Annotated in this window: 98 protein-coding genes, 2 tRNA genes and 1 pseudogene (1 of these 101 running past the window's edge); 33 read left to right on the forward strand and 68 right to left on the reverse strand. The window is 54.8% G+C overall.

Going from position 1 to position 115,343, the window contains the following annotated elements; translation table 11 throughout:
• Positions 1–230: 230 nt before the first annotated feature.
• Both DYU11_RS16965 and DYU11_RS16970 read left to right on the forward strand, forming a co-directional pair.
• Positions 231–1,535: a Gfo/Idh/MocA family oxidoreductase gene (locus DYU11_RS16965; protein ID WP_119668907.1), complete on the forward strand. Its 1,305-nt coding sequence runs from the start codon at positions 231–233 to the stop codon at positions 1,533–1,535.
• Positions 1,536–1,625: 90 nt separating this feature from the next.
• Positions 1,626–2,873, forward strand: coding sequence for an MFS transporter (locus DYU11_RS16970; RefSeq protein ID WP_119668908.1), 1,248 nt, complete (start codon positions 1,626–1,628; stop codon positions 2,871–2,873).
• Between the two features lie 4 nt (positions 2,874–2,877).
• Here the strand turns inward: DYU11_RS16970 and DYU11_RS16975 are convergent, their stop codons facing one another.
• The 10 genes from DYU11_RS16975 to DYU11_RS17020 all read right to left on the reverse strand — a co-directional run bounded on the left by DYU11_RS16975 (position 2,878) and on the right by DYU11_RS17020 (position 16,643).
• Positions 2,878–4,503: a hypothetical protein gene (locus DYU11_RS16975; RefSeq protein ID WP_119668909.1), complete on the reverse strand. Its 1,626-nt coding sequence runs from the start codon at positions 4,501–4,503 to the stop codon at positions 2,878–2,880.
• Entirely contained in the window at positions 4,500–6,362 is a 1,863-nt protein-coding gene (locus DYU11_RS16980; protein ID WP_119668910.1) for a glycosyltransferase, read from the reverse strand. Before DYU11_RS16980 ends, DYU11_RS16975 begins: the two co-directional genes overlap by 4 nt.
• A gap of 3 nt (positions 6,363–6,365) precedes the next feature.
• The gene (locus tag DYU11_RS16985; RefSeq protein WP_119668911.1) at positions 6,366–7,208 is read right to left on the reverse strand and encodes a hypothetical protein; all 843 of its coding nucleotides are present in this window, start codon (positions 7,206–7,208) and stop codon (positions 6,366–6,368) included.
• Between the two features lies 1 nt (position 7,209).
• Positions 7,210–9,297 carry a cellulose biosynthesis cyclic di-GMP-binding regulatory protein BcsB gene (locus DYU11_RS16990; protein ID WP_147367953.1) on the reverse strand — a complete coding sequence of 696 codons (2,088 nt, stop codon included), beginning with the start codon at positions 9,295–9,297 and terminating at the stop codon, positions 7,210–7,212.
• Positions 9,298–9,352: 55 nt separating this feature from the next.
• Positions 9,353–10,726 carry a sensor histidine kinase gene (locus tag DYU11_RS16995; RefSeq protein ID WP_119668913.1) on the reverse strand — a complete coding sequence of 458 codons (1,374 nt, stop codon included), beginning with the start codon at positions 10,724–10,726 and terminating at the stop codon, positions 9,353–9,355.
• Between the two features lie 5 nt (positions 10,727–10,731).
• Positions 10,732–11,115, reverse strand: a complete 384-nt coding sequence (locus DYU11_RS17000; RefSeq protein ID WP_119668914.1) for a response regulator — start codon at positions 11,113–11,115, stop codon at positions 10,732–10,734.
• Positions 11,116–11,664: 549 nt separating this feature from the next.
• Entirely contained in the window at positions 11,665–12,441 is a 777-nt protein-coding gene (locus DYU11_RS17005; RefSeq protein ID WP_119668915.1) for a hypothetical protein, read from the reverse strand.
• Complete coding sequence (locus DYU11_RS17010) at positions 12,438–13,130, reverse strand: ATP-binding cassette domain-containing protein (protein ID WP_119668916.1); 693 nt, start codon at positions 13,128–13,130, stop codon at positions 12,438–12,440. The genes DYU11_RS17005 and DYU11_RS17010 overlap by 4 nt, the downstream gene beginning before the upstream one ends.
• A 393-nt stretch (positions 13,131–13,523) precedes the next feature.
• The gene (locus DYU11_RS17015; RefSeq protein ID WP_119668917.1) at positions 13,524–14,585 is read right to left on the reverse strand and encodes an NAD-dependent epimerase/dehydratase family protein; all 1,062 of its coding nucleotides are present in this window, start codon (positions 14,583–14,585) and stop codon (positions 13,524–13,526) included.
• A gap of 117 nt (positions 14,586–14,702) precedes the next feature.
• Positions 14,703–16,643 (reverse strand): KUP/HAK/KT family potassium transporter, encoded by a 1,941-nt coding sequence (locus DYU11_RS17020; RefSeq protein WP_119668918.1) that lies wholly within the window; start codon positions 16,641–16,643, stop codon positions 14,703–14,705.
• A 216-nt stretch (positions 16,644–16,859) separates the two neighbouring features.
• Here DYU11_RS17020 and DYU11_RS17025 point away from each other — a divergent pair, with 216 nt between their 5' ends.
• The 5 genes from DYU11_RS17025 to DYU11_RS17045 all read left to right on the forward strand — a co-directional run bounded on the left by DYU11_RS17025 (position 16,860) and on the right by DYU11_RS17045 (position 24,203).
• Positions 16,860–17,594 carry a DUF2064 domain-containing protein gene (locus tag DYU11_RS17025; RefSeq protein ID WP_119668919.1) on the forward strand — a complete coding sequence of 245 codons (735 nt, stop codon included), beginning with the start codon at positions 16,860–16,862 and terminating at the stop codon, positions 17,592–17,594.
• 102 nt (positions 17,595–17,696) lie between these two features.
• Entirely contained in the window at positions 17,697–20,762 is a 3,066-nt protein-coding gene (locus tag DYU11_RS17030) for a TonB-dependent receptor plug domain-containing protein (protein WP_119668920.1), read from the forward strand.
• A gap of 513 nt (positions 20,763–21,275) precedes the next feature.
• Positions 21,276–22,496 carry an ABC transporter substrate-binding protein gene (locus DYU11_RS17035; protein WP_119668921.1) on the forward strand — a complete coding sequence of 407 codons (1,221 nt, stop codon included), beginning with the start codon at positions 21,276–21,278 and terminating at the stop codon, positions 22,494–22,496.
• Positions 22,497–22,513: 17 nt separating this feature from the next.
• A complete protein-coding gene (locus DYU11_RS17040; protein ID WP_119668922.1) occupies positions 22,514–23,356 on the forward strand; it encodes an ABC transporter permease subunit in 843 nt (280 codons plus the stop codon).
• A complete protein-coding gene (locus DYU11_RS17045; RefSeq protein WP_119668923.1) occupies positions 23,346–24,203 on the forward strand; it encodes an ABC transporter permease in 858 nt (285 codons plus the stop codon). The genes DYU11_RS17040 and DYU11_RS17045 overlap by 11 nt, the downstream gene beginning before the upstream one ends.
• 45 nt (positions 24,204–24,248) lie before the next feature.
• On the opposite strand, the gene DYU11_RS17050 is transcribed toward DYU11_RS17045, so the two are convergent.
• From DYU11_RS17050 to DYU11_RS17060, 3 genes are all read right to left on the reverse strand, one after another.
• Positions 24,249–24,638 carry a hypothetical protein gene (locus DYU11_RS17050; protein ID WP_119668924.1) on the reverse strand — a complete coding sequence of 130 codons (390 nt, stop codon included), beginning with the start codon at positions 24,636–24,638 and terminating at the stop codon, positions 24,249–24,251.
• A 133-nt stretch (positions 24,639–24,771) separates the two neighbouring features.
• Entirely contained in the window at positions 24,772–25,299 is a 528-nt protein-coding gene (locus DYU11_RS17055) for a hypothetical protein (protein WP_119668925.1), read from the reverse strand.
• 71 nt (positions 25,300–25,370) lie between these two features.
• Complete coding sequence (locus tag DYU11_RS17060; protein ID WP_119668926.1) at positions 25,371–25,745, reverse strand: PadR family transcriptional regulator; 375 nt, start codon at positions 25,743–25,745, stop codon at positions 25,371–25,373.
• Positions 25,746–25,958: 213 nt separating this feature from the next.
• Between DYU11_RS17060 and DYU11_RS17065 the strand changes: the two genes are divergently transcribed.
• From DYU11_RS17065 to DYU11_RS17080, 4 genes are all read left to right on the forward strand, one after another.
• On the forward strand, positions 25,959–26,588 hold the full coding sequence (locus DYU11_RS17065; protein WP_229365888.1) for a hypothetical protein: 630 nt from the start codon (positions 25,959–25,961) through the stop codon (positions 26,586–26,588).
• A gap of 75 nt (positions 26,589–26,663) precedes the next feature.
• On the forward strand, positions 26,664–27,317 hold the full coding sequence (locus tag DYU11_RS17070; protein ID WP_119668928.1) for a hypothetical protein: 654 nt from the start codon (positions 26,664–26,666) through the stop codon (positions 27,315–27,317).
• Between the two features lie 62 nt (positions 27,318–27,379).
• Complete coding sequence (ccmA, locus tag DYU11_RS17075) at positions 27,380–28,111, forward strand: heme ABC exporter ATP-binding protein CcmA (RefSeq protein WP_119668929.1); 732 nt, start codon at positions 27,380–27,382, stop codon at positions 28,109–28,111.
• Positions 28,112–28,115: 4 nt separating this feature from the next.
• Positions 28,116–29,084, forward strand: coding sequence for a radical SAM protein (locus DYU11_RS17080; protein WP_119668930.1), 969 nt, complete (start codon positions 28,116–28,118; stop codon positions 29,082–29,084).
• On the opposite strand, the gene DYU11_RS17085 is transcribed toward DYU11_RS17080, so the two are convergent.
• The 11 genes from DYU11_RS17085 to DYU11_RS17140 form a co-directional block, all read right to left on the reverse strand.
• A complete protein-coding gene (locus tag DYU11_RS17085) occupies positions 29,081–29,722 on the reverse strand; it encodes a pyridoxamine 5'-phosphate oxidase family protein (protein ID WP_119668931.1) in 642 nt (213 codons plus the stop codon). The two genes, DYU11_RS17080 and DYU11_RS17085, sit on opposite strands and share 4 nt — an antisense overlap.
• A gap of 37 nt (positions 29,723–29,759) precedes the next feature.
• Positions 29,760–30,269 carry a nuclear transport factor 2 family protein gene (locus tag DYU11_RS17090; protein ID WP_119668932.1) on the reverse strand — a complete coding sequence of 170 codons (510 nt, stop codon included), beginning with the start codon at positions 30,267–30,269 and terminating at the stop codon, positions 29,760–29,762.
• Between the two features lie 69 nt (positions 30,270–30,338).
• Positions 30,339–30,884 carry a carboxymuconolactone decarboxylase family protein gene (locus tag DYU11_RS17095; protein WP_119668933.1) on the reverse strand — a complete coding sequence of 182 codons (546 nt, stop codon included), beginning with the start codon at positions 30,882–30,884 and terminating at the stop codon, positions 30,339–30,341.
• Between the two features lie 91 nt (positions 30,885–30,975).
• Positions 30,976–31,536 carry a TetR/AcrR family transcriptional regulator gene (locus DYU11_RS17100; RefSeq protein ID WP_119668934.1) on the reverse strand — a complete coding sequence of 187 codons (561 nt, stop codon included), beginning with the start codon at positions 31,534–31,536 and terminating at the stop codon, positions 30,976–30,978.
• A 256-nt stretch (positions 31,537–31,792) separates the two neighbouring features.
• Entirely contained in the window at positions 31,793–32,698 is a 906-nt protein-coding gene (locus DYU11_RS17105) for a phosphatase PAP2 family protein (protein WP_119668935.1), read from the reverse strand.
• Between the two features lie 833 nt (positions 32,699–33,531).
• Positions 33,532–34,335, reverse strand: a complete 804-nt coding sequence (locus DYU11_RS17115; RefSeq protein WP_119668937.1) for a metallophosphoesterase family protein — start codon at positions 34,333–34,335, stop codon at positions 33,532–33,534.
• The gene (gene arsB / locus DYU11_RS17120) at positions 34,332–35,378 is read right to left on the reverse strand and encodes an ACR3 family arsenite efflux transporter (protein ID WP_119668938.1); all 1,047 of its coding nucleotides are present in this window, start codon (positions 35,376–35,378) and stop codon (positions 34,332–34,334) included. The genes DYU11_RS17115 and arsB overlap by 4 nt, the downstream gene beginning before the upstream one ends.
• A gap of 5 nt (positions 35,379–35,383) precedes the next feature.
• A complete protein-coding gene (locus DYU11_RS17125) occupies positions 35,384–36,211 on the reverse strand; it encodes an arsenite methyltransferase (RefSeq protein WP_119668939.1) in 828 nt (275 codons plus the stop codon).
• Between the two features lie 46 nt (positions 36,212–36,257).
• Positions 36,258–36,584 carry an ArsR/SmtB family transcription factor gene (locus tag DYU11_RS17130; protein WP_119668940.1) on the reverse strand — a complete coding sequence of 109 codons (327 nt, stop codon included), beginning with the start codon at positions 36,582–36,584 and terminating at the stop codon, positions 36,258–36,260.
• A gap of 146 nt (positions 36,585–36,730) precedes the next feature.
• Positions 36,731–37,492, reverse strand: coding sequence for a sulfite exporter TauE/SafE family protein (locus DYU11_RS17135; RefSeq protein WP_119668941.1), 762 nt, complete (start codon positions 37,490–37,492; stop codon positions 36,731–36,733).
• Entirely contained in the window at positions 37,489–40,329 is a 2,841-nt protein-coding gene (locus DYU11_RS17140; RefSeq protein ID WP_119668942.1) for a PAS domain-containing sensor histidine kinase, read from the reverse strand. Before DYU11_RS17140 ends, DYU11_RS17135 begins: the two co-directional genes overlap by 4 nt.
• Positions 40,330–40,502: 173 nt before the next feature.
• On the opposite strand from DYU11_RS17140, the gene DYU11_RS17145 reads away from it, so the two are divergent.
• Entirely contained in the window at positions 40,503–40,907 is a 405-nt protein-coding gene (locus DYU11_RS17145) for a response regulator (RefSeq protein WP_158600299.1), read from the forward strand.
• Here the strand turns inward: DYU11_RS17145 and DYU11_RS17150 are convergent.
• Positions 40,904–42,238 (reverse strand): Nramp family divalent metal transporter, encoded by a 1,335-nt coding sequence (locus DYU11_RS17150; protein WP_119668944.1) that lies wholly within the window; start codon positions 42,236–42,238, stop codon positions 40,904–40,906. The two genes, DYU11_RS17145 and DYU11_RS17150, sit on opposite strands and share 4 nt — an antisense overlap.
• 229 nt (positions 42,239–42,467) lie before the next feature.
• Between DYU11_RS17150 and DYU11_RS17155 the strand changes: the two genes are divergently transcribed.
• From DYU11_RS17155 to DYU11_RS17190, 8 genes are all read left to right on the forward strand, one after another.
• Positions 42,468–43,133: a metal-dependent transcriptional regulator gene (locus DYU11_RS17155; RefSeq protein ID WP_119668945.1), complete on the forward strand. Its 666-nt coding sequence runs from the start codon at positions 42,468–42,470 to the stop codon at positions 43,131–43,133.
• Positions 43,134–43,195: 62 nt separating this feature from the next.
• Positions 43,196–44,272: an LptF/LptG family permease gene (locus DYU11_RS17160; protein ID WP_119668946.1), complete on the forward strand. Its 1,077-nt coding sequence runs from the start codon at positions 43,196–43,198 to the stop codon at positions 44,270–44,272.
• Between the two features lie 79 nt (positions 44,273–44,351).
• Positions 44,352–45,269, forward strand: a complete 918-nt coding sequence (locus DYU11_RS17165; protein WP_119668947.1) for a DMT family transporter — start codon at positions 44,352–44,354, stop codon at positions 45,267–45,269.
• Positions 45,270–45,278: 9 nt separating this feature from the next.
• Positions 45,279–46,706 carry a DUF6056 family protein gene (locus tag DYU11_RS17170; RefSeq protein ID WP_119668948.1) on the forward strand — a complete coding sequence of 476 codons (1,428 nt, stop codon included), beginning with the start codon at positions 45,279–45,281 and terminating at the stop codon, positions 46,704–46,706.
• Between the two features lie 91 nt (positions 46,707–46,797).
• Positions 46,798–48,552, forward strand: a complete 1,755-nt coding sequence (locus DYU11_RS17175; RefSeq protein ID WP_119668949.1) for a hypothetical protein — start codon at positions 46,798–46,800, stop codon at positions 48,550–48,552.
• Positions 48,553–48,602: 50 nt separating this feature from the next.
• Positions 48,603–49,580 carry a glycosyltransferase family 2 protein gene (locus DYU11_RS17180; protein WP_119669437.1) on the forward strand — a complete coding sequence of 326 codons (978 nt, stop codon included), beginning with the start codon at positions 48,603–48,605 and terminating at the stop codon, positions 49,578–49,580.
• A gap of 72 nt (positions 49,581–49,652) precedes the next feature.
• Positions 49,653–50,627: a glycosyltransferase gene (locus DYU11_RS17185; protein ID WP_119668950.1), complete on the forward strand. Its 975-nt coding sequence runs from the start codon at positions 49,653–49,655 to the stop codon at positions 50,625–50,627.
• Positions 50,628–50,636: 9 nt separating this feature from the next.
• Entirely contained in the window at positions 50,637–52,130 is a 1,494-nt protein-coding gene (locus DYU11_RS17190; RefSeq protein WP_119668951.1) for an MBOAT family O-acyltransferase, read from the forward strand.
• Here the strand turns inward: DYU11_RS17190 and DYU11_RS17195 are convergent.
• The 5 genes from DYU11_RS17195 to DYU11_RS17215 form a co-directional block, all read right to left on the reverse strand.
• Complete coding sequence (locus DYU11_RS17195) at positions 52,127–54,055, reverse strand: PAS domain-containing sensor histidine kinase (protein ID WP_147367954.1); 1,929 nt, start codon at positions 54,053–54,055, stop codon at positions 52,127–52,129. The two genes, DYU11_RS17190 and DYU11_RS17195, sit on opposite strands and share 4 nt — an antisense overlap.
• A gap of 200 nt (positions 54,056–54,255) precedes the next feature.
• Positions 54,256–54,642 (reverse strand): hypothetical protein, encoded by a 387-nt coding sequence (locus DYU11_RS17200; RefSeq protein WP_147367955.1) that lies wholly within the window; start codon positions 54,640–54,642, stop codon positions 54,256–54,258.
• 175 nt (positions 54,643–54,817) lie between these two features.
• Positions 54,818–56,341 carry a malate:quinone oxidoreductase gene (locus DYU11_RS17205; RefSeq protein ID WP_119668954.1) on the reverse strand — a complete coding sequence of 508 codons (1,524 nt, stop codon included), beginning with the start codon at positions 56,339–56,341 and terminating at the stop codon, positions 54,818–54,820.
• Positions 56,342–56,451: 110 nt separating this feature from the next.
• Complete coding sequence (locus DYU11_RS17210; protein WP_119668955.1) at positions 56,452–57,201, reverse strand: Mut7-C RNAse domain-containing protein; 750 nt, start codon at positions 57,199–57,201, stop codon at positions 56,452–56,454.
• 47 nt (positions 57,202–57,248) lie between these two features.
• Positions 57,249–58,952: a DUF6909 family protein gene (locus DYU11_RS17215; protein WP_119668956.1), complete on the reverse strand. Its 1,704-nt coding sequence runs from the start codon at positions 58,950–58,952 to the stop codon at positions 57,249–57,251.
• Positions 58,953–59,067: 115 nt separating this feature from the next.
• Here DYU11_RS17215 and DYU11_RS17220 point away from each other — a divergent pair, with 115 nt between their 5' ends.
• Positions 59,068–60,063, forward strand: a complete 996-nt coding sequence (locus DYU11_RS17220; RefSeq protein WP_119668957.1) for a DUF1028 domain-containing protein — start codon at positions 59,068–59,070, stop codon at positions 60,061–60,063.
• A gap of 63 nt (positions 60,064–60,126) precedes the next feature.
• Here the strand turns inward: DYU11_RS17220 and DYU11_RS17225 are convergent, their stop codons facing one another.
• The 3 genes from DYU11_RS17225 to DYU11_RS17235 form a co-directional block, all read right to left on the reverse strand.
• Positions 60,127–60,726 carry an outer membrane beta-barrel protein gene (locus DYU11_RS17225; RefSeq protein ID WP_119668958.1) on the reverse strand — a complete coding sequence of 200 codons (600 nt, stop codon included), beginning with the start codon at positions 60,724–60,726 and terminating at the stop codon, positions 60,127–60,129.
• Positions 60,727–61,015: 289 nt separating this feature from the next.
• Positions 61,016–61,606, reverse strand: a complete 591-nt coding sequence (locus DYU11_RS17230; RefSeq protein ID WP_119668959.1) for an outer membrane beta-barrel protein — start codon at positions 61,604–61,606, stop codon at positions 61,016–61,018.
• Positions 61,607–61,788: 182 nt separating this feature from the next.
• Positions 61,789–62,835 carry a S1C family serine protease gene (locus DYU11_RS17235; protein WP_119668960.1) on the reverse strand — a complete coding sequence of 349 codons (1,047 nt, stop codon included), beginning with the start codon at positions 62,833–62,835 and terminating at the stop codon, positions 61,789–61,791.
• A gap of 191 nt (positions 62,836–63,026) precedes the next feature.
• Between DYU11_RS17235 and DYU11_RS33485 the strand changes: the two genes are divergently transcribed.
• On the forward strand, positions 63,027–63,203 hold the full coding sequence (locus DYU11_RS33485; RefSeq protein ID WP_199736738.1) for a hypothetical protein: 177 nt from the start codon (positions 63,027–63,029) through the stop codon (positions 63,201–63,203).
• Between the two features lie 67 nt (positions 63,204–63,270).
• The gene (locus tag DYU11_RS17240; RefSeq protein ID WP_119668961.1) at positions 63,271–63,678 is read left to right on the forward strand and encodes a DUF4332 domain-containing protein; all 408 of its coding nucleotides are present in this window, start codon (positions 63,271–63,273) and stop codon (positions 63,676–63,678) included.
• An 86-nt stretch (positions 63,679–63,764) separates the two neighbouring features.
• Here DYU11_RS17240 and DYU11_RS17245 read toward each other — a convergent pair whose 3' ends face one another.
• The 8 genes from DYU11_RS17245 to DYU11_RS17280 form a co-directional block, all read right to left on the reverse strand.
• On the reverse strand, positions 63,765–64,511 hold the full coding sequence (locus tag DYU11_RS17245) for a porin family protein (RefSeq protein ID WP_119668962.1): 747 nt from the start codon (positions 64,509–64,511) through the stop codon (positions 63,765–63,767).
• Between the two features lie 58 nt (positions 64,512–64,569).
• Entirely contained in the window at positions 64,570–65,397 is an 828-nt protein-coding gene (gene cdaA / locus DYU11_RS17250) for a diadenylate cyclase CdaA (protein WP_119668963.1), read from the reverse strand.
• A 27-nt stretch (positions 65,398–65,424) separates the two neighbouring features.
• Positions 65,425–66,441, reverse strand: a complete 1,017-nt coding sequence (locus DYU11_RS17255; protein WP_119668964.1) for a ribonuclease Z — start codon at positions 66,439–66,441, stop codon at positions 65,425–65,427.
• Entirely contained in the window at positions 66,395–66,814 is a 420-nt protein-coding gene (locus DYU11_RS17260) for an STAS domain-containing protein (protein WP_119668965.1), read from the reverse strand. The genes DYU11_RS17255 and DYU11_RS17260 overlap by 47 nt, the downstream gene beginning before the upstream one ends.
• 83 nt (positions 66,815–66,897) lie before the next feature.
• Positions 66,898–67,851, reverse strand: coding sequence for a phosphoribosylaminoimidazolesuccinocarboxamide synthase (locus DYU11_RS17265; RefSeq protein WP_119668966.1), 954 nt, complete (start codon positions 67,849–67,851; stop codon positions 66,898–66,900).
• A 64-nt stretch (positions 67,852–67,915) separates the two neighbouring features.
• Positions 67,916–69,091 carry an acetyl-CoA C-acyltransferase gene (locus tag DYU11_RS17270; protein WP_119668967.1) on the reverse strand — a complete coding sequence of 392 codons (1,176 nt, stop codon included), beginning with the start codon at positions 69,089–69,091 and terminating at the stop codon, positions 67,916–67,918.
• A 22-nt stretch (positions 69,092–69,113) separates the two neighbouring features.
• The gene (locus DYU11_RS17275; protein WP_119668968.1) at positions 69,114–69,809 is read right to left on the reverse strand and encodes a tetratricopeptide repeat protein; all 696 of its coding nucleotides are present in this window, start codon (positions 69,807–69,809) and stop codon (positions 69,114–69,116) included.
• Positions 69,810–69,864: 55 nt separating this feature from the next.
• The gene (locus tag DYU11_RS17280) at positions 69,865–70,827 is read right to left on the reverse strand and encodes a vWA domain-containing protein (RefSeq protein WP_119668969.1); all 963 of its coding nucleotides are present in this window, start codon (positions 70,825–70,827) and stop codon (positions 69,865–69,867) included.
• A 166-nt stretch (positions 70,828–70,993) separates the two neighbouring features.
• Between DYU11_RS17280 and DYU11_RS17285 the strand changes: the two genes are divergently transcribed.
• Positions 70,994–71,080, forward strand: a tRNA-Ser gene (locus DYU11_RS17285).
• A gap of 13 nt (positions 71,081–71,093) precedes the next feature.
• Positions 71,094–71,168 (forward strand) — tRNA-Pro (locus tag DYU11_RS17290).
• A 1,075-nt stretch (positions 71,169–72,243) separates the two neighbouring features.
• Here the strand turns inward: DYU11_RS17290 and DYU11_RS17295 are convergent.
• From DYU11_RS17295 to DYU11_RS33240, 16 genes and pseudogenes are all read right to left on the reverse strand, one after another.
• Positions 72,244–72,510: pseudogene (locus DYU11_RS17295) on the reverse strand (S24 family peptidase); the annotation flags it as partial.
• 858 nt (positions 72,511–73,368) lie between these two features.
• Positions 73,369–73,716, reverse strand: a complete 348-nt coding sequence (locus DYU11_RS17305; protein WP_119668972.1) for a hypothetical protein — start codon at positions 73,714–73,716, stop codon at positions 73,369–73,371.
• A gap of 31 nt (positions 73,717–73,747) precedes the next feature.
• Complete coding sequence (locus DYU11_RS17310; RefSeq protein WP_119668973.1) at positions 73,748–74,179, reverse strand: hypothetical protein; 432 nt, start codon at positions 74,177–74,179, stop codon at positions 73,748–73,750.
• A gap of 623 nt (positions 74,180–74,802) precedes the next feature.
• Positions 74,803–75,717 carry a helix-turn-helix domain-containing protein gene (locus tag DYU11_RS17315; RefSeq protein WP_119668974.1) on the reverse strand — a complete coding sequence of 305 codons (915 nt, stop codon included), beginning with the start codon at positions 75,715–75,717 and terminating at the stop codon, positions 74,803–74,805.
• A gap of 54 nt (positions 75,718–75,771) precedes the next feature.
• Positions 75,772–76,635, reverse strand: a complete 864-nt coding sequence (locus DYU11_RS17320; RefSeq protein ID WP_119668975.1) for an SDR family oxidoreductase — start codon at positions 76,633–76,635, stop codon at positions 75,772–75,774.
• A gap of 203 nt (positions 76,636–76,838) precedes the next feature.
• Positions 76,839–78,143 carry a polysaccharide pyruvyl transferase family protein gene (locus DYU11_RS17325; RefSeq protein ID WP_119668976.1) on the reverse strand — a complete coding sequence of 435 codons (1,305 nt, stop codon included), beginning with the start codon at positions 78,141–78,143 and terminating at the stop codon, positions 76,839–76,841.
• Positions 78,144–78,270: 127 nt separating this feature from the next.
• Positions 78,271–79,422 (reverse strand): glycoside hydrolase family protein, encoded by a 1,152-nt coding sequence (locus tag DYU11_RS17330; protein WP_147367956.1) that lies wholly within the window; start codon positions 79,420–79,422, stop codon positions 78,271–78,273.
• Between the two features lie 313 nt (positions 79,423–79,735).
• On the reverse strand, positions 79,736–81,214 hold the full coding sequence (locus tag DYU11_RS17340) for a glycoside hydrolase family 28 protein (protein WP_119668979.1): 1,479 nt from the start codon (positions 81,212–81,214) through the stop codon (positions 79,736–79,738).
• 239 nt (positions 81,215–81,453) lie between these two features.
• A complete protein-coding gene (locus DYU11_RS17345) occupies positions 81,454–82,776 on the reverse strand; it encodes a polysaccharide pyruvyl transferase family protein (RefSeq protein ID WP_119668980.1) in 1,323 nt (440 codons plus the stop codon).
• A 28-nt stretch (positions 82,777–82,804) separates the two neighbouring features.
• Entirely contained in the window at positions 82,805–84,259 is a 1,455-nt protein-coding gene (locus DYU11_RS17350) for a RagB/SusD family nutrient uptake outer membrane protein (RefSeq protein ID WP_119668981.1), read from the reverse strand.
• A 12-nt stretch (positions 84,260–84,271) separates the two neighbouring features.
• Positions 84,272–87,670 (reverse strand): TonB-dependent receptor, encoded by a 3,399-nt coding sequence (locus DYU11_RS17355; protein WP_229365890.1) that lies wholly within the window; start codon positions 87,668–87,670, stop codon positions 84,272–84,274.
• A gap of 231 nt (positions 87,671–87,901) precedes the next feature.
• Complete coding sequence (locus DYU11_RS17360) at positions 87,902–88,909, reverse strand: FecR family protein (protein ID WP_119668983.1); 1,008 nt, start codon at positions 88,907–88,909, stop codon at positions 87,902–87,904.
• Between the two features lie 6 nt (positions 88,910–88,915).
• Complete coding sequence (locus DYU11_RS17365; protein ID WP_119668984.1) at positions 88,916–89,473, reverse strand: RNA polymerase sigma factor; 558 nt, start codon at positions 89,471–89,473, stop codon at positions 88,916–88,918.
• A gap of 239 nt (positions 89,474–89,712) precedes the next feature.
• Positions 89,713–90,435 (reverse strand): LytR/AlgR family response regulator transcription factor, encoded by a 723-nt coding sequence (locus DYU11_RS17370; protein WP_119668985.1) that lies wholly within the window; start codon positions 90,433–90,435, stop codon positions 89,713–89,715.
• Entirely contained in the window at positions 90,435–91,508 is a 1,074-nt protein-coding gene (locus DYU11_RS17375; protein ID WP_119668986.1) for a sensor histidine kinase, read from the reverse strand. Before DYU11_RS17375 ends, DYU11_RS17370 begins: the two co-directional genes overlap by 1 nt.
• A 185-nt stretch (positions 91,509–91,693) precedes the next feature.
• Positions 91,694–91,864 (reverse strand): hypothetical protein, encoded by a 171-nt coding sequence (locus tag DYU11_RS33240; RefSeq protein WP_158600300.1) that lies wholly within the window; start codon positions 91,862–91,864, stop codon positions 91,694–91,696.
• A 361-nt stretch (positions 91,865–92,225) separates the two neighbouring features.
• Here DYU11_RS33240 and DYU11_RS17380 point away from each other — a divergent pair, with 361 nt between their 5' ends.
• Both DYU11_RS17380 and DYU11_RS17385 read left to right on the forward strand, forming a co-directional pair.
• Complete coding sequence (locus DYU11_RS17380) at positions 92,226–92,777, forward strand: RNA polymerase sigma factor (protein ID WP_119668987.1); 552 nt, start codon at positions 92,226–92,228, stop codon at positions 92,775–92,777.
• Positions 92,778–92,953: 176 nt separating this feature from the next.
• A complete protein-coding gene (locus tag DYU11_RS17385) occupies positions 92,954–93,718 on the forward strand; it encodes a hypothetical protein (protein WP_147367957.1) in 765 nt (254 codons plus the stop codon).
• A gap of 316 nt (positions 93,719–94,034) precedes the next feature.
• Here the strand turns inward: DYU11_RS17385 and mscL are convergent, their stop codons facing one another.
• Positions 94,035–94,364 carry a large-conductance mechanosensitive channel protein MscL gene (gene mscL, locus DYU11_RS17390; protein ID WP_119668989.1) on the reverse strand — a complete coding sequence of 110 codons (330 nt, stop codon included), beginning with the start codon at positions 94,362–94,364 and terminating at the stop codon, positions 94,035–94,037.
• 404 nt (positions 94,365–94,768) lie between these two features.
• On the opposite strand from mscL, the gene DYU11_RS17395 reads away from it, so the two are divergent.
• Together DYU11_RS17395 and DYU11_RS17400 are read left to right on the forward strand one after the other, a co-directional pair.
• Positions 94,769–97,198, forward strand: a complete 2,430-nt coding sequence (locus DYU11_RS17395; RefSeq protein WP_119668990.1) for a TonB dependent receptor — start codon at positions 94,769–94,771, stop codon at positions 97,196–97,198.
• A gap of 457 nt (positions 97,199–97,655) precedes the next feature.
• Positions 97,656–98,132, forward strand: coding sequence for a response regulator (locus DYU11_RS17400; protein ID WP_119668991.1), 477 nt, complete (start codon positions 97,656–97,658; stop codon positions 98,130–98,132).
• A gap of 57 nt (positions 98,133–98,189) precedes the next feature.
• On the opposite strand, the gene DYU11_RS17405 is transcribed toward DYU11_RS17400, so the two are convergent.
• Together DYU11_RS17405 and DYU11_RS17410 are read right to left on the reverse strand one after the other, a co-directional pair.
• On the reverse strand, positions 98,190–98,465 hold the full coding sequence (locus tag DYU11_RS17405; protein ID WP_119668992.1) for a hypothetical protein: 276 nt from the start codon (positions 98,463–98,465) through the stop codon (positions 98,190–98,192).
• A gap of 72 nt (positions 98,466–98,537) precedes the next feature.
• Positions 98,538–98,843: a hypothetical protein gene (locus DYU11_RS17410; RefSeq protein ID WP_119668993.1), complete on the reverse strand. Its 306-nt coding sequence runs from the start codon at positions 98,841–98,843 to the stop codon at positions 98,538–98,540.
• A gap of 332 nt (positions 98,844–99,175) precedes the next feature.
• On the opposite strand from DYU11_RS17410, the gene DYU11_RS17415 reads away from it, so the two are divergent.
• Together DYU11_RS17415 and DYU11_RS17420 are read left to right on the forward strand one after the other, a co-directional pair.
• Positions 99,176–102,190: a sensor histidine kinase gene (locus tag DYU11_RS17415; protein WP_119668994.1), complete on the forward strand. Its 3,015-nt coding sequence runs from the start codon at positions 99,176–99,178 to the stop codon at positions 102,188–102,190.
• Positions 102,191–102,230: 40 nt separating this feature from the next.
• Positions 102,231–102,890: a response regulator gene (locus DYU11_RS17420; RefSeq protein ID WP_229365891.1), complete on the forward strand. Its 660-nt coding sequence runs from the start codon at positions 102,231–102,233 to the stop codon at positions 102,888–102,890.
• 63 nt (positions 102,891–102,953) lie between these two features.
• Here DYU11_RS17420 and DYU11_RS17425 read toward each other — a convergent pair whose 3' ends face one another.
• From DYU11_RS17425 to DYU11_RS17435, 3 genes are all read right to left on the reverse strand, one after another.
• Positions 102,954–104,576 carry a tetratricopeptide repeat protein gene (locus tag DYU11_RS17425; protein WP_119668995.1) on the reverse strand — a complete coding sequence of 541 codons (1,623 nt, stop codon included), beginning with the start codon at positions 104,574–104,576 and terminating at the stop codon, positions 102,954–102,956.
• Positions 104,576–105,940: a hypothetical protein gene (locus DYU11_RS17430; protein WP_119668996.1), complete on the reverse strand. Its 1,365-nt coding sequence runs from the start codon at positions 105,938–105,940 to the stop codon at positions 104,576–104,578. The genes DYU11_RS17425 and DYU11_RS17430 overlap by 1 nt, the downstream gene beginning before the upstream one ends.
• Before the next feature lie 195 nt (positions 105,941–106,135).
• Positions 106,136–106,570, reverse strand: coding sequence for a hypothetical protein (locus tag DYU11_RS17435; RefSeq protein ID WP_119668997.1), 435 nt, complete (start codon positions 106,568–106,570; stop codon positions 106,136–106,138).
• 348 nt (positions 106,571–106,918) lie between these two features.
• On the opposite strand from DYU11_RS17435, the gene DYU11_RS17440 reads away from it, so the two are divergent.
• Positions 106,919–109,417: a TonB-dependent receptor domain-containing protein gene (locus DYU11_RS17440; protein WP_158600301.1), complete on the forward strand. Its 2,499-nt coding sequence runs from the start codon at positions 106,919–106,921 to the stop codon at positions 109,415–109,417.
• 111 nt (positions 109,418–109,528) lie between these two features.
• Complete coding sequence (locus tag DYU11_RS17445; protein WP_119668999.1) at positions 109,529–110,494, forward strand: nitrilase family protein; 966 nt, start codon at positions 109,529–109,531, stop codon at positions 110,492–110,494.
• Between the two features lie 75 nt (positions 110,495–110,569).
• Here the strand turns inward: DYU11_RS17445 and DYU11_RS17450 are convergent, their stop codons facing one another.
• From DYU11_RS17450 to DYU11_RS17470, 5 genes are all read right to left on the reverse strand, one after another.
• Positions 110,570–111,046 carry a hypothetical protein gene (locus tag DYU11_RS17450; RefSeq protein ID WP_119669000.1) on the reverse strand — a complete coding sequence of 159 codons (477 nt, stop codon included), beginning with the start codon at positions 111,044–111,046 and terminating at the stop codon, positions 110,570–110,572.
• 159 nt (positions 111,047–111,205) lie between these two features.
• Entirely contained in the window at positions 111,206–113,041 is a 1,836-nt protein-coding gene (locus tag DYU11_RS17455) for a glycoside hydrolase family 2 protein (protein ID WP_119669001.1), read from the reverse strand.
• Between the two features lie 144 nt (positions 113,042–113,185).
• On the reverse strand, positions 113,186–113,743 hold the full coding sequence (phnN, locus tag DYU11_RS17460) for a phosphonate metabolism protein/1,5-bisphosphokinase (PRPP-forming) PhnN (RefSeq protein ID WP_119669002.1): 558 nt from the start codon (positions 113,741–113,743) through the stop codon (positions 113,186–113,188).
• 94 nt (positions 113,744–113,837) lie between these two features.
• The gene (locus DYU11_RS17465; protein WP_119669003.1) at positions 113,838–114,761 is read right to left on the reverse strand and encodes an N-acetylmuramoyl-L-alanine amidase-like domain-containing protein; all 924 of its coding nucleotides are present in this window, start codon (positions 114,759–114,761) and stop codon (positions 113,838–113,840) included.
• Between the two features lie 37 nt (positions 114,762–114,798).
• Positions 114,799–115,343: the end of an alpha-amylase family protein gene (locus DYU11_RS17470; RefSeq protein ID WP_119669439.1), read on the reverse strand. The gene runs 1,213 nt beyond the window's last position; the window shows 545 of its 1,758 coding nt (coding positions 1,214–1,758); its start codon lies off the right edge, out of view — the gene reads right to left on this strand; it ends in the stop codon at positions 114,799–114,801.

Raw genomic sequence — 115,343 nt, forward strand, 5'->3', positions numbered from 1 at the left:
GAGCGGGGATCTTCGGTAGCAGGAGGGATTCTCAGCCTCACCCAAAGATCCCCGCTCCGGCGGCCCGGTCCTGGCGTCGGGATGACAAAAAAAACGCTAAGTTAGATGACTGTAATTCAGTGAATTGTTTTGAAGGTTATTCATAATTCACCTCAACTAAAACTCTGTTTTCTCTGCGTATCCTCTGCTTCTCTGCGTTTGAACCCCTTTTTTCCTAAACCTTATGCATCATGAACAACCAACCCAACTCCCGGAGGACTTTCCTCAAGACGGCGGCTACCGGCTCGCTGGCGGTGCTCGGTATGCCGACGATCATTCCGGCGCATGCCTTCGGTGCCAATGACCGGATTCGCGTGGCCGTGATCGGCGTGAACGGTCGCGGTACCGACCACATCGCCGGTTTCTCGAAACTGACCAATGTTGAGGTCGTGACGCTGTGCGATGTCGACAAAGACATTCTGGCCAAACGCGCCGGTGAGTTTGAGAAGAAATACAACCGGAAAGTGCAGATGGAGCAGGATCTCCGTAAGGTCTACGACGACAAGAACATCGATGCCGTGAGCATCGCTACGCCCAACCACTGGCACTCGCTGGCAGCAATCTGGGCGTGCCAGGCCGGGAAGGATGTGTACGTCGAGAAGCCCGGTTCGCATAATCTGTACGAAGGGAGGAAAATGGTTGAAGCCGCGAAGAAATACAACCGGATCGTGCAGCACGGCGTGCAGCTACGCAGCTCAACCGCTATTCAGGAAGCCATCAAACACCTGCGCGACGGCCTGATCGGGAAGGTGTATATGGCGCGGGGACTCGTGTATAAGTGGCGGCCCGACATCGGCAACCAGGGTAACTCCTCCGCGCCCGATACGTTGAACTGGGATCTGTGGCAAGGCCCCGCCGAAGCCCGCGAGTTCAGCAAGAACTACGTCCACTACAACTGGCACTGGTTCTGGAACTACGGCAACGGCGACATTGGCAACCAGGGTATTCACGAAACCGACCTGTGCATGTGGGGGCTGGATGTAGGCTTGCCTGAAGAGATCAGCTCTGCCGGTGGTAAGTTTCTCTGGAACGACTGCAAAGAGACCCCTGAAACGCTTACCTCGGTGTACAAATACCCGAAAGAAGGCAAGGTTATCCAGTTCGAAGTGCGCCCGTGGATGACCAATAAGGAAGATGGCATAGAGATCGGCAATATCTTCTACGGCGACAAAGGCTACATGGTCATCAATGGCTACAACGATTACAAAACGTACCTGGGCCGGGAGCGCGAACCGGGACCGTCTGGTAAAGCCGGTGGCGATCACTACCTGAACTTCATCGAAGCGGTTCGGGCGCGGGACAAGTCCAAACTGAACGGGCCGGTCGAAACGGCGCACCTGTCGTCAGGGATCGCGCACCTCGGCAACATCGCCTACCGCCTGGGCCGGACGCTGAAGTTCGATCCGAAGAAGGAAGTGTTCCTTGGTGATGCCGAAGCCAATGCCATGCTTAGCCGTAAATACCGCGCACCCTATACCGTACCACAACAAGTCTAACGTCCGGGCCAGGCCGCTACGGCGTACCGTTCAGGCTTGGCCTGTTAATTAACATACACGGCCCAGGCGGGAGCCTGGGCCAGACAAACCATGGTCGAACAACCGAAAACCGAGCCGAAAACCCTTACCCAGCAACTGTTGCAACTCCCGGTACTCGTGGCCGCGCTGGGCTATTTAGTGGATATGTACGACCTGTTTCTGTTCAGTGTCGTGCGGGTGCCGAGTCTGAAAGCGCTGGGAACCACCCCCGACCGGCTGCTTCCCGACGGCATCATGCTCCTGAACATGCAGATGGCCGGGATGCTGATTGGGGGTATCTTCTGGGGTGTGCTGGGCGACAAGCGCGGCCGATTGTCGGTGCTGTTCGGCTCCATCCTGATTTATTCGCTGGCCAACATCGGCAACGGCCTGATCACCTCCCTGAACCAGTACGCCATTCTTCGCTTTGTAGCGGGCGTTGGTCTGGCGGGTGAGCTCGGAGCCGGGGTTACGCTGGTGACGGAAGTGCTGCCGAAGAAAATCCGGGGTTATGGTACGACCATCGTCGCGACGATGGGCGTACTGGGAGCCATCATGGCGTACTTCGTCGCCGATCTGTTCGAGTGGCGGAACGCGTACTTCATCGGGGGCGGACTCGGTCTGCTGCTGCTGGTGCTGCGGGTCAATATTTTCGAATCCCGCATCTTCGAAACCGTCAAGGAACGTCAGGTAAAGCGGGGCGATCTCGTCATGCTGTTCAACGACCGGACCCGTCTGCTGAAATACCTGCAATGCATTCTGGTTGGGCTACCCATCTGGTTTGTCGTGGGTATCCTGATTACGTTCTCGCCGGAGTTTGGGCAGGCGATGGGCCTGTCGGCGCCCGTTGTTGCCGGAAAAGCCGTGATGCTGTCGTTTACCGGGCAGGTGTTCGGCGACGTAGCGAGTGGCCTGCTCAGCCAACGCCTGCAGAGCCGAAAGCGAGCCATTCGGGGCTTTATTCTGCTGTCGTCGGTGTTTGTGCTCGTCTATCTGCTGGCCCCCTTGCGCGACATCGATGCGTTCTACCTGATCTGCGTATTCCTGGGCTTTGCCAACGGCTACTGGGCTTTATTCGTGACCATTGCCGCCGAACTGTTTGGCACCAACCTCCGGGCAACGGTGGCCACGACGGTCCCCAACTTTGTGCGGGGAGCCGTCATTCCACTAACGTCGCTGTTCGTATTCGGTAAGTCGTATGTCGGTACGCTCTACAGTGCCCTGGGAGTTGGCTTGCTGACCATTGCCCTGGCCCTGATCGCGCTGTACTATATGGAAGAAACCTTCAGCAAAGACCTCAACTACGTCGAGACGGAGTAATTGCCTACGGCTGAGTGGCTGTCCCGGCCAAGGCCAGATTGGGTTCCTGAGCAGGGGATGCGGCCTTCCGGGGTTTTGTGAACCGGTAGAGCCGCCATTCCGAGCTGCTGCCCACGAGCGCCAGAGGACGCTGAGACCGGGTGCGTAAGCTACTTAGATACGCCTGATTGATGACCGCAAACCGGGCTACCGGGTTGGTGGCTTCAACGTGGATCAGCAAAAAATCAGCGAACGAATCGGGATTCGTCAGCGCCGACAGGTAATTCTGCTGGTACGGCAGCACAAATGGCCGCACGTTCTGCGTCAGGGCGATGATCGGGTAGGCGGTAGCATCGTCGGTCAGGATGCGGCTGTTGCGCGGTAACTTCCGGATGATCCGAACCAGATCATCCGTTTCGCGGTGGGCCAGGTTGTTGGCCGGACGCCAGGGCAGCGCCGATTCCAGAAACGTGCGCTCTTCCTCGTAGGCCGACGTAGCGATGCGAAGGCCGCCCGTCAGAATCTGAACCAGCATCAGACCGAATGCCAGCCCCTGCAGCCGACGAAGCTGCGTGACCGACAGCGTAGCCAGCCCCACCAGGCCCAGTACCAGAAAAATCTGGTAATACTCCGCCACGAACGGAACAGACGGATTCTTGATGTACAGGAATTCGATCAGGGCGAACGGGCTCAGCAAGGTCAGCAGCTGATACGTCCGTCCCCGGAAGTTCAGCAGCACCAGCAGCAGGAGGGGGGCATACAGCAACCGGCGTAATGAAATCAGCAGATTCGTATCCGGCAGCAGAAACTCGTCGGGGTGATTAACGTAATCGACCTGTAAAACCTGATTGGTCAGCACGCGCCAGTTGGCATACGGACTGTCCAGGAAGTATTGCGAGTCGCCGGCGTACAACCGGTTCAGCAGACTGAACAGAAACAGCCCTGCCAGCGGCAGCATGAACAGCAGGACCAGCAGCGCAAACGACTTGTTGACCAGTTTTCGGCGCAGCGACAGGTTGTTGAAAGCCAACCCCAGCCGGATCAGCGTATCGTCACCCCGCAGCGACAATCCCTGCAGCGACATGAACAGCACCAGCGGCAGCAGGAACAGACACAGCCACGCAAAATCAAACGCGCTGAACACCAGACAGACCAGAAACAAACTGGCCAGGGATACATGGTACGTCGTGTTCGAGCGGAAATAGGCCAGCAGGCTTCTGAAAAACAGGTATCCAAACAGCAGAACGGCGTACACGCTGCGGCCCGATGCGGCTGCGTAGAGCAGACCCGGATGCAGAAAGAACGTCAGGACCGTTCCAAGCCGGATTAGCCAGGGAACGTCGAGTTCGCGCTGATCGTCCAGCACCAGATAAAACAGAACGGCCATGCCCAGGGCCGATGCGATCACGGGGCCAAGCAGCGGAAAGGCACTGCTGAGGGCCAGGCTGAAAAAGAACGGAAAGACGGGGAACGTCAGCCCGATGACCGGCAGCTTATCGCCGATGCCCTGCCACACAATCATGGCCTTCTCGCTCAGGAACAAGGCTTCTTGCGTATGGAAACCCAGCCGCTGTCCGTTCAGTCCGATCAGCAGATAGTACGCGGCCAGCAGAACGGCCGTCACAAAGATCCAGAGTCGGGCGCGGGTCATGATGGTTTCGGGGCAACGGGGTTGGTTTTGCTCAGACCGTGGTTGGTTTTCTCCCAGTAGAACGGCTTTGTAATCAATTGCCAGAGTCCTTTGTAGGCGGCAATCGAGTGCATCAGCCAGTACAGCGGATTCACCAGCGAGAACCAGATCAGCTCATAGAACCGGCGTTTGAACACCGCCAGCATGTTGATATAGATCATCAGGATGTTCCCCACGATCAGGTTGAAGGTCGAGATGTACAACACCCAGTCGGGGAACAGCGGACGGATCGCTTTCAGGTCGAACACCAGGTACGTGATGAAGAACAGAAGCAGCAACGGGTACAGCAGGAACGTCATGGGCGTAGCGCCGATGAAGAAGTTGAAACCCAGAAAGCCCTTCCAGCCGATTTTTTCAATCAGCTTGCGTGGGCTGCGCATGTGTACGAGGTACGTCTGCATGTAGCCCTTGATCCAGCGCGACCGCTGCCGGATCCAGTTGAACGGCTCGTTGTTGGCTTCTTCATAGGTGGTCGAGTTCACAATGGCCACTTTGTAGCCTTTCGCGAACGCCCGCACCCCCAGGTCGGCATCTTCCGTTACGTTGAACGGGTCCCAGGCCCCCAGCTCGCGGAGTACGTCGAGCTTGAAGTGGTTACTGGTGCCGCCGAGCGGAATCGGAATGTCGAGGGTACCCAGCCCCGGCAGCATGTAATCGAACCAGTAGCTGTACTCCAGGGTAAACATCCGGGTGAGCAGGTTCTCGTTCCGGTTAAAGTAGTTCAGCGCTCCCTGCAGGCAGATGAAATTCTCGGGCAGTTTGTTGAACAGGAACACCGTCTTCTTTAACTGGTCCGGGTCCGGAATATCTTCCGCGTCGTAGATGGTCAGGAATTTACCCCGCGAAAAGTGCAGGCCGTAATTGCAGGCTTTGGGTTTGGTTTTCGGCATGTGAAACGGTACGACTACCACCTCAAAAATGGCCGGAAACTCCAGGGCCCGCACGGCGTTCAGCGTTTTGTCGTCGTCTTCCTCAATCAGCAGCTTGATGTCCAGCTGCTCCATTGGGTAGTCGAGACTCTGTAGGTTCCAGATCAGTTTCCGGATCAGCTTGTCTTCCTTGTATACCGGCAGGTGGATGGTGTAGACCGGCAGGTCTTCGTTCCGTACCTGCTTCACTTCCTCCTTCGTAACGGCCTGATGCAGTTCAAAGCGCGAACCAACCAAGGCCAGAAACAGCTTGAAACAGATCGCAATCAGAAAAAAGCTGCTCATTACTACGTTGATGGCGATCGTCGTGTTGACAAAGTCGAGACACAGCAGCGCTATCACTATGGCAATCGCCCCGAAGATAACGACCAGTTGCGTGGTGGTGAACGTAATGAGCGCCGAGCTTTGCGGATCGCGGTTGACCAGTTCGAACACCGCCGATTTAACGAAGGGTTCGCCCAGGAGTTTGTGGCTCAGCCAGGTAATGTCCAGGTCAGAAGCCGGCAGAATGATCAGGTCCCGCCCGAACGTCTCCCGCACCAATTGGATATAGGTTTCGTCGGTAGGGTCGGCCATGGCCACTACCACCTTGTCGTCCTGCAGCCGCAGCGGCAGAGCCAGAAAACGGTCGGCGACGCGCAGGTCGATCCGGCTCACTACCTCCATGTCGTGCTCTTCAGCCCGGATGTTTATCAGCTCGTAGCCGTGTTCGCTCAGGACCCGTTCATATTGCCTGCGGGACAGGTAGCCGAAGTTGAGCAGAATCTTGACGGCGGCAAACTGCGTCCGGGTCTGAAAGCGGGCAATCCGTTCCTGCTGCTCACGCGTCAGCAGGCCGGCTTCCCGAAGCCAGTCGGTGGCGGATACGGTATGAATCGTTGCGTCTTGCATAAGTTAAAACCGAATTACCGAGGTTACAGTAAAGCCACGGCCAATCCCAACGTTCCGGCCGTAAAAATCACGATAGATGCCGGCGTAGACCCAGGCCGATTCGCCCAGTTTCCGGCCGTAGCTGAGGCTGGCTTTGAAAAACCGGAAGTCAGTGTTGACCGCCAGGTTAGCAGGGTTCAGTTCGCGGAAACGGTTGCTGTAGGAAATCAGTCCGCTCAGTTCACCGACCAAGACGTTCTTCTCGGATACGTACCAGCCAAAGGTGGCCAGCAGCGGAACCTGACTCAGCCGGAAATCACCCGCGTTGAAAAACCGCCGATAGCCCACCTCCGTGTTGAAATACGCATCCTTGGCGCCAAGTTTCAGACTGCCGGCGTAGAGCAGCCGTAGTTCGGCACCACTACTGGCGTAGCCCAGAAACGGGACTTTGGTGTCGTTCTGATACAACGGAGCAATGCCGAGGCCCTGCACCGACAGATACCGCCGGTTTTCGACGTTCAGCAGGTTATACCGAACCCCCAGTTCAGCATCGGCCAGGCCGCTGTTGCGGTTGTCGGGGGGCGTATTGCTCACGTACGAATTGGTAATAAACGGCAGCGTACCAACCAGCGTCCAGCGGTCGGACAGACCATATTCGCCGTAGAGCCGGACGTTTACCGAGGTAAAGCGGGCGCCATTACCGAAGGCAATCACCTGCCGGTCGGGGTTCCAATAGCTGGTAGCCCGGTAGTAATACACACCCGGCACCAGCATGAATTTCCGCTTCGGCATTGGCCAGGCCGACTTTGGGTTGGCATACCCATTAAGGCTGCCTATCAGCAGAAGCAGGCAAATCAGATAGCGCATGTTAATTTTCAAAAATGGCCTGTGAGCCTTTTACTTTGGACCGAACGTACAGGAAAGCCAGCAGGACCAGAATCAGCAGGACGCCCAGCACATACAGGTTGTATTGCTGCCACCAGTCGCGGGCTTTTCCGAAGCCGTCGTTGTAATCGATCACCGACTGATCTTCGGTCAGGTTAAACAGGTACCGGTTCGTACCGGCCGTAATCAGGACGTTGCTGGCGAGGTTTGTCAACTGGTCCGTTACGTAGCGGGCGGCATTGCGGAACGCTTCATTGGCCGCGGTTCCGTTGACGGCCATCAGCAGTACGGCCTGATCGCCCTGCTCAAACACCTGCGCCACTCCGCACGATACCGAGTCCGACACGGCAAACAGCGGCCGGCTGCGGTCGTCGCTGTACAGGCGGAAATCGCGCTGAAACTGCACCGGTGCTTTGTCGAATTGCCCCCACAGGTTGTCGCCCCGGTCGAGGAACACGATCAGGTTCCCTTTGGTAGAATCGCCCTTGGCATAAACCTCGGAGGTGTACACCGCCGGCACCGACAGAAAGGCCGGTTGGCTGGTGTTGCCGATGTTCAGCTGACGCACCACTTCACAGATACCCGGAATCGCGGGCACCAGCTGCGACTTGCTGACCACCAGCGCAATCGGTTTGTTCTGGAACGCCCCGGGGAATTGCAGGAAACTAAGTTGCTCGGTTGAATACGGCGACGTAAGGCGGATGGACGAACGCTGAACGTCGACCTGCGCGAAGAAATTCAGAAAACTGTTCTGACAGACATTGGTGCCGGGGAAGAACCGGAACTCGGCCTGCAGTGCGTTGAACGGCTTGAGCAGGTACCGCTTCAGGCGGGGCGAAATCGACACCAGACCCGACTTGTCGAGCGTGGTTGTGCTGAAAAGCACCCCATTGATGTAGAGGTTCAGGAAACCCCGGTCGCCGGGCTGCAGACCGCTGTAGCGGGCCTCCAGGTGCGTTTCAATTTCGCCCGGCTGCTCAGCGAAATCGCTCAGGCGGAACGAATACGAACGGCGCAGGGAGCCGATGCCTTGCATCATGTCGGGCGTACCACCCAACTGAGCCAGCGTCAGCCGGTCGGTGCGTTCAACGGCCGGTGCGGCAGCCGCGGCTTTGTCAATAATCAGAAAATCGCCGAAGGCTGACGCCAGAATATTAGGATTGGCAATGGCACCTACCGTTTTGGCATACCCGGCCTGGTCGGCACCGGTTACGAACAGCACTTCAGGGCCGGCGGCAACCCCTTTTTGCAGGAAGAACAACCCTTGGCCGGCCTGCGGCTGGCGGGTAAGCAGGGCTTTGTAGCGGGCGGGCAGATTGCCGGCCTCCCCAACCACAACGACGTTCCGGAGCGAATCCGGCGCTTTGTCGGCGGCATAGAGCGCCACGCCACGCGGCCGCAGGGTGAACAGCCGGCTGTAGAGGGCGCTTACCAGCTGAATGTCGTTCGGCGTCGGATTAGCCGGGTAGACAATGGCTTCCTTCGAAGGCAGGCAATTAGACAGGTTCAGGCGCTGGGCACCGTTAGCCGCCGGATTATAGGCAACGAACGAAGCACCGCTCACCCGTAGCCAAAGGGCCGGGTTTTCGAGGTCCTTACAGCGGTCGTTGGTGATGTTAAGCTGTGTTTTTATTTCGACCTGCACAAACGGCGAACCGGCATCGCGGCTGGCTTCGGACAGGGGAATCGTTACGGGCGCGTTTGGTTCGAGCTGGTCGAGCCGCAGGCTCAGTGCCGGCTGGTTGCGGACCAGCACCGTTACCGACGACTGGCTGAGCTGCAGCGCCTGCGACGGTTTCATAAACAGCACCAGTTGCCCGTTCTGCAGGGTAGCGGTGGCGGGCAGGCGCAGGTAATACGCCGACGAGCCGCTGAGGCCCTGAATGGTCTGATCGTCGTAGCCGGCCGCCTGAAACGAAATGCGGGAGGCTGAAGTCGGTGCCGGTGGTATAACCGCTGCCGGTGTTGCCTTCGGGGCCGCAACGGCCGGTCGCTGGGCCTGAAGTTGAAAAGGTACGAGTATTGTTGCCAGTAATCCACCGGCGATAAGACGTATATTGATTAGTGACATAGATGTAAGGTAGCTATACGAACTGATGTACAGGTATGGATTAAACGTGGCTTCGTTAAACGCTGGGAAATTCAACCCGGTAGTAGTTACCGGTTTCGGGGCTGCTGCGGTAGTACAGATGACCGTTCATGGCTTCGGTCAGTCGAAGCGCAATAGAGAGGCCTAAACCCGCCCGGTCGGGGGAGTTGACGTTGTTGTGCGACAGTTCATCGAGTTTTCCGAACATCTGGTCCAGCCGTTCCTGACCGATAGCCTGCCCCCGGTCGGTCAGTTCGAAAACGAACAGGTTGTCGGCCAGGGTGGTTTGCAGCGTAAGCGTATTGACCGGTTGCGAAAACTTGATGGCGTTGTTGATGAGGTTCTGAAAAATCTGCCCCGCAAACACCCGGTCGAGCCGGAGCGAGATGGGGATGGTCGACGGATCGTAGTTCAGCGTAATGCTCTTCTGGGCGGCTGTTTCTTCGAGAATGTTGACAATCTTCTCAATCTCCTCGTTGATCTCGAACACCTCGTAGTTGAAGGAGATGGCGGGCCCTTCGATGTCCTTCACGTCCAGCAGCTTATTCAGCAGATACTGGATGCGCTGGGTGGCATCGCCGATGTACTCGACGTATTCGCGCTGATCGCTGTTGAGAACCCAGCTTTCCGATTGCAGCTCGCCGACCGATAGTTTAATCGTACCGACCAGGTTTTTCAGGTCGTGGCCGGCAATGTAGATGAAGTTGTTTTTCTGCTCATTGAGCCGCTGCAACTGGCCGTTGGTTTCGGAAATAACCCGGTTTTTGTCAGACAATTCTTCATTGAGCACCTGCAGCTGCTGGTTGGCCTGCTGGGTGATCAGCTGCAGCCGGGTTTCCTTCCACAACAGCCGGTAGCGGGTGCGGGGAATGTATCCCGAGAACAGCGCAACGATAAGAAAAATCTGACCGCCTTCTTCGAAGAACGTAGCCAGCGGATACCGCTGATTCAGGATGTAATACCCCAGAAGTAGCAGGATGATGGCCAGCGCGGTATGCAGGTACGAGTTTGTCGACTCCCAGTAAATAACCGAGTTGATAAGCAGAAAAAGGACCGAGAGCGTTAGGAAGTACGTACTCACGGCGCTCAGATCGACGAGGTTGCACAGCCCGGCGTACGTAACCGAGACCGTGGCAAACATGACGTGCAAAGGCAGACGGTAATCCAGTCGCCGTTTCCGGGCCAGTTCATACACGACGTAGACAAACAGGACGGTGATCAGGCGGATCAGGAGCAGCGATTGCCACAGATACGGCGCAAAAATCAAATCCAGAATCGTGAAGAACGGATAAATGAACAGGAACGCCCAGATAATGATGTTGGTAACGTACCAGGACCGGCGGTATACCTGTTGGCTTAGCTCGGCTTCAGAAACGGTAGTGGTATTGTTGATCGTAGACGTTATTACCATAGATGTTAGGCTAAGCTGGCGATTAGTTTCTCGTGAAGCTGGGCAGTATCGAACGGTTTCAGAACGCAGTCATTAAAACCGCTCGACATCATTTCTTCCTTCAGCAGTTCATTGGCCGATGCGGCCAGAACGACAACCGACTGGTCAAATTCACGTATGGTCCGGCAGGCAGTTGCTCCGTCCATGACCGGCATCTGAAGGTCCATGATGATAATTTGGTAAGGCGTTGCGTTGTCCAGATTCTGCTGAACCATATCCACGGCCTGCCTGCCATGCTCAGCCGTAGCGGTGATGGCTCCCCATCGGGCGATTATCTTGCTGAAAAGTTTCAAATTCAGAGTATTGTCATCCACGATTAAGATACGTACTCCGGTTAAACTTGGATCCATACAAGTGGCGAAAGATATTGGCTAATTAACTGTTGTTAATACTGCAAGCAAAAAAGTAGCATCACGATACGCCTACAGACTGACAGCATTTGATTCTTACAACCAAAAGAGGTGTCATATGGTTGGATAAGGCGGTGTGAGGTGCGATTTACTAACGATATACAGGCCGATCGTTAAACTGTCGTGAACAAGATAGTTGGCAGAAGGTAATAAAGTCAATAATTATTCAGGGTTTTTTGCCGGATCATTCATCGCGGTTCACATCTTGCTTACTCTATATAAATGATAGTAAATATTCGGTTATTTCACCAGCAAAGCTATGGGCTCCGAATTAATGAGTGGTTAAAACGGGATTAGATACTAATTAATATAAAATCTACAGAAATAGTGTTTTATATGATTAATTGAAAAGGTTTACATTGACTGCAACAGTATTCATTCAGTCGACGTAAACTGTTGCTATTACATTAAAGTTGGCCTGTCGGGAGTAATTCCTGCTGTTTCTATTTTTCAGGTTTTATTGTAAAGTGCAGTTCTGTCACTCAATTCTTAAGAGTGGCGGCTAGGTAATAAATCTAATTGAGTAAGACGGCGGTAAGTGAGTAGAAGGAACGTAACTATGTAGCCAGATAAGGCTAGTAAAAACGTACGGTCAGCCTGCCAGAAACGGCTGACCTGATTTGCACCGACCGTTTCGTAAGTCAAAGCCCGAATGGATTGAAAAGGTAATGGAAATGGGAAACTGGTGCCACTGTAGCGGTAGTAAAGTGCAACGAGTGAGTATTCGCAGACCATGTACAGCAAATAAAAGGTAATCGCTTCCCGACTGTGCTTAAATTGAAAACTGATACATAGCGCAAAAACCCCCAGAACGACAGACAGGACGAATGTGTGCAATTCGACTAAAAATAAGGGTAGTAATAAAGGGGGGGCTATTTTTAGCGAAATCGTAGCGAGTAGCGTAATCAGTATGCTGAGCAGGATATGAAAGATGCCGATGAAAATGAGTAGAAAAAATTTGGAAATAAAGTAGTATACCGGTTTCATGCCTTCGGCTACGTGCCTGACTATGATTCGGTGTTCGTACTCATACGATACGTTAAAAATTACCCAAAGCGGAACCAGTAAAACACAATTACGAAAATGGCTCTCTACCAAAGCGTTCAATACAGTATCGGTTGTAGGCGAATCGTCAATAGTTAAAATAAACAGGCGAATGCTACTGTTAAGCGCATAAACGGCCAGGCTAATGACAAAAAAGCGACGGTTAACTGTGCTGTCTGCTTTAAGCCACTCCAGGTTTATCAATTGCTGAATAGTATTCATTGTGCACGGTGAAACGTAGCGATGTAAGCTTTATGAACTGAGCCGAATTTCTGACTAACCGTTGAACTGGTTTGAGCAACGGCAACTGTTCCTTTTTTGACTAATACTACATAATCTAACAAGCCATCTACATCCAAAATGTCATGGCTGGCTAATACAATACTGCTTCGCAGGCGTTGTTCTTCTATAGTCTGACGGAGCAATTGTGTGCTTTCCCAGTCCAGATGATTAATGGGTTCATCCAATAACAGCAGATCAGGATCGCCAAGTACGGCCCCAATAAGAGACAGCTTTTGTTTCATGCCTGCAGAATACTGCCTGAAAGGCTGGTGCCTGCTTTCCCAAAGGCCCCAGTGATGGAGCTGAGCATCAACCCACGACGGGTCAAACGTAGTTTGCTTGGTTTGGGCAACTAATCTGAGGTTTCGTATGGCATCAAATTCCGGGAAGAAACCGTAGTCGCCAAAGCTGACACCAATCTTCATGCTGGCTTTTCCAATATGTATTCGCCCGGCTGTTGGTCGGATTATTCCGCTGATTAAATTTAGAATAGTTGATTTGCCACTCCCGTTTGGTCCGAGTAAACCAACTACGGAATTGGTTGGTACAGTCAAGCTTACGTTATGCAGAATCGTGCGCCGGTTGGTTGCGTAGTTTACATCCTGTAACTCGATTAGGCTTGCGCTCATATGACCGGGGATATACCCAGCGGCACACAATATGCCGCCGGATGAGATCAGTTAGAAAGTAGGCTCGGTAATCAAAGCAAATCTGGGCTTTTCAACCAGAATGCGTTCCCGGAATACAATGGGGTCGGACTGAGGAATACGCCAGTTGAGACCTGCCGCATCAGAGGCAGCCGAGATTTGCAACGTAAACGAACGGCGGCTACACAAGGCAATACGTGACATGAACAGTTTAGCGTAGGTTGAGTCAATAAAAGCATGAAAATAACGGGTTTTCAGAGCGTATGTTTGCCTGGTACGTTAATAAATATTGCTTTAATTAAACAAGTTGTAAAAAAATAAGGTCAGCCTAACCATTAGTTTAGGCTGACCTTATTGATAACCTGGTTGACCGGCTTACTTCAGAATCGGCTCCAGGGCAGCCCGGTTTTCATCGAGCCATTGGGTAATGTCCGTTACGATCTCGCGGATGCCCAGTTCGGGTTTCCAGCCGGTCATCTGCGTAACCTTCGTATTGTCGGTAATGTAGAGTCGAATGTCGGCGGCCCGGTTTTCGGTTACCTGCCGGATCGGTATGGTTTTACCCGTCACTTCCTGGCAAATTGTCGTCAGTTCCTGCAGCGACGCGCTGCTGTCGACGCCCCCGCCTGCGTTCAGAATCTCGCCGTTGACCTGGTCGAGGTTATGCAGTTGCCAGTCCACCAGCCGATACAGATCGGCGATGTGCAGCATGTCGCGGGTTTGTTTGCCCGTTCCGCCGTAGCCGATGTAGGCCAGCGACTGTTCAAAGTAGTGTTTGGCAATCCAGAGTACCATGACGCCCTGGTCGACCTTACCCATCTGCCACGGTCCGGTTATGACCCCACAGCGGTTTATGACCGTTTTCAGACCATAGAACTCGTTGTATTCCTGAATAATCAGTTCCGACGCCAGCTTGGTGGTGCCGTAGAGCGACCGGGCACCATCGAGCGGAAACGTTTCGGCGATGCCCCGCGACGAAACGCCCGGAACGGGTTGATCGTCGGATAGCACGAAGCGCGTTTCGGCTTCCTCAAAATTCAGCGTTTCAATCGTTTTGATCGGGTACACCCGGCTCGTCGACAGAAAGATAAAGCTGGCCTTATGCTTGAGTGCATAATTCAGGCAGTTGACCGTCCCGAACAGGTTGGTGTTGATGAGGTAATCGGGCGTACCGTCCAGTCCGGCCAGTACCGACGGCTCAGCCGATGCTTCGATGACGGCGTCTACGGCGGGCAGCGCATCGAAGTCTTCCTTGCTGCGTATGTCGCCGTGTACGAAGTCGATTCCGGCTTGTTTCAGCCGGGCAATGTTCAGTTCGGAACCGCGCCGTTTGAGGTTGTCCAGCGCAAAAATCTGGTAGTCGGGATAAGAACTCTTGAGCGAAATGGCCAGTGATGAGCCAACAAAGCCGGCCCCGCCGGTGATGAGTATTTTCATAAGCAAAGAGTGAAATCGGACCGCCGAAGCGGAGCGAAAGAGTGAATGAGTGAAAGAGCGGGATCGGACCGAAATGGCGGTTTCGCTCTTTCACTCATTCACTCTTTCGCTCTTTAATCAGCTGGTTATTCGTTTTAGTTTGACGTTTTCTACCGGGCGGATGACCAACGGTACTTTTTCTACCTTGACGGAACTGCTGTCCAGCCCGAACCAGCGGTCTTCGGACGTAGTGAAGCTTTTGAAAAAGAAATACAGGTTCATGATCAGCCGCTCGCGGACCGGCAGATCATTTTCAAACGACAGGAATTTTTCAAGCACTACAAACCGGAAATCACCGATAACGTTCTGTCGGCTCAAGGATTCGTAGCGGCTCGTGATGTCCACTTCCTTGTTCCGCACCATGTCTTCGATCACCTTCCGGAAAAACAGGTTGATCCGCTGCTCGACCCGGAAACCCAGCCGGAACGTTACCTTGTAGCAGTCGTCGGGAGCAATGGTGTTGACTTTATACTCCATCGTGTACGGGTCGTCGGTCGTGTCGACGTGAACGAACCAGTAAATGTCGGCGCGTTTGGGCCGTTTCTGGAATATGGAATAGATGATCTTCGATTCGATCTCCGACTGCCGGGCCGCGTTGCTCATGAACACGAGGTGCGTTGCGTATTTCGGAATACTGATGTCGCGGCTCAGTTCTTTGATGGCCTGGATGTAGTGATCGATGCGGACGTATTCGGTCAGTCGCAGCTTGATCTGGAACGCCTGCAGCCAGATGAGCATAAGCCCGGCGATGGCCGAGCCGATCAGGACGGATACCCAGCCGCCGTGCGGGAATTTGATGAGGTTTGCGACCAGAAACGACCCTTCGATGGATAGGTAAAGGATCAGGAAAACCAGTACGCCCCACGCACTGAATTTTTTGATGTACAGGTAGTACGACATCAGCAGAGTGGTCATCAGCATCGTCAGGGTAATGGCCAGACCGTAGGCCGCTTCCATGTTCGACGACTCCCGGAAGTACAGCACAACCCCCACGCACCCGGCCCACAGCAGTAGGTTCACGCTGGGTACGTAGAGCTGACCTTTCTGAGCGCTTGGGTAACGCAGCCGCACTTTAGGCCAGAAATTTAGCCGGATGGCTTCGCTGATGAGCGTAAACGATCCGCTGATGAGCGCCTGGCTGGCGATAACCGTCGCGGCCGTGGCAATACCGATACCGATGGTCAGGAACCAGGAGGGCATCAGCTCGTAGAAGGGAATGCGGTTGTTGAGCGTTTGCCCTTCGATCCCCAGCAGCCAGGCACCCTGCCCGAAATAGTTGAGCAGCAGGCAGGTTTTAACGAATATCCAGCTGGTGCGAATATTGGCCCGGCCGCAGTGCCCCATGTCGGAATAAAGCGCTTCGGCTCCCGTTGTACACAGGAAGACCGAGCCCAGTAACCAGAACCCACCGGGATATTCGGACAGCAACCAGTAGGCATAATACGGGTTAAAAGCGGCCAGCACCGAAGGCGCCTGCACAATCTGAATGATACCGAGCGTACCCAGCATAACGAACCAGACCAGCATAATGGGGCCAAACGCCGTACCAACCACACTGGTGCCGAACGCCTGTATCAGAAACAGCACCGTCAGGATGGCGATGACAATCGGGACGGTCGGGATGTTGGGATACAGCAGTTCCAGCCCTTCGATCGCCGATGAAACCGAAATGGGGGGCGTAATGATGCCGTCTGCCAGGAGGGCGGCTCCACCAACCATAGCCGGGAGGGTCAGCCAGCGGGCGTGCCGACGAACCAGTGCGTACAGGGCAAAAATGCCACCTTCCCCCCGGTTGTCGGCCCGCAGAATCAGGATGACGTACTTGACGGATGTCTGGAGCGTCAACGTCCAGAATACACAGGATAGAGCCCCCTTTACCAGATTAGCCTGGACCACATTGGTACCGATAATGGCTCGGAGTGTGTAGAGCGGAGACGTACCAATGTCGCCGTAAATGATCCCCAGAGCAACCAGCAGGCCGGCGGCCGAAACGGTGTCCAAGTGTCGTTTGTCTTCCATAAATAAGGCTGCTGCCTACGTACAATGCAGAGGGTAAAAACGCGGCAAAGATAGGCTATGTTTACTATTATTGACTGAGTGCGACAAGAAAGTTAATATGGGTTGAATTTGGTCGAAGCCGCGGGAAATCCATGAACTGACTTCGTGCGTAGATTTTATTGGTAATGTGCTATCGGAAGTGAAGCCGAACCTGTACATTGCGTCGGTTTTAACGTTATGTCTGTCAATTATTCCCGTACTGCTGTTCTCCTGTTTACGCTGTCCGCGCGTGCTGAAACGATCCGTAAAGCACCGGTAGCGATGCGGTTGCGTGGGCGAAGCCAGCCGAAGACCCAGCGGCTGTGGGAAAGCCTTCAGCAACTGGCCGTGGCTAAAGCCCAGGCGGCCGGACTGCCTTGTCTGCGCTCGACCACTCTCCTTAGTTCATCAGAACAGTCGCTGCCCTTTGGCCGGCAACTGCGCCTGGCCGCAACGGCCGCACTCCGGCAGGGGTTCGACCGGATCATCGTCATCGGAAACGATTGCCCCAGTCTTCGCGTGGCTGATCTGCGGGCTGCGGCCGGTACGCTCGCAGAAGATGGGCTGCCAATCGGCTTCGACCAGCGGGGGGGCGTTTTCCTGTTCGGCCTCGACCGCCGTTTCCTGACTCCCGCTTATGCTGATTCGTTCGAGCAGCTGCCCTGGCAAACGGCCCGACTCGGGGCGGCTCTGCAAACCCTGCTGGAGACATCGTTTGGCCGGGTCAGACCGTTGGCAACCGTACGGGCCGACTGGAACAAAGCCGCCGACGTACGTACCGGTACCTGGCTGGCCGGGGCGTTTGCGTGGCTGACTGGCCGTATTGGTTCCCTGCTGGACCAGACTACATCCGACGTTTGTTTCGTTGCTTCGTTTTCCCTTCCCTTCTTTTCCCGCAGCCGCAGTTTGCGGGCCCCACCCGTTCTTAGCTGATCGCTGGTCCTCGTTTGCTGTTTTTTCCGGAGACTACCTCCCCGGTCTGTATTGCTTTACCCTTTAGAACGTCAATTCGCTGCGTGAGCAGCCGTTTCATCTATGAAGAAACTATCCTTGTTTTGCTGGCTCATGCTGAGCCTGACATGTTCTGTTTTTGCCCAGACGACCGATCTGCTCGTAACGGTCCGCGAACTGACCCGGCAACAGGCCGTAACCGGACAGACGGTGTACCTCGAAAACCCGTCAATTGGTCTGAGCCAGTCGGCGCCGACCGATGCCAACGGAAAGGTGCTGTTCCGGGCCTTATCGCTGAACGGGGTGTACCGCGTGTTTACAAAAGAAAACGATACGTACCTCGAAAGCGAAGCGGAAGGCATCGTGCTGCGGGCCAATTTCCGGCGGTCGGTCACGTTGCTGCTGCCGACCAGACGGGAAATTTCCCTGTCGGAAGTGCAGGTTCGGAGCACAAGCGCATCGCGGATCAACACCGTCAACGCCGAAGTATCCTCCGAAATCGATATCCGGAAAGTAGAAGAGCTGCCGGTCGAAGGCCGCGACATCACCCGGGTCCTGTACCGCCTGCCGAACGTCAGCCAGGCAACGGGCTTCTTTCCCGAAGCGCCGAACGTCAGCATCAATGGCGCCAACAGCTTGTATAATAATTACCTGATCGACGGTATGGACAACAACGAGCGGTTTCTGGGGGGGCAGAAGTTTGCCATTCCGGTGGGATTCGCACGCAACGTAACGGTACTGACCAACAACTACTCGGTGGAGTTTGGTAATACCGGCAACGGCATCATCAACATCACGAGTAAATCGGGAAGCAACGAAACCACCGGTGAGGTCTTTTTTCTGACCCGGCCCGGGGCGGTGATTGATGCACAGACCAGCTATCCGCTGCGCGATTTATCCGGAAACCAGGTAAAAGACGGCTTTCAGCGCTACCAGGGCGGATTTGGCGTAGGGGGAGCCCTCGTTAAAAACAAAACGTTCTACTACCTGAACGTAGAGCACACGACCGATATTAAAGATAATCTGCTCACCGCTCCGCTGGTCGGTGTTAATGAAACCATCCGCGGTACGAACCGCTTTACCTACATCTCGGGGAAGATCGACCAGTTCTGGAACGACCGATTCAAGTCCTCGCTGCGGGTCAACGTCGGGCAGGTGGCCATCGGTCGGCAGGCCGGTGGACTCACGGGCGGTATTGCGTTCCCTTCGGCGGCCAATGCGCAGGATCGTAACTCGCTGCTGATCGCGTCGCGCAATACGTATACGACGGACCGATTCTCGTCGGAAACAAACGTGCAGTACAGCCGCTTCCGGTGGAACTACGCCCGCGCCGAAAACCCCGACAGTCCGGACGTAACGGTACTTGACCCAACCGGGCAGGGTGTTGCGTACCTCGGGCACCCCGGCTACCTGTTCGATTCGCACGAAAGTACCGTTCAGGTGCAGCAGAAAGTTTCGTTTTATCGGGGGAACCACACGTTCCGGGCCGGGGCCGAACTGATTTCGGCGAACCATGAACTTTTTGGCGGGGGTAATCCGAACGGCAGCTATACTGTGCAGCTGACGGCGGCTCAACTGGCTGCGCTGCGCGAACGGAATGTCGGTTCAAACCTCAGCCCGACGGATATTCCGGCCGATGCCCGCGTCCTGAGCTATGCCGTCGAACTGCGTCCGGCTGCGTACGGTACAACGCAGAATGTTGTCAGCCTGTACGCCGAAGACCAGTGGACGGTCAGCCCGCAATTGAACGTAACCCTCGGGCTGCGTTACGACTACGACAACCTGTCGAAAGGCGGGGCGGCTCAGGGTGATTTTAACAACCTGGCACCCCGGGGCAGCTTCAACTACAAACTGACCGGCCGCTCGGCCTTACGGGGTGGGGTAGGCCTTTTCTACGACAAAATCCTGTACTCGATCTACAGCGACGCCCTGCAGCAGAACAACTCGGGAGCCGACTTCCGGCGCCAGATTCAGTACTTTGTGGAGCGGGGAGCTCTGCCCGCTGATACCGACATCGACCGGGTTACGTTCGACGGAAACCTGACCGTAGGGGGGGCTACCAGCAACACGGGGCAACCGATTCGGTACCTGCAGGGGCCACCGGCTTCCGCTTATGCCGGGCAGCGGAACCTGTTCAGTGGCGAACGGCGTATTCTGAACCCCAGCGGCTATCAGAATCCGTACACGCTCCAGACAACGCTGGGCTACCAGTACCAGTTGAACGACAATGTGCTGTTCTACGCCGATGCCGTGTACAACGAATCCTACAACCTGTTCCGCACCCGCAACCTGAATGCCCCGGCTCCGTGGGACTACAGCCTGAGTGCGCAGCGGAACATTGCCCGGTCGACGGAATGGGCCAACTCGACCCGCCCCCTGCCGATCTCGAACGGATCGGCCGTGATCAACGGGCAGACCCTGACCGGCGTAGCGCAAAGCCTGGTGATGACCGAAACGGCCGGCCGCTCGCAGTACATGGCGCTGAGCGTGAACCTGCAGAAAGACAAGGGCGCCAGCAATTATGCGTACCGGCTGATCTACACGCTGTCGCGGTTGTATAACGACACCGAGGATATCAACTTCCGGGCGATGGACGCCAATAACTTCGCGGCCGAATGGGGGCCGTCTGTCAACGACCGGCGACACATCATCAACGGAATCGTAAACTACTACGTAGGCCGGTGGTTGACGCTGACGGCCGCAGCCCTGGTGCAGAGCGGTCAGCCGATCAACCGCGTGCCCGACGGATCGCGATACGTCGTCGTGGATCAGAATCTTCAGCCGGTGCTGGTGGAGGGTCGGCAGATCACGACCAATGACCTGAACGGCGACGGTGGCGCATTCGGCGACGCCTATGTGGGCAACAGCGACCGGCAGCCGGGCGAGAGCCGCAATAACGATCGCCTGCCCTGGTCGAAAGTGGTCGACATCAGCGCACAATTCACCATTCCGCTGACTAGTCAACTTAATCGACGGATTGAAATCCGCGCCGATGTTTTTAACGTACTTAATACGAATAACCTGAGTGGTTATTCCAACAATGCCACGCAGAGTAATCAAATTCAGATTGGCCCCCGGGGCAGCGGTTTTGTTCAGCGAAATGCAGCTCCACCCCGTCAGTTTCAATTTGGGGTGCGCTATCTGTTTTGACATAACCGTGGGATTGAACAGTGTGTTGGGTAGTGGGGCTGAACGGGATGCGTTGAGCAGCGTAGCGATTCTGGCGCAACTCGGCCATCCCGCTACCAAGTTTGTTTTAATTAGGTGTGTTCTGGCAGACGGCTTGTTCTTTGAGCGGGCCGTCTCTTTTTTGCGCGTCGTAAGCTGTATTTGGGATAAGCCGGTCAGACGTACCGTCAGACCTAACGGTACATGTTCCGGTCGGGCGTGTGCACCAACAACTCGGTCTGACGGTACGTCTGACCGCCGGAAAAGCGATAGTTAAAACAGACGTTGATTGACTAATTGAAAAAGAGCCGGTCTGACGGTACGTCAGACCTGAAGAGTCGCTCAGAGATACAGCCAGGCCCGGCTATCCGGTCTGACGGTACGTCTGACCGGCTCCGGTGATTCGGTCTTTCGGTCAGACGTACCGTCAGACCGCTGGAGGAATCCGATCATTAACAACAAAACCTTACTTTGGCACTTTTGTAAACGTTTGACATGAATCTCGTTAGACTCATACTTTTTAGTACGTTGCTTTGCACGGCCTGTTCGACAAGCGAGCAGCGCGATCCGGCCACCATTCTGAATCAATCGTGGGCGCAGATTGAACAGGCTGGTAAAGACCAGCCCGTTACGCTGCTGATGTGGCTGGGCGACCCGTATATCAACGACTACATGAACAAGTACGTTAAGCCTGAAGTCCGAAAGCGGTATGGTATTGACCTGCAGATTTCGGGGGGGCAGGGGGCGCAGATTGTACAGACACTCGCAGCCGAACGGGAAGCCGGACAGCCCAGCCAGCTTGATATGGCCTGGATCAATGGCGAAACATTTTACCAGCTTCGGCAGATCGACGGCCTGCTCGGGCCCGTCACCGAAAAGATGCCCAATGCGCGCTTCATCGACTTCACAAACCCGTTCATTGGGGTTGATTTTCAGCAGCCGGTCAATGGCATGGAAGTGCCCTGGGGAAATGTCCAGCTGGCGTTTATCTACGATTCGCAAAAGGTGGCTCAGCCGCCCCGGTCGTTTGCGGAGTTACCGGCCTACGTAAAGGCGCATCCCGGTCAGTTCACCATCCCGAACGAATTTACGGGTATGACCATCCTGAAATCCTGGATGATTGCGCTGTCGGGTGATCCGAAGCTGTTTCAGGGGAAATTCCGGGAGGATGTGTATGAAAAATGGTCGGGGGCGGTGTTTCGACAGATCAATGAACTGAAACCGTACTTCTGGAAACGGGGCGAGACTTTCCCCGAACAGCTCTCGACCCTGCACCAGTTGTTTGCCAACGGCGAAGTGGCCTTTACCTTCTCAAACAATGATGCTGAGGTCGACAATAAGGTGAATCTGGGCTTCTTCCCCAAAACGGCCCGGGCGTACGTACCGGCACCCGGTACCATTCAGAACTCGCACTACATGGGAATTATCCGGAACGCCCAGCATCCGGAAGCGGCTATGCTGGTGGCTAATTTTCTGATATCGCCCGAAGCGCAGCTCAAAAAAATGGACCCGACTGTCTGGGGCGATCATACGGTATTGGCCATTAATAAACTGCCCGCCGACTATCAGCCCCGGTTCAATACCCTGCCCACGCGCCGGTATGCTCCCAAACGCGACGCCATTCAGGGGCTGGCGTTTCAGGAACCCGCCCCGGAATATATGGTTCGGTTGTACAAGGATTTCAGGACGAAGGTGATTGAGGCAAACGAAAACTAACCCTAAAAAACGGTACGGTGAAACAATGGTCACTTCTTCTCTGGCTATACGCTCTGCTGGTGGTAGGCTTGCCGCTGGCCGGGCTGTTCAATGCGTTTTTGTACAGCGTGGGGCTGGCCGGGCCGCTGGCTACGGGTTTTACAGCCCGGTACTGGCAGCAGCTGCCCGGCGAAACCTCACTGCTGGCATCGCTGGGATTCAGCCTCTACGTAGCAGTCGTGTCGGTGGGGCTGGCGATAGCCATTGCTCTGTTCCTGGTCTTACGGCATCAGGCTGCGCTTCGTCGTCGACCGTTCCCGACGCTGCTGTACGTACCGCTGCTGTTTCCGTCGCTGGTGATGGCGTTTTACCTGTTCCAACTGCTGAGCGGATCGGGCTGGCTGGCGCGGATGGCCTACCAACTGCACCTGATTCAGTCGCCGGATGGATTTCCTGAGCTAATTCAGGATGGAGCGGGCATCGGCATCCTGCTGGCGCAGGTCGGGCTGGCATTCCCGTTTTTTACCCTGTTGTTTCAGTCGCTCTACGTCGATGCCCGGCTGGACGACCTGCGGAGCCTGACCCGGACCCTGGGGGCTTCGGGCTGGCAGTTCAACCGGCGGGTGGCCATACCTATTCTCATTCGCCGGGCTGCGCCGACGCTGGTTCTGTACGGGGTAGCGGTGCTCGGCGCATACGATATTCCGCTGCTGCTGGGCCGGAATTACCCGCAGATGCTGTCGCTGTTCATCACCACGAAGCTGCAGCGGTTCGACCTGAGCGATCTGCCCATGGGCTATCTGATCGGGTGTCTGTTCACCCTCGTGCTGATGGCTGTCATTTACGTAACCACCCGCTGGACCCAACGCCATGCCCTCTGATCAGTCGAAACCCGTTCAGGATGCAGAACGCCTGGCTGCACTGCCGGACGCCGGGCCGCGCAACCCCGAACCGGCTGGTTTCCTACGGCGCAGCATTCTGGCCGGGGGGCTGCTGCTGCTGTTTGGTCTGCCGTTCGTCTTGCTGTTGCTGTTGGCGCTGGGACAGTACTGGCGCTTCCCCGACGTACTGCCGCCGGTCTACGCCCTCGATGCGCTGACCCGCGTGGTGTCGGCGGATAGCGCGCTGGCCACCGGGTTTCTGCTGAGTCTGCTGATTGCTACGGTCGTAGCGGTTGTTTCGACGGCGGGTGGGTTTGTGGTGGCCCGGGCTATTGCCGGTGCGTCCCGGCCCGACCGCTGGGTAACGCTGAGCTATCTGCCGTATGCGCTGCCGCCCGTCCTGCTGGCGGTGCTGATTCAGCCCTACTTCATCCGGCTGCATCTGTCGGGTTCGCTGGCCGGCGTGGTGCTTGGCCTGCTGCTGATTACGATCCCGTTTGCCGCCCTGTTTTTCCGAAGCTTCTGGGGGGAGCAGGCAAAGCAGTATGAGCAGCTAAGCCGGACGCTCGGCTGTACGCAGGTGCAGGCGTTTCGGTGGGTACTGCTGCCCCTCGCCCGGCCGCTGCTCATTACGTGCCTGTTTCAGACGTTCCTGATTGCCTGGTTTGATTTTGGATTGACCAATTACCTGAGCGTCGGGAAAGTGCAGACGCTGACGGTGCAGGTGTTCATCTACGTAGGCGAAGCAAACAGCCGGCTGGCGGCCGTTGCGTCGCTGCTGTTGCTGATACCACCCGCCCTGCTGTTATGGGTCAACCGGAAGGCCATTGTCCGGCGGGTATTCTAACGCAAAACCCCAGCCGCTTTAGCGTGACTGGGGTTTTGTCCGGGTTTATCCACGGCGGCCGTAGATGCCGCCACGATCGTACCGGCGACCCTGCTGGAAGGCAAACAGCTTTTGTCGCTGGGCCGGTGTCAGTACCGCGAGCATGGCCTGCTGTTTTTCACGCTGAAGCCGCTGGAACGCCTGCGGATTCCGGCGCTCGCGGGCCGTCAGGCCACGGCGGTCGTACTCATTTTCAATTTTTCTGAGTTGTTTTTCCTGCCGGTTCGTTAGGCCGACAATGTTGTCCAGCTGATTGATCTGGTACGCTTCGACGGCATCGTCAGCCCTCGGGTTCGTCTGAGCCGGAGCAGGATACCGGCTATAGCCCGGTTGGGCAACGGCGCAGCCTGACATCAATACGGTAAGGGTGGCGAAAAGCATGATGGTCTTTTTCATGGTTACTGAGTTTTTGTTGTTTGTTGGTTAGAAGCCAATCTGCTTCCACCGTTTAACAACCCTTTCTCTCAGATCGACCAACTCACCCTTTCGCTAGACGAAGCGCCGGAAATGTACCGATGAATCCGCCGGTTCAGTATTGTTCAGGCGTCAGTAGTTTCTGCCGGATATTCTGCCAATACCAGTTACCGCCGGCAAAGGTCGTTGCGCACAGGCCCACTAGCCACATAATGCCCGACAGGCTCGTGTAAGACCAGGTCCGTTCTTTCATCGCCACCAACAGCGCCATCAGCATCAGGAACAAACCGATGGTCAGGATCAGGGCGTTGCGCATGGCAATTGTGTAGGACTGGCGCAGGTCGTAAGCCCCGTAGGCTTTGTTGCGGTTCTCGAACACAATATCGTCCAGCGTGGCGGTCTGGAGCTGATCGGCGTCGGCCAGTTCGTGGTGGTACGTTTGCTGTAACTGCCGGATAGCCTGGGTATCAACGTCGAGCTGTACTTTCTCAAACGCCTTGTCAAACGGCAGGCCGATCCACATATAATGTTCTACCTCGCAGGCCAGATGATCGAGGAGTTCACGGGCCAGCCTGGTGTCTGAGCAGTTCCGGACCAGATAATCGTACAGAATGCCTATCTGCTGACGGTCAAGGGCTTTCATGGTTGATGTTCGGGTTTAAGAAAAATAATCAGTTTCAGTTGGTATGGCAGATTGCCCCGCCCGGCGACCACTCAGGTGGTTGGATAAGATACTGGCGGATGTACAGATAGGGTAGGCTGTAGATGGAGCAGGGTACGCATCGCTTCAACAAACCGTTCGAACTCCGAAACTTTCTGGATGGCCGTCTGGCTGCCTTGTGGCGTTAGTGAATAGTATTTACGTAATCGCCCGTCAGCCTCTTCCGATTCGGTAATTAAAAGGCCATCCTGTTCAAGTTTGTGTAATACCGGATACAAGGCGCCGAAGGTCAGTACAATTTCACCCTGCGTCCGTTCTTTTACCGACTGCGTGATTTCGTACCCATACATTCGCCCTTGTTCGGCTAATAGTTTCAGGACAATCGTCTTTAGCGTACCGCGCAAAAATTCACTGCTGGATGGTTCCATAATTAGTAGGCATTCACGTATTTACTTACCAAAGTAAATATATGTAAGGATCTAATATATGCAAAGAATCAGGGGCTATTTTTTCTAAAAAACTTAAGTCCTGGTCACCCGGTTTTATGAGTCAGGGTTTTGAGATACTTGTCGGTGATCAATCGGAATCGCCCGGAATTTCGTAAATCGCTGTATGTAGCCCCTGTTTCAATGCTGCCCGTTATGATAAACGCTCTGCTTATTTCGAATAACATCGCCGGTCTGGACGATTATTACGTGTCGAACGAACTGGTGCAGTACACGGTCTGCCGCATCACGAAAGACTTCGACCCCGACCTGGCGCCTTACGATATACTGGTCATTCCCAACGGCTCCGACCACGTAGCGATGCTGAAGATCAAAGACAAGGTGCGGGCGTTTCTGGATGCGGGCAAAGCCCTGATTTGCTCCGATGGCTGGTTTACGGACTGGGTGCCGGGCAACCAGTGGGTAATGGACAACGCCAGACGGACCATCGACATCCGGTACCACGTGAAAACCGACCGCTACGGTCTGTTCGACGGCGTGGATCTCGACGAGCTGACGTTCTCGCATGGTATGAGCGGCTGGTGGGCCTGCGGCTACATTCAGGTGGCGGAGGGTGCCGACGTAGTAGTAGAAGATACCTGGCAGCGGCCCATCATTGTGCTGGATGAGGTCAGTACAAACGGCCTGATGCTGCTGACGGCCAGTGGCCCCCTGGCCGACGTTACGTTCAGTGGCGACAGGGAAGTTGCCCTGGTCAGAATTTACCGAAATTTCCTGAAACGGGTCCAGTCGAAAAACAACGTAGTGCCCATGATCGCTGAATGACGGTTTGCCTGGGCTGCGTAAAACCCGGTGCAGCTGCTGTACATCCGCCAATTCGTGGTTTAAACCCATTTAAGTATGCAAACAATCGGACTTATCTTCAATGGCGTCTGGTCGCACTACGCCATGGCAACCGCCCCTAAATACCGTGACATCTATAAGCTCATCTACGTCTATGACCTCGACGACGAGGCCGTAGCGGGACTCGACGCGCTGGTTGTTCCATTTCAGTCGAACCAACTGGAACTGGCGCTCCGGAAAGACCTGATCTACGACTTCCTGAAGCAGGGAAAGAAGGTATTCGTGGAAGGCGACAGCACCGCCGACTGGCTGGATGCCCAGTGGGAGGACCGGCCGGTTAACAACTACTGGTGGGTCGAAAACCCAGACAATCCGCCTGTGTCGGAAACGAAGTATGACCACCCAATCTATCAGGGACTGACGCCCCGGCAGGCCTGCTGGCATACGCATGGGGTGTATACCCGCATTCCGGACCATGCTGAGGTGATTCAGGCAAACCCACAGGGCGAAATCATTTCCTGGCAAACCCATCACTACGGCGGTACGTTGTTCGCGACGACCCTCGACCCGATTGTGGAACATGGCGTTCAGCAGATTACCCACCTCGATAACTACGTCGACCGGCTGACCGAGTGGCTGTCCGGCATCAAACCCACCCCCGGCCGCATGACCATCGATCAGGGCGTGTACGGGGAAGGAGCGCTTATATAAAAGTAAATTGCTGCCGGTTTTCGCCCCACCCGCGTAATCGGCGGCAATAGTTCGTTGTACCCATGCTTCAAGTCACACAGCTTGCCAAACGGTTCGGAGCGGCTACCGTCCTGAACGACCTTTCGTTTGATCTCCCGGCCGGGCAAATCCTGGCGGTGCTGGGTCGTTCGGGTTGTGGTAAAACCACGCTGCTCAAAATCCTGGCGGGCCTGGAAAACCCCGATGCGGGCGATGTCCGGATGGACGGCAATAGTCTGCTGCACCTGCCGCCGGAGCGTCGGCAAATCGTGTATCTGTATCAGGAACCGCTGCTGTTTCCGCACCTTACCGTGTTCGAGAACGTAGCGTTTGGCCTGCGTATCCGGAACGTAGACAGCGTCACCGTAACGCAGCGGGTCAACGATTTACTGGCCGAGCTGGGGCTGAGCGATCAGGCAAAAAAGCAGCCGGGCCAGTTGTCGGGGGGGCAGCGGCAGCGGGTTTCGTTTGGGCGGGCGCTCATCATCCAGCCCCGGTTGCTGCTACTGGACGAACCCTTTGGTAACCTCGATGCGCAGACCCGGGCGTCGATGCAGGAACTGTTCAGCCGGGTGGTACGCCAGCACAAGATGACGGCCCTGTTCGTTACCCACGACAGCCGCGAAGCCCTGACAATCGGTACGTCGTTCGGTTACCTCGACCGGGGTATGCTGACTACGTTTGCGGCCGTCGGTGATTTTATTGCCGATCCCAGAACGGGTATCCGCGAGGAACTGGCCTTTTGGGAAGCCGTTCAGGAAAAAACGTTGGAATAAGAGTATGACCCGCGATTACGATCATATTGAATCGGTTTACTGGGTGTTTACGCAGCTTTGCAACGATCAGTGCGCACACTGTTACAACCTGTCCGGTCCGAAAGGGCAGCGGATCAGCGAAGCCGAGTGCATGGCCATTGTCGATAACCTGCCGAACCGGATGGACCGCCTGATCCTGTCGGGCGGGGAGCCGCTGGCCGACCGCAAACTGCTCTACGCCATCCTCGACCGACTGGCCGACCGGTATGCCGCTTTACCCGCCGGACAACGCCCGCAGTTGATGCTCCAGACTAATGGCGACTTGCTGACGGGTGAGATCCTGGACACCCTGATCGAAAAAGGGATTACCCGCTTCGATATTGCCAGCATTGATCGGTTTCACAAGCAGGCAGGGGCGCGGCTGATGGACCTGGCCGAGTTGTTTGACTCGCGGGGTGTCAACGGCGATGAAAAAGACCCGCTCATTGAAAAAGATAATTACCTGCAGCAAAGCCACCTGACCTGGGGTTACTGGGGTGCTACCGACGACATGTGGCTGGGCGGCAACTGGGCGCGGGGCCGGGCTTACCAGATGGGCCTATGGAAGCGTGACCCCGATCATAACTTCTGCGCGATTCTGTCCGGCGCGATTGGCTTTCTGAACGGTGGAGACAGCATTCCGCAGGAAATCTCCATTCAGCTCTGGCGTATTAACCCCTGCTGCCCCGGCACCAAAGAACCCCTCGGCGATGCCCGCATCGACAGGGTCGCCGACGTGCTCCGGCGGGTGGCAGATCTGCCCGTATTTCAGTCGCTGGACAAAGGCGACCCGTACCGGATGGGGGAGAGTGTTGGGGTGTCGGAGGAACACGCCAGCAAGCGGTGCGGTGAGCTGGGTAGCGTCTGTCTGTGGTGCGACGAGTTCTTCACGAAGCACTACGATATAAAGGCACTGAAAGCTGTTTCGGAAACGGTCCCGGTCGGGCTTGGTTAGACTCGCTGATCAGGTCCTCCACCCGGCGTAATGTCGCCGGAACGGTAGCGGGCCAGGTCAGCTTCAAGGCTGCGGATATAACTGGCTTGCTGTTCCAGGACCGACGCCATCTCGTCGACCGTGAAGCGGGGCGTAATGTGCTGGGGGCAGTTCCAGTCGTACGAATCTACGGTCAGCACAAGCATACGCTCCGGCCGGTGCGGATAGTCGGCCGGATCAAGCTCGCTGAACAGAGCCGGCTGATCGGCCAGGTTCACTACAGCCGCTTTGGCGTAGATTTTCAAGCGTGTACGGTGGGGGTAATCCACCAGAATCAACGACACCTCAGGGTGAGTGGTCAGGTTACCCACCGAAATGTACTGCCGGTTGCCGGCGAAATCGACAAAACCAAGGTGATCCTTGTCGAGCACTTTCAGGAAGCCCCTGGGTCCGCCCCGGTGCTGAATGTAGGGGTACCCGTTCTCACCGATGGTGGCGAGGTAAAAGCTATCCCGTTCGGCAATGAAGGCTGCTTCCTGCCCGGTCAGGCCATCGACGTACCTGTATTGTTCCATCCGGGCGTAGGATGAGCGGCTGCCGTACCGCTGCTGAAGTTGCTTTACCGGATCGGTAAATGCCATGGCTGCATAATTTCCCATCGATCTTTGGTTTTGGCCGGGCTGTAGAGTGGATTTCCTACAGATGGCGATCCGTTTCCTGAATAGCCCGGTCGTTTATGCTGGCGAATCGGTTGCGCATCAGGCCGTCGGCGTCAAACTCCCACATCTCGTTGCCGTAGGCCCGGAACCACTGCCCATCGGCCGTGCGGTATTCATACTCGAAGCGGACAGCGATGCGGTTGTCGGTATGCGCCCAGTACGACTTGCGAAGTTTGTAATCGAGTTCTTTCTGCCATTTGCGGGTAAGAAACGCCCGAATTTCGTCCCGCCCGCTGAAAAACTCATCGCGGTTACGCCACTCACTGTCGGGGGTGTAGGCCAGCGCGACACGCTCCGGATCGCGGCTGTTCCAGGCGTCTTCGGCTGCCTGAACCTTCTGCCGGGCGGTCTCCTCCGAAAAAGGCGGAAATGGCGGGCGTGCTTCGCGCTGAAAGGCCGACGGATTCAGTACTTCGTCCCACTGGGAGTCGCCACATGTTTCATTGACGAAGGGGACGTCGGTAGGCTGGGTGTTGTTGGTAGACATGATGATGAGAGTTTATAACCCCGGCCAGCCACTTCGCGCTCGTCAGAACGGCCGGCCGGGGTTTGATGATCAGACCGTTTCAAGCTCCGGGGCCGCTGGAAAATCGACCGGGATTTTCGTTATGTTGTGCAGGTAGTTCATGATGATCTTGTCGGCAATGGCCACTATGACATCCACCAGCGATTCGTTGGTGTAACCGGCTGCGTAGAATGCTTCCAGCGCCGAGTCGTCCGCTAGCTGACCTCTGTTTTTAGCAATAACGTAGGTGAGTCTGGTCAATGCGTCAAGTTTGGGGTTGAACGGTGCCGACCCCGCCCGGATGTCCAGAATCTGATCGTCGGTGAAGCCGTTCATTTTGCCCAGGGTGGTGTGGGCGGCCAGGCAGTATTCACAGTGATTGACCTGGCTCACCACCAGATTGATGGCTTCTTTTTCCCGTTTGCTCAGCGATGTTCTGGCGTTTTGCAGTTGCAGGTAGCTACCGAGCGCGTTGTTGGAATAGGCGATGGTAGCGTACAGATTTGGTACGAAACCCAGCGCAGCGTTGAGCTGGTCGAAAATGACCTGGTTGTTGGCGGACACATCGTCGCGATTAGGGACACTATACGTTTTCATACAGCTATTGATTTTGGTTTATGTGAACAATTTTACCGAATGATCGGTAAATATTTTGATACTAGTTTTACATACTGCTTTTCAGGCGGAATCAGGCGTTGAGATACTGATTTTTAATGGCCTGCACTGACTCGGTAAATAACTTGGGCTGATTCAGAGTGACAGCTACAACCAGGGCACCCTGAATGCGCACCGGTACGTCGTAGGCGAGTCGTCGGGCGGTATCGGGCGACAAACCAAGGTCGAGCCCTAGCTGCTCAAAACCGGCGATCCAGTCCTGAAACAACCGGCCGATCTGCGGTTGAAAAACGGTGGCTTCGTTGCCTAACGACAGCGCCCGCAGAATGCACCCTTTTCGACCGCCGTCGTACAGGTCCGTGATGTGAGCCAGCGCCTTGTTCAGCCGGTCGGCCGGCGGGGCCGAACTGGTCAGTACATCCGTTATGTTGGCCCGGCTCCATTCCGCAACCTGATCCAGTACGGCTTCGGCCATGGCCTGTTTGCCGCCCGGAAACCGGTGGTATAAACTTGCCTTCTGAAGACCGGTGGCCTGGGCAATCTGCGACAAACTGGCTCCGTCGTAGCCGACGCTCCGAAACAGCTCCATCAGCTTTTCGATCACTACGTCCTGCTCTACTTTGGGAAATGCCATGTCTATTGAGGTTTGTTACAGTCTTAACCGAACGATCGGTAAAGAAGTTCAGCCACGACGAAATTTTTTTACAACGCATCAATTTTTCCGGGAAAGGGCATTCATTCCCCGGCGGACTACCGGGGGCGTCGGAACAGAAGCAATCGATACGTTCAGGACCTCCAGCATCTGGAGGCACTGCAACCTCAGGGCGCTGAAAGCTGCGGAGCCACTGGTTCGGGTGCAGTAGCTCCGCAGATCCCATAAGTTAACGTAATCAATAGGTGATCGGATGCACTTTGCGCACCTGCTTCCACTCGGCGCGGGCAACTTTCCAGTCTTTCTGGAAGGTAGGATTACCCAACAGGTAGTTGACAAAGCGCCGGGCCCAGATTCGGGCCCCTTCGCCGTCGCTGGGATAATCGACACCCAGAATCTCGCGCGAATGAGTCACCTGAAATGCCTTGGTCAGGTAGAGCGGAGCCAGTTGCGGTTCCAGTTCGCTGAACAGATACGCATTGACGTAGGCTGCGGCCCCGTGGCTGCTTGGGTATGACGGGCTGGTGGCCTGTTCCATCGGCTGCAGCCGGGATTCGAGCTGGTAGGGTCGGGGCCGGTTATACTGGTACTTCAGCGAGTAGTAGGTGTGGGAAGCATCCTGATGAACCCGCTGGAGCAGTTTGGTCAGCGTTGGCAGATTCTGCGCGTTGAACCAGTTGCCGGTCGGACTGCCGACGTAAAACAGGGAGGGAATGTTGGCCCGGTAGTGCGGATGGGTGGTGTCGGTCAGCATCGGAATGTAATACACCTCGGCCAGCACTTTGGCTTCTTCAATTTCCTCTGGTTTGCGGTATTGCTGCACCCGAAGCAGGTAATCGAGTTCGGCCCTCGTTCGCGCCGACGAGTTGGCTGGTGGCGTCGGTAATCGCAACTCACTGTTGAAACTCTGCACATAATTAGTCGGCAGTTTCAGCGCGGCCTGCGATGCCGCCGAAGCTTTCGCGATGGGAAACCGGATTGTATCCATCCACTTTTGTTCGGATCGGGCTGTCGCGTTAATAACAGCCAACTGGCGATAATGGGCCGCTACAGGCACCATATAGCGGCTTACCTGACGGGGTGACTGGGCAATGCTTTCCGTAAACAGACTGAACGGAAGCAGGAGTAGGACACTTAATTTCATGGTGAATGATGGAAAATAGTAGGTAACTAGTTGTCAGCGACCACCTCGTAGCCTGCCGGCCTACCAGTCAGGTAATTTACTGACGTCACTACCGCCGGCTGCACGCCTGATGTCGTTCGCCAAACGGATCAATTCAACCCTCACGCCATCCGGTGAGCCTAGTCTGATCATCAGGCAGGTGCTTGTTTGTACATCGGATTTTCCGTGTACTACTAGTAAGCTTATTTGAATTTTTGTGCTGATGATTGCCAGGCTTGCAACTCAGTTCAAACTCAATCCGGATGTGGATAGGGAGTGTGCGCAGGTAGGCCTGCTCGGTTTCACCGATGGCCACGTTGGTGTAAGCGATGGGGGATCTCACCCATCGCTTTATCGTCCTTGTTGCAGTAAGCGTGGCCGCAACAGCGACAGTTGCGGCCAACACCGTAGTCATAGTTGCTGGCGCCGGTGGAAAGTCCACACCGACACATGGTGTTGATGACGTCGTTGGGCCAGCTATTGTAGCTCATCAGGTTGCCGGAACAACGCAATCGTGTTGGGCTTTCGAGTATCAATACTGGCCGGACCCGCTTCCTACAAAGCGGGTAGATGTGGCTTTAATATCCGAAAACAAAATGATTAGTACGCAACCTATTTATTAATAGGTTGGTCGATGTATGAGAAGGTAAATTCTTGCTAATCAGTATTTTGCTTGTGAAGCGATAACCGGCCGCAATAGCCGGTATGTTGACGGAGCCGGCTGTTCTGAGATCCGATAGGTTTACGTGAGGGCCTGACTTCAATGGACGACCGGTTCCGGATCGGCTACCGAACTTCTCAACGGGCTGTATACCTCAGCGACCCCGACGCAGCATGTCGGCATACGGATCCGGCAGTTCGCTTTGTTCAACGCCTTTAGCCGCCCGTTCGATGTCGTAGTCGACCCGGATGTGTTCTACCGAAATGCCCGAGGTTCCTCCCGGCCGGGCTGTCTCGCTGATGGTCAGCAGTACGTAGCAGGCCCGCGGATCCCCGTCTTTGGGCTTGCCGACTGAGCCGATGTTAATCGCATGGCGGAAGTACGTTTGCTGGTCGTCCGGCTCGGCACTCACTACCTTGTGGAAGGGCTTATGCGTGTGCCCAAAACAAAGAATATCGGCATTGGCTCCTTCCAGCACCCGGCCCAGGCTGCGGTCGCCCCGGTCTTCGAAGAGGTATTCGTTTACGCGACGGGGACTACCATGCACCAGGAGTAAGCTGAGCGGTTTCTGTTGTTGCCAGAGTTTATCCGGGTCGTAGCCCAGTTCAAACTCAACGCGAATGTGGGTCGGCAGAGTGCGCAGGTAGGCTCTTTCGGTTTCACCCACCGCTCCGTTGGTGTAGGCAATAGACACCTTTCCCATCGCTTTTTCGTCCTCTTCGCGGTAGGCACAGCCACAGTCGTCGCTGGCCCGGCCGATGCCGTAGTCGTAGTTGCCGGCTATGGTTGGAATGCCGCGCCGACGGATCGTGTTGATCACTTCATTGGGCCAGACGTTGTAGCCCACCAGGTCGCCGAGGCAATACACCGCGTCGGGCTGTTGGCGGTCAATATCGGCCAATACAGCGTCGAGGGCCGGCAGATTGGCATGAATGTCGGAGAATAAGGCAATTTTCATAGCATAGTAGGATTGAAGGTGTTACGTTGGCGGAGGGCTACGTTGACCAGCAGAATCAGTACGGGTACTTCAATCAGCGGTCCGATTACAGCCGCGAAGGCTACACCGGAGTTAATACCAAACACGGCAATCGCTACCGCAATGCCCAGCTCGAAATTGTTGCCGGCCGCCGTGAAAGCTAACGACGTGCTTTTGGGGTAGTCGGCCCCGGCGCGTTTGGCGAGATAGAACGCCAGAAAGAACATCACAACAAAATAGATCACCAGCGGAACAGCAATGCGCAGCACATCGAGCGGAATCTGGACAATGAGCTGACCTTTCAGGCTGAACATCAGCACGATGGTAAACAGCAGTGCAATAAGCGTAATGGGACTGATGGCAGGCAGAAACTGGTTTTCATACCAGCGGTTGCCTTTCCAGCGTGTCAACCCCCAGCGGGAGAGTATGCCGGCCATGAACGGAACACCAAGGTAAATGAATACACTCCGGGCAATTTGAGCGATACTTACGTCCACATCAACACTCCGCAGTCCGAAGATGGGAGGGAGCAACGTGACAAATACGTAGGCATATACCGAATAAAACAGCACCTGAAAGATACTGTTGAAGGCCACCAGACCAGCTACGTACTCGCGGTCGCCCAGGGCCAGGTCGTTCCAGACAATGACCATTGCAATACACCGCGCCACCCCGATCATGATCAGACCAGTCATGTAATCGGGCTTATCGGGCAGGAACAAAATTGCCAGTAAAAACATCAGTACCGGGCCAATCAGCCAGTTCTGCACCAGCGACAGGCCGAGAATTTTTGTGTTACGAAACACTTGTGGCAGCCGGTCGTAGCGGACTTTAGCCAGCGGGGGATACATCATCAGAATCAGCCCGACCGCCAAAGGGACGTTGGTGGTGCCGGACTGATACGCACTCAGCGACTGGTCAATCCGTGGAAACAGATTCCCCAGCAGCACCCCAATGGCCATGGCCAGGAAGATCCAAAGAGTCAGAAAGCGGTCCAGGAAGGAAAGTTGTCGGGTCTGACGCATAACCGCTATTTTTCTGCGTACACCGTTATGCTGAAGATGCCTCTCTGCTGCTGTTTGTACGTACGCAGTTCGTCGAGCGTTAAGTAGTTCATAAGCAGTTCGTTTGGAAGTTTTATTTCCTTTTCCTTCTGGATAGTGATGTTTTTAAAGCCGGCTCCGGCTACTAGATCCAGATACGTATCTTTCTGAATGGCACCGGCTACGCATCCGGCGTAAAGCTCCGCGTCCTGTTGCAGGCCTTGGGGAAGATCGCCACGTAATACAATGTCAGATATACTAAAGTGCCCACCCGGTTTCAGGATCCGGAAGGTTTCGGCGAAGGCCCTGGCTTTGTCGGGTACCAGATTCATCACGCAGTTGCTGACCACTACGTCGGCCAAATCATTGGGTAAGGGCATGGCTTCGATGTCGCCCAGGACGAACTCAACGTTGGTGTAGTGCAGAGCCTCGGCGTTCTGACGGGCGCGCTCAATCATTTTCTCGGTCATGTCCAGGCCAATTACCCGGCCGGACTCGCCGGTTTCGGCGCGGGCTACGAAGCAGTCATTACCGGCCCCGGACCCCAGATCAACCACTACGTCGCCGGGCTTGATCTGAGCGAACTGCGTGGGTAACCCGCAGCCCAGTCCCAAATCCGCATCGGCCACGTACCCGCTCAGGTCAGTATATTCGTCAGCCATCAGGATCGTGTAGTCGCTGCCCGTTTGGGCCGGTCCGCAGCAGGAGGTTGGTCCACAGCCACAATCGACCGCAACGCCTTTTGGGCTGTCGGCCCCGGCAATGTCGCTGTACTTCTGTCGTACAATTTCCTTGAGTTGTTCTCCCGTAGTCATGATAATCGGTTTATTGTGATATTACGATAATTACATCCAAAAAAATTTAGCAGCACTCGTTCACGGTGAACGTAGCCAGCAAACCACCAAAGGCGGCTTTCGCTTCTTCCCAGACCGACTCGTTGATGCAGTAGCAGACGCGCGGTGGCTGTACATTGCCTTTGATGATACCGATCCGGCTCAGTTCCTTCAGGTGCTGTGAAACGGTGGCCTGCGATAGAGGCAGCTCATCGACCAGTTCGCCACAGATGCAGCTTTTGGTCGCTACCAGGTGTTGCAGAATGGCCACCCGCGCCGGATGGGCAAACGCTTTGGCCAGTTCGGCAATCCGGTTCTGCTCGGCCGTAAATACTTCAGTTTTCGTTACACCCATGCTGCAAAGGTAAAGTCTGATTTGTATATCGCAATATTACGATGATATTTTTTTATGAATTTACGTTAGGGAGACTGCCGACGGCGTCACCCGCTGATAGTAAGTGCGGTTGACGCTATAACTAAGGGTGTGAACGTTCCCCGCCGTTACCGCAGGAAGAAATACACCGTCAGGATCAGGCCGATGCTGACGATGATGATGCGCAGCCGCTGGGGCGATACGCGCCGGGCGTAGACTGCCCCGACATACCCGCCCAGGATTGAGCCCCCAACCATGACCAGCGCCGACGGCCAGACGATCACGTCGGCCACGATGAACGTAACGACTGAAATGCCGTTCACGACGACGGTCAGCAGGACTTTCAGAGCGTTGGCGTTCCGGACGTCGGTCATGCCCAGCAAACTGAACATGGCCATCATCATGATGCCCATGCCCCCGCCGAAAAAACCGCCGTAGATGGCCACCAGCAGCAGGACCAGCGTCTGGAGCCAGGCGGGAGACGGCCGTTCGGCGGTCTGCTGTTTTTCCAGCCGCGATTTGAAGGCAAACAGCAGGGTAGCCGTGAGCAGCAGATAGGGAAACACGTCGCCGAGGGTATCGGACGAAAGCCGAAGCAGGAGGAGCGCACCGGCCAGTCCGCCGAACAGGCTGATCAGCAGATAGCCGGCAAGCCGACTCCGGTAGGTACCCCATTGCTGGCGCAGCGCAATGGCGCTCGAAACGGTACCGGGCCAGAGCGCTACGGTGCTGGTGGCGTTGGCCGACAGCAGGGATAAGCCCGAGAAGGTCAGCGAAGGAAACGTCAGGAAGGTGCCGCCCCCGGCCACGGCGTTCATAGCACCTCCGCCGAGTGCGGCCAGAAATAAGAGTCCGTAGGCGAGTACGGACGACCAGTCGATTGATGTCATACCTGCTGCACCTGCCTGACCGGCAGCGCTACGTAAAAAGAAGCCCCCTCGTTTGGTTTACCCTCCGCCCAGATGTGGCCGTGGTGATTCTCGACAATTTTTTTGCAGATGGCCAGCCCGATACCCGTTCCGCCGAACTTCGTGCCGTGGAGCCGCTGAAAAATGCCAAAAATTTTCTCGCTGTAGGCCTCATCGAAACCAATGCCGTTGTCGGCCACCCGGACGCAAACGTATTGATCAGACGAAAGGTGAACCGCAAGAGGCATATTGGCCGGCGTGGCAATCTGCTCAATGGAAACGACCGGCGTAGCGCTATGGTTAAACTTAAGCGCGTTGGTGATCAGGTTCTGGAAGAGCTGATGCATTTGCCCCAGATTGGCTTTCATGGCAGGCAACGTACCAATGCGTACCTGAGCGTCTTTTTCCTGGATCAGAACCTCCAGGTCGTCGGTGATCCGGCTGATCACATCGCTCAGGTTTATACAGTCAAACTCCATCTCCTGGTGCGATAGCTTCGACAGATTCAGTACGTCTTCGACCAGATTCTGCATCCGATTGGCGGCCCCGATAATCCGGTCAAAATAATTCAGTTCGGTGGCGCTCAGCTTCGGGCTGGCTGTGGTTTGCAGGATATTGCCGAACGCCTGAATCTTGCGGAGTGGCTCTTTCAGGTCGTGCGACGCCACCGAAGCAAACTGCATCAGATCGAAGTTGGACCGCTCCAGATTGACGTTGGCGGCACTCAGTTCCTGCGTCCGTTCGCTGACCCGTTCTTCGAGGAGTTCGGCCAGGCGTTTCTGGTCGTCGATGTCAGTGCAGGTTCCGAACCATTTGGTGATGTCGCCGGGCTGACCATCGGCAGTCTGGTCGCGAATGGGGGTAGCCAGCGTCAGAAACCAGCGGTAAGCCCCGTTGTTGTGCCGATCCCGGAGCCGGAATTCAAAGCGGTAAGGCGCTCCGGACTCCAGGCACCGATGCCAATGGTTCAGGCACGGCTGCACGTCGTCGGGGTGGAGAATGAACGTCCAGCCTGCGTCACCATAGCCCTTATCGATTCCGGTAAACTCGTACCACCGCTGGTTGAAGTAATCGAGGTAGCCGTCGGGGCGGGCCGTCCAGACGATCTGCGGCATCGAATCGGCCAGCTGCCGGAACCGGGCTTCACTGATGGCCAGCGCTTCCAGGGCCTGTTTCTGCTCGTGAATGTCCATGCTGGCACCGATGAAGCCTTCAAAAAGGCCGTCGGGCGAAAAGCGGGGACTGCCCGAATTGGATACCCAGCGGTATTGGCCGGTGTGCTGCCGCAGGCGGTACTCCATGTAAAACTCCTGCCGGGCTTCAAACGAGGTCGCGTAGGTGTGCAGGCACCGGTCAAAGTCGTCGGGGTGAATGCCTTCCGTCCAGCCGTTGCCAAGTTCCTGCTCCATCGTGCGGCCGGTAAATTCCAGCCACCCTTTATTGAAAAAATTGAACAGGTTGTCGGCGTCCGACATCCAGATCATGACGGGGGCGGTATCGGCCACCGTACGGAACCGTGTTTCGCTTTCGCGCAGGGTTGACTCCGCCTTTTTCGATTCGGTTATGTCCAGGGCGGTGCCGGTAAACCGATACGCTACTCCCTGTTTGTCAAAGAAAGCCTTACCCATGGCCCGAATCGTGCGAAGGGAGCCGTCGTGGTAGTTGACCAGTGAATATTCAAGATTGTAATAGCCATCTGAACCAGGGCTCAGGGCGTCGAGAATGGCGTCTGTTACCCGCTGACGGTCCGGTTCGACAATGGCATTCAGGGCCATCTGCAAATTAATCTGATCGCCCGGCTGGAAGCCAAACAGCGTTACCGTGCGCTCGTCGCAGAGAATGACGTCGGTCTGTGGATCGTAGTCCCACGTACCTAATTCGGCCGAGTCGAGGGCAATGCGTAAGCGGTTTTCGTTTTCCTCCTGTTTTTTGCGGGCCTCAACCTGTTCCGTGATTTCGTTGGCTACCACAATAACGCCCGATATGGTGCCATCAGGTTCGCGCAGGGGCTGATAAACGAAATTGAAATAAACGGTTTCTGTGGCTCCATTCCGAATCAGATCGGCGTACAGTTCGTTGGCGTAAAACGGTTCGCCGGTCGTCATGACGTTGGCCAGAAGTTCTTCATAACCCTGGCCTTTTGCTTCGGGTAAAGCGTCGAACAGGGGTTTGCCAATAACCTCGTCGGCCGTGCGGCCCCATATCTTCAGGTGGGCATCGTTGGCCAGTTCGATACGATACTCCGGGCCACGAAAAATAGCAATGGCGACCGGAGCCTGCATCAGCAGGGTTTGCAGCTGCTGCTTTTGCTGTTCCTGCTGCCGCCGGGCAAGTACCACTTTCGTCGTTTCCGTAACGGGCACGAGAATGCCCCGCACCTGACCGGTTTCATCGCGAAGGGGCGTGTAGGAAAAAGTGAAGTAGCAATCTTCCAGGTAGCCGTTGCGGTTCAGCGGAATCAGCAAGTCTTCGGCACCGTACGCCTGCCCCTGCATCACGCCATCGAAGATCGGTTCAAGCCAGTCCCAGACCTCGGGGAACGTATCGCGGGCGCTGCTACCCAGAGCGTTCGGATGCTTTTCATTGCCCAGAATAGGGCGGTAACTGTCGTTATAAATCTGGATCAGTTCGGGGCCCCAGGCCAGATACATACCAAAACTGGTATCCATCATAAACTGTACGATGATCCGCAGGGATAAGGGCCAGGTTTCCATAGGGCCGACTGGCGTTTTGGCCCAGTCCATAGCCCGGATCAGCTCGCCCATCTTTCCGCCACCGACAATGTCGTGGGGTACCGACGCTACACGTTGAGGTTGCATGTGAAAGGCATCATTCAGAAAAATAGACCAAAAGTAATTATTTGAATAAACTCTTTGTCGGTTACTTACTGACGGGGACGTAAAGGGTGGACTGACCGGAAAATAAATAATTAATGACGTGGTTTACAGGACAGTCCTTATATTTGAGGATTGCCATATTCCACTTTACAGCCATGACCGATGAAATTCAGATTTTACTGATAGAAGACGATCAGGACGACGTGGATCTGTTTCAATACGCGCTCCGAACCAACGCTGTTGCGTGTGAACTGTGCGTTATTATGCAGGGGGATAAGATTGCACCGTATCTGGCCGAGTCGCCCGAACGGCCCGACATTATCGTGATGGATCTTAACCTGCCGCTGGTACACGGTCGGGAGGTGCTGAAGCAGATTAAAGCCACCGACCGCTTCCGGCACGTTCCGGTGCTGGTGCTCACCACCTCATCGGCGAAAGAGGATCGCGACTTCTGTTATGAAATGGGGGCCAATGAATTCATAACAAAGCCGACCACGCTGGCCGGCTTCAATACGCTCATGTCGGCGATTGTCAACCTTACGGGAACAAGCAGTCGTTAGCGCAGCGTACTCCAGAGCAGGTAGCCGTTCAGGGTGATGATCACAACGGCGATCACCCACGCGATGATGTTCATCCACTGCGGATTCACAAAGCGCCCCATCTTAAGTTTGTCGCCGGTGAACCGTACCAGCGGAACCACGGCAAAACTCAGCTGAAGCGACAGAATAACCTGACTCAGCACCAGCAGCTCGGCGGTGCCTTTCTCGCCGTACAGCAGGGCAACAATCAACGCCGGAACGATGGCCAGCAAGCGCGTAATGAGCCGGCGTACCCACGGTTTCAGCCGCAGGTTCAGAAACCCTTCCATCACGATCTGCCCCGCCAGCGTACCCGTCAGCGTCGAGTTTTGCCCCGAAGCCAGTAAGGCCACCGCAAAGAGGATGCCCGCCAGTTGAACCCCCAGAATCGGGTCGAGCAGATGATACGCGTCTGTGATATCAGCGATGTGCTGGTTGCCCGAGACGTGGAACGTAGCCGCCGACAGGATCAGAATGGAGGCATTGATGAAAAAGGCCAGGAACAGCGAAACGGTTGAGTCGATGGTGGCAAACCGAATGGCCGACTGCCGTCCGGTGTCCGTGCGGTCGTAGTCGCGGGTCTGCACGATGCTGGAATGCAGGTACAGGTTGTGCGGCATAACGGTAGCGCCCAGAATCCCGATGGCGATGTACAGCATGTTCGGATTCGTGATAATCTCTTTCTGAGGCAGTAGTCCACCGGAGATGGCGGTCAAAGACGGCTGCGAAACCACCAGTTCGTAGCCAAAGCACAGCAGAATGATTAAAATCAGGCTGCCGACGATGCTTTCAATCACCCGGAATCCTTTGTGTTGCAGATACAGCAAGAGCATCACGTCGAGGGCAGTGATACAGATGCCGACCGGCAGGGGCATACCAAAGAGCAGATTCAGGGCAATGGCCGACCCGATCACTTCGGCCAGGTCGGTAGCGGCAATGGCGATTTCGGCCAGTAGCCACAAACCAATCGATACCGGACGGCTGTAGTGATCGCGGCAGGCCTGAGCCAGATCGCGGCCCGTTGCAATTCCCAGTTTCAGCGAAAGGTGCTGAAGCAGAATAGCAAACAGGTTGGAGATCAGAATAACCGACAGCAGCCGGTAACCAAACTGAGCGCCCCCGGCAATATCGGTAGCCCAGTTGCCGGGGTCCATATACCCCACGGCCACCATGAGCCCGGGTCCGGCGTACGCCATCAGGGTGCGAAAAAAACCGCTGTTACGGGGTACTTTTATCGTACTATGCACGTCTGGAAGCGATTGGGATACGTTATCCTGCCGCCAGCCTTTCATAAATGTATTGGTTGTATTCATAGTATTGTCGGAGGTTGGATGCCGGACAGCAGCCTGTAGACCATAAGCATCTGATCGATCCGGATCGGTTGCCCCGTATCTGACGTCCAATTACTTAGTGCTCAAAGATAAGGATTGTTGAAATAAAAATTTAGACTAACCTAAATTTTTAGAAAGTTTAACATAAAAACTACCTTTGCAACTAAACTGTTTTCTCTTTTTCTGTCGTTTTTGAAAGCAGACAGTCCTTATGCAGTCATTTACCGAAGAAAATTATTTAAAAACCATTTACTACCTCGCCACCCGGCAGCAGGGCGAGGTAAGTACTAATGCGCTGGCCGAAATGACGGCCACCAAAGCGGCTTCGGTAACGGATATGCTGCGTAAACTGGCTGATAAGCAACTGATTCATTACAAAAAATACCAGGGCGTCCGGCTGACCGAAGAAGGGGAGCGGCTGGCGTTGCAGATCATTCGTCGCCATCGGTTATGGGAGGTGTTTCTGGTCGATAAGCTGGGCTTCCGGTGGGATCAGGTGCATGAAATGGCTGAGGAACTCGAGCACATCCGCTCGGAAGAACTGGTGGAGCGGCTCGATACGTTTCTGGGGCACCCGCAGTTCGATCCGCACGGCGACCCCATTCCAACGCCGGCGGGACAGATGCCGGAAACGGGTTACCAGAAACTGTCGGAAATGGTGGCGGGCGAACCCGTCCAGCTAATGGGGGTGCTCGAACACTCAACGGAATTTTTGCAGCACCTCGACCGTTCGAACCTGACGCTGGGCTGTACGGTGGTCATTCGGGAAGTAAACACTTTCGACCGGTCGGTACAGGTGCAGCTGGTGGGTGGGCAGACGGTCTTTATCAGCTACGAGGTAGCCAAAAACTTACTGGTTAATCAACCGGCCGGGTAGCGCCCTAATCACAATCCCGGCTGTTTAAGCCGCTAACCGACCCTTGAACGGGTCGACATTGTATGAAATTATTAGACTGGTATATACTCAAACGATTCCTGCAGACGTACGTCTTCGTGGTGCTGGTGATCGTGCTGGTAGTGGTGGTGATCGACTACACTGAAAAGGTGGATAACTTTCATCATCACAACGCCCCGGCCAACAAAATTCTCGGCGAATACTACCTGAACTTTATTCCGTACTGGGCCAACTACATCAGTCCGCTGATGGTCTTTATCGCCACGGTGTTTCTCACCTCGCGGCTGGCGGCCCGCACGGAGATTATTGCCATGCTCAGCAGCGGGATTGGGTTCATGCGGCTGCTGTTTCCGTACGTAGTTGGGGCTTCGGTGCTGGCGGTGCTTACCTACTTTCTGGTCAACTACGTGATTCCAAGGGCCAACAAGACCCGGATCGCGTTTGAAGTGCAGTACATCAACGATGCGTACACGTACTCAGGTCGGAACATCCATCTCAAAATTGCGCCGGATGTGTACGCTTACCTGGAGAGCTACAACAACACGAGCAACACCGGCTACAAATTTACGCTGGAGAAAATCCAGGGGAATGAACTCAAACAGAAACTGTCGGCCGACCGGATCGAGTGGGATGCCAAGAAAAAGAAATGGGCCGTCTACGACTATAAAGTGCGGAGCATCGACGGGCAGCGCGAAACCCTGACCCCCGGCACCCGCATGGACACCACCCTGAACCTGAAACCCGACGACTTCGGCAGCGATTTCAACCTCTACGAAACCTTTACGCGGCCCGAGCTGAACCGGCACATCGAACTGCTCCGGAGCCGCGGGGCCGACGGTCTGGAAACGTACCTGCTCGAAAAATACGCCCGCGATACCCGGCCGTTTGCCATCATCATCCTGACGGTAATCGGCGTTATTATGTCGGCCCGCAAAACCCGTCGGGGGGTAGGCTGGCAGGTCGCACTGGGTTTCATGCTGGCGTTCACTTACCTGCTGTTTTTTATGCTGGCCAAGGGTATTGCCGAAGCCGGTAATCTGAATCCCGTGCTGGCGGTCTGGCTGCCAAACCTTATTTTTGCGGGCATCGGGGTACTATTGTACAAGACCATCCCCCGATAATGAGCAGTGTCGCGGCAGCTGTTACGAGTGAACAGCTGCGTCATGCGTGACATCTGCCTCTACTCTATCGTTTTTCAGTATGACAAAACCAACACTTGCCGATTACCTGCAGCTTCACTTTATCGTGGTAATCTGGGGCTTCACGGCCATTCTGGGCAAGTTTCTGGAACCACTGTCGTCGCCGGTGGTGGTGCTGTACAGAACGTTGCTGGCGGCTGGTGGCATGGCGCTGGTCCTGTATGCCCGGAAGCAGTCTGTGCAGCTGGCCCCCGGCGAACGCCTGCGTCTGCTGGCAACGGGCGGCCTGATTGCCCTGCACTGGATCGCGTTTTTTGCCGCGGCCCGCATCGCCAACGTATCGGTCTGCCTGGCCGGAATGGCCACCAGTTCCCTCTGGGCCAGTTTGCTGGAGCCGCTGCTGCTACGTCGGCGCATACGGTCCGTCGAGGTTTTTCTGGGCGCGGTGGTCATGGTCGGGCTGTACCTCATTTTCCGGTTTGAATTTGATAAGATGGCCGGGCTGCTGATGGCGGTTCTGTCGGCGATGCTCTCCTCGCTGTTTACCATCATCAACAGCCGGTTCACCCAGCGGCACAATGCGCTGGTTATCTCCTTTTACGAAATGAGTGGGGCGTTCGTCACCTCGGCGCTGTTTGTCGGTCTGTTGCTCGGATTCGGGCAGTCTGAAGGGCCGCTGGTGCCGGTGTCGGGGCTTCATTGGCTATGGCTGGCGATCCTGTCGTTTGTCTGTACTGTATACGCTTACACCATCGGAATTCGGCTGTTGCGTAAGTTTTCGCCGTACATGGCCGTCTTAACCGTAAATTTGGAGCCGGTGTATGGCATTTTGCTGGCTGTTGTAATTTTTGGCAGCTCAGAGCGCATGACGCCGGGGTTCTACGCTGGTACGCTGGTTATTCTGGCCGCCGTGCTGGCGTACCCGTTTCTGAACCGGACTATGCGCAAAACGCAGGTTCAACTGCCTACATCGACTTAGTTCTTCGGCATGATATCATCTACATCGTCGCGTTTCGCTACGTTTTTACTCCTGAGTGTTGCCGTGCTGGTGGCGGTCCCACTGGCCGTGCTATCGGCTTATAACCATCCATCGCCCGCCGACGACTACTGCTTTGCCAACACGGCCATGCAGTATGGGTTCTGGCAGGCCCAGCAATTTTACTACGATGGCTGGAGCGGCCGGTTCTTTCACAATTTCATCGTTCATTCGAGTCCGCTGACTATCGGCTGGTATGACGGCTATAAACTATACCCGCTCGTTCTGCTGGTCCTGTTGATGGCCAGTGTCTACGCGCTTTCCAGCCAGTGGCTACATGGTTTCGACACCCGGACAAAGGTGACGTTTGCGGCCGGGCTGTTCGTTGGGTTTATGGCTACGCTGGCCGGACTGGCCGAGTTTCTGTACTGGTACGCGGGCATGGCCTGCTACAGCCTGTCGTGCGTGCTGTTTCTGTTTCTGCTGGCTACGTTGCTGGCACACGGGCGACAGGGGTTCCGGCTTCAGGCCGGCTACATCGTAACGGAAGCCTTGCTGATTACGGGCATCATCGGGTCGAGCGAAACCAGCATGGTCATGGTGATGTCGCTGCTTGGTCTGCTGGCGCTGGGCGAACTGATTCAGCAGCGTCGGCTGTCGGCTACGATGCTGGTGTTGCTGGTCGTGTCGGCCGTTGGGTGCTATTACCTCATTACGGCCCCCGGCAACGCCATCCGGATGGGATCGAACGCGAACAGCAGCAACATTCCGCTGACGCTGACGTCGTCGCTGCGCTACTCGGTCGGCTACGTGACCCGCCAGTTCTTCGCAACGCCGTTGCTGCCCATGTCGCTGCTGTACCTGCCAATCGCCTACCAGCTGACGGCCCGGCCACTACCGGCTTACCTGCGCCTTCATCCGCTGCTGGCTCTGCTGCACGGGGGAGCTACGGTGCTGGTGCTGATCTCGCTGCACTTCTATGGGGTCGGGATTGCGCCCGTGCCCAGGCTGGTCAACATCATCAATCTGGTGTTCTGGCTGAGCTGGGGCTATAACCTGACGCTCTGGGTAGCCCGGCTGCGTCCGCGGCTACAGCCGGCGCTGTGGCAGCCCTACGCCAAACCGGCCCTGGTAGGTATCGCCGTATGGGTGGCCGTAACAGTCTGGTTTGGACCGGTGGTGCACATGGTCTACGAAGACCTGTGGAACGGTCGGCCGCAGGCCTACGACCGGGCCATGCAGCAGCGGTATGAGCAACTGACAACAGTCGGCGACAGCCAGGCTGTTCTGGCTCCGTTGCCGGTGTATCCGGCATCCATGTTTCTGGAAGACGTAAAGGATAATCCGGAGCACCTCTGGAACCGGTGCTGGGCCGATTATTATCATAAGAAAACCATTGTGCTGAAAGCCGGTGCCGACCGCGAAGGCCTGACGCAATAACTCATCGACGCCAGATGACGGCAGCAATCCGGTACGTGCGGTTTGATAAACGTACGGTTGAGCGTCGGCTTCTGGCATTTGACATGCCACTATGGAGCAGTTATCTGTTTTACCAACCAAGTCTGTTGCGCCGAGTCTGCTGCGCCGGGTTGCTTTGCCGCTGGTGTCCATACCCTTGGTCTGTTTCGTGGCGCTCCTGTTGACGTATACGGTCAATGTACCGTGGATGGACGACCTGGATGCGTTCCTGAACTTTATCATCGGTTATACCGATGCCCGCACAACGGCCGAAAAGCTCGACTGGCTCCTGCGGCCTAACAACGAACACCGCATCCTCATCGCCAAGCTGATCACGCTGGGCATGTATGACCTGACGGGCGAGGTGAATTTCCGGGGATTGATTTTCTGTGCGTTTGTCTTTCTCGCCGGGATTCTGGGCCTGTTCTACTGGGTGTTCCGGTCGATGAAGTTACCGCTGCTGGCGTTTGCGCCGGTTCCGTTTTTTCTGCTGCAACCGCAGCACTACCTGACCAGCATCTGGGCCATCACGGGCCTGCAGCACCAGGTGGTTGTTTTTCTGACGTTCTCGGCTATCTACCTGCTGGCCGGGCGCGGCCGGGAGCGGTTTGCGGGCGCTACGGTGCTGCAACTGCTGGCGTCGCTGTCGATGAGCAACGGCCTGTTTGGCTGGGTGGCCGGGGCGGTTGTGCTGGCCATGCAGCAGCACTGGCGTCGATTGGGGATCTGGCTGGCTATTGGGATTGTCACGATCGTTTTCTACTTCCACGACTTCAGCAGCCCGCAGGGCAACGAAACCAGCTTTTCGTTTTTCCTGAAATACCCGTATCTGGTGTTCTCCGGTTTCTTCACGTTCACGGGGGCGCTGTTCGACTTTTTTCCGGGCCAGCCCATTTTCTGGCGCAGCGTACTGCCGACGCTTGCCGGACTGGTCGTGATTCCAATGATGCTCTGGTTTTTGTGGCAGATGAACTGGGAAACCATCTCGTTCCGTCGATCGGGTGGCTCAGGCTGGTCGTCGGTTGGGCGGCCGGAGGATGTGTTGCAGAAACGCCGGTATTTCTTCACCGGCTGCTACGCGTTCCTGATGGTCAACGCCGTCATTGTGGCGTTTCTACGTCCCCGGTTTGGCTATAATGTCATGCTGGTGAGCAACTACATGCTGTACCCGGCCGTGCTGGTGGTGCTGTTGTACCTAAACGGCCTGAGCGAGTTTCGGGTGGGCCGTACCGTGACGCAGTGGTTCCGGATCGGGCTGGTGCTGAGCGTACTGGTATGGGGTGTTTCCTACATGCGGCACTGGCCTAAAGTATCCCAGCGCCGGCAGATGCTGCTCAGTTTTGCCTTTGACCAGCAGCACAACCAGGTGGGACTCGGTGCTACTCCCGGAACGCCCTTTGCCGACATGGCCCGCCAGGTAATCAATGAGACGATCAGGCGCGGAATGTACAATTATCCGGCCGAGACTGCCACGTTATTTGAGCCGGTGCTGCGCCCCGCAACCCGTACCTTGCCGCCTGATCCGCTCCTGAAACTGGAGCGCGTTGATAACGACTACAGTACGGTGGTGCAGACAACCAACTGGTCGCCCCCGGCCGCTACCCGCCAGGCTTACGTAGTGGCCGTTTCTGATCGGTGGACGTTCCTGTTTCCGACGGAGTCGTATTTTTCGCCGGGGCCGTTCTTCCTGAATCGCCCCGTACCGGGCCTGCGGGCTGAGGTCATCCGGGGAATGCTGCACCCGGGCACGTACCGGATCGGCATGCTGATTCTGCCCGGAAATACCCAGCCGGTTCGGTTCAGCAACCAGACCATTACTGTGCCATAGTGAAAAAACGCGTACTTTTGCCCGCAGGAACCGTTTCATTCCTTACTACCTTGTCTGAGCCGCAGATCTCGATTGTTGCCCCGCTGTATAACGAACGCGAATCGTTTCCGCACCTCGTTGCCCGACTCAATGCCGTCATGGATGCGTCGCCACTTCGCATTGAGGTGGTGCTGATCGACGACGGCAGCCGCGATAACACGGCCGCCCTGATGCAGCAGGTGGCCCTCACCGACGACCGCTACCACTGCGTTTTTCTGTCCCGTAACTACGGTCATCAGATTGCGTTGTCGGCCGGTATTGCGTCGGCCCGGGCTACCGAAGCCCTCTTCATCATCGACGGCGACCTACAGGACCCGCCCGAACTGCTAACCGATTTCTACGACAAATACCTGGAGGGCTACGACGTCGTGTATGCCATTCGGAAAAAGCGGAAGGAGGGCGTATTCAAACGGCTGGCGTACTCGATGTTTTACCGGTTGATGCGCTCGATTTCGTACGTTGACATACCGCTCGACAGTGGTGATTTTTCGCTCATCAGCCGCCGGGTGGCCGACGTACTGAGTCAGATGCCGGAAGAGAGCCGCTTTATCCGGGGCATGCGTAGCTGGATCGGTTTCAGTCAGATTGGCATAGAATACGAGCGGGATGCCCGCGTGGCCGGTGCGCCGAAATATTCGTTCAAGATGCTGCGGAAACTGGCGTATAACGGGATTTTCAACTTCAGTGAGTACCCGATCAAGCTGGTGACGCGCCTGGGGCTGATTACCTTCACGATCGCCTTTCTGTACCTGATTCAAACGCTGATCAAGAAGTATTTTTACGGCGACGTACCGCAGGGCTTCACGGCGACGCTGTTCGTCATTGTCCTCTTCAGCGGGGTGCAGCTGATCGCGCTGGGGCTGATCGGCGAATACGTACTGCGAATTTTCTTTCAGACCAAAGGACGGCCGCTGTACATTGTTAAAGAGGTGATCCGGCAGAAAGAACGACAGCCGCCCCGACCCGTTGAAGCGGCCCCGGCCCGCTGAGTCAGGACCTCAGCCTAAGCTGTCGTGTAAGATTTCGGAGAAACCGGCTATTTTTGCCCCGCACTACCCGTAATGCCCTTGGAGACCGTAGCGGCCACGTATTCTGAACGCATCAATATTGTCATTCCTCTTTTCAACGATTGGCCCGCTTTAGGTCTACTCCTGGAGCGAATCCGGACGGTGGTGGATGCACCCCTGCGGGACCGGCTGGCGTTTCTGATCGTCGACGATTGCTCGGCAACCGACTTTGAGGCTCTGCCGCAGGGCGTCGGGCAGTCGCTGTCGGTGCTGCGGCTATTCCGGAACGTTGGTCACCAGAAAGCCATCGCACTCGGCCTGTCGTACCTGGCCGATCAGGAAGAACAGTACCCAACCATCGTTATGGACTCCGACGGTGAGGATCGCCCCGAAGACATCATCAAACTCCTGGAAATGGGCATTGCTCAACCCGGTCGCGTGGTATTCGCCCACCGCGCCAAACGGCACGAAAGCTTCATGTTCCGGCTGTTCTACACGATCTATAAAACCGTGTTCCGGCTGCTGACCGGCAAAGTGATCACGTTTGGTAATTTCAGTCTTATACCGGCTTCGCGGCTGCGAAAACTGGCCCACGTATCCGAAATATGGAATAACTACCCCGGGGGCGTTATCCGGTCGCGACTGCCCTACACGGCCGTACCGCTGGAGCGCGGTCGGCGGCTGGCGGGGCAGTCAAAAATGAATTTTGTGTCGCTGATCATGCACGGGCTGAGTGCCGTGTCGGTCCTGATGGATACGACGGCCGTCCGGATTCTGCTGTTCTGCGTCATGATGGCGGCCGTATCGGCGGTGGGAATCGGCGTGGCCGTATACCTGCGGCTGTTCACCAACACGGCCGTACCGGGCTGGGCGAGCTACCTCGTGTTTTCGTTTCTGATTCTGATTTTACAGGCTTTTTTGATTTCGTTGCTGCTGGTATTCATTGTGTTGACCTACCGAACGCAACCGCAGTTCATCCCCGCCCGGCAATACCGGGACTTTGTGGAGCGGGTCGAGCGCGTTTACTGATTTTGCCGTATGCTGTTCAACTCGCTACAGTTCATTCTTTTTTTTATCGTTGTTACACTCGCCTACTTCAGCCTGAAGTGGCAGGGGAGGTGGGTGTTGCTGCTGCTGGCCAGTTGTTATTTCTACATGGTGTTCCAGCCGGTCTATATCCTGATCCTGCTGCTGACCATTGTAATCGACTACATTGCCGGGCTGCTGATCGAACGGACCGAAGGCCAGACCCGGCGCTGGCTGCTGATACTCTCACTGATCTCCAACCTCGGTATTCTGGCATTCTTCAAGTACCTGGGGTTTTTAACGGAAAATATTGCCGGGCTTTTTAACGTCCTGCACTTGCCCGAACTGGCCGATCAGATCACCTACGTGATCGACCGCGTGTTTGTGAAAGTGCTGCACGTATTCGGGCAGAGCGGCATCAGTTCGTTTAAGGACAACGCCACCAGTATCCTGCCCATCGGCCTGTCGTTCCATACGTTTCAGGCTATGAGTTACACCATCGAGGTGTACCGCGGCAATCAGAAAGCCGAGCGGCATTTCGGGATTTACGCGCTCTACGTCATGTTCTACCCGCAGCTTGTGGCCGGGCCGATCGAGCGCCCGCAGAACGTACTGCACCAGTATCATACGTTTTTCCCGTACGATTTTGAGAACGTAAAGGCCGGACTCATGCAGATGGCGTTTGGCTTGTTCAAGAAGGTGGTTATCGCCGACCGGCTGGTTATGATGGTCGATCCGGCGTTCAACAACCCCGATCAGCACAACGGCCTGACGCTGCTCGTCGCGACGTTCTTCTTCACGTTCCAGATTTACTGCGACTTTTCGGCTTATTCCGACATTGCCATCGGCGCTGCGCGGGTGATGGGCTTTACGCTCATGGAAAACTTCCGGACGCCCTACATCGCTCGCTCAATCACCGATTTCTGGCGTCGCTGGCACATCTCACTGTCGACCTGGTTCCGCGATTATCTGTACATCCCGTTGGGCGGTAATCGGAAAGGGGAGGCCCGCCGGAACCTGAACCAGTTGACGGTATTTCTGGCCAGCGGCCTGTGGCACGGCGCCAACTGGACCTACGTGATCTGGGGTGGTCTGCATGGTGTGTATCAGGTCGGAGCTGGTCTGCGCGATAAGTACCTGAAGCGGCAGGGAATCGAACTTCCCGAACAAAACCGGCTCTATCAAACGCTGCAGCTCCTGCTGACCTTCGGGCTGGTGATGCTGACCTGGGTGTTTTTCCGGGCCCGGAGCGTTGGCGATGCGTTTCTGATTCTGGGTCGGATCGGTACGTTATCGTTCAGGGATACGGTCAGTACGCCCCTGAACGCGACTGAAATGGGATTCAGTATTTTCCTGATCGCTTTTCTGATGATCAAGGAATACTACTACCTATACATTCCCACGCGCAACACAGTACGTTTCTACGTGCTGTTTACGCTGATCATGCTGGTGAGCTACCTGTTCGGGGTGTTCTCGTCCAACCAGTTTATCTACTTCCAGTTTTAACCCCGCGGCAGGTACACCGTGAACGTACTGCCGGCACCGGGCCTGCTTTTGACCGTGATCGTGCCGCCGTGGTTTTCGACTACCCGTTTGCAGATGGCCAGACCAATGCCCGTACCAGTGTGCTGACTCCGGTTGTTCAGGCGCTGGAACAGCTCAAAAATGCGCTCTTCGTGCTCCGGATCAAAGCCAATACCGTTGTCGCGGATGGCAATAACTACAAACCCACCAGCCGGCGCCTGTATCCCTGCGGGCAGATCGGTCGGCTGGGTTTCGCAGACATCGATGTGAATATCGGGCAGTACGTCGGCGCGGCTGAACTTCAGGGCGTTGGACAGCAGGTTTTGAAACAGCTGTCGTAACTGCAGCGGGTCGCCCTGAATGACCGGCAAGGGATCAATGGCCAGGTTCGCTTTTGTTTCGGTCAGCACCGGTTCCAGATCATCCAGTACGTCGTCGATGATCGTGTTGAGGTCAACTACCTGGTGGGGCTGGCGGTCGGTGGCGGTACGGGAATACATCAGCAGGCCCCGGATCAACTCCTGCATCCGGGTAACGGCCCCCTGCATGCGCCGAACCAGATCCGTTCCTCCTTCGCCCAGGGCCGGGCCGTGGGCGTCGAGAATCATGTCCCCGAACGTCCGGACTTTGCGCAGGGGTTCCTGCAGGTCGTGGGAGGCCGTGTAGGTAAACTGTTCGAGGTTTTCGTTCAGCAGGTTGAGTTCAGAGAGTTTGTTTTCCAGTTGTAGCTGGGTCTGTTTCAGCAGCGTGTGGTTCGAGAGGGTAATCAGCACCTCACCGTCGAGTGGCACGATCTGAACATCCACCCAGGCGTCGATCCCATCGGCGTTGTAGTGAAATTCGAACCGTTGCCGGACTTTTTCTTCGGCCGTTTGCCGGTACCGGTCAAACAGTCCCAGCACTTTATACGACGGAAACGACTCGCTCATTAATCGCTGCACAATTGGTGCCGGCGGGGTTCTGACGTAGTCCGCCAGGGTTCGGTTTGCCAGCGTAATTTCAAAATCAACGATGTCGGAAGCCGGGCCGTTGGTCCGTACGGGCTTCAGGGTAGCAATGGCCGTGTGCGCCTGGTCAATGATCGACTGGAGCCGGCTGGTGGCTCGTTTGCGGTCGGTAATATCAATGAACGAAGCCAGAAATCCATCGCCCAGGGGAGACAGGCCGATGTCGACCCACCGGTTGATATGGCTGGAGAAAAATTCAACCCGGGTCGACTGACGCTGCGTGACTACCTGCTGCAGTACCGCCATGATGGCGGGGAGATGGTCCGGAGGAACCTGCTGCCGAAACGTTCGCTGCCGGAAATAGTCGGCCGTCAGGCCGGTTAACGCCAGACAAACCGGATTAAAAAAGGAAACGCGGAAATCGGTGATACGGTCCTGCTCATCCCGGATGGCAACGAAGCCCATCAGGCCACTCAGCGAATTGTCGATGATGCTCTGGAGCATAGCCGACTGGTCGGCCGGCTGAATGGCTGGTTTAGGCGGTGGAGGAAGTTCCGTAAACGAGATCACCAGGCCATCCAGCAGGGGCGTGGCCTCAATCCGGTAGCCACCGCTGAACCCGTCGGCATTGTAGGTGAAGTCGAACTGCTGGGCCTGTCTGGCCAGCAGAATTTGCCCGTAGTGATTGAGCAGACCGGTTGCTTTAACGGAAGGAAGGAAGTGGGTCATCCGCTGGTTCACCACTTCGTCGACAGAATGACCCAGCAACTGGCACAGCGGCCGATTAACCAGCCGGTATACCAGATCGATGAGAGGAACCGGCTCGGGGCCGGTTTCTTCCCAGATGGGTTCACAATAGCACACGAAGCCCGGCGATGCATCGAGCATCCCCTGCAACAAATAGACGAGCTTTCTGTCGCCTGGATCGGGCTCCGGAAACAATGAAACAGCAGCACTCATAACGTCGGCTTTCTGGGGCAACAGAAACGCACAGACTTTTCTGCCGCACGTTTGCCGTCAGATCATACGTGCAAAAATAGATCGAAGAAGCTGCATTTTAGTAAACATGAAGGATTCTTGAAGCAGAATTGATAAATCACTACGTAGCGATACGACGCGTAGGAAAACTAAATGCAGGCGTGCAGGATGAGGTAACTGCCTTACCGAAAGGCCAGTACGTAGCGATCGTCAGCTCTGATCAGCAGGAGTTTGCCGCTGCTGATTTCGGTGCCAAACTCACCGGTCAGAATCAGGCTCCTGTCGGTACTTGTTGGCCAGTTTGTTTCGTCCTGGAAGGTGATGACCCGCCCCGAGGTTGAGAATGTGCCTTTGCTGATCAGCGGACACAAACTACCGCTGGAGCTGACGCTGTTGACTGTACCGGTGTAGCGTCCCTGCGGCTCAAACGTAATCGTAACCTGACAGGGTACCGCCCCGCCCCGCTGGAACGTACCATCGTAAATACCTTCCAGGGGACCCAGCGAATCGTCGGGTTTCTTACAGCCCAGCAAGAGGACAAGAGCAGAATAAAGAAGCAGTCGTTTCATGGGGATAATGCGTATACTAATGCTGTACCGACGAAGGTAATAATCGCTTCAACTACTTGTCCGGATATTTACTGGAAGCGGCTGTTTCCCTAATTAAAGGCCGCATGAAACGAACGGCCCCCCGCCGGCGCATCAACTGAAGGCCGGCGAGGGGCAGTCGTAAAACAACCGGCCGTTAGTCGGCGGTATATTCATACACGTCGAGACCCAGTACGTTGCTGGTCATCGTGCGGATTTCCTGCATCAACTGTGGATCGTTCGCCAGCGACCGGCCGTACGACGGAATCATTTCCCGGAGCCGTTGCTGCCAGGCCTCGGACTCTAATCTGTCGGGGAAGCACCGTTTCAGCAGATCAAGCATAATCGACACGGCTGTTGAGGCCCCCGGCGATGCACCGAGCAGGGCGGCAATGCTGCCGTCGGCCGAACTAACGACCTCCGTACCAAATTCCAGAACGCCCCCTTCTTCTTCGTCTTTCTTGATTACCTGTACGCGCTGGCCGGCAATTTCCAGTTCCCAGTCTTCCATCCGGGCGTTGGGGAAATACTCGCGGAGGGCAGTCAGGCGGTCTTCCGGCGACTGGAGTACCTGCTCAATCAGGTATTTCGTCAGCGGAATGTTGTGCAGACCGGCCATGAGCATCGGCGCGATGTTGTTCATCTGAATCGACTTGGGCAGGTCCATGTAAGATCCGTGTTTCAGGAACTTGGTCGAAAAACCGGCGTAGGGGCCAAAGAGCAGTTCCTTCTGCCCGCCGATCATGCGAGTGTCGAGGTGCGGCACCGACATCGGGGGTGAGCCAACGGCCGCTTTTCCGTATACTTTGGCCTGGTGCTGTTCGATGATGTCGCGGTTCAGGCACTTCAACCATTGCCCGCTCACCGGGAAACCGCCGTAGCCCCGGGCCTCCGGAATGTCGGACTTTTCGAGCAGACGCAGCGAACCACCGCCCGCACCGATGAAAATGAACTCCGACCGAACGTCGCGAATCTGACCAGTGGTCAGGTTTTCGACCCGGATTTTCCAGCCGCCCATACTTTTGGAGCGCCAGAGATCCCGTACGTCGTGGGCGAAGTGCATAGTCACCCCATCCATGTTCTGCAACTGCTGGAACATGCTGCGGGTCAGCGCCCCGAAGTTAACATCCGTACCGATGTCCATGCGCGTAGCGGCTACCTTCTGCGCCGGGTCGCGGCCGTCCATTACGAGCGGTATCCACTCTTCCAACTGCGCCGGATTCTCGGAATACTGCATGCCTTTGAACAGGTGCGACTGCTGCAGGGCCTCGAAGCGTTTGCGCAGATACGTTACGTTCTCGTCGCCCCAGACGAAGCTCATGTGCGGAATCTGCCGGATGAAGTTAGGGGCATTCTTGAGGAAGCCCTGCTGAATCAGAAAAGCCCAGAACTGCTTCGATACCTCAAACGATTCGGCAATTTTAATGGCCTTCGCGGTTTCGATTGAACCATCGGGGCGTTCGGGCGTGTAGTTCAGTTCGCAGAAAGCCGAGTGACCGGTGCCGGCATTATTCCAGGCATCGGAGCTTTCGGCCGCTGCTACGTCGAGTCGCTCGTATATATCAATCGTGATATCGGGTTGTAATTCTTTGAGCATGACCCCAAGGGTTGCGCTCATGATTCCGGCGCCGATCAATACGACGTCCGGAGTGCTGTACACTGCATTCTTACGTTTAGCCATACTATAAACGGAACATCTCCGATTTACCTACAAAATTGCTGGGTTGGTTGTTCCGAAAAAAGCATTTCTACTTAGTAAGTGGTTGATTACTACTATTCCAAAAAATAATACTATCGACTGAGCCGCTGGCGAACATCATCGACGAACCGGAGCATCCGCTCGTGGTGCGTGCCTTCCCAGTACACCCGGCTGCACTGCCGGCACCGCCAGAACTGATGCCGGTACGTCAGGACGTTTGGCGGCAGCTGCTCCTGAACGGCGGCCTTGTCGACGGGGGTAAGCGCCCCGTTGCAGGCCAGACACCGCGTAAACGGCCGGAGGCTGTCGACTAGCGTAAACCGGTGCAGCACCTCAATCAGCTGGCGGGGCGGGTTGGTGTAGCGAACAAAGTAGCCGTAGTCGACCAGGCTGCGCATCAATAAACCCCGGTCGCGGGTCAGGAGAATCCGGCGCTCGTTGTGCGAAATACGGGCCAGTTCTTCGTCGGCGTAGTCGTTGCGGTACAACGTATCGAACCCCATCAGCCGCAGGTGGGAGGCCAACGTACCGAGGTGCACATCCAGCACGAACCGGACAGCCGTCAGTGGAGCCGGCTGAACCAGCGAAACGGCCGATACGTCAAGCTCCGCAAAGGCTGGATACACACTTACGTAGTCGCCCTCCCGCAAAACCTGCGAAAACGCGGCCGACTGGCTGTTGATCAGCAGCAGGCCCACCTCCGGATGCGGTATGCCCAGCGACTCGATGACGTCCTTTACCGACACCCGCCCACCGACAGTGTGCGTAAACGGCACGTGCCGCCGTTTAGGGGATATAAAATCGTTGAGGGAGCCGTAGCAGCGAAACGTAGCGGTAGCCATATGCAGGATAACGGCAAACCTGGCTTTCGGTTCGCTGGTTTACGAGGTCAGGGGTTGAATATCTTTTCCAGGCATTTGACCGTAATGAGGTACGTTGGTTTGACGCCCAACGTGCCTAGGCTCCCCGAAGCCAGCGTACCGCCCGTGATCAGCGGGTTGTCCGATGCGTAGTACGCGTATCGAACCTTCACGTTGGCCGGTACGCTGTTCCGAATTTTCAGGTGGGCCTGAATCGCCTTCTGATAGTGCGCGCCTTCCATTTCCAGCCCGACCGCCTTCCACGATGAATTGCGGAAATAGCTCAGGATGTCTTTGTTCTGAAGCGACGTACCAAGCACCGTAATCATAGCGCCTTCGTAGACCGCCAGGCCGTTGCCGTCAAAGTCGGCCGGGGTGAAATCGTTGTCCAGCGGATAGTTATCGGCGGTGCCTTCGAAAATGTGGGAGGTGGGAATCATCAGGTCACCTTTCTCCCCGGTCAGGATGCCGGCTTTACCGATGACCGACACCGACGCTACGTTCAGCGCAAATGACTCCCCGTTCTGTTCGTACGGCTTCAGCAGTTCGTCCATCGTTTCAAACGCCTGTTCACCAAAGGCGTAGTCCATGACGAGCAGCAGCGGCTGGGTTTGTTCAATAAACGCCGGATCGTGGCTGATTTCGCCGGGCAGCTTTCTGGCGGGTAACTGGGCCGTATCGATGAGCTGCACCAGCAGGTTGGTGCCGCCGGCATCGGCCAGTTCGTGCAGACCGTGCGCCTGAGCGTATTCGGCTACTTTCAACCGCAGGTTTTGCTGGAGGGGCTGGCTGAGTTTGAGCGCCAGATCGTACAGGTTATCCCAGGAGGCCGTACCGGTCAGGGCGGCCGGGGCATACAGGCAATTCACGACGCTGTGCGGATTGGCACTGATGATGTGAATGGGCCGTTCGTGCAGGTTGTTGTCCCGGATGTACTGCTTGATCCGCGTTGCCCAGCGTTCGCCGTAGAGGTGCTGACCGATCCGCTCGCGGAGCATGGGGGTGAAGTTGATTTCGCGATCGACATTGGTCTCGCGGATCTCGCGGATTGATACGCTGCCCAGGCCATACACGATCCGGAACAGGCCGTTGTTGGTGCCGCCGGTTTCTTCAAATCGCTCATAGGCCCGCTGCGTTTCCTCAAACGTTCGGCCCAGGATAGAGCTCAGGTACGTCAGGGCGAGTTCGCGCTCATCCTCCGTCACGGTCCCCCCGGCCTGAACAATCGCTTCCAGTTTTTCCCACTCGCGGGTTTTGCTGCCCCGTTCCTGAAACGCGTTGCGCCGGATCTTGTCGGCTTCCATGAACATGAACGTCAGGTGCGTCAGGATGTCATAAATCTCGCTCCGGCCGTTGGTCACCTCAATGACCATCTGCTCCTGATCGATGCGGTAGCAATTCCGACGGCGCTTGGCGGGAACCAGGATTGGAAAATGTGAATGTTCGAAGCCTTCCCGTGAGGCCAGGGTAATGACCCGGCAGGCTTCAATGCCTTTGGGCAGGCGGTCCATGACGTAGACCAGTCCGTCGAGTTCAACGCGTTGGGGGTCGCCGACCAGTCCATAGATTTCGGGTTGCAGGACAAGCAGCGCCCGGCGGATTTCCTCGCCCGATACGCCCGACGGCTTGTAGAACCCCCGGTTGAAGAGGTGGCGCATGGTGATGTATAATCGTTCGATGGCAACGCGGGACGCTTGGGCGCGGGTGAGGGGAGGGGATTGTTCCAGACTCATGAAGTGGTATAGTGTTGTATTCGGGTGCAAGTTACGGGGTCTGGCGCTTTCAGAAAGCAGATTGTTGCTGAAAGACCTGTCCCGCGTATATTTGGTGATCTTAACCCCATTGAACATGCATCGGTTTCTGGTCAGCCTCTTTTTTCTGTCAACCACTACCTTAGCCCAGCACGCCCGAACTGGAACCAACAACACCCGCGAACCCTTCGCACACACCTTTTCCATCGTAGCCCGCGACGAAAAAACCGGCGACCTGGCCGTAGGGGTGCAGAGTCACTGGTTCTCGGTCGGCACCACCGTATCGTGGGGCGAAGCAGGCGTTGGGGTTGTGGCCACGCAATCGTTTGTGAACAAGTCGTTCGGACTGCGCGGCCTGGCGCTGTTGAAGAAAGGCAAAACCGCGCAGCAGGCGCTGGATGAACTGCTCCGTACTGACGAAGGCCGCGACGTGCGGCAGGTCGCTATTGCCGATGCCAGGGGTAACGTAGCCGTACACACGGGGAAGAAGTGCATTGACTTTGCCGGGCATCGTAAGGGGAAGAACTACTCGGTGCAGGCGAATATGATGCTCACCAGCAAAGTTCCTGATGCCATGGCCGCAGCTTTCGAAAAAAACGCCGGTCTGCCGCTGCCCGAACGGGTATTGTCGGCACTCAATGCGGCTCAGGGAGCCGGGGGCGATGTTCGCGGGCGTCAGTCGGCGGTGCTGCTGGTGGTGAAAGGGAAAGCGACCGGTGCACCCTGGGATGAAAACCACGTAGTGGATCTGCGCGTCGACGATGCCGATCAGCCCCTGCGCGAACTTGAGCGGCTGCTGCGGACGCACCGGGCCTACGAGCACATGAACAACGGCGATCTGGCCATTGAGAAAAACGACATGAAACGGGCCATGCAGGAATACGGAGCCGCCATGAAACAGTTTCCGCAGAACCTGGAAATGCAGTACTGGACGGCCATCGCCCTGGCCAACACCAGGCAGGTTCCCAAAGCCGCCGGTATGCTGCGGGCCATCTACGCCAAAGATGCCAACTGGCGCGAACTGACCCGGCGGCTGCCGAAGGTTGGCCTGTTAACCGTGTCGGACGCGGATCTAAAAACGCTGCTCCAGTAGCAGAACCCAATAAACGAAAAACGCAGGCCCTACCGGCCTGCGTTTTTCGTTTATTGGGTTGGTTTATTTGTACCGGCCTCCACCAATGTCAACGCCCAGTTTAATGCCGAAATACGAGTTCTTGCTCGATACGTTCGTGTTAAACCCGTTGTTCGACATGATGATGCCTTCCGTTGCCGGAATCAGGTTGTATTCCAGACCCAGATTGAAGTGGCCCGCCTTGAAACCCGCACGAACCATACCGCCAAACTTCGTTCCACCCGTCAGCGTTCCGGCTTCGGTTTCATCATCGATGACGGTAACCCCTGTGCTGGCCACGGAGTACAGACCGACGCCCGCCCCGATGTAAGGTCGAAAATTCGTGGTTGTCAGCAGATACGTTCCCGTAGCCAGGTATGACGCAGAGGCTTTCAGTTCACCTTCGGCATCTTCACCGTTCACTACAACACCCCGGATCATCAGGGCGCCTTCAATGCGCAAACCCAGGTCGATGTTGTCGGAAATGCCGTATTTGGGTTCGAGTGAATACAGAACGCCCCCGGAAGCGCCCGGGCCGCTCGGTTTTGCGTACCCCAACGAAATATTGAATTTAAAGGGTTTAAACTCCTGGGCCGTAGCCGAAACGGCGGCCAGCATGAACAGAGAAAGCAAAACGTGCTTCATGAATTTGTGAATAGTGAAGTTGTGGAAACTGATGTATTAGTAATGAAGTCGCGAACATACGCTAGTAACTGCATATAAAAAATGGCCTGAAAATTGATGCATATATATACTATTGGTTAATAGAGGGTTAATTGCTTTGGTCATTTATTCAATTGATTATCCGGTAGCATTTGGATAAGATTCAGAGGCTATTGCATAAAAAAAGTCGATGCAGACTAGATGAACTGCATCGACTCCTTAGGGAAAACAATACGTCAATAAACTAAGCCTTGAATTGGCCGGAGAAAACCTACCGGCGGCCTCCGCCAATATCAAAGCCTACCTTTACGCCCAGGTATGAATTCTCGCTTGTGACCGTCGTGTTGCCCAGCCGGTTGTCGGTCGTTGGGGCTGCGTTGTATTCAACGGCTGCTACAAAATGCCCTACTTTCACACCCCCGCGAATCATCCCGCCAAACTTTGTGTCGTTCACGAATTCAACGTTCTGGTTATTGTTCTGACCATCGGTGATTACTACCGTACCGGCAGCGCCGACAACGAACAGACCAACGCCGGCACCCAGGAAAGGACGGACCTTGCTTTCGCCGAACAGGTAGTTACCCGTCACCAGTACTGAACTGAATGCGCCCACATCGCCGGTGGTTGTGCTGCCGTTCACCTGAACACCCCGCGCCACCCAGGCCGATTCCAGGCGCAAACCCAGATCGAAGTGGTCGGTGACCCCGTACTTTGGTTCAATGGCGAGCAGAAAGCCCCCGTCTACGCCGGGTGACAACGGTTTTGCAAAGCCGATCGATGCATTCACTTTAAACGGCTTGTATTCCTGGGCTGTAGCCGACAGGGCGCCGAGCAGACAAATGGAAAGAAGGAGTTTTTTCATACGTGTAAATGAAATAGTGTAAAAAAGTAAACTGTGGTCGCTATATGATGATTCATACTAGCAGACACATTACTCACAATGTGAACAGAATGTTATGAGCGGAGACTAAAACTTAGCTATGTTCATAAAAAAAGGACCCGGGCAGCCCCAGGTCCTTTCGTGGTAAACATACGTTTTACGCTTTATTTTAACTCGCCCGGCGTGACCATAACCCCCCGCTGCCGGTTGTCGCGCAGGAGGGTGAGCTGAATCCGACGGCCAATCGTTTCTTCGGTCAGCAGGCGGTGCAGGTCATCGACGGTCGCCACGGGTTGCTCGTTGAAGCGAACGATGATGTCGCCCGGCTGCAGCTCACTGTTTTCTGCTACGCCGTCGGCTTCCACGCTGGCGACAACAACCCCCGTGCGGGCGCTGAGCTGGTTGTATTGCCGGATGCGCTCGGTCAGGTTAATCAACTGGCCGGCGATGCCGAGGTAGCCCCGCCGAACGCGCCCGTGCATGATGAGCTTTCCGGCCACCAGCGCGGCCAGATTCGACGAAACCGCGAAACAAATGCCCTGGGCCGGCAGGATCACCGCCGTGTTCACCCCAATCACATCGCCGTTTGAGTTAACCAGTGGTCCGCCTGAGTTACCGGGGTTCAGGGCAGCATCGGTCTGAATTACGTCGTCGATCAGGCGGCCCGATTCGGAACGTAACGTCCGGCCAAGGGCGCTGACCACCCCGGCCGTCAGCGAATATTGAAACCCATATGGGTTGCCGATGGCAATGGCAATCTGCCCGACCTGCGTTTGTTTGGAGTCGGCAAATTTGATGGCTTTCAGGCCCTCGCCGTAAATCTTCAAGACGGCAATATCGGTGGCGGGGTCGCGGCCGATCAGCGTAGCATCGTACTCCCGGCTGGGTTCGTCGTTGCGTTCGGGTACCGTCACGTCAATTTTGGTAGCTCCGGCCACGACGTGGTTGTTGGTAATGACGTACCCGTCCGTCGAAATAATGAACCCGGAGCCGGAACCGCCCCCGTCGCCCCGACCTGGCCGACGCCGGGAACTGGGCTGATTGTTGTCGGTCGTTTGGCCGCTGACCTTAATCTGAACCACCGAGGGGCTCACTTTTTTGGCTACATTTACGACCGTATTCGAATACGCATCCAGCAGGATTGGGTCCTGATCACCCATACCACCGGCCTGCGATGAGGTGTCGGCAAATGTCACGAATTGAGTTTCCATACCTAGTGTTGTTTATCTGGATAGGGAAGGCGCGCCAACATCTGTTCCAGTACAATGCCTTCATGTGTACGCCACGATTAATCAGCCATTTTGTCCTGAACTTGCCGATTTCTGCATGGCCTGGGTATTTATTCATGTATGAAGGCGAATAGAAGCGAAATAAACCTGCTAAAACGGCAGAGTAAGTACGTATGACTTTTGACGAATACCTGACGCAGAAGAAGATAAATCCTGATCAGTTTCGGGCGGGTGAGCCGGCGCGTTACGCCGAATGGCAGGCCGAGTTTAGCCAGATGCACCCGGAGAGCTTTACAGCGCAGAAAAAATTTTTAATCAACGACATCAGAAGGAAATATAATAATCGCTAAACTAGCGAATAGATAGCGGCTTGAAGGTCAAGCCGTTTCGCATGTGCTTACCTAAAACCTTTAAATTATGAGTCTTACTCTCGGAGAACTGCGTGGTATTACGGATGCTGTTCTAAACGCATTGAAAGCGCAGGGTCTCGGCGACAGCAACGCCCTACTGGAAGCGGCCAAAACCCCACATGGCCGCAAGGAGCTGGCTTCGGCTGCCGGGATCAATGCTACGATGATTCTGGAATTGGCGAATCGGGCCGATCTGGCCCGGATCAAAGGGGTTGGTCGTGTCTACAGCGACTTATTGGAAGAAGCGGGTGTCGATACCGTAAAAGAACTGGCCCGGCGTTCGCCCGAAAACCTGCACGCTAAACTGATTGAGATCAATAACGTCCGGCAATTCACCCAGCGCCCGCCATCTATGGAGCAGATCGCGGATTTTGTTGAGCAGGCCAAAGCCCTGCCAGGCATGCTGGAATATTAAACAAGGGGAGAAAAGGAGGAGGGAGGAAAGGAGGAAAGGGATAAGCAATAAATCCTTCCTCCTTTCCTCCCTCCTCCTTTCCTCCTCTAAAAGTTAACCAACAACCCTACGGATGCGTAGTTGATCCAGGTGAAGTTGTACACATCATCGACGTCGGCCCCGCCTTCGACAACCCGGTAGCCGGCTTTCAGGCCAACTGCTGGACTAAGCTGATACGCCAGCCCCGCAAATATGTCTTCCGCCCGCCCGAATCGGGAACCCAGCGCATCCCCCTCGACCAGAATCGTCCACTGCTCCGTAGGCCGGTAGGCTGCATATACATTAAGGAGCGGCACGAACCCCACGTTGTCGTAGCCGGTATCCCGGTTTTCGCTCACCAGCCGGACGTTGGCATCCCGTATTTTGGCGGTCAATCCCGCGCCGACGCGCCAGCGTTCACGCCGTACAAAATCGTAGCGGTACGTCAGCCGGTACGAATTGAAGGTGTAATAAGCCGTGGTGGCCCGATCGGCGGGGAAAACGACATTGTTGTAATTGACCGGCTGCGGAAACGCGCCTTCGTACCGAACGGTGAGGGGAGCATACAGCGCTGAAATCGTATGCCGGTCTGCAATGGTGTACCCAAGCCGAATGCGGTAGAAAACTTTCGGCTTCACCGACAAGTCCTCGGCCAGATTGAACGTTGTCCCTCCCTGGTTGGGTATCCGTACCTTGTTGTAGTTTGTGCCAAGAACAAGACCCGATTCTAGGTCGAGCCGGACCTGAGCGTGAGCCCAGGCCCAGCCCATGAGTAGCGCGAGAGTAAGCGCCGTAGCGAAGAGATTGGTTTTCATGGATCGTTGTAGTATGGACACCTAACGACCCAGGCAGGTAATGGTTTCGGGGAGTTACTCAGGACGTAATGTTGCCGAGTGGTTTAAGTCCCGGTTCGTTCAGGTACGTATCCAGGCGGCTCTCCAGCTCGGGCAGACTCAGGTTGGTCGACAACTCGCCGTTGATCGCCAGGGCAAGCCGACCGGTTTCTTCTGATACGGCAATCACAGCCGCGTCGGTGGCTTCGCACATACCCAAAGCGGCCCGGTGCCGAAAACCCAGCGCCGGTGGCAGTACGTCGTCGTCGGATACAGGGAGGATGCAGCGGGCCGCCAGAATGCGTCCGTTGCTGATGATAACGGCCCCGTCGTGCAGCGGGCTGTACTGGCTGAAAATCGACAGCAGGAGCTGTTTCGACAGGTTGGCGTTGATCAGTTCGCCCGTTTGTATGTATTTATCCAGATCATCATTTCGTTCAATCGCAATCAGCCCTCCCGAAAACTCGGCACTGAGGGTCTTGCAGGCGTCGACGATGGGTTTGAGGGGCGTAACGGACTCGGGTAAGTAAGGTTGCCGAAGCAGCCACCGACGCATCAACCGGTTGTTGACAACGTTTGTCGATTTGCCAATCAGCAGCAGGAACCGCCGGATTTCCTGCTGAAAAATGATAATCAGCGCGAGCGCACCCACACTGATAAAGTACTCCAGAATGGTTGTCAGCAGGTTCAGGCCCAGTGCTTTAACGACCAGGTACAGCAGATACACCAGCAGATACCCGATAAACACCCGACTGGCCACGCTGCCCCGGAGCAGGTTATAAATCTGATAAATTAAGACAGCAACCAGCAGGATGTCGAGGATATCGAGCCAGCCTACGTCGAGAAAGCCTAATCGGAACAAAAACATGGTGGTGAGGTTCGGGTGGGTGCAAAGTTAATGCGCCCATTTATTTATTTCGAGTGTTTCGCCTTCGGCTGCCAGATACGTTTCCGGGAAAACGGCTCTGGCCTCAAGCAGAAACGAGTCGAATCGTTTGTAGCGGGACGAAAAATGGCCAATCATCAGCCGCCCTGCTCCGGCTTTGGCCGCAATGGTAGCCGCCTGCTGCGCCGTGGAGTGAAATACCTCGGTTGCCCGCTGGGCGTTGTCTTCCAGGAAGGTAGCTTCGTGATACAGCAAATCCACGCCCTGTAGCTGAGGAATCAGCAGTTCGTTGTACCGCGTATCGGAGCAGTAGGCGTAGGACCGGGCCGGCGGACCTGCCTCGGTAAACTCGGCGGCTGCGTACAGCACCTGCCCGGTTTCGTCCAGAATGTCGAAGCCTTCTTTCAGCTTTTTCAGATACGGCACCGGTACGTCGTCGGGCAGCCGTTCCCGCAGCAGCCGGAGTTTGTGGGGTTTCTCCTGAAACAGGTAGCCCGTGCAGTCGATGCGGTGTTCGAGTGGAATTGATTCAACCGTCAGGTGCGGATGATCCAGCAGCATCGACGGTTGTATGGGGTCGACCGGCTGGAAATGGAGCGGGTAGCCCAGGCGCGAATCAGACACCCGGAACATGGTCGTCAGGACCTCGTCCAGACCACGTGGCCCGAACAGGTACAGGTCTTCCGTACGGCCCGACAGGTTCAGCGTCGACAGGAGCGGAGGCAGGCCGAAATAATGATCGCCGTGGAGGTGGCTGATGAAAATATAGCGAAGACGGCTGGGTCGTATCTTCTGTTCAATCAGTCGAAACTGGGTGCCTTCGCCACAGTCGATCAGCATATACTCGTTGCCGACCGTCAGGAGCTGGGCCGTCGGGTGACGGCCCAGCGTGGGCGTAGCTGAACCCGCGCCCAGAATCGTGAGCGCGAAGGAATGAACCGAAGTCCGTCCGGCAGGGTCCGGCTGGCCGTGGTTTACGCTAGAAATCGGTGTCCCGGCCGCTGCTGACCCCTCCCTCATACTCATCGTCGTCCTCGCTGCGGAAATCGTTTTCCAGTTCGTTCATAAACACGGCGTCAATAGCTTCCTCAACCGTTGGCAGAATGGTCAGGTCGCTGATGTTGGCCGTATCCAGGGTTTCTATCAATTCGTCGTTTTTCGTGACCAGAACAAGCAATCCTACTTCGTTGACACACTGCCGGTTAATCTTGCGGATCGCCATAATACCCGCATTGTCCACTGTCTGGATGGGGGCCATGTCAACGATAATGTTGCTGTAACCCTCCCGAAAAAGGCTGCGGCTCAGTGCTTCAAAATCTGTGGGTACGTCGCCCCCGAACTCGCTCTCCGTCAGGCGAATCAGGGCATATTGCTCATTCTTTTCAATCGTGTAATTCATGCGTTGCAAAAAGGTTCCGGGCCTAAAAGTAAAACGAATAACCTACAATGTAAAACCGATTCACGGCCGCATTGTCCCGGTTGTTACGCGGTCGTGAGGGCTTGCCGGACGGCGCTTTCGATGCGATTCAGCGGGTCGGCACCCGGCGCCGGCGCAAAAGGCTGACCCGTAACGGTTTCAAACAGTTCAACGTAGCGCTTCGTAATCTGGTTTACCCACTCGTCGCTCATCTCGGGCACCGTCTGACCGGTCTTCCCCTGAAAATTATTTGCAATCAGCCATTCCCTAACAAACTCTTTGGACAATTGTTTCTGCGGCTGTCCGGCCAGTAAGTTTTCGGTATACGTGTCGGCGTAAAAGTACCGCGATGAGTCGGGCGTATGGACTTCATCGATGAGGTAAATCCGGTCGTCGAGTTTACCAAACTCGTACTTGGTGTCGACCAGAATCAACCCTCGCCCGGCGGCCATCTCCGTGCCCCGCTGGAAAAGGGCCAGGGCGTACTGCTCCAACTGGCGGTATTCCGCTTCGCGCACAATACCGCGACTAATGATCTCCTCCCGGCTGATATCCTCGTCGTGACCCTCGTGGGCTTTGGTGGTCGGGGTGATGATGGGGTGGGGCAGCCGATCGTTCTCGCGCAGGCCATCGGGCAGAGGGACTCCGCAGAGGGTTCGGTGTCCATCGCGGTACTGCCGCCAGGCGTGGCCGGCCAGATACCCCCGTACCACCATCTCGACCGCATAGGGTTCGCACTTCAGCCCGACGCTGACGTTCGGGTCCGGTACGTCGACCAGCCAGTTCGGAACCAGATCGGCCGTGGCCCGCAGGAAGTAGGCCGCCGTCTGGTTCAGCACCTGGCCTTTGTACGGAATTGGCCGGGGCAGCACGACGTCAAAGGCCGAAATGCGATCGGTGGCGATCATCACCAGCCGGTCTGGAAAGGCGTACACATCGCGCACTTTGCCGCGGTAGAAGCTCAACTGCCCGTCGAACTGAAAATTGGTTTCGTGAATGGCGTTAGTCGTAGTCGTCATCAAATGATTAATTGTGGTTATACGTTGGGGCCTGGTAGTTGCCAGGCCCCGACGTGTAACGTACTTATAGTTTCTCCAGCACCAGCGCCGAGGCACCCCCGCCCCCGTTGCAGATACCAACGGCACCGTAGCGGCCTCCGTTCTGCTGAAGGACGTTCGTCAGGGTGGTTACGATCCGTGCACCCGATGCGCCCAGCGGATGGCCAATGGAAACCGCCCCCCCGAATACGTTCAGTTTCTCCTGCGGTACGCCCACGACTTCGCTGAAGGCCAGGGGTACCACGGCAAACGCTTCGTTTACCTCGTAGAAATCGATATCGTCGGGTTTAAGGCCTGCCCGCTCCAGGGCCAGCGGTACGGCCTTGGTCGGGGCGGTCGTGAACCACTGCGGCTCCTGCTCTGCATCAGCGTAGGCCAGAATCCGGGCCAGCGGTTTCAGACCCAGCTCATCGGCCTTCCGGCGGCTCATCACTACCAGCGCCGAAGCCCCGTCGCTGATCGGCGACGAACTCGCGGGCGTTACCGTCCCATCGGGCGTAAAGGCCGGCTTGAGCGTCGGGATCTTATCGTAAATTACGTTCCTGAATTCTTCGTCTTCAGCAACCGTGACGCTGCCTTTCCGACCCGTTACCTCAACCGGGACGATCTCCGCTTTGAACTGCTCGCTCTGCGTACTGGCTTCGGTCCGGCGGTACGACTGCACCGTGTAGGCGTCCTGCGCTTCGCGGCTGATGCCGTAGTGTTTCGCGGTCTGATCGGCAAATACACCCATGGCACATTGATCGTAGGCATCAACCAGCCCATCGCGGGCCAGCCCATCAACGAGTTCGGCGTTACCGTATTTATAGCCAAACCGGGCTTTCGGGACGTAGTAGGGCGTATTGGACATGCTTTCCATGCCACCCGCTACGATAACATCGGCCAGACCCAGCTGGATCGACTGGGCAGCCAGCATAATGGCTTTGGTGCCCGATGCGCAGACTTTGTTGATGGTCGTGCACGGCACGCTGGCGGGTAGGCCGGCTTTTAGGGCCGCCTGCTTGGCGGGTGCCTGACCCAGGTTGGCCGAGACTACGTTGCCCATGTAAACTTCCTGTACCTGATCGGGCTGCACACCCGCGCGGGCCAGCGCACCTTTAATGGCTGCCGCCCCCAGGTCCGTTGCTGACAACGTCGATAAGGCACCGCCGAAACTACCAATGGGCGTCCGGACGGCTGAAATAATGACTACTTCGTTCATGTTGGTTTTTAGTTGTTGATACTTACCAGCGGTTGCCGGTGGCTGCGGTTCCCGATTCGGAACCCCGGGCCGACCGTAGCAGCGGATACGGCAGGTCATCGGCCTGCATGGCATTCAGCAGTTGCAGCGCCTGCTCTTCAGTAAGGTTTAACTGCCTAAACCGGCGCAGCAGATCGTCCTGCCGATTCGACCGCTCGACCAGCTGACCACCCATCGGTTTGGGTTTATTGACCTGTTGGGGTTGTTTGGTCGATGATTTCGTTCGGGGGTTGGGAGCCGGCAGCTTGTCCGAATACCGCTGTTTAACTAACTCAAAATTGTACCGCGCGGGTTCATTATCGGGATCTTCCAGCAACGCCTGCCGGAAGAGCGACAGGGCGGTGGCGCTATCCCGGCGCAGGCAGGCAATAACCCCCAGTTGCGTAGCGGCCACAGTTCGCAGGTCGGGGCGGTCGGAGCGCAGCAGGTTTTCGTATTGCGGCCTGGCTTTACTATACCGACCCAGATGAAAATACGTATGGCCCAGGTTGAGCCGAACCGCCGGATCAATGGTCGTCGTCAGTCGGCTCAGGTACGCATAGCGGTTGAGCGCACGCACATAGTCGCCTGCTTTGTAAGCCGCTTCCGCTTCCTGGCGAGCCTGGTTGTTAAGCGAAATCTGATTCAGCAAAAGCGGCTCTTCCCACCATAACCAAAGGGCAATGAAGAGGTAAATCATAGTCTATGAACGTACTGAGGGCCAAAAGTAAGACGAAAGTTCAAAAAAGTCTGCCTTACAGCCAAAACGTCCGGATGATAACGAGTAGATCAAACGCCAGTAACCCCAGGGCGGCCAGCAGGAAGTAATAATATTTGTTGGTGGCAATGAGTACCCGGTTCTGATCAATTGTCCGGCCCGGCAGCGAACGCAGCGTTGACGCCAGATCATTCACGTACCGGCCCTCGGCGTCGGCTTCAAAATACTGACCCCGGCCGTCGCTGGCCAGACTTTGCAGAAACGCCCGGTTGAGTCGGGTGCGGACAATCTGCCGCTGGTCGTCGCGGACAAAATCGCGCCCTTCCCGGATCGACGCCCCCGACTCGGTACCGATTCCGACCGTAATGAGCGGAAGGCCGAAGGTTCGGAGCCGGGCCAGCCCGGCGCGGTCGCAGGGGCCGAAATTTTCGCCGTCGCTGAACAGGACAATGGCTTTGGTGCTCTGGCGCGTACTGGGGTCGGTCAGGAGTTTCTGGCGGGCCAGTTCCAGGGCGTTGCAAAGATCGGTGCCGCCCCGGGCGGGTGCACTGGTACGTACGTCCTGAGCCAGTCGTTTAAACGCTTCGTGATCGGCCGTAAGGGGCGACAGGACAAACGATTCGGATGCGGTAAGGATGAGCCCGAAGCGATCGGAGGGGAGCGTATCGCTTAATTGCTGAATGTCGTATTTCACCCGTTCGAGCCGGGTCGGTACTACGTCGGTAGCGTCCATGGAGCGTGACACGTCGACCAGCAGGTACACATCCCGGCCCACCGTAGCCACGTTGCGTTCCCCTTCGCCGAACAAAGGGCCCTGCAGTGCCAGCAGCATTAGGGCCAGGTACGTGCTGCGCAGAAAAAATTTGGGAATAACGCCCCAGGCCGACGTATTGAGCTGCCGGGCTACCCGGAAGGTGCGTCGGATGTAGAGCGCATAGAGCCCGATAAATAAACCAATGAACCAATATTCAGTGGCCGAAAAGGAATATAGCCAGTTCATTACAACGGAGTATCCGGCTGATTCTAACCTGGTTCGGCTTCATCAGTCCGTTCGGAAAAAGGCGAAATTAGCGATTTTGAAAAGATTTTGCGGATTAGGTTTTGTTGTAAACGGTAAATCCCTCTATATTTGTGTCCCAATCGCACAGCAAGTGCCGATTTCTCATGGAGAGATGCCTGAGAGGCCGAAAGGAACAGTTTGCTAAACTGTCGTACTGGTAACGGTACCGAGGGTTCGAATCCCTCTCTCTCCGCAGGCAAGACATTCGGGGTGTAGCGCAGTCCGGTTAGCGTACCTGGTTTGGGACCAGGTGGTCGCAGGTTCGAATCCTGCCACCCCGACGATAAAAAGGTTTACAGTTTTAAGGTTTACGGTTTTCAGTACAGTCACTGTAAACGTAGTAGCCAAAAACCGTAAACCTTTTTTATTAGGTCCCGTAGCTCAGTTGGATAGAGCATCTGCCTTTAAGTGAGGAGCCATAAGAGGGGAAACCACTTATGGGATGTTGTCAAATTCGGTGAAGTCTTCTGACCTGGAGTGCCTGATTCGATGGCAATTTGCGCAAAGGAGTACACATTTATCTAATTCCTGTACGATTGTTTTCCACGATACCAGACGAAGTTTTGTCCAATCGTGGTCTTTCTGAGAAGGGGTTAGGTGGTGAAACTCAAAAACGGAGTAGTGGCTGTCTGACAAGGATAAACGACAATCGTGACAGGCACCACCTTTGTAGGCAATCGCTTTACATTTTCGATCGATCCATCGCTGGATTGCTTTCCGATTAAAGCATTGTTTACAATAGCACATGACCCCCTGACTATGCGTCTTCGATGCATAGAAGTCGTGTAAGGGTTTGTGTATGCCGCACCGGGTGCATTTTTTCATTGGTGGGTCGACGGGTTAATGATAATACCGAGCCAAGTCTCCTGACGACAGGAGAAAGGTGTAGAGACTATACGGCAACCACCTACGTCTTGACAGATATGGTGAAGATATAGTCCAGACCACAAATGTACAGTTATAGTGTACTTGTGCAGCAGCGAAAGCTGTAGTGGTAAGCTAAGCAGACGGTCTTTGGTTCGAATCCAAACGGGATCACAATTTTACAATAGAGGCTAATCAGGATTAGAGCTAGAATTGCTCGAAATCAACTGATTAGCCATTTTTTGTTTATCGTACTTAATCAAAATAAATACGGGAAAATAAACAAAATCCGTCCCCTCGTATTGATATTTATTGTCACTTGGTAGTGACCAAACCAAGTCAGACCAATGAAAACCATTACCGACAAGTCCACCCAGGCCTTGTTGAAAGACGCCCAGTCAGACCGCCCCTCCCCACCAGTTCACCGGCATAGTGGATACGTTTAACGGCATGGACACTGTTGAGCCAGACCACTACTATTTTGCCCTCAACCGGTTCGCGTGAGCAATCGACAACCAATACGTCGCCCCGCTCAATTCGGTCGCCAATCATACTATCCGAGCCAACCCGAACAAAGTAAGTAGCCTCAGGATTGGTGATGCAAAGCTCGTTGAGGTCGCAAACCTTCTCAATGTAGTTATCAGTCGGGGAGGGGAACCCGGTCTGAACATAGTGGGCAAAAAAGGGAAACAGATAGCGTGTATGAGCCGTAGCCCTTACTATATTGTGTTTGCTAATTTGGTCGTCTACCTCAATCATACCTCACTGGAAAGAATCAAGACCGCTATATTGTATTTTTATGATGTATGTTACAACTATATTATACTGAATTAAGTTTTACACAAACGAAGAAGGCATTCTATAATTTGGTTGATTATCCTATTCAAGATGAGAATTAGGAGTAATGAATACGGTAAGTCTTATTCAACGTAAGGTATTCCCTCGACCGATCGTTTTCTGAACATACGAGGCTTGTAGGATTGGACCGCGTGGGCTACATTAGATGTAGGTTAACATATTCGCACTTATACAACATTTCTGAATACTGTTGAATGACTGAAATACTTGATTTCAGCTTTTACTTCTGCTATCAGTATCTACGTAAAGTTAAGAGTGCTGATCCGGTAAATAGTGCCCTTACTTTGATGATGATTGTGCTATTGTGCGTACAAGTAGCATGTGTGAGCTTCGCTAAAAGAATACTTCATCTACCTGCTTTTCGAATAGACACATTCATTTTTGTCTTAATGGGGTTAATCTTACAGGGCTTTATTTTTTATGGATTATTTAGCTATTTCATCAAAACAAAGAGGTATAAGAGATTAATAAAGGGTAGATACAAGCCTATTAATAGCCATTACGTGGTGGATTTTCTGATCATCCTTTTCCCATGCTGGCTCTTAATAGGCTTGTCAGCACTATTAAGATATTTTAGAATCAACTTCTAAACCAGAGCGACTAAATTCTTAATTTCTTCTCATAACATAAGATGAGTTATAAAACGGGTCTGGGAAATGTACAAGATTCTGACTAGCAGCAATTTTGCACTTCTCCCAGACCCGTTGCATAACTAGACTTATGTAAAGGGACTTTACTCAGAAACTGTTGCTGCTCATTTCACAAGAAATATATCTTCATCACCTTAGTTGTCCCATTATAGACATGACCCTTCCAAGAGGAAACATGAAAAGGGACCCCCTTAGCGATGACATAAGGCTTGTCCATTTTCACTTCAGTGTTTAGGCAGCTGACTACAGTCTCACCATAAATCAGATTTTGAAGTTCATCGACTTCATCTACTTTGATAAATTCGATTGTGAAGGTTTCCGGCTGAGGTTGAGTAACAAGCTTTTCAATCGATATGTAATTTTCATTGACCTTACTCTCGTTTGTAAACTTGTCGTCAGGACTTCTAGAACAACCTAAAGCTGTAAAGAGACTCAAGATAATAGCTAGTATTTTCATGGATGTTGACTGTTGTATAAGTGCGAATATGTTAAGCAACTATTGTTTTTGTTAGTTGCCGACGTAAATCAATAACAGTACCGATAACTATTGCAAGACTAACTAGACCCAATAGTAGCAGCAGCACATAGGGTTTGGTCAACTTACCATCTACCTGGACAGCTCTGTCTCGTGTTGGGTCATAATGGACGAGGATACTATCTAATTTAGCCGTTTTTCTAAAATACTGGTTTGAAAACTCTAAAATATAGCTCTTACCCTGGTGGCTAACATAGACCTTGTTCGGATATCTGACGGTACCCCAGCCTTTGATTCTTTTCACTACAGGCATTTTAACCCGTGGGCTGTGTTGTTGAATGTAGGCTTGCTCGTCATAATCTTCACTTAATTTATAGGTAATCCAAAGCAGTAAGATTCCTAAAAGAATCGAAAAAAGATAAATAGACCACTTCTTTAGCGACATATAGGGTACGAGTAGATAGTGCTATCACATCTTCGTCTTGGGTTGAAAACTGTTGTATAATCTCTTATATGTTAGCAATATACCAATGTAGCACTGGAATCTGTAACTTACAAAGCTTAACGTCTGTCAAGTAGATCGAGCGTTATTTTGAACACTCACAGTATACACGTTCATGTAAGATACTGTGGCGGCAGGCCTACTTTGAGCTTCGCACATACAACGAAAAAGGCCGGGGGAACCACCCACCCGGCCTATGTGAACCGAGGGAATCGCAGGGGCGACCCCGCACCCGCCCGGTTCTGACCAAACCAAGTTGCCCGCTAAGGCACTTGATTCAGGACAAAGATACACCCGGCAATGGGGCAACCGTCCCCCACGTAGCGAAAAGTTATTTCTATTTGGCAATCCGTCCCCTTGCTTGAAAAGTGAATGTAATAAGTTGATTATCAATTAGAAAAAAGCTTTAAATGGGATCGCAATTTTACAACAGAGGTTAATCAGGATTAGAGCTAGAATTGCTCAAAATCAACTGGTTAGCCTTTATTGTTTGGTGTAAGCGAGCCGTATAGAAACGACGACGTTACCAAGCTGTACTTGATGGATTACCCTTTTTGGCGGCTACCTCAATTAAAAGAATGGCGAAATGCCAGCGGGGCAATGTTGGTCTTGCTCCTGAACAATTTGCTGAACGACTGGGGATGCCCAAACCCCAGCCTATACGCAATCTCGCTGACCGATAACGTAGTGGTAGACAGCATTTCTTTGGCTTTGTCAAGAAGCTTCTCGTGAATATGCTGCTGGGTGTTGAGCCCGGTCAGTGTTTTCAGCAGACTGCTCAGGTACGTAGGAGACAGGTTGAGCTGGTCGGCCATATACCCTACTGTGGGCGGCCCGGTTTTCAGCAGTTCGTCACTGACCAGATAAGCCTCCAGTACTTCCTCGAAGCGGTCCAGCAATTTGTGGTTGGTGATCCGGCGGGTGATGAACTGCCGCTGGTAAAACCGGTCGGCATAATTGAGCAGCACGTCGAGCTGAGCGATGATGATGTTCTGGCTGAACTTGTCGATGGGTGCCTGGTATTCCCGCTGAATCTGCTGGATAAGGCCAACGATTGTTGACTCTTCCGTTTCTGACAAAAACAGGGCCTCACGAACCGAATAGTCAAAATAGTCGTGCTGCCGAATCCCCTTGGCGAGGGGAGTATGCCATAAAAAGTCGGGGTGAATCATTAGCAGCCAACCCGTATGCTCGTGGGACTCATCAGCCGAAACAGTAAGTACCTGACCGGGCGCCAGAAAGACCATCACCCCTTCGTTGAAATCGTACTCCTGCTGCCCATATTTCATCCGGCCATTGAAATTCCGTTTCAGCGCGATTGAATAAAAATTATTGACAAAGCTCTTCGTTCCGTCAGTTCGCCGTGGTCTGATGTCGTCGAACCGGACCACGCTAATGAGCGGGTGGGCTGGTTTTGGAAGACCGGCAAACTGATGATAGGCGGCTATGGTGTCGATTCGGTGAAGCGGCTCGGCTGGCATACGGCGACGGGTTTTTGGCTGGGTTTATTCTGGAGAAAACCCAGCCAATAGGAATTACAAATTATACAACGAAATCAACCCTTCTTTGAGTGCCGTTGGCTTTCGGCCCAGCAGCTTTTCCAGATCTGGGCTTATGCTGTCTTCCTGACCATTGGCAATGTCGGTGATGAACCCGGTGATTCGTCGGGCCGTGACCTCGGGTAAACCGCGTCGGATTAGCTGCTCCTCAAACATGCCCGGCTCCGCTGGGGTGTAAGTCACCGACTTGCCGGATAGATCGGTTAGGGCAGCGGCTACGTCATAAAAGGAGTAAGATGCGCTGCCGGTTAAGCGGTACGTCAGGTTGCCCGTATCATCCCTGAGCAGGGCCTTCGCAATGGCTTCTCCCATCTCGCTTCGCAGAGCCAGAGCAACCTTTCCCCGGCCGGCTGGTACGTGGATACCGTGCTCGAAAACGGATTCACCACCCACAAACTGGGGAATGGCATCCATATACAGGATGTTTTGAAACAGCGTATAGGCCAGCCCACTTGCTTTGATGTAGTCTTCGGTCTGAAAGTGGCCTTTCATCAGCTGATTGACCAGTGTAGAAGGGTCTTTCAGCGCCCGGCTCGTGTAGGCAATCCGTTGAACCCTCGCATTTCGGGCAACATCCACGACGAGCTGATGTTGTCTAACCCGATTTTCTTCGTCCGTACCCGCAATCAGGAGGACCGTCTTAATACCCTGCATGGCACTGTTGAGGGCATCTGGGTCATCATAGCTACCGACGCGTATGACCACGCCCTGTTCGATCAGGCTGGTGGCTTTGGTTTCGTCCCGCACGAAGGCGGCAATCTGGTTGGCCGGTACGTCTTGCAGTAGCTGGTTGATGACTGCGGTACCAAGTCGGCCGGTGGCTCCGGTTACTAATATCATGACGGTGTTCTGCTTTGGTCAGGACAAAGGTCTTTCATAGCCGACACGGAGACGTAGCCAGATTAGTGGTTTTTGTAGCCAAATTAACGACCGGGCAGCTAGCCCATTGTCGAAGTATCCCTCAGAAGTCGGGATGAACGCAGCATCGCTCCCGGCAACCTCTTCTATTGCCGGGAGCTGATTCATGAATAAGGTGGAGCTAACTAACCGGCTTTTTCGACGGATTTGGCCATATCCTGCAGGCGGTTCCGGACAAAGTCGCGGGCGGTGGCCAGTTTTTTCAGGGCAGCCGGGTAGTTCTGGTGCACCTCCAGGAGCCGGTCGGCTATCTGCGGGCCGGTGGTACTGTCCACTTCGAGAATCCAGTCGTTCAAACCCACATCCCGCCACATCTGGCCTTTGCTGGTATCGGTTGGCTGACGGATCAACAGGGCGGGCGTATTGACCTGAAACGCCATGATGGGCGAGTGCATCTCCATACTGACAAGCGCCCTGGCCTGTTCGTAGACCGACGTAGCCTCATCCGGCAGCCAGTACGTATCGCGCCAGACCACGTTTTTCCTGACGTCCTCCGGCAGCGGATCGACCAGTTGTTCTTTGGCCAGCGGAATCTCGTACGTCATCTCGGGGCAGGCCAGTACTTTAAGGCCTGTTTTACGAACCCACGTAACAATGGCTTCGCGCAATTTGGCGTGATCGGGCTCTTTGAACTGTTCGGCAATAGCGTGCCGTTTCTGCTCGGCCTCGGTAGCCTCGCGGTTATGAATCTGGAAATAGGGCGTGTAGCGCAGCCGGGGAATGGCGCAGATGAATTCTTTTGGCTTCAGCCCCACCGATTTCAGGTAGGCATCAGCTTTGGCTTTGTTCCGAAACGGAATGGCAAACGTAGCATCCGGCCCGAACGCCAGCACGGGTGCTTTGACGCCTTTATCCTGCAGGAGTTTGAGCGAAACGGTGTCGCGCAGGTACACAAACGCGGCTCCGTTGAGCAGGTCCATCAACTGGTCGTTGAGTTCTCCGCCTACTGTTACGCCAAAAATGCCGTAGGGTTTGCCGGTTACTTTCCGCCAGGCTTCGACGTGGTTTTGGGCCAGTACACTCGGCCCCGACCCATGCACAAACAGGTCGGCCTGTTCAAACGCCGTTTTCAGTTCGGGCGTTGCGGGATTGCCCTGCTCATCGAGCTTTCCCTGGATGATGGTCAACCTGGGAAAGTACGTTTTGAGCAACTCAGCCACACCATTATCGACGCTCGACGGCCACAGCATGATGTTGGTATCGGCGGGTAAATAGTCCTTAAACACCTGCAGGGCACCGGGCGTATGGCCAATATCGCCAATATTGACCGTTTGCCACGACGACCGGAGCAGTATGGTTTTGGCGGTCCGTCGTAACGGTTTGGCCGGTCCGCCGGTGCGGTTCAGGCCAAAGCCGGGCGCTGTAGCCAGCAGTCCGGCCAGCGTGGCGGCTTGTTGCAGAAAGTCGCGTCGTGAAAACGATGCTGTCATTGATTGATACGTTAGTGTTGCTGAATGTAAGGCCCGTTTTCGGCCAGAAACCCTAATCAAGCCACGTGTTGCTATAGCTCATTACCTGAAACAGTACGCAGACCCCTGACGGGAAACTACCCCAAGCTCACCTGATTGGCCCGAAGGTCGCGTTCTCTACCTGCCTGCTTCCTGCCCGCAGCGGAATATCGGCTTCTGACCCCACGTGCTTCCCGTTGAGTATCACGTTGTCGAAGGTTACATTACGGGTTGTATTTCTTACCACGGAAGGCACGGGCTCACCCAGCATGGTAATGTTTTTCAGCAGTATACGTTCAAACTGAGCTTCGGGGTTTTGCAGCCCGAACAGGGCAATAGGCTCTTCAAACCGGATGTTTTCAAACGTGTAGTCACGGTGACTCGCCTTACCTTTGCTGTTGGGGCTGACCATGCAGAACAAGGCCCAAGGTGCATGCCACTCGCCTTTACTCATATGAATCACATCAGTGTTGCGCATGGTGATAGTACGGGTTGTCAGCGCTTGCCCATTGAAACCGATGCGAAATACATTTGCCAGCGTACTCCATAAAACGCAGTTCTCAATATAAATATCGTTTACTTCGCCCGCCGTGTTGCGAGTGGTGGCCCACATGTCCTGGCTGCTGCCGGGCGTAAAAAACGCAAAACAGTCGTCCATCGAGCGGATAAAGCTGTTGAGGACTTTGGTCCGCCCTCCGCCGTACCAGTCGATACCGTCACCGTTGATGTTTTGCGGGTTAACAGCCAGAATTTTGATATTGTCGAATACGGCGTCGAACGTCGTGTGGGTTTGCAATGACCAGGTGCGGCTGCGGCCAACAAACGTCACGCCCCGAACCGTTAACCCCTGTACATTATGGGTCGTGAGCGGATGCCAGTTCTTCTGATTCTTCCAGCCGTCATCGTGCGTTTCCGACTGCGGGCCGTAATACACCACTGTACCCCACCCCAGAATGCTGACGTTTTTGGCGTCCCAGACATTGATACCACCAAACAAAACCGCCCCGGCATCCAGGTAAAGCGTTTGTCCACTGGTCAGATCGATATTCCGATGATGAATACCGGCTTTCAGGTGGATTACATTTTTAGCGGTCAGGTTGGGTACGCTGGTATCAGGCCGGTTGGCAAAAAGAAACAATACATCGTCTTTGAAATGCCCGGTTCCTGCTCGTTCAACGGAGTACTGCCCGGCGTCGGAAATCGCAAAGCTGACGGTTGAACCATTAACCGTGGGCTTGCAATTTTTCGAGAGTGGGCGCACGAAGGCATCCCCCGCCAGTACCCTTTCTCATCGATCTTGACGGCCTCTTTATTGGATGTTTGTCCCGAATATTTGTCCGTATTGGCATTCGATGTTACGGCCACGGAAGCATTTCCGACGAACTCGAAGCTGGCAAAGTAGACGTTCAGTCCCGCATGAAAAACTGGTACGGATTGCCCGTTTACCGTCACAACGTAGTAATCTGAAGCAAACTCTTCGGGAACGGGATGTGGCGATACGGATTGCGAATAACCCGCTGTGAGCAGGGAAACGAAAGCGAAAACGAGGTAGAGCCGGCAGGGCATAGCACTTGTCATTTTATTTCGGCGGTGTATACTGCTTTTTTGGGTTCATCTTTTACCCCAAAATGGTCGTTATTCTTCCCGTTGATGAAGATATCTTTCACGTCTTCCAGCACATAAGCCGGACGCTGGTCGGGGTTACGAAGATCAAAATCGACGTTGGTGAACGTGATGTTCCGGGCATGACGCACGTAAAAGCCGTGGGCGGGCAGCGAATAACCAAACATGCGCTGCTCCGGGTACGAGGTAGGCTTTTCGGGCACCGCCCGGTTAGCTTCCTCAATTGTCCCCTTACCCATTCCGTTAATCTGGATATTGCTGAGCAGAACATTTTCCACGGGGTATCCCGGCTGTCCCGAAATAGAATTGGTGATTTTGCTGTGGCTAATGGCCGTTACGTTGCTGATCAGCACGTGTTTCAACTGACCCGGTGGGCGAACCGAATCCGTCGGTTTTTCGCGCCGGGCCCGGTTACCGATGTGGATGAAAATAGCCGTCTGCACATCCCGCATCGAAATGTTGTTGATGGTAATATGTTCCATTACGCCACCATCGACCACTTCGAGCGCCAGCCCGGCCAGCACCGAAACCGGCAGTTCAATATCCGGCATCTTGCCGGCCCAGTCCCAGTTCCAATGGTTGGTTCCGGTCACTTTACTAATGACACAGTTCGAAATGGACACGTTTTTAAAGCCACCTAGCGACGAGGTTCCGAACTTGATGCCGTTGCAGTTGGTTTTGACGACGCAGTTGGTAATCGAGATATTCTCAATCGGTTCGTAATCGCTGTTTTTAAGACAGATACCATCGTCGTCGCTCTCGATAATACAGTCCGACACGCTCACGTTGCTGCTCTCGATATCCAGCCCATCGTTGTTGATCAGCCCGAGGCTGTTGATTTTAATCCGATTAATATTCACCCGATTGCATTTCAGATAATAGTGCGCCCAGTTGACGGAGTTCTTGAGCGTGAAGTCTTTAATCAGCACATCGTTGCAGTAGATGAACAAGATGGAGTTAGGCCGCCCGGGTCCGTCGTTCACGCGGCTTCCCGTCCATTCGGTGCCACTTCCGTCGATGGTGCCCGTCCCTTCGATACCGACGTGGTGCACATTTTGGGCGACGACAAAGCCCACCTGACACCGCTTCTGCGTATCCGGGTTGCGGATTTTGGTGGGTGCGCCAGGTGACAGATCATCGAAAATGTTGGGGTAGTCCTGCGGAGACGAACTTCCTTTTAGCACCGCCATCGGCGAAAGGTGCAATGTCACGTTGCTCCGCAAAAAGATGGTTCCGCTTAGAAAGATACCTTTAGGCAAATAGACAAGTCCGCCCGTTTCCGCGCATTTGTCAATGGTTTTCTGAATGGCCTTTGTGCAGTTGGTTTTTCCGTCGGCAACAGCTCCGTAGTCCAGCACATTATACGTCTGGCTCATTACATAGCTGACGTTTAAAAGAGTCGACAGCAGGAGCAGGAATCCAATTCTCATGGTATTAGAGCAGCAGATAAGTCCTAATAAATTGAACAGGCGAACACCCACCTTGTTGCCCAAACCCGCGTCGGGAGAGCGGGGCTGTCATCGGTTAGTTGGGCGTTCGGGTTGCAGTTCGTAAATCCCGGCATCGCCCAAAAGCACCAGATGGACTTTTGGGCGATGGGGCTCTACTGTCAGGACAAAAAAACCGCGCCAAGCACTTACAGGCGCTGATACGTTTTGTGCAGGACGTCTTAACTGGTCAGGTTCACATTCCGGCGAACCACCTGCATGCCAGCCTTTTGCCGGTCGGTCACGAAGGCCATCGCCTTGCGCGCTTTTTCTTTCGCCAGGGGATAATTCTGGTGAATCTTCATCACCTCAGCGGTAAGATCTTTCGCCGATGCCTGATCGATGTCGAACAGCCATTCCGGTACGCCAATGTCGCGGAACATCCAGCCTTTTTTGCCGTGCGACAGGGCGCGGGCGTGCACCACCGGTACGCCAAGCGCCAGGCCCATAATGAGCGAGTGCGGTTCAATACCGAACATGGAATGAGCGCGGGCGTAGACTGACATGGCTTCGTCGGCGTTCCAGAACGTATCGCGGCAGACTACTTTAGATTGGATATCAGCGGGTAACTGGTCGTAGACGCCAGTTTTGGCCTGGGCCACTTCCTTGCTTACTTCGGGAGCCAGCAGCACCTTCATGCCGGTTTCGCGGACCCAGGTCGTGATGAGTTCGCGGACTTTACCTAATCGCTGCCGGTCCTGCTCCTGCTGCTCGGGCGTCGGCTTGGCCGGATTCAAAACGCTTCCTGAGCCTTTGTCGTAAATGTGCTTGGTATTAGTGCGGATAACCACCGCCAGAAACTTCTGGTCTTCCAGCCCCACTTTCTTCAGATACGCCCGACCGCGTTCTTCGTCGCGCACGTCGATACCGAAGCAGCCATCCGGCCCGAACTCCAGCACCTGCGGCTTAAACTTGTTTTCGACCAGAAACTTGCGCGACTCGTCATCCCGCGTGTAAATGAAAGCGGCCCGGCTGAACACATCCCTGAACACCGGCATCGACGGGTGGGCAAACTTGTCGAATGATTGCCCATATAACCCGAACGGCACGCCCCGTTCGAGGCAATAGTAAAACGGAGTCAGGCGCGACATGGCGCTGGGCCAGTCGTAGCCGAACAGACCGTAATTATACACCATGCCCGAGTTAACGATGTAGAGGTTGGCCCGGTCGAAGGCGTCTTTCAGTTCACCTTCAAACGGTTTATCGCCATCGTAGAAACTACCCCGCACGATTTTGACTTTGGGGAAATTCTTCGTGATGATTTTCTCGGTTTCGGGTCGGGGTTCTTCGTGCCAGAGCAGAATTTCAGCTTCGGGAACGTAGCGCTCCAACAGCCGTAACGTGCCGGGCGTGTGGCCCTGATCGCCAATGTTATGGTCATTCCAGGATGAGCGCAGCAGGATAACGGGGGCCTTCTTCGGAGCCGCGAACGTCAGTTTCGGCGCGACCGAGGTGGCTGCTACGGTCAAAGAGGATAGTTTTAGAAAATCTCTACGGTTTTGCATGGACTAGTGTTTTGCAAACGAGTATGGGTCAATACCCCTCGTTCTGTTTCAGTTTCGGGTTTGCATCCACTTCGCTCTGCGGAATTGGCAGCAGCACGTTGAATGGCTGGATGGTCGGGTTGCGGGCGAAACTGGTTTCGGCTTTTACAGCATCAAGCAGCCGACCGGTCCGGACCAGATCAAACCGGCGCTGGTTTTCAAACACGAATTCCAGTCGGCGCTCCGTCCAGACAGCCTGTTTAAACTGCTCGTAGTTCAGCCCCGACAGCGCGGGTAGTCCGGCGCGGGTATGTACGCGGTTCAGCGCGGCCAAGGCCTCGGCCGTTGGTCCGCCGTTGGCTTCGTTGGCGGCTTCGGCGTACATCAGCAGAATGTCCGGGTAGCGCATAACCGGGTAACTCGTGCCTTCGCCCCCGTTCGTTTTGGCCGTGCGATCCCATAATTTCTGGAAATAGATACCCTTGGCCGGGTCAGGGTCCAGCAGCGACAGATTCACGGTGGTGTTGCCGCTGGCGTATGACGTAATGAAGTTCACCGCCTTCCGGGTGTCGCCGGGCTGGTACAGGTTGAACAGGCTTGGCGTAACTCTCGCAATACCGGAACCCGTTCCACCGGGATAGAACGAAGCCCCCCGGACGCCGTAGCCCCGGCCCCAGCCGTGTCCGCGCACGTCGGTCAGGAACTGAAGCTCGAACACGAACTCCTTACCACCCCGGTTAGCAATCGTGAAGGCGTCGGCGTAGTTAGCCCACAGGTCATACACGCCTGAATCCATTACTTCTTTCGCTTTGGTTGCAGCCTGTGCCCAGTAGGGTGAGCCTTTGGCCGTTCCGGCGCGGGTCAGGTACACCTTCGCCAGCAGTCCTTTGGCAGCTCCGCGCGTGGCCCGGCCTACATCGGCACCCGTGTAACGAAGGGGCAATACGGTTTCGGCTTCCTTCAAATCTGCCTCGATGAGGCTGTACACGTCTTCCACTGACGCCCGTTCGACCTGCAGGTTTTCGAGCGAGGTCGTTTCCTTCGTCACCAACGGCACCCCGCCGTACAGCCGAACGAGGTTGAGATAATGAAACGCCCGTAAAAATTTAGCTTCGGCCACGTAGCGATTCTTCAACGTCTCGTCCATCGGAATACCCGGCACGCGATCAATGACCGTATTGGTGCGGTTGATGGCGGCATACGTGGCCGACCAAACGTTAGCAAAGCCGTTATTGGGTGCAATGTTATAGCGCCACAGCAGCGGTCGGTCGGCAATGCCAGTCAGGAACGGTACGCCGTCGTCGGTCGTGACCAGGTCAATGAACACGATGGCATCGACGATACCGCGCAAGGGAGCATAACACGCCCCGATGGCCGCTTTGGCGTCGTCGGTGGTTTTGTAATACGTCGCTTCGGTGAGGTTGCCGATGGGCGCCAGATCGAGCTGGCTTTCGCAGCCCGCCAGCAGCAGGAGGCTGGCACTAAGAAGAATAAGTCGTTTCATGGCGATCAAGGGTTAGAATTTCAGGTTTAGTCCTACGGTGACGGTCCTGGCAGCTGGGTAGCCGCCGTAGTCAATACCCTGGCTGATGGACGACGATCCGTAGCGGTTTACTTCGGGGTCATAGCCGGTGTATTTCGTGAACGTGAACAGGTTCTGCCCCAGCACGTACACCTTGGCCCCGCTCAGGTAGAGCCGTTTCACCAAAGCGGCCGGCAGGTTGTAGCCCAGCGACAGGTTTTTCACCCGCAGATACGACCCATCTTCCACCTGAAACGTCGACAGAATACGCGAACCGCCCGCCGAGTTGGCCCGGGGAATGGTGTTGCTGGGGTTGGTGGGCGTCCAGCGGTCGAGGACCTCCTTCGTGTTGTTGTTGCTGCTGGTCAGGTTCAGGTAATCGAACCGCCCGAAATTGAGCAGGTCATTCCCGTAGTTGCCCTGCAAAAAAATATTCAGTTCCAGTCCTTTGAACGTAAATGTATTGTTCAGCCCGCCGAAGAACTTTGGATTGGCGTTGCCGATAATGGCCCGGTCGTTGTCGTTTATCTGCCCGTCGTTATTGAGATCGCGGTACCGAATGTCGCCGGGTTTGGCCGTTTTCTGGGCCGATGCGTCTACCTCCGCCTGGTTCTGGAAAATACCATCTGTAACGCGCCCGTAGAACGTACCCAATGGCGAACCGACGCGGAGTAAAATCGGGTTGAACGCAGCGGCATACAGCACCACATCACTGCCCGTCGTGAACTCGTTGCGGCCCTCCAGACTCAGAATCTCGTTGCGGTTGAAGGAGATGTTAAACTCTGAATTCCACCGAAAACCACCCCGGTCAACGTTGATGGTGTTCAGCCCAAGTTCAACCCCCCGGTTCTGTACCTTTCCGATGTTTTGCAGGGCCGAATTAAATCCCGACGTAGTGGGAATATTGACGTTGAACAGCAGGTCGGAGTTGGTTTTGATGTAATAGTCGGCCGTGAGCTGAATGCGGTTGCTGAGCAGCGAGAAGTCCACCCCAGCGTCAAACTGGGCGCTTTTTTCCCAACGCAGGTCCGGGTTGGTAATGTTGCCGATGTAGTTGCCCGTAAACAACGTACCCCCCAGCACGTAGGTTTCGCTTCTGACATTGGCATAATGCTGGTAATTCCCGATCTCCTGATTACCCGACAAGCCGTAACTGACGCGAAACTTTAAATCAGTAAACAGCTTTTGGTTCTGGGCAAACGATTCGTTCAGCACTTTCCACGCGAAAGCCCCCGAAGGGAAAAAGCCGAATTTGTTGTTTTCCCCGAATCGCGACGAACCATCGCGCCGGGCGGTCAGCGTGAACAGATACCGGTCGGCCAGGTTGTAGTTGACGCGGGCGATGTACGAAATCAGCCGCCAGTCGCTGGCTCCGGAACTGGGTGCTACCAGCGTTGAACCGGCCCCGAGGTTGTTGTACAGCGCAAAATCGTCATTGAACGTACGGCCGTTAGCCTGGGCATTCTCAACTGTAGTCCCCTGAATCGTATACCCCAGCAGGGCACCAATCGTGTGTCTGGTGTTGAGGGTGCGGTTAAAATTCAGCGTGTTTTCGTTCAGCCAGTTGATTGACTGTGAATTTGAAACGGTGGCCAGACCGTTGGAGCTTTCGCCCAGAAACGTTTTGCGGGTGGCGTAATAGTTTCCTTTGGCCCCCTGTAGGTCAGCGCCAAACGTAGTCCGGAAGGTTAATCCCTCCATGATTTTGAAGTCCAGGTTCGTGTTGGCCAGCACCCGAATCAGGTTTGACTGGTCGGTAATTTCGCGGGCAATCGCTACGGGGTTGTCGAAGCCCGGACCGTTCAAAACGCTGCCCAGAATGCGGGTGTAGCTGCCGTCAGGCGCGTAAGCCGAAAAGGTAGGCGGTGCGTTCAGGGCTGAGCTGGTCACCGTACCGCCCTGGTTGCCATCCTGTTCGGTACGGTTGCTTTGCGAGGTCGTGTAGGCCCCGAGCAGCGTAACGCCCAGTTTCACCCGCGATGAAATCTCATTGTCGAGGTTGGCCCGCAGGGTGTACCGTTTGAAATTGGAATTAATGATGATACCCTGCTGGTCGTAATACCCGGCCGAAACGGCAAAGCGCGACTTCTCCGAGCCGCCCGAAAACAAAAGCTGGTGGTTCTGAATGGGCGCTTCCCTGAAAATCTCGTTCTGCCAGTTCGTGCCTTCGCCCAACGCGCTCGGCAGCGGCCGGTCGGGCGCGGAACCGTCGAAGTAGGGCGTTGTTCCACCGTTTAACCGCGCTTCGTTGATAAACTCGGCGTACTCGCGGGCGTTGAGCATGGGAATCTGCCGCCGAACGGACTGTACCCCATAGTAGCCATCATAACTCACGAAGGTCTTGCCCGCCCTCCCGCGCTTGGTGGTAACCAGCACAACGCCGTTCGCGCCCCGCGATCCGTAAATGGCGGTGGCGCTGGCGTCTTTCAGGATTTCGATACTTTCGATATCGTCGGAGTTAATCGAGTTCAGGTTCCCCGTCGGAAAGCCGTCGATGACGTACAGCGGGTCATTGGAAGCATTGACCGAACCCGTTCCCCGAATGCGGATGGTCGACGTACCGCCCGGCCGGGCCGAGTTCTGCGTCACCAGTACCCCGGCCGCCCGGCCCTGCATGGCTCGGTCGAGCGAGACGATAGGTGTGGCTTTAATGGCGGCTTCGCCAACTTTGGCCACCGAGCCGGTCAGGTCAGACTTTTTAACCGTACCGTAACCCACCACGACCACCTCGTTCAGTGACTTGTCATCGGACTGGAGTGTAATGTCAATCACCGATCTGGTGCCAACGGCCACTTCCTGCGTCTGGTACCCGACAAATGAGAAGACCAGCGTAGCATTCCCATCGGGCACCGACAGCCGGTATTTTCCGGCCGGATCGGTGGTGGTGCCGCGCGTAGAGCCTTTCAGGACGACACTTACCCCCGGCAACGCAGCTCCTTTTTCATCGAGCACGGTACCCGCTACGGTCTGGTCGGCAGTTTCGACTGAGAATGTGGCGGGATTTAGCGGAGCCAGTGAGGATTGGTCGGCGGGGGTTTTGCGCAGGAGTATGCGATTGCCCACGACCTCGTACGATACCTGAAGGGGCGTCAGGAGTTCATTCAGAACTTTCGACAGTTTTTCGTTGCGGGCGGCCAAGCTCACCTTCCGGCTCGCCTGAATGGTATTAGAACTGTAGACGAACTTAACATTGGCCTGTTTCGCGATGCTGCTCAGGATGTTCCGCACATCCGTCGATTCTACCTGCAGGGTAATACCCCGGTTCAGAATCTCCTGAGCGTTCGCACCCCGGCCAAATGAGAGTCCGTAGCAGAGCACGGCCAGCAACAACTGAGTTACCGTAATTCGCATCGCTTTGGACAGGATTTGTTGGGACGATACACGTGGATTCATTAGATTAAGGTGTTTTTGTTGACTAATAGGCAAAAACAGTCCCCTGGCAACCCATTCGGGAGCTCTCAGAAGCCATTCAGAGAAGGGGATTATCCGGTCGGCGATGTTCGCAGCATCGCCGACTTTCATTTAGCCGGGTTCGACCTCAGTCGTTCAGGGAGCGCGTTCGGGTGATGGCATACAGGTCTTCTTTCGGGTTTAGGATTAGTACAATCAGGGTCGGCAATCAATTTACCGGCAGCCTTCCCCGTTGACGAACAATACGGTACCCCGCTGCTCGTAGGTGGCATTCACCGACTTGCAGATCAGGTCCATCTGGGCGTAGAGCGGTAACTCCGTCAGATCAGCGGTTAGTACACAGGCTGCCAGCGCCTGATTCTCCAGCACGACTTCAACACCAAATGCCCGTTCGAGCGATTTCAGTACGGTCGGTAGGGGCGTTTCCTCAAACACAAATGACTGCGTCGTTGCCGGCGGATGAATAACCACCGGATGCTCAACCAACCCAGAGCTGAGCTGACGGGTTGATTTGTCGAAAACGGCCCGCTGGTTCGGCGTCAGAATCACCCCGTTGCGGGTTGAAGCGGCTCCTCCAGTTCGGTTTTCGTAGACGGAGACGCGGCCGGTAGTTACGCGTACTTCAATGGAAGGCGTGTGGTCGTACGACTTGATGGTAAAGCTCGTCCCGAGCACTTCGGTGACCAGTTCGCCGGTGTGCACCACGAACGGTTTAGTCGGATCACGTTTTATATTAAAAAAGGCTTCGCCTTCCAGAATAACGCTGCGGGTTTTGCTGCCGAAATGCTCGGGATAGCTGAGGCTGCTGGCCTGTTTCAGAATGACGAGACTTCCGTCTTCCAGCGTCACCTGCTGCGGTTTATCGGATGTATTCTGAATCCGGACAACCCCCTTCGGCTGCGCTATTGCCAAATCTGTAGAATTAGTTGAGCCACCATCGAACCGGATAAAGTACCAGCCTAGTCCGAGCAGTAATGCCATAGCCGCGGCTATACCGATCCGGTACCAGAGCGGCCTGATGATTGACTGCTGCCCAAAGGTGCTGTGCCTGATCCGGGTCCAGAGCCGCTTTTCTATCTCAACTTTTTCCGCTGGCTGCAGTGACAGATTGTTTTGCTGCAAAACGTCGTCAGACCAAGCCTGCAGTAGTTTCTCTTCCTCCTCCGAACAGTGGCCGGCCAGATATTTCTCCAGTAAAACGTTGAATTCGTGCTGGTTCATGGCGGCTTAGTTATCGGAGTGAAAGGCTTTGAGTTGTTCTTTCAGCACTTTCAGTGATTTCGTGATGTGGTACTCAACGGCTTTCTCGGTCAGGTTCATCCGCTGGGCAATGTCCCGCACCGACTGGTTTTCGAACCGGCTCAGCTTGAAAATTTCCACTGACTTTTCGGGGAGCTTCTTCATGGCTTCGTCGACCGCCTTCGACAGGTCGGTGAACTGCACGGCCTGGTCGGTAGCCAGTGTGTGCTGCAGTTCGTTCATAATCAGGTACTCCTGATATTTACGGTGGGTAATCTGCGACTTGATGTAATTGGTAGTGAGGTGCTTGATAGCCACTACCAGATACGTACTCAGGTGGCGGATGGCTGACTGCCCGCGCCGGTTCCAGAGTTGCTCGAACAGGTCATGAACCAGTTCTTCAGCCTCCTCGCGGGTGCCCGTCTGGTGGTAGGCGATACCGAAGAGTTTGTACCAATAGCGACGGTAGATCTCCTCGAACGCTTTGGTGCTGTCGTTCTGGAGAAAGACCAGTAGCTCTTCGTCGCTGTACGCTTGGTAGGTCATCGGGCTTCGTTTCCTGAATGTACTGTATAGTCAATCAAGCCCGCAAAATCCCTAAATTATTTGGAGAAAAAATTGAAAAATTCTTCTGATTGTTCGCTTGCTCCACAAAATGTCCTTCAGAATCAGTTCCGTAGAACCAATGGCCTTGTTGTCTCGCGGGCTATCCCGAAGCGCCTTCACTGGAAAACAAAGCAGTTGCATTGCAGCTACCCTTACAAGATTCTGAAAAAGCGGCTACACTAAAATGTAAGCTCCCGAATACGATCCATGTAGGATCGACTGACCCGTACTACGTCGCCGTTCTGCATAATGACATCGTAACTCGACGGGTATTTCTGAATCTCGCGGATGAAATTCAGGTTGATGATGTCGGACCGGTGGACGCGAATGAATTGCTGCGGATTAAGCTTCGATTCCAGGCTGCTGATGCCGTAATTGCTCAGAAAACTGCCTTTGCCCGTAACGAGGTTGGAATAGTCGCCCTCGGCTTCAATGCGGAGAATATCGGCCACGGCTACGGCCAGGAGTCGGTTGCCGGTCTGCACCAGTATTTTTTCCGGATACGTGGAGGGGCTGAGCAGGCTCTCGGCCAGGGGCTGAATTTTCTGAACCGTATGGCTGCTGATTCGATTGACAGCCTGCGCAAACCGCTCGCGGGTGTAGGGTTTCAGCAGATAGTCGACCGCGTGAACGTCGAAGGCCTGCAGGGCGTACTGATCATAAGCCGTCGAAAAGATAATCTGCGGAATTTCGTCGAGGTGCTTCAATACGTCGAAACCCGTCAGTCCGGGCATCTGAATATCGAGGAAGACCAGGTCGGGCCGAAACTCGTTGATCAGCCGGACAGCATCGACGCCGTTGTTGGCTTCGCCCACGACGATCAGGTGCGGATAAGCTTCGAGATACTGGCGGATCAGCGTTCGGCCCGCGGCTTCGTCGTCGATGATAACTACTTTCTGCATCAGATAGGAATGGAAAACGCGACGGTCAGGCCGCTGGGTTGGTTGTTGATCAGGTGAACCTGGCTGCCGTACATTTTATCCAGCCGCAGTACGGTATTGGCCAGTCCAACGCCACCTGATGGCGTACTGGGCTGCATGGACCCATTGAGCCCTACCCCCGTATCGGTCACTTCGATGTGAAGCTGACCGTTCTGCCGTTCAATCCGGATGCTCACTTCACCCCCGTCAATCAGGGGGGAAATGCCGTGCTTCACTGAATTTTCGACGAGCGGCTGCAGGAGCATCGGCGGAATGTGTTCACTCAGTACGTCGTCGGCAACCGCCAGCCGGACGCGCAGCCGGTCGCCGAAGCGGGCTTTTTCCAGGTCCAGGTACTTCATCACAAAATTAAGCTCGTCGCGCACCGTCACCGTTTCGCTTTTTGACGCCTGTAGCTGATACCGAAACATGTCCGACAGTTGGGCGAGCATCTCGCGGGTGTGTTCGAGGGCCGGCGGTACCGACGCGCTGATGGTATTGAAAACGTTGTAGAGAAAATGAGGATTTAACTGGGCTTTGAGGGCCGACAATTCGCTTTTCAGGGTCAGTTCACGGAGTTTGGCTTCCCGTTCCTGTTGTTTCTGGAGGTCGCGGTAATAGGCGAAGGCGTGGAAGATACCAAACTGAACCAGGTAAAATAAGGAACCGATATACGTGTCCCAGATGCTGCCGTTGTTACGAAGGCGACCAATGCCCAGGGCGTCGGAGATGGCGTAATAGACTACCTGCCACGTAATGGTAAACAAAGGCAGCAGAATCAGGTGGAGAAGCAACCGTCGGGTAAGCGGCAAGTGGCGCAGCCGATGGAACAGCAAATACCAGATCGGTATCGTAACCAGCAACTTTAGCGAATAATCTAAGATAATGCGGGGGAATTCTAAAGAAAAGTCGATCAAAAAAGACGTTTTTGACCACGGACGCTGGCTGATGGTCAAGGATACGTCATACAGCAGAGCCGCCAGACTATACAGGCCCAGCAGAAAAGCCAGCTGACGGTACGTAATTCCCCAGAGTATCGTTCGGTTCCAGTTCATGATGGGTAGACGGCACGAAGGCCGATGCTGATGTAGGTAGACACAAACATACGGGCTGCTATGTCAGCGAATCTACCCAAATCCGACGAACGACAATATATGTCGATGAACGACAGATTCCTGCAGGCTGGGGGGATAGTATACCCTGCAACCGTTGTCACCGAGCTGGTACGTCCGAAACCCGTCTACCGTCTACCACGTCGCACCAATCCATAGATGAGAATGACGGCTACCGCAATCAGCACGGCAGGAAGCCACGGGGCCGTTTCATTGTGCGTCAGGGTCGTAGCCGTATCGCTTTGTGCCCCGGCGAAAGTGCCGGTGAACAGCAGGAGAAATGTCAGTAGAATTTTCATACATAAGTTGACTCTGTCAGGATATACTACCGCATTCGGACCAGTTTGTTTGTTGATAACGCCTTGACAACGTATGCCCAATTCAGACGAATCAATCTGGATTCTTGTTCATTTTTTCTGAAATTAGATAACAAAAACTTAAATGAACTATTCGGTATAACTGCCTATTTGTCAATTAGTTAACCGGTATATTTCATCCAGTTTGAATATAGTACTATTTTTAGTTTATGATTTTATCAACTATCTATGAAATAATTTAAAGATTGATCTATATGCTAAGTTGACCAATCTTTACAAACGGCGTCATAATGTTGACTGCCAAATCAAGTTATCGATTATTGTTGAATACTTGTAACTTATCATGCGATCTACTTTGAATGACGAAGAGCTGATTCGTCAGTGCCGCGACAGTCAGCCTGTCGATTGTTTTGAAGAGCTTTACAGTCGGTACGTCGATAAGGTGTATCGGCGTTGTCTATCCATTACGCAGGATTCTGAAAAGGCGCATGACTTCACGCACGACATCTTTTTGAAGATGTATGCCAAACTGGAGATGTTTCAGGAGCGTTCCAGTTTTTCCACCTGGTTATACAGTATTTCGCATAACTACTGCATGGATCAGCTTCGGCTGGCAAAACGGATGCCCACGGATTCAATTGACGAAGACGACAGCGACCGCCTGGCCGATTCGGACGAGGGTGTTGTGGTAGAAGAGCGCCACCGCCAACTGGAACTGGTAATGGCTCAGTTATCGACCGAAGAGGTAACGCTGCTGCGGCTGAAGTACGAACGAAATTGTACGATTGAGCAGATCGCCCGGCAGTACGGTGTTAAAGAATGCGCCATTAAAATGCGGCTGAAGCGCAGTCGCGATAAAATCCAGCGGTTATACGAGCAGCAGTACGGCAGTTGAATGACTGCCTTTTTAAAATAATTTTCGCCTGCACACCTACCTGAACGCAGCTTGGCCAATTCCCGAAATGAGTTGGCCAAAAGCCAAACGCTGGTTCGTCGGGCAGTGGTGAACTTTGTACAGTCAACTAAATCAAACCCGCGCAAGCGGTGAACCTGTACAAACTATCCATTGCCATGAAAACTGTAGTTAATTCCCCCAAAGGAACCTGGACCGCTGCTGTCCTGATGGTAGCCGGTTTACTGGTAAACGGTGCCACCTCGGCCCAATCTCTAACGTCTGATCTGGTCGCGTCAACTGCCAGATCAACTTCACAGGCTGCGTATCCGGCTGCGACCGGCAGCCCGTCGACCGGTCGCAGCTACTGGCGTGTATTCACGAGCCCCGACAGCCGAACCAGCACTATCCGGTTCTACAACAACGATCAGCAGTTGCTGTACGAAGAAACGCTGGCCGGACGCTACCTGATTCTGTCGCGTAAAAATGTGGACCGACTGGACAAGGTGCTGGCCCAGCTCACGAGCAACCAGTTGCTGGCTTCCAACCTGAAAACGACTGAATCACCTCAGTCAAACCAGGTCTTTGGAAACAGAGCATCCAAAAATGAGGCTCCATCCGTAGCTAAGCCGGGGGTTGAGCCGCAACGCCCCGCCGGTCCTTACGCCGAGATTCTGCCGATCGGTAATTCAACGAAGGTAGTGGTTCGCATGCTGAACCCTACAAAAGGCCGGATGGCGATCTTCATCCGCGATGAGCGCGGCAACGAGGTGTACCGGGAAATCGTCACTCAGCCGGCTTATAACCGCCACTTCGATCTGAAACCTTTGCCGTCAGGTCATTACACGGTGGTTGTTACAAACCATAACGGTAAATTCCTGTACGAACGACCCTTTCAGTTGACGTCCTCTACGGCGCTGCTGGTATCCGGCGTAGCCCGGTAAGCCCTCGTTCGGCAGACAACGCCGATGGGCTGGCCCGGTACCACTTTTCTCAGACAGCTACCAAATGGTTCATAGTTGGGCGCGGCCGCGCTTTTGTGGTGGTGCCCAACTATACTGCTGCAGAACTTAGCCACTACCAGTTCTTGTATTGGGCCTGAGCGGATTAGCTCAGCGCCCCGCCGGACGCGCAGGCAGTCGGATCAGTCACGGATTGACCTCGCTGTTTTCAGACCATCACTCACCAGATGGGTATCTAAACAAAAAAGCCCCGACTTATGGCCGGGGCATTCGGTATAGCACAAATTAAATGATTTCCTTAAGCAGCAACCAGTTCCGGCTTTTTCCGCAGGCTGTTGGCCGCTTTCACAATCAGGAAAATAACGAAGGCGACGATCAGGAATTGAATCGTGATGTTCAGGAAGTTACCGTACCGTATGGCCACTTCCGGCGTTTCGCCAACCGCTTCTTTCAGCACTAGCTTCAGGTTGCTCAAATCAACGCCACCCAGCACAAGACCCAGAATTGGATTGAGGATGTCTTCTACCAGTGAGTTAACAATTTTACCGAAGGCGGCACCGATGATGACGCCAACTGCGAGATCGAGTACGTTACCCTGAGCAATGAATGTTCTGAATTCCTTAAGCATGATTGTGGTCGTTTTAGAATTGGTTTTGATTTAAGATGCTGCGACAAAGTTCTACCAAAACAGAACGGTTACCAAATGGCAAAGGCTTGCTGGCTAGTGAGTTAACAGCCTTTTAATGCTCCCGGGGACGTAGCGTATCTTTCTGCCTGCGTTTAACGAAAAGTTAACGGGCTGAACGGAGACTGTTCCGCGCCCGGGCATGCCTGCCTTCGGCTAAACAGGCCATTGAGTAGTCTTATCCTGCGGGTCTGCAACACCCGCTTTTTTGTGGTCGGGCACCGGAGCCTGCCTTTCTGTTGCTGTCCGATCTACAAACAAAATTGGCCAATAATCAAATACTGGTCAGGTGACTGATAGTGAATTTTGTCCAGGTCTTAAACACAACCTTTACATCCGCATCAGCCATGAAAACCTGCTTCTTCCATACCCTATTTTTGTTGAGTACGTACCTGACCTTTGGTCAATCGGTCAGCGGACGAGTGCAGGAGCCGGGGGGTAAGCCCCTGGCTTTTGCCAACGTATTGCTGGTCAACAGCAAGGATTCTTCGCTCGTGAAAGGGGCCGTGGCCACCGACGCCGGCCGGTTTGTTCTTGAGCGTGTTCCAGCCGGATCATACCGGGTTGCTGTTTCGGCGGTGGGCTATCGTAAGGTGTTTACGGATGCCTTTAACCTGTCGGGCCAGCAGTCGATGACGGAACTACCGGCCGTTGTGGCAGCGCCCGAGACAGGGCTGCTGGGCGAAGTTACCGTAAAAGCCCAGAAACCTCTGTTCGAGCAGCAGATGGACAAGCTGGTGGTTAATGTGCAAAGCATGGTCACGGCCGCGGGAAACACCGCCCTCGACGTGCTCGAACGGTCGCCCGGTGTAGTGCTGAATCGGCAGAGTAATATGCTGGCCCTGGCCGGAAAGTCGGGCGTAGTGGTGATGATCAACGGCAAGATCAGCCGTCTGCCCATGGACGCCATCCTGCAGATGCTTGGGGGTATGAACGCAGCCAACATTGAGCGGGTTGAGCTGATTCTGAACCCGTCGGCCCGCTACGATGCTGAAGGCGATGCCGGCATGATCAACATCGTTCTCCGAAAGGATGCCAGTCAGGGCACCAACGGTTCGTTTAATCTGACAGCGGGCTACGGCCGCTACGAAAAGCTGAACGGGGGTGTCAGCCTGAACCACCGCGTCCTGAAACTCAACCTGTTCGGTGACTACGCAGCCATGCGCGATCGGGGCTGGACGCAACTGAGCACGTATAGTGATCTTACGTTTGAAAACCAGTTCACGCAGAACCGAACGGTGAAAACAGCCTACAACACCCGCCCGACCCAGAACCTTCGGCTGGGTTTCGACTACGCACTTAGCCAACAGACGAGCGTAGGCGGTCTGCTGACCGGCTTTTCCAACGCGTTCCGCAGCCGCAGCCCAAGCCATCAGGAAGTGTATCAATCGGGGCGGCTAACGCAGCAGGTGGACGTACTGGATCGGGAAAAAAACCGCTGGCGGCACGGTATGGTCAACCTGAACCTGCGCCATCAGGTCAGCCCCGGGCGGGAACTGTCGGTGGATATTGATTACCTGCGCTATGCCAACTCCAACCCGCATGACTACACCAATGCGTACAGGTACGTGCTGGACCAAGACCGCAACGAAACAGAACTGCTTCGTACCCGCAAGGAAACGCCCATCCGTATCTGGGTGCTCAAAGGCGACTATACCATGACGCTAACCCCCAAAACCCGGCTCGAACTGGGGGCAAAAGCAACGCTGATGTCGCTTAACAACGACGTTCGGGTCGACTATTTCCGGATGGAGGCCTGGCAGCCTGATCCTGTGTTCAGTCAGATTTACGACCTGCGCGACGACATTATGGCCGGGTACGTTAACCTGAGCCACACCCTAAATCCTACTACCAAAGTTCAGGCCGGTCTGCGCTACGAACATACCCACACCGACATTGGCCGACCCGGCGAGGTACCTGCCGTACAGCGCCGATACGGAAGCTTTTTTCCGAGTGTGTTCTGGTCGCGTGATCTGTCCAAAACCAGCAGCCTGCAGCTATCGTACAGCCGCCGGGTGCAGCGCCCGAGCTACGATCTGCTGGCGCCCTGGGTGCTGTTCGTCAACCCGTACTCGTTCGTGACGGGAAACCCGAACCTACTGCCCACGTTTACGGATGCCGTTCAGACAACCTACCGGTTCAAGAGCAGCTACCTGCTTACGCTCAAATTCAGCCACGACCGCAACGCCCTGGACCGGTTCCGGGTCCGCATCGACAGCATTACAAACCGTACGTACGTAACTCCCGAAAACGTTCGTGCGGTCAATACGCTGTCGCTGCTGTTCAGCTTTCCGGTCAACCTGACGCCCTGGTGGAAGATGCAAACCAACCTGACGGGTGTGGGGCAACGAATCGAGGCCACCGCCGAGGGGAAGCCCATCGCGCTGCGGCTGTTCAACGCCAACGTATTCACGATGCATTCCTTTACATTGCCTTACGACGTAACGGGAGAAATCACGGCCTTCTATAATACACCCGCCCTGTGGGGTATTTCACGGATGAGGGCGAATGGTTCGGTCAATGTGGGGGCGAAGAAAAAACTGCCCGGCAACGGCGGCTCACTAACCCTGAACGTGAACGACCTGTTCTGGACTTCCCGCTACCGGCTTATCACCGACAATCCGGCCGTGGGGCAGGTGGGTGGCTGGCAACTGATGTTTGAGCCGCGGGTATTCCGGCTGACCTACAGCAATACGTTCGGCAGCAAGACGGTAAAAGCCGTTAATCGCCGGGCCACAGCTTCGGAGGAAGAGCGCGGCCGGGTGTCGACTAATTAACGAATAGGCTTCGGGGGACGTCTTTCCTGTAAGGGGTCTCCCGAAGTCCAACCCCTGCCCGGCAACCAGGATCGTATTAGTCTCCGCCGGGCAGAACGGACAGAAAAGAGTCTGAAACACCGTGTCAGGTGGGCTCCTAAATAAAAAAAAGTTGAATCAAGTTTATTAGTTTTGGCGGCTTAAAGCCCTATAAAAGCTGACAGGCACGGCCTAATTCGCAGCGTAATTTTTAGTAGTCCGATTGTTTATGTATATTGGAAAATGCTAAACATCAGGTTCTTGCCGTGATAGAACATTACACTAATATGCCCAGATAGTAGATTGATGCATGGATAGTAATTCATATAAAACTGTGGATAAAGTGGAATAGGGTTTAATATATACTTAATCTGACTAATTTATAGATTATTATTTTTGTAATTCAGTTGCAAAACATGGCTAACACATCCTCCCCCGTATGCTTGATAACCTTACCAAATTTTTGGTTTATGTAGTTGATGATGATGAAGACGATCGCTATCTGCTTCAATCCATTTTCGCCGATTATTTCGATGACTGTGACGTACGGTTGTTTGAAAATGGCTCAACTTTGCTGACGCAGTTAACACACCGGCTGGATAACCAGTTGCCCGATCTGATTTTGCTGGACATGGATATGCCCATCCTGAACGGAGTGGACACGCTTCGGCTGCTGGCGCAGGATTCAGTTTTTCGGCTGATTCCGACGGTAATTCTCACATCGTCAGCAACCGGCCGACACATTGATCTGTGTTACCAGCTAGGGGCCAACTCGTATGTCAACAAAGGGGCGAACTACGTACAGATGCTGCGTACAGTCGGGTACCTGCGGAACTATTGGCTGGAAACGTCCAGGGGACCGTCGTCGTGGACATGTCAGCCCAAACGGCGCTACGTCAGTTACGGAATGAACTGACCCCGTGCAACACACTGAAAGACGACGGACGATGACCCGTGAATCGCCTGTTTCGCTCTATTGACGTACGCGTTTTCGGATCGATTGCCAGAGCCGGGCGAAACTGAATGACGATTCGGTTGCGCCCGGTTTCAGTTTGTCGACCGTATTGTTCCGGCGCCCGAAATAAACAATCTGATCGTCGATTGCCCGAACGATGGTCAGCAGGTCATTGGCATCAGCCTGGCGATTGGTCAGCAACTGGCTCAGGTATAGTCTGGCCGCTTCCGGTGAAGCCATGTAGGCGAACGTGGGCCGAATGCCGTTGTAATGGATGGCAATGTATGGTAGCATTGGTGTACTAAATAAAGTGTGATTGGGCTGTCAGTCTGTGGTCCGGGCGCTGAGTGGCTGTTTGTGTTGGGGTTAGGACGCTGCTAATGCGGACAAAGTCACGTTGCTCTCCGTTAAAATATCAAAACCCGGGATTGACGATTGAGTGGGTACAGGCCAAAATCCCCGGTTAATTAATCGCTGCGCCAGTTCGGCAGGCAGCACCCAGAAAAAAACGTCATCTTTTGTTACGACAATCAGCCGTTGATACAGCGGGTCCTGGGTCCGTGCATGATGAATTGCCTGAACCGCGTTCGTAAAAGACGCAATAGGAACCGTTGAATCTACCGGTATGGCTTTTACTATTTCCAGCCACGCAAGGCGATACAAACTATTCATATGGCTACAGGGAAAGTGTGTAAATGGTTTAATATAGTTGTTTGATATACATACGGTGTGACGAAATTGTTGGATTTGACGATTTGTAAATTTGTTTAGTTTTTAAGTGCAATTTTTATAGTAAACGGTCTAAATGTTTGATTTATTGATCACAAATAGTCTGGCATTTTTTCGTTCCAGCCGTTTTTTGTAAAAAAATACGAGTGAACAGACACCAAATCGCGGACATAGGGGTCCGTTACCGAACAATAATCACATCTTTATGCGAGCCGGCTCCGTTGCAAATGGTCTCCGTCCGGTGGTATCTTTGAGTAACGGATAAGCAATCAATAATGAAGACGTTACGCTGGCTGAGTGCGTTGCTGGTTCTGACCGGATTGGGGGCATTTGCCCAATCGTCGGACTATGCCTTTCAGCAGTATTCCACCGACCAGGGTCTTCCCAGCGAAGAAGTTACCTGCATTCTGAAAGATAAGCGCGGCTTCATGTGGTTCGGTACACTGAACGGACTGGCGCGTTTTGACGGCATTCGCTTTACGGTTTACCGGCGGACGGGTAAGCCGAATCAACTCATTGGAAACTACATCATTGGCTTGTCGCAGGATACGTCGGGCCACATCTGGGTGTCGACCCACCGGGGATTGAGCCGTCTGAATCCGCTGACTGAACAGTTCACGCCGATTGCCCTGCCAACCCAACGGGATCAGACGTCGGACAACGACTACGTTTCCCGGTTTGTGCCTGATCAGCAGGGGGCTGGCTGGTTTTCGACAGTGGATCATCTTAACCGCATAGACCTGACTACGAACCAACTGACCACGTATCCGCTGCCGATGTCGGGCACTACGATGCTGGCTGATCCGTACCTCGACCGTCGGGGGCGTTTCTGGATGCTGCAGGGAGGCCGGCTCTACCGCTTCGATCCCAGGAGTCGTCAGTACAGGATGATGCTGGGCAACTCGTCGCCGACAGGGGGAAATCTGCAGGTCATGTCGCTGTACGAAGATCACCGGGGTCAGCTCTGGGCGGTTAGCTGGGAAAAAGGCTTATTCCGGTACGATTCCCGACACAATACGTTTGTTGAGGAGGCAGGCTCACCCCGTTACGTAACAAGCATGACGGAGGACTACCGGGCCGATGGAACCCCTTTCTTCTGGTTGGGTAACGCCATGTATGGGCATCAGACGGGGTTGTACACGTATAACCCAGCTACACACCAGTACGCAACCTTCACGGGTGACCTCCGCGATCCGCTTAGTTACCATGGCGGAATGGTCGGTGCATTTTACCGCGATCCGCAAACGGGCGTCCTCTGGATCGGAGCTCAGCAAGGGGTCTACAAAGCGGACCCGTTCACGCATAAGTTTGGTCGCAAACTCCTGCCGGCCTGGTCAGCCCAAAGTACTCCGCACGTTACCTTTATCACCCAGGATCAGCGTCGGCCGACTCTCTATTGGGTAGGCTCGTCGGATGGCAGGCTGTACCAATGGAACCGGCCGGCCGATACGTTTACGCTGGTGGATCGCGGCTCAGCTCATCGGGAAGGGAAAGTGGACGAACTGGCGCAGGATGCTCAGGGGCATATCTGGATTACGGCCGGTGGGCGGCTGGAAGAGTATGACCCGATTTTAAATAGGTGGCAGACCCGGTTTGCCGATAAGGCAGGGCAACGTCGATTCAGAACCTTGCTGCTGGATCGGGCCGGGCAACTTTGGGCGGGTGGTAATTCCGACGAGGTGCTGATGTATAATCCGGCTACACAGCTGACTACGTCCTGGCGGCTGCCGATAAGGAAAGGCGAAGGGCAGCGGGCGTCGGTGAATCGGCTACAGGAAGATGCCCAGGGGCGGATCTGGATCGCTACCTCGCTGGGAGTGTTCCGCCTGCATCCGGGCCGACGACCGGTTGAAAAAATCACGCTGCATCCCACCAGTGCCAGTGTGCAGCCCTCCGACCGGCTGCAAAGTACGTTCTACCTCGACGGCAAAGGACGGGTGTGGGTGTCTGGCATTGGTTTTCTGGTGCAGGCCGATCAGAACGGACGTATTCAGAAAACGTACACGCTGGAAAATGGCCTGCGGGGCGACCACATCTTCGACATTCGCGAAGACCAGACTGGCCACTTGTGGCTGGCGACCGACAATCTGTTGCACCAGCTCAATCTGAAAACCGGCGAGTTTCGCTACTACGGGAAGGAAAACGGGTTGTTTTCCAACTTCGTGTTCAGCACGTTCAGCGTGAACCGGGAGGGGGAATTGTTTTTTGGGGCGGTCAATGCGTTCAATTACTTCCGGCCCGAGCAGCTCCGGTATAATAAAGTGCCCCCGCCGGTCGCAATTACGGCCGTGAAAGTAGGCAACATCGCTCAGGCGTTCAGGCCGGGGCAGGCTATTGACGTGCCGCCGTCGGAGAACGTATTTAGCTTTGATTTTGCCGCTCTGAGCTACAGCCAGCCCGAAAAGAACCAGTATGCCTACCAACTCGTCGGCTTCGACGACAATTGGATACATACGCAGGAGCACAGCGCTACGTACATGAACCTGGAACCCGGTACGTATACCTTCCGGGTCAAAGCAGCCAACAACGACGGCGTCTGGAATGAACAGGGTACCAGCCTGACGATTCAGATTATTCCGCCGTATTACAAAACGTGGTGGTTCCTCAGTCTGTGTGTGCTGGTGGTGCTCATCGTGCTTTATTCAATCTACCAGTACCGCGAACGGCAGCGCCAGCGGCTGGAAAGCATTCGGAACCGCATCGCTACGGACCTGCACGACGACATGGGTTCGACGCTCAGCAGCATCCGGATTTTCAGCGACGTTGTGCAGCACCAGATCGCGCCCGTCCGGCCGGAAGCGGTTCCGATACTTCAGCGGATCAGTACAAGCGCCACGACGTTGTCGGAGTCGATGCAGGACATCATCTGGACCATTCAGACGAAGCAGGACAGTCTGCAGGACGTAGTGACCCGGATGCGGGAATTTGGCCTGAAAATCGCCGAGGCCCGGAATATCGAGTACCACATGGAGGTTTCTGACCAGTTTCAGTCGCCCAGGCTGGATGTCGAACAGCGCCGGAATATTTACCTGATTTTCAAGGAAAGCATCAACAACGCGGTCAAATACGCCGACTGTTCGCGAATCGACGTCAGCCTGAGCGTGATGGGCAGGCAGTTGCGGCTGCTGATCAGCGACAACGGCAAAGGCTTCGATCCGGCCACCGTTCGGCAGGGGAATGGGTTAGCCAATCTGCAGAAACGCGCCCGCGAGATCAAAGGCAAACTGACCCTGACTACGGCCCCTGGCGCCGGAACGCAGATCGAGCTGCTGATGAAACTCACATCTTGATGCTATTTACACCGGCCGTTCAGCGCCGTAGGTTTGCCCCATGAACGATACCATCAAAATAGTCTATTACGAGGATAACCGCGACCTGCGCGAAGGCATCTCGTTTCTGTTGCAGGCCACCCCGAACCTGGAGCTGCTGGGCGCGTTTGCCGATTGCAGCCGTCTGCAGGACGAAATGCGGAGGCTGCAGCCCGACGTAGTGTTGATGGACATCGACCTGCCGGGTATCAGCGGCATCGATGCCGTCCCGATCGTGAAGGCGACTTCGCCCCGGACGCAGGTGCTCATGCTGACGGTGTTCGATAACGAAGACAAGATTTTTCAGGCAATCCGGAACGGAGCCAGCGGATATCTGCTGAAGCACACGCCCCCATCCGAAATCGTCGCGGCCATTTTCGACCTGCACCGGGGCGGGTCGCCGATGACGGCCAACGTAGCCCGGAAGGTGCTGCAATTCTTTCAGTTTCAGCAAAAAGCCGTGGCGCCAGCCACGCCCGACCGCGACGACTACAAACTGTCGGCCCGCGAACTGGACATCATCAAGGGGCTGGTGGCCGGGTTCAGCTACAAGCTCATCGCCGACGACCTGCACATCAGCATCGATACCGTCCGCTCGCACATCCGCCACATCTACGACAAACTCCAGGTCAACTCCAAAACCGAAGCGATCCTGAAAGCCATGCGGGAGGGGCTGGTGTGAAGTTAACCATGCGTTACGTTGCCGTTTTATAAAACAGCGTTGCAAGCGGAAGTAGGGTTTTAATTAAGATTGAGGCTTGTTATCAATGGATTGTACGATTTGATTAAACCGTTCCTCGCCAATCTGCTCAATAATGGCGCTGAGGTAGCCAACTGAATTCTTAACTGAGGGCGAACCGATTTGGGTGAAAAGACTACGGGACTTTTCTAATAAAGGTACAGCTTTCTGTACGTCCGCAAACTGTTCATAATAAATGGCTCCCAGATTGTGTAGTACAGTTGCTTCGCCCTTCCGGTCGCCGATCTGTTGTTGGATGCTCAGGCTCTGCTCGAGGTAGTGTAGGGCCGTCTCGTAATCGCCTTTGGCATCGTAAATCTGGCTGATGTTGTTGAGGGTGGCGCCCTCGCCCGCCCGGTCGCCGATCTGTTGTTGGATGCTCAGGCTCTGCTCGAGGTAGTGTAGGGCCGTCTCGTAATCGCCTTTGGCATCGTAAATCTGGCTGATGTTGTTGAGGGTGGTGCCCTCGCCCGCCCGGTCGCCGATCTGTTGGCGGATGCTCAGGCTCTGCTCGAGGTAGTGTAGGGCCGTCTCGTAATCGCCTTTGGCATCGTAAATCTGGCTGATGTTGTTGAGGGTGGTGCCCTCGCCCTTCCGGTCGCCGATCTGTTGTTGGATGCTCAGGCTCTGCTCGAGGTAGTGTAGGGCCGTCTCGTAATCACCTTTGACCGTATAAATCTGGCTGATGTTGTTGAGGGTGGCGCCCTCGCCCGCCCGGTCGCCGATCTGTTGTTGGATGCTCAGGCTCTGCTCGAGGTAGTGTAGGGCCGTCTCGTAATCGCCTTTGGCATCGTAAATCTGGCTGATGTTGTTGAGGGTGGTGCCCTCGCCCGCCCGGTCGCCGATCTGTTGGCGGATGCTCAGGCTCTGCTCGAGGTAGTGTAGGGCCGTCTCGTAATCGCCTTTGGCATCGTAAATCTGGCTGATGTTGTTGAGGGTGGTGCCCTCGCCCGCCCGGTCGCCAATTTGGCGGGCTAACTTTAAGCTTTGTTCCAGGTAAGGTAAAGCTTCAGAGAACTGTGACAGCTGATAATACAAGTTACCTATCTGTTGATTGAGGTACAACAACAGCACCCTGTTATCTATATCAGCAAGGCGTAGTTGTTTTTGAAGCCGTTCAATCTCGGCTTCTTTCTCGGCTTTAGTCTGACCGCCGAGCGATGATACGTCTGTGTCTGTCTCCAAAAACGTTTCGGTCAGATCGGTTTCATCACTGTGAAATTCTAACGCCAGGGACCGCAACGACCACCAGTCCGGGATGCGCTTGGGTACGTTGGTATAGCCGCTTGGTTCCACAAAGCACAGCAATGCCAGCGGAAGCCGAGCCAGCGCGTCCCGGCGTTGGTTAAAAGCTGTACATAAGTCTTCGTTACCCGGGCGAAAAAGCCAGTCAAAATCCGGAATCAGGACAATCCCCTCCCGAAATGTGTTGAGTGTATCGATAATGTCCCGGTACGCTTTGCCGTTCAGACGCAAGGTGAGGAAGGGACGGTTCGGATAAGTAGCCTTAAGATGATCCGCTATATCATCGATGATGTGTTTTCGGTTATGCCCAATGACAATAAACCGGAAAATGGGCTGCCGCAGCGCATTGGTCAGTAAGCGAAGCTCACGGGAAGGAGTTTCCATCAGGCTTGTCCTAAAACACGGTAGCGGTACAACTTGGACCGTTCGAGGATTGGGTTTACTCGTTTGTACGTACCATCGTTATATTCAAAAATTATTTCCTTTTCCAGCAAGCTCTGAATACCACTATCAAAACCGATGGGATTGCCTGCTTCTAAATCGGATTTGATCGTTTTCAAAAGCTCAAATTCGGCTGGCTCAATGTATCGAGCCGTAGCGTTACCCATTTGCTCAATGGCGTTTTCTACGGCTTCTTTAGTGATTTGAGTTGCATCATTATCCAGTTCCCAGGTAGCCTGCTCAATAATTCTGAGCAATTGCCGCGGGGAACCACCACTGTATCGAATTGCCAGATGGATAGTTTCGGGTGAGTCAAACAAACTTCGCTCAACTCGCTTACACACAAACTCTTCGAACCGTTCAATAGCATTGTGTACTACACTGCCATCCCGTTCTTCAATTTTGATGAATGGGAACGTAACCACTTCGCCCGAACTTCGGATTAGCTGCTCTTCCTTCATCAACTCAATAGGGAGCGTGAAGATGGTGTTGGCTTTAATTTGCCGAATCCGGTTCGATTCATTCAGAATAATGGCTCGTCTGGTTTCGGCTGTCATGGTCTTCTCCAGGCCGTCAACAATGAATAGTATTTCCCGACCTTTGTTCTCCCGACGTAACTGTTCATTAGTCTGCTCAATGAACGTGTTGAACTTGACCGAAAAGTCACTGAATCGGTTTTTGATATTCGTTCGTATAGCTTCGGCGCGTTCGTAACTTCCCGAAAGTCCGGCCTTCAGTTTTGCCGTAATGCCTAAGAGTTTACCCAGAAGTCCGGAAAACGAAACCGGGTTTTCATTGCCAACTTCCAGTTCTACACTGCCCTCTGCTTTCAGATTTCGGTTAATTTCTTTGACCCGTTCCTGAAACCAGATATTCATGCTTTCTAAAATAGATTCGTCTATAGATAGATCAACCTCCTGCGCTTTTTGTAGGAGCTTTTCTAACTGAAAAATTAGAATATCCATGTACTGGATATTGTTCATATCCAGTTCAGTATCAACGTTACAGGTTACCACAAAAAAGCATTGCGGTGAATCAAGAAGCTGACAGTATTTGGCTAGTTCAGATGTTTTACCTGAACCCCGCATGCCTGCCAGATATAGTAAAGTTTTATTGTAACGATTGGCTTGGTAGTCAAACTGGTATTTCCCGTCTCTAAACGTCACGTTTAAAATACGCATGACCCGACGCTCCTGGAAAGTACCTCTGAGGTTTTCAAAATTTACATAAAACTCATGGTCAGGGGTGACGGGCTCAAACTTGTTTACAGCCGCATCAATTTCTTCCATTCTGGTTGCTTTTTGCATAATGTTGGGCAAAAACCATAGTGTGTTCTTACCTCAAAAGTATAAAAAACGTGTTGAGGTTCAACAAAACTGCACTTTGCTAAAAAGTCACTCTCTCAAACGGGAGAGGGGTTGAGATGAGGAAAGGTTTTAGTATCGTAACACAAAAAACGGGGCCGCAATGCGGCCCCGTTTTCGAATTGGGCATTGACAAACTTAAATCCGTTTTACCTGAATAACCGCTTCCGGCTTGACCTCGACCGGGCTGGTACCGGGGTAGGGGCGCACTTCCTTCAATATGAGCTGATAGCGCTCGGTACCCAGCTGAACCGTGGTTGAATCCTGGGTTTTCTGCGGAACACCACAATCGCCGAGGCACAGAATTCCTTCCCGGCTTTCTGTTCCCTGGCTCAGCAGGTAGAATACGTTGGCATTGCCGAACCGAACGCAAACGACATTGGCCGGGCAGCGGCTATCTTCAATTTTTTCGATCTGTAGGGTGGCGTCCTCGCCAACGCGGGCCGACTGGCTGGCAGCTACTACCAGCGATCCTTTATCCTGCGGAAGAGCTTCGTTTTCAACTGAACTCTGGCAACCTACGGCCAGTAAACCGCCCAGCAGTAGAGTTAAAATGTGACTATGTACGCGCATACGTATTCGCAACTTCATGTGATCGTTAGTCTAATGAGTCCGATCGGCTCAAAACCGTTGCAAAACCCCCGTATTTTTTAACTCACATAACCATGTGATAGCCCATCACATGGTGGTAACGCCATTTTATGCCCTACGTCGACCGTTCGCTCAAACGATTGGTATCAAAGGCAACCCTGCTCCACCAATGGTACTCTTTCTGTGCAACGGTTGCGCCGGAGTGCCCTCTTTAGCCCGTAACCGATTCACATCTTTGTGCGATTGATGAGCGTTGCCTAACCTGCCAACTTTGCAGCAGTCAACCAGTCAAGATCACAACAGACAATGAACAGTAAACAACGTCTACTCATGAGCGATCTACTAACCCCATCCTTGTTCGACACGCTGGTGGTTAGCATTATTCTGATGGGCCTCTTTGGCCTGACCGCTACTGCGGCCTTTGCGCAGCATCTAGCACGGACAACTGTATCGGGCGATGCGAAAACACCGGCCGGTAAACCACTGGAATTTGCGACCATACTGCTGCTTAAAGCCGGCGATTCAACCCTGGTGAAAGGCGCAGCCGGCGACGCAGATGGCCACTATAGCATCGATAACGTCATGCCGGGTACGTACCGGATATCGGTAACGGGCGTAGGGTATCAGAAAGCGTTTTCGGCGCCCTTTACGGTCGAAACGGGTCAGGCGCAGGTGGCCGTACCGACGCTGGTGGTACAGGAAGATTCGCGGACGCTGGGTGAGGTGAAGGTAACGGCCAAAAAGCCCTTCATCGAGCAGTTGGCCGATAAAACCGTCGTCAACGTCGAGAACAGCATCGTGTCGGCGGGCGGTACGGCCCTCGACGTGCTGGAAAAAGCGCCGGGCGTTCTGGTCGATACGCAGAACGACCGCATCAGCCTGAAAGGACGCACCGGTACGCTGGTGATGATCGACGGCAAACCGACGTACCTCTCGGCGCAGGAGGTGGTGAATCTGCTGCGGAACACGCCCAGCAACGGCATCCAGAGCATCGAGCTGATTAGCAACCCGTCGGCTAAGTACGATGCGGCCGGCAACGCCGGAATTATCAACATCCGGCTCAAGCGCGGCACCCGGAACGAAGGTACCAGCGGCAGCGCTACGGTTGGATCGGGCTACGGTCGGTTCCCGAAAGCATCGGCGGGCCTGACCCTCAACCACAGAGCCGGTGGCTGGAGCCTGTTCGGCAACTACAACTACGATTATAACGAACGCTTTGGCTCAGTGGATGCCCGGCGAATTTTCGGGAAAGGGGACTCACTGACGACCGTGCGGAACCTCGGCTACCGGCCGAGTTCGTCCAGAAACCACACGTTCAAGGCCGGGGCGGATTATGCACTGGGTAAGCGTACGTCGGCCGGGCTGATGCTCAACGGGATGGTGAGCGATAACCAGGCGCGGATCGATAACAGTAACCTGCTGTACAACGCCGGGGGCGAACTGCAGCAGAACGTAACGATGGTGAACGCTTCGACGCGGGGGCTACAGCGCATCGCGGCCAACGTTAACGTCAAGCATACGTTCGACACCCTGGGCCGAAACGCCGGACCGCGCGAGCTGACGGTCGATGCCGACTATTCGTACGTCAGCATTGATCCGCAGGACAACATGCGGACCCGCTTCCTGAACGCCGTGGGGGAGGAAGTACGGCAGCCGTTGGTTCAGCGCAATACGCCCCCGTCGCAGGTGACAATCCGGGCCGGCAAGTTTGACTACGTGCATCCGCTGAGCAAGAGCGCCAAACTGGAAGCGGGCGGTAAAATCAGCTACGTTACGTCTGATAACGACGCTCGATTCGAAACGCTCGTCGATGGCAATTACGTGATCGATCCGCAGCGGACGAACCACTTTCTATACGACGAAACCATCAGCGCGGCTTACCTCAACGGCAGCAAAGACTGGCAGAAATGGTCGCTGCAAGGGGGACTTCGGATGGAGCATACCCGCTCGCTGGGCAACTCAGTAACCCTAAACAAGGTGGTGGACCGCAACTATGTCAATCTGTTTCCAAGCGTATTCATGACCTATACCGCCAGTAAGAACCACCAGTGGCGGACGTCGTACAGCCGACGCATCGACCGGCCTAACTACCAGGATCTGAACCCGTTCGTGTACGTTATGGATACGTATACCTACTATCAGGGTAACCCGTTCCTGCGCCCGCAGTATACCGACGCGTTCCAGGTGGGGTATACGTACAAAGGGCAGACGACCGCCAGCCTGAGCTATAACCATACAACCGACGTAATCACCGGTGTCAATGAGCAGATGGAACAGATCATGCGCGTTACGACCGTCAACCTGGCGAGCCTGAAGAACATCAACCTGAACGTGGGCTTCCCGCTGACGATCACCAAATGGTGGAATACGCGGCAGACGGTCGATGTGTTCTACAACGCCTACGACGCCGAATATGCCGGGGAGCGGCTGGACTACCGCCAGGTTTCGGCCAATGTCACGTCGAACCATAGCTTTGTGCTGCCTCATGGGTTCACGGCCGAACTGTCTGGTTTTTACAACTCGCCGTTTGTGTACGGCATGCTGAGGCTCCGCGCACTGGGTCAGGTAAGTGTCGGGGTTCAGAAAACGCTCTGGAACAAAACCGCTACGGTTCGCCTGAATGTCAGTGATCTGTTTCAAACCATGCGGCCGGGTGGGGTCATCAACCACGGTACCACGAACGTGACGTTTACAAACCGCTTCGAGAGCCGCGTGGCTCGCCTGACGTTCACCTACAACTTCGGGAACCGCAACATAAAAGGAGGTGGTCAGCGCCGGTCGAGTGCTGAAGAAGAACAGCGTCGCATCGGCGGGGGCGGGTCGAATTAAGGTTCGTGGTTTGTGGTTTGTAGTTTGTGGTTAAACTGTAGAACTACAAACCACAAACCACAAACCACAAACCACTTTTTCCTACCTTTACAAGTCACCATCGTCTGTGTTATGCAACCCATCAAGATTGCGACCGCACAATTTGAGAATGCCAGCGGTGACAAAACGTTTAACCTGCAACGTATCGACGAGCTATCGGCGCGGGCTGCCAGACAGGGCGCTCAGGTCGTTGCCTTTCACGAATGTTCCATTACGGGCTATACCTTCGCCCGAAACCTGTCCCGGGCGGAGTTGCTGGCTGTGGCCGAGCCCATCCCCGATGGAGAAAGCATTCAGGCCCTGACGGCCATTGCCCGCAGAAACGACATCGCAGTGTTGGCCGGTCTGTTCGAAAAAGACGAGCAGGATCAGATTTTTAAAGCCTACGTGTGCGTCGACAGGAACGGGCTGGTGGCCAAGTACCGGAAGCTCCATCCATTCATTAATCCGCACATCCTGCCCGGCGATCGATACGTGGTGTTCGACCTGTTTGGCTGGAAATGCGGTATCCTGATCTGCTACGATAACAACGTGGTCGAAAATGTGCGGGCCACGGCCTTGCTCGGAGCGGATATTATTTTCATGCCGCACGTAACGATGATGACTCCCTCGACGCGGCCGGGCGCCGGTTTTGCGGACCCGGCGTTGTGGGCGAACCGGGAGAACGATCCCACCTCGCTGCGGCTGGAATTCGACGGCATGAAAGGCCGGGCCTGGCTGATGAAATGGCTGCCCGCCCGGGCGTATGACAACGGTATTTACGCCATTTTTGCCAATCCCATCGGCATGGACGACGACCAGCTGAAAAACGGGTGTTCGATGATCATCGATCCCTTCGGCGATGTCGTTGCCGAGTGCCGCGAACTGGGCGACGACATCGCCGTTGCTACCTGTACCCCTGAGAAACTACAGCAGGCCGGTGGCTATCGGTATCGCAAAGCCCGCCGACCGGACCTCTACCGCGACATCATCGGACAGGCCCACCAGCCCGAGCAGAAAGTGGTCTGGCTGAACGCCGAACAACCGATTGAGGAGTAGCTGATACCTGTTCCTCGGACGTGTGCCCTCACCTGCACTTGAGAGGGGGCACACGTCTGGGGACTCAGGCACACTTTATTCGTCTGTTTCGGGCTGTTCGGCTGTTGTTGTGCGTTTTCGAATCAATTTCCGCTTGGCTTTAACGATGAGCAGCACGGAACCAATCAGAAACACCAGCGCGGGCACATAGAAACGGAGGTGAACGGTGTCGATAACCAGTGCGAATTCGTCTGCCGACAGCATCAGAAAGCCCTGATACAGTATGTCGAGCCACAGAAAAGCCACGGCCAGGCACACCAGCAGCCAGACGGATTTTCGGGGAGCAATAACCACCGACCAGACGTACAGCCAGCCCAGCAGCGCCAGTCCGGCCAGGATATTCTGCGGAATCGGTCCGGTAAAAACCGCCATTACGTTCCAGACGATGATGGGCTGAACGAATGTGCCGTCGCTGTAATTCACCAGCATGAACGACAACACCGTCAGCAGGGCCAGCCGCCGGATAGCTGCCTGACGGATCGCCACGATATATTCATAAGGTGCCGACTGCATCGTACGTGTCGTTTGTCCACTCCGGCAAAGGAGTGGTGTTTTCTGGTAATGACGTCCAGAGCGCCCGTTCGTCACTACCACCCCCTCACGCCCATTTCTGATCCCGGACGTTTTCGCTTTTTACAGCGGGGTAAAAACGCTGCCATGTATTGTGAAGAATTATTTAGCCGGAATCTTCCCGGACGCCAGCAGTCCGGCCGGTACGCTGAGTTCGCCGGTGTGCGGGTCAATTAGTCCGTTCTGTTCGTCTTCAATGTTGGTGGCCTGCGTGTAGACGTCGCCGGCAATGGATCGGTTCCGCAGTTCCTGCTTGAACTGCCGGATGCGTTCGGCGCGGTTTTCGGGGTCGTTGGGGCCGCCGTAGTCGGCAAAGCCGAAACCGCCCCATTCGCTCACCAGCAGCGGCACCTGGCGCCGGTAGAAAAACGGATCGCCTACCACGAGCGGGAAAGCCGCTACGCCTTCCAGCTGCCCTGCCACGAGCCGGTCGAGGAGGTCGCGCCAGCGGTCCGGATCGGGCGTGTAGAGGTGGGCCGTCAGCAGATCGGATTTCAGGCGGCCTTCCAGCGAGATGTGGTGCCAGCCGTCGTTGTCGACCACCAGAAACTGCGGGTGATTGATCAGCATGTAATGGTACAGGTCGATGATGTACTGCCGCGTTTCGGCGTTGACGGCAATGTCCTGAGCGCCCCAGTCTTCGTTGTAGAGACTCCAGATAACGACCGATGGATGGGTTTCGATGAGGGCCAGCATCCGGAGCAGTTCGGCCCGGTGGTTTTCGCGGCTGCGGTGGCTCGAACTGTGGGGACTGGGCACTTCGACCCACAGCAGCATACCCATTTCGTCGGCGAGATTATAGATACGCGGATCAACCCCGGCAATATGCACCCGCACCAGATTACAGCCCAGTTCTTTCATCGCCTGCATGTGCCGCTTCATTTCCTCGAACGTAGCGGTGCCGGGCTGGTAAAGAATACCGTCCAGGTAAATCGACGTATTATTGAGGTACACGCAGCAGCCCCGGGCTTCAATCTTCCGCAGACCGAAATGCGATTCAATCTGCGCCGGATAGCCGCTGGAGTCGATCAGCTGCGCTACCAGCCGGTACAGATGGGGCGATTCGGGCGACCACAGCTCTGCGCCCGGCACTTCGATCACGACGCGCTGCTGTTTCTGCCCGGCCTGCAGGCGCAGCGGGAAGTCGGAGGTTGCCAGCAGATCATCGGAATCGCGCTCATACACATGGAGCCGCAGCGTATACAAACCGGGATCGTGAATCCGCGTGGTGAGGTTAAACCGAACGAGCTGATCTTCTACCACGCTGACCACCCCGACCCTTGACCGTAGCCGGTTGCGCTCCACTGTTTCGAGCCACACGCTCCGAATGGCCCCGGTGTAGGTATGGTACCAGATGCCCCCCCGTTTATAGACGTGAGATTCCTGCTTCCCCCGCGGAATTTCGGCGTCCATGGTGTCGGCGATGCGAACGGTCAGCCGGTTCATAGGCTGCAGGCATTCTTCGCCGAGTTCGTACGAAAAAGAGGTGTATTCGCCGTAGTGGACCTCTTCGCCTTCGATGGTCTGGAGCGGATGGCCGTTCAGCCAGACGCGGGTTTCGTAGCCGCAGGCCCCGAACGTAAGCTGAATCATGGTCCGGTGGAGGGGCTCGGTACGGGCGGGGAGTTCAAATTCGCGCTCATACCAGGCTATAACTTTATCCTGCCAGCCGGTTGCCTGCTGCTGCCCCTTGGCCTCAGCCATGTGCGCTTCGATGGACCCCGGCCAGATGGCGATGTGCTCATAGTCGCGGCCGAGAAACCAGCGTTCCCGCATACCGCTGTCGTTCGGGTCGAGGCAGAACCGCCATTCGCCGTCCAGGAGAATATGGTTATTGGGTCTGAGAACCGCTCTGGGAAGTGGATTTTCGAATCGCTCGGTCGTCTGAACTTCTTCTCTGCTTACTGCCGAACTAAAATTAAGGTGCTGAGAGTCCATACTGGTCTTGATAACGTTGAGGGCGACAAGGGCCAGTCCGGGTCGGTTGTCTGGCCTGGTCACCACATTGACCTCTCTAACTGCAAATTGTCCTGAGTAGTTTTAGAATAGTACTAACGCACCAGAACCTCTCAACGAATAGCCTCAGTCAAACTGGCCGGTCAGGTAGGCCGTGAACTGGTCGCCGGCTTCCTGCACGGTCGTATTGTTTGGTATGCGAACCAACCCCGGCAGATCGATGGCCGACAGGGCCGCAGCCCGCTGTAGCCGCTCATCGATTGCAGCCTCCGTTTCGCGGCCCCGTTTTACGAGCCGGTCGCGGAGGATGGTCCGGTCAACCTCGATTAGTACGGGACATAAACCGGGGATGCGTCGCCGGGCTTCGGGCAGGTATTCGCGGGAGCCGTTTACCACCACGGTCAGGCCCGCATTCAGCCACGTTCTGACTTCAATGCCAATGCCATAGCACAGGTGATGACTTTCCCAGTTCAGCACAAACAGGCCCTTCGCTAAACGTAACTGAAACTCGGCCAGGCTGAGGGCTACGTGGTTCTCGCCGGCGGCTTCGGGGGGACGGGTAATGTAGCGGTGGGCAAACACAACGCCCGGGTGGCCATCGAGTTGCTGTCGGGCGTATTGAAGCAGACTATCTTTGCCTGCTCCGGAGGCTCCCATTACGTAGACCAGCGTGCCGTTTTCCATTTGCCAAGAGCGTTTGTTTTCCCGTAGTAAAAGTCAGAAGGCACTGTTAGTCAATTATTAGTCGACCATCAGGTCTTAGTAAGAAACGGGCCGACTATTGGGGCCGCGAAGCCGTTTGGGGGGGCGTTCCTTTCAGCCGGGCTACGCGGATACCCGACAGGCGCTTGTGCCACTGTACGTAGTCGGTCAGCGGATACCGCGTAATCACTACCTCGCCCTGTTCGGAGGAGGCATGCAGCAGGTGCAGCCGGTTGCCCTGCCGAACGGCCAGCCCAACGTGCTTCATATCCAGACCGGGCCGGGCGGCCGTCAGCATGATGATATCGCCTTCGCGGAGTTGAGCTTCGGCCTGTTTGAGCTTCTTCTTCGGAATGAAATAGAACGACTGCTGGCTGATTTCGGCTTCAGTGTCGGCCATCTGCTTGAAAATGGCCGGATCACTCAGGTGAGGATATCGATACGTAGCCGTGGTCATGTACGATACCGGTTTCGCCACCGACAGGCAGCCCGGCAGTTCGCCGGATACATCCTTGAGCAAGCCTTTGCGCTCGTTATCCCGGAGCCATTCCGATAGGTAATGAAGTCGGCTGGCGTAGCCGTTGATGACCCCGTTTCGATAGCGCAGACGGGTCAGGTAGCTGCGGAACAGTACGTTCAGCTGGGCCTGGTTCTGTTTATCGGTGAGGTCCTGCCAGGCCAGCGAGAGGGCCAGAACCGTTTCCAGATAGGTCGTGCAGTCAAAGGCCTTCAGGTTGACAACCAGTTGCTCCGCAGCATTGATGTCGAGGGTATGCGGTACGTAGGGAGTGCCCAGAAACTGCTTGCCGATGGTAACGGCCGTTTCGGGCAGGGTTTTCCCACCGACGATAGATAAGGACCGCAGATCGTCGGGCATTGTCTGGGCGCTGACCGAAGCCGACAGCAGACCAGCAAGAACCAGCAGGCAAAGAACTAAAAAACGTTGAGGGGTAAGTATGGGCAATACGTAAGCAAAATGAAAACGTACATAGTTTTTCATTCCGTGTTCAGTTTAGGTAGCAGCTAGTAAATAGTACTTACTTGATTTCTAACACCATGGCACTCCAGGGGGGTAGTGTTACCGGTACGCCCGCCAGGCCGGCCGTCTCAATCTGCGTGCCGGTGAGAAACAGGTCCGTGAACTGATACGTTTGTTCCGGAGCCAGATTCATCACCGCAAACGCGTGATTGGGGATGCGGACGGTCGTTTCGTAGGTAACGTCCTGAGCAAAATTACAAATGATCAGTAATTTCTGACGATTTGTGTAGCGTAGATAACTATAAATTCGGTGGGCGTCGTAGTTCGGGCTCTGGCCGTTGTCGTTGGCGTACTGAAGATCGTAGAAATACCCATTCTGAATGGCATCGCTGCCGTTAACCAGGTGATTCAGACGCTGGTAAAATGAGCGCAGCCGCCGTTGCTCGTCGGTCAGGCCACCGCCGTCGTAGCGGCCGTTGTTGAGCCAGCCCTGCCACTCCGGTAAACCCCAGTAATCAAAAATGGTGGTGCGGCCGTCGTCACCGCTGAAGCCTTCGCTGCCTTCGGCCCGTACGCCGATTTCCTGCCCGAAATACAGCATGA

This window comes from Fibrisoma montanum (genome assembly GCF_003583365.1).
GTDB classification, from domain to species: domain Bacteria; phylum Bacteroidota; class Bacteroidia; order Cytophagales; family Spirosomataceae; genus Fibrisoma; species Fibrisoma montanum.

Excerpts from the sequence above, each read along its gene's own strand:
- DYU11_RS16965 (WP_119668907.1), top strand. The coding sequence starts at position 231 with ATGAACAACCAACCCAACTCCCGGAGGACTTTCCTCAAGACGGCGGCT.
- DYU11_RS16970 (WP_119668908.1), top strand. The coding sequence starts at position 1,626 with ATGGTCGAACAACCGAAAACCGAGCCGAAAACCCTTACCCAGCAACTG.
- DYU11_RS16975 (WP_119668909.1), bottom strand. The coding sequence starts at position 4,503 with ATGACCCGCGCCCGACTCTGGATCTTTGTGACGGCCGTTCTGCTGGCC.
- DYU11_RS16980 (WP_119668910.1), bottom strand. The coding sequence starts at position 6,362 with ATGCAAGACGCAACGATTCATACCGTATCCGCCACCGACTGGCTTCGG.
- DYU11_RS16985 (WP_119668911.1), bottom strand. The coding sequence starts at position 7,208 with ATGCGCTATCTGATTTGCCTGCTTCTGCTGATAGGCAGCCTTAATGGG.
- DYU11_RS16990 (WP_147367953.1), bottom strand. The coding sequence starts at position 9,297 with ATGTCACTAATCAATATACGTCTTATCGCCGGTGGATTACTGGCAACA.
- DYU11_RS16995 (WP_119668913.1), bottom strand. The coding sequence starts at position 10,726 with ATGGTAATAACGTCTACGATCAACAATACCACTACCGTTTCTGAAGCC.
- DYU11_RS17000 (WP_119668914.1), bottom strand. The coding sequence starts at position 11,115 with ATGGATCCAAGTTTAACCGGAGTACGTATCTTAATCGTGGATGACAAT.
- DYU11_RS17005 (WP_119668915.1), bottom strand. The coding sequence starts at position 12,441 with ATGAATACTATTCAGCAATTGATAAACCTGGAGTGGCTTAAAGCAGAC.
- DYU11_RS17010 (WP_119668916.1), bottom strand. The coding sequence starts at position 13,130 with ATGAGCGCAAGCCTAATCGAGTTACAGGATGTAAACTACGCAACCAAC.
- DYU11_RS17015 (WP_119668917.1), bottom strand. The coding sequence starts at position 14,585 with ATGAAAATACTCATCACCGGCGGGGCCGGCTTTGTTGGCTCATCACTG.
- DYU11_RS17020 (WP_119668918.1), bottom strand. The coding sequence starts at position 16,643 with ATGGAAGACAAACGACACTTGGACACCGTTTCGGCCGCCGGCCTGCTG.
- DYU11_RS17025 (WP_119668919.1), top strand. The coding sequence starts at position 16,860 with ATGTCTGTCAATTATTCCCGTACTGCTGTTCTCCTGTTTACGCTGTCC.
- DYU11_RS17030 (WP_119668920.1), top strand. The coding sequence starts at position 17,697 with ATGAAGAAACTATCCTTGTTTTGCTGGCTCATGCTGAGCCTGACATGT.
- DYU11_RS17035 (WP_119668921.1), top strand. The coding sequence starts at position 21,276 with ATGAATCTCGTTAGACTCATACTTTTTAGTACGTTGCTTTGCACGGCC.
- DYU11_RS17045 (WP_119668923.1), top strand. The coding sequence starts at position 23,346 with ATGCCCTCTGATCAGTCGAAACCCGTTCAGGATGCAGAACGCCTGGCT.
- DYU11_RS17050 (WP_119668924.1), bottom strand. The coding sequence starts at position 24,638 with ATGAAAAAGACCATCATGCTTTTCGCCACCCTTACCGTATTGATGTCA.
- DYU11_RS17055 (WP_119668925.1), bottom strand. The coding sequence starts at position 25,299 with ATGAAAGCCCTTGACCGTCAGCAGATAGGCATTCTGTACGATTATCTG.
- DYU11_RS17060 (WP_119668926.1), bottom strand. The coding sequence starts at position 25,745 with ATGGAACCATCCAGCAGTGAATTTTTGCGCGGTACGCTAAAGACGATT.
- DYU11_RS17065 (WP_229365888.1), top strand. The coding sequence starts at position 25,959 with ATGATAAACGCTCTGCTTATTTCGAATAACATCGCCGGTCTGGACGAT.
- DYU11_RS17070 (WP_119668928.1), top strand. The coding sequence starts at position 26,664 with ATGCAAACAATCGGACTTATCTTCAATGGCGTCTGGTCGCACTACGCC.
- ccmA (WP_119668929.1), top strand. The coding sequence starts at position 27,380 with ATGCTTCAAGTCACACAGCTTGCCAAACGGTTCGGAGCGGCTACCGTC.
- DYU11_RS17080 (WP_119668930.1), top strand. The coding sequence starts at position 28,116 with ATGACCCGCGATTACGATCATATTGAATCGGTTTACTGGGTGTTTACG.
- DYU11_RS17085 (WP_119668931.1), bottom strand. The coding sequence starts at position 29,722 with ATGGGAAATTATGCAGCCATGGCATTTACCGATCCGGTAAAGCAACTT.
- DYU11_RS17090 (WP_119668932.1), bottom strand. The coding sequence starts at position 30,269 with ATGTCTACCAACAACACCCAGCCTACCGACGTCCCCTTCGTCAATGAA.
- DYU11_RS17095 (WP_119668933.1), bottom strand. The coding sequence starts at position 30,884 with ATGAAAACGTATAGTGTCCCTAATCGCGACGATGTGTCCGCCAACAAC.
- DYU11_RS17100 (WP_119668934.1), bottom strand. The coding sequence starts at position 31,536 with ATGGCATTTCCCAAAGTAGAGCAGGACGTAGTGATCGAAAAGCTGATG.
- DYU11_RS17105 (WP_119668935.1), bottom strand. The coding sequence starts at position 32,698 with ATGAAATTAAGTGTCCTACTCCTGCTTCCGTTCAGTCTGTTTACGGAA.
- DYU11_RS17115 (WP_119668937.1), bottom strand. The coding sequence starts at position 34,335 with ATGAAAATTGCCTTATTCTCCGACATTCATGCCAATCTGCCGGCCCTC.
- arsB (WP_119668938.1), bottom strand. The coding sequence starts at position 35,378 with ATGCGTCAGACCCGACAACTTTCCTTCCTGGACCGCTTTCTGACTCTT.
- DYU11_RS17125 (WP_119668939.1), bottom strand. The coding sequence starts at position 36,211 with ATGACTACGGGAGAACAACTCAAGGAAATTGTACGACAGAAGTACAGC.
- DYU11_RS17130 (WP_119668940.1), bottom strand. The coding sequence starts at position 36,584 with ATGGGTGTAACGAAAACTGAAGTATTTACGGCCGAGCAGAACCGGATT.
- DYU11_RS17135 (WP_119668941.1), bottom strand. The coding sequence starts at position 37,492 with ATGACATCAATCGACTGGTCGTCCGTACTCGCCTACGGACTCTTATTT.
- DYU11_RS17140 (WP_119668942.1), bottom strand. The coding sequence starts at position 40,329 with ATGCAACCTCAACGTGTAGCGTCGGTACCCCACGACATTGTCGGTGGC.
- DYU11_RS17145 (WP_158600299.1), top strand. The coding sequence starts at position 40,503 with ATGACCGATGAAATTCAGATTTTACTGATAGAAGACGATCAGGACGAC.
- DYU11_RS17150 (WP_119668944.1), bottom strand. The coding sequence starts at position 42,238 with ATGAATACAACCAATACATTTATGAAAGGCTGGCGGCAGGATAACGTA.
- DYU11_RS17155 (WP_119668945.1), top strand. The coding sequence starts at position 42,468 with ATGCAGTCATTTACCGAAGAAAATTATTTAAAAACCATTTACTACCTC.
- DYU11_RS17160 (WP_119668946.1), top strand. The coding sequence starts at position 43,196 with ATGAAATTATTAGACTGGTATATACTCAAACGATTCCTGCAGACGTAC.
- DYU11_RS17165 (WP_119668947.1), top strand. The coding sequence starts at position 44,352 with ATGACAAAACCAACACTTGCCGATTACCTGCAGCTTCACTTTATCGTG.
- DYU11_RS17170 (WP_119668948.1), top strand. The coding sequence starts at position 45,279 with ATGATATCATCTACATCGTCGCGTTTCGCTACGTTTTTACTCCTGAGT.
- DYU11_RS17175 (WP_119668949.1), top strand. The coding sequence starts at position 46,798 with ATGGAGCAGTTATCTGTTTTACCAACCAAGTCTGTTGCGCCGAGTCTG.
- DYU11_RS17185 (WP_119668950.1), top strand. The coding sequence starts at position 49,653 with ATGCCCTTGGAGACCGTAGCGGCCACGTATTCTGAACGCATCAATATT.
- DYU11_RS17190 (WP_119668951.1), top strand. The coding sequence starts at position 50,637 with ATGCTGTTCAACTCGCTACAGTTCATTCTTTTTTTTATCGTTGTTACA.
- DYU11_RS17195 (WP_147367954.1), bottom strand. The coding sequence starts at position 54,055 with ATGAGTGCTGCTGTTTCATTGTTTCCGGAGCCCGATCCAGGCGACAGA.
- DYU11_RS17200 (WP_147367955.1), bottom strand. The coding sequence starts at position 54,642 with ATGAAACGACTGCTTCTTTATTCTGCTCTTGTCCTCTTGCTGGGCTGT.
- DYU11_RS17205 (WP_119668954.1), bottom strand. The coding sequence starts at position 56,341 with ATGGCTAAACGTAAGAATGCAGTGTACAGCACTCCGGACGTCGTATTG.
- DYU11_RS17210 (WP_119668955.1), bottom strand. The coding sequence starts at position 57,201 with ATGGCTACCGCTACGTTTCGCTGCTACGGCTCCCTCAACGATTTTATA.
- DYU11_RS17215 (WP_119668956.1), bottom strand. The coding sequence starts at position 58,952 with ATGAGTCTGGAACAATCCCCTCCCCTCACCCGCGCCCAAGCGTCCCGC.
- DYU11_RS17220 (WP_119668957.1), top strand. The coding sequence starts at position 59,068 with ATGCATCGGTTTCTGGTCAGCCTCTTTTTTCTGTCAACCACTACCTTA.
- DYU11_RS17225 (WP_119668958.1), bottom strand. The coding sequence starts at position 60,726 with ATGAAGCACGTTTTGCTTTCTCTGTTCATGCTGGCCGCCGTTTCGGCT.
- DYU11_RS17230 (WP_119668959.1), bottom strand. The coding sequence starts at position 61,606 with ATGAAAAAACTCCTTCTTTCCATTTGTCTGCTCGGCGCCCTGTCGGCT.
- DYU11_RS17235 (WP_119668960.1), bottom strand. The coding sequence starts at position 62,835 with ATGGAAACTCAATTCGTGACATTTGCCGACACCTCATCGCAGGCCGGT.
- DYU11_RS33485 (WP_199736738.1), top strand. The coding sequence starts at position 63,027 with ATGACTTTTGACGAATACCTGACGCAGAAGAAGATAAATCCTGATCAG.
- DYU11_RS17240 (WP_119668961.1), top strand. The coding sequence starts at position 63,271 with ATGAGTCTTACTCTCGGAGAACTGCGTGGTATTACGGATGCTGTTCTA.
- DYU11_RS17245 (WP_119668962.1), bottom strand. The coding sequence starts at position 64,511 with ATGAAAACCAATCTCTTCGCTACGGCGCTTACTCTCGCGCTACTCATG.
- cdaA (WP_119668963.1), bottom strand. The coding sequence starts at position 65,397 with ATGTTTTTGTTCCGATTAGGCTTTCTCGACGTAGGCTGGCTCGATATC.
- DYU11_RS17255 (WP_119668964.1), bottom strand. The coding sequence starts at position 66,441 with ATGAGTATGAGGGAGGGGTCAGCAGCGGCCGGGACACCGATTTCTAGC.
- DYU11_RS17260 (WP_119668965.1), bottom strand. The coding sequence starts at position 66,814 with ATGAATTACACGATTGAAAAGAATGAGCAATATGCCCTGATTCGCCTG.
- DYU11_RS17265 (WP_119668966.1), bottom strand. The coding sequence starts at position 67,851 with ATGACGACTACGACTAACGCCATTCACGAAACCAATTTTCAGTTCGAC.
- DYU11_RS17270 (WP_119668967.1), bottom strand. The coding sequence starts at position 69,091 with ATGAACGAAGTAGTCATTATTTCAGCCGTCCGGACGCCCATTGGTAGT.
- DYU11_RS17275 (WP_119668968.1), bottom strand. The coding sequence starts at position 69,809 with ATGATTTACCTCTTCATTGCCCTTTGGTTATGGTGGGAAGAGCCGCTT.
- DYU11_RS17280 (WP_119668969.1), bottom strand. The coding sequence starts at position 70,827 with ATGAACTGGCTATATTCCTTTTCGGCCACTGAATATTGGTTCATTGGT.
- DYU11_RS17305 (WP_119668972.1), bottom strand. The coding sequence starts at position 73,716 with ATGAAAATACTAGCTATTATCTTGAGTCTCTTTACAGCTTTAGGTTGT.
- DYU11_RS17310 (WP_119668973.1), bottom strand. The coding sequence starts at position 74,179 with ATGTCGCTAAAGAAGTGGTCTATTTATCTTTTTTCGATTCTTTTAGGA.
- DYU11_RS17315 (WP_119668974.1), bottom strand. The coding sequence starts at position 75,717 with ATGCCAGCCGAGCCGCTTCACCGAATCGACACCATAGCCGCCTATCAT.
- DYU11_RS17320 (WP_119668975.1), bottom strand. The coding sequence starts at position 76,635 with ATGATATTAGTAACCGGAGCCACCGGCCGACTTGGTACCGCAGTCATC.
- DYU11_RS17325 (WP_119668976.1), bottom strand. The coding sequence starts at position 78,143 with ATGACAGCATCGTTTTCACGACGCGACTTTCTGCAACAAGCCGCCACG.
- DYU11_RS17340 (WP_119668979.1), bottom strand. The coding sequence starts at position 81,214 with ATGAGAATTGGATTCCTGCTCCTGCTGTCGACTCTTTTAAACGTCAGC.
- DYU11_RS17345 (WP_119668980.1), bottom strand. The coding sequence starts at position 82,776 with ATGCAAAACCGTAGAGATTTTCTAAAACTATCCTCTTTGACCGTAGCA.
- DYU11_RS17350 (WP_119668981.1), bottom strand. The coding sequence starts at position 84,259 with ATGAAACGACTTATTCTTCTTAGTGCCAGCCTCCTGCTGCTGGCGGGC.
- DYU11_RS17355 (WP_229365890.1), bottom strand. The coding sequence starts at position 87,670 with ATGAATCCACGTGTATCGTCCCAACAAATCCTGTCCAAAGCGATGCGA.
- DYU11_RS17360 (WP_119668983.1), bottom strand. The coding sequence starts at position 88,909 with ATGAACCAGCACGAATTCAACGTTTTACTGGAGAAATATCTGGCCGGC.
- DYU11_RS17365 (WP_119668984.1), bottom strand. The coding sequence starts at position 89,473 with ATGACCTACCAAGCGTACAGCGACGAAGAGCTACTGGTCTTTCTCCAG.
- DYU11_RS17370 (WP_119668985.1), bottom strand. The coding sequence starts at position 90,435 with ATGCAGAAAGTAGTTATCATCGACGACGAAGCCGCGGGCCGAACGCTG.
- DYU11_RS17375 (WP_119668986.1), bottom strand. The coding sequence starts at position 91,508 with ATGAACTGGAACCGAACGATACTCTGGGGAATTACGTACCGTCAGCTG.
- DYU11_RS33240 (WP_158600300.1), bottom strand. The coding sequence starts at position 91,864 with ATGAAAATTCTACTGACATTTCTCCTGCTGTTCACCGGCACTTTCGCC.
- DYU11_RS17380 (WP_119668987.1), top strand. The coding sequence starts at position 92,226 with ATGCGATCTACTTTGAATGACGAAGAGCTGATTCGTCAGTGCCGCGAC.
- DYU11_RS17385 (WP_147367957.1), top strand. The coding sequence starts at position 92,954 with ATGAAAACTGTAGTTAATTCCCCCAAAGGAACCTGGACCGCTGCTGTC.
- mscL (WP_119668989.1), bottom strand. The coding sequence starts at position 94,364 with ATGCTTAAGGAATTCAGAACATTCATTGCTCAGGGTAACGTACTCGAT.
- DYU11_RS17395 (WP_119668990.1), top strand. The coding sequence starts at position 94,769 with ATGAAAACCTGCTTCTTCCATACCCTATTTTTGTTGAGTACGTACCTG.
- DYU11_RS17400 (WP_119668991.1), top strand. The coding sequence starts at position 97,656 with ATGCTTGATAACCTTACCAAATTTTTGGTTTATGTAGTTGATGATGAT.
- DYU11_RS17405 (WP_119668992.1), bottom strand. The coding sequence starts at position 98,465 with ATGCTACCATACATTGCCATCCATTACAACGGCATTCGGCCCACGTTC.
- DYU11_RS17410 (WP_119668993.1), bottom strand. The coding sequence starts at position 98,843 with ATGAATAGTTTGTATCGCCTTGCGTGGCTGGAAATAGTAAAAGCCATA.
- DYU11_RS17415 (WP_119668994.1), top strand. The coding sequence starts at position 99,176 with ATGAAGACGTTACGCTGGCTGAGTGCGTTGCTGGTTCTGACCGGATTG.
- DYU11_RS17420 (WP_229365891.1), top strand. The coding sequence starts at position 102,231 with ATGAACGATACCATCAAAATAGTCTATTACGAGGATAACCGCGACCTG.
- DYU11_RS17425 (WP_119668995.1), bottom strand. The coding sequence starts at position 104,576 with ATGGAAACTCCTTCCCGTGAGCTTCGCTTACTGACCAATGCGCTGCGG.
- DYU11_RS17430 (WP_119668996.1), bottom strand. The coding sequence starts at position 105,940 with ATGCAAAAAGCAACCAGAATGGAAGAAATTGATGCGGCTGTAAACAAG.
- DYU11_RS17435 (WP_119668997.1), bottom strand. The coding sequence starts at position 106,570 with ATGCGCGTACATAGTCACATTTTAACTCTACTGCTGGGCGGTTTACTG.
- DYU11_RS17440 (WP_158600301.1), top strand. The coding sequence starts at position 106,919 with ATGAGCGATCTACTAACCCCATCCTTGTTCGACACGCTGGTGGTTAGC.
- DYU11_RS17445 (WP_119668999.1), top strand. The coding sequence starts at position 109,529 with ATGCAACCCATCAAGATTGCGACCGCACAATTTGAGAATGCCAGCGGT.
- DYU11_RS17450 (WP_119669000.1), bottom strand. The coding sequence starts at position 111,046 with ATGCAGTCGGCACCTTATGAATATATCGTGGCGATCCGTCAGGCAGCT.
- DYU11_RS17455 (WP_119669001.1), bottom strand. The coding sequence starts at position 113,041 with ATGGACTCTCAGCACCTTAATTTTAGTTCGGCAGTAAGCAGAGAAGAA.
- phnN (WP_119669002.1), bottom strand. The coding sequence starts at position 113,743 with ATGGAAAACGGCACGCTGGTCTACGTAATGGGAGCCTCCGGAGCAGGC.
- DYU11_RS17465 (WP_119669003.1), bottom strand. The coding sequence starts at position 114,761 with ATGAAAAACTATGTACGTTTTCATTTTGCTTACGTATTGCCCATACTT.